At 43.1% G+C, this 115,343-nt stretch carries 82 protein-coding genes and 5 pseudogenes (2 of these 87 cut by a window edge); 42 read left to right on the top strand and 45 right to left on the bottom strand.

The features are described 5' to 3' along the window. The 4 genes in view from HG267_RS25495 to HG267_RS25480 are tightly spaced (at most 38 nt apart) and all read left to right on the top strand, a layout consistent with a single transcriptional unit that may run on beyond the window. On the top strand, positions 1-663 hold the 3' portion of the coding sequence (locus tag HG267_RS25495) for a phytanoyl-CoA dioxygenase family protein (protein WP_045868951.1). It extends 162 nt beyond the left edge of the window; 663 of the gene's 825 nt are visible here — the last part of the coding sequence; the start codon falls outside the window, past its left edge; its stop codon occupies positions 661-663. A gap of 23 nt (positions 664-686) precedes the next feature. After that, on the top strand, positions 687-9,290 hold the full coding sequence (locus tag HG267_RS25490) for a non-ribosomal peptide synthetase (RefSeq protein WP_052335084.1): 8,604 nt from the start codon (positions 687-689) through the stop codon (positions 9,288-9,290). Positions 9,291-9,304: 14 nt separating this feature from the next. Next, positions 9,305-10,654, top strand: coding sequence for an MFS transporter (locus HG267_RS25485; RefSeq protein WP_045868553.1), 1,350 nt, complete (start codon positions 9,305-9,307; stop codon positions 10,652-10,654). Positions 10,655-10,692: 38 nt separating this feature from the next. Beyond that, complete coding sequence (locus HG267_RS25480; protein ID WP_096621861.1) at positions 10,693-10,971, top strand: hypothetical protein; 279 nt, start codon at positions 10,693-10,695, stop codon at positions 10,969-10,971. Here the strand turns inward: HG267_RS25480 and HG267_RS25475 are convergent. The 16 genes and pseudogenes from HG267_RS25475 to HG267_RS25405 form a co-directional block, all read right to left on the bottom strand. After that, positions 10,935-11,267 (bottom strand): annotated as a pseudogene (locus HG267_RS25475) (molybdopterin dinucleotide binding domain-containing protein); the annotation flags it as partial. The gene HG267_RS25480 and the pseudogene HG267_RS25475 overlap by 37 nt on opposite strands. Positions 11,268-12,150: 883 nt before the next feature. Next, positions 12,151-13,645 (bottom strand): annotated as a pseudogene (locus HG267_RS25470) (IS481 family transposase); the annotation flags it as partial. A gap of 16 nt (positions 13,646-13,661) precedes the next feature. Beyond that, positions 13,662-14,218: pseudogene (locus HG267_RS25465) on the bottom strand (recombinase family protein). Positions 14,219-14,641: 423 nt separating this feature from the next. Further along, a complete protein-coding gene (locus tag HG267_RS41985) occupies positions 14,642-15,112 on the bottom strand; it encodes a helix-turn-helix domain-containing protein (RefSeq protein ID WP_045868548.1) in 471 nt (156 codons plus the stop codon). A 165-nt stretch (positions 15,113-15,277) separates the two neighbouring features. Beyond that, entirely contained in the window at positions 15,278-16,450 is a 1,173-nt protein-coding gene (locus tag HG267_RS25460; protein WP_052335083.1) for an FAD-dependent monooxygenase, read from the bottom strand. Beyond that, a complete protein-coding gene (locus HG267_RS25455; RefSeq protein WP_045868547.1) occupies positions 16,447-16,899 on the bottom strand; it encodes an ester cyclase in 453 nt (150 codons plus the stop codon). Before HG267_RS25455 ends, HG267_RS25460 begins: the two co-directional genes overlap by 4 nt. Positions 16,900-17,072: 173 nt before the next feature. After that, entirely contained in the window at positions 17,073-18,497 is a 1,425-nt protein-coding gene (locus HG267_RS25450) for a cytochrome P450 (protein ID WP_063749812.1), read from the bottom strand. 10 nt (positions 18,498-18,507) lie between these two features. Then, the gene (locus HG267_RS25445; RefSeq protein ID WP_081583910.1) at positions 18,508-19,725 is read right to left on the bottom strand and encodes a class I SAM-dependent methyltransferase; all 1,218 of its coding nucleotides are present in this window, start codon (positions 19,723-19,725) and stop codon (positions 18,508-18,510) included. Then, a complete protein-coding gene (locus HG267_RS25440; RefSeq protein WP_045868545.1) occupies positions 19,676-20,986 on the bottom strand; it encodes a HEAT repeat domain-containing protein in 1,311 nt (436 codons plus the stop codon). Before HG267_RS25440 ends, HG267_RS25445 begins: the two co-directional genes overlap by 50 nt. Positions 20,987-21,170: 184 nt before the next feature. Beyond that, a complete protein-coding gene (locus HG267_RS25435) occupies positions 21,171-22,055 on the bottom strand; it encodes a helix-turn-helix domain-containing protein (RefSeq protein WP_081583909.1) in 885 nt (294 codons plus the stop codon). A gap of 54 nt (positions 22,056-22,109) precedes the next feature. Beyond that, the gene (locus HG267_RS25430) at positions 22,110-22,547 is read right to left on the bottom strand and encodes an acyl-CoA thioesterase (protein WP_045868544.1); all 438 of its coding nucleotides are present in this window, start codon (positions 22,545-22,547) and stop codon (positions 22,110-22,112) included. A 43-nt stretch (positions 22,548-22,590) separates the two neighbouring features. Beyond that, positions 22,591-23,187, bottom strand: a complete 597-nt coding sequence (locus tag HG267_RS25425) for a hypothetical protein (RefSeq protein ID WP_045868543.1) — start codon at positions 23,185-23,187, stop codon at positions 22,591-22,593. A gap of 446 nt (positions 23,188-23,633) precedes the next feature. Then, the gene (locus HG267_RS25420; RefSeq protein ID WP_052335080.1) at positions 23,634-29,483 is read right to left on the bottom strand and encodes a type I polyketide synthase; all 5,850 of its coding nucleotides are present in this window, start codon (positions 29,481-29,483) and stop codon (positions 23,634-23,636) included. A gap of 2 nt (positions 29,484-29,485) precedes the next feature. Beyond that, on the bottom strand, positions 29,486-30,484 hold the full coding sequence (locus HG267_RS25415; protein ID WP_235623012.1) for an enediyne biosynthesis protein UnbU: 999 nt from the start codon (positions 30,482-30,484) through the stop codon (positions 29,486-29,488). Beyond that, on the bottom strand, positions 30,409-32,364 hold the full coding sequence (locus HG267_RS25410) for a CRTAC1 family protein (RefSeq protein ID WP_045868541.1): 1,956 nt from the start codon (positions 32,362-32,364) through the stop codon (positions 30,409-30,411). The genes HG267_RS25415 and HG267_RS25410 overlap by 76 nt, the downstream gene beginning before the upstream one ends. 150 nt (positions 32,365-32,514) lie before the next feature. Continuing rightward, entirely contained in the window at positions 32,515-33,486 is a 972-nt protein-coding gene (locus HG267_RS25405) for a DUF1702 family protein (RefSeq protein ID WP_052335079.1), read from the bottom strand. Between the two features lie 596 nt (positions 33,487-34,082). Between HG267_RS25405 and HG267_RS25400 the strand changes: the two genes are divergently transcribed. From HG267_RS25400 to HG267_RS25390, 3 genes are all read left to right on the top strand, one after another. Beyond that, positions 34,083-34,460 (top strand): hypothetical protein, encoded by a 378-nt coding sequence (locus HG267_RS25400; protein ID WP_210403064.1) that lies wholly within the window; start codon positions 34,083-34,085, stop codon positions 34,458-34,460. Positions 34,461-35,118: 658 nt separating this feature from the next. Further along, on the top strand, positions 35,119-35,355 hold the full coding sequence (locus tag HG267_RS25395; protein ID WP_045868538.1) for a hypothetical protein: 237 nt from the start codon (positions 35,119-35,121) through the stop codon (positions 35,353-35,355). After that, positions 35,351-36,259, top strand: a complete 909-nt coding sequence (locus tag HG267_RS25390) for a transposase (RefSeq protein ID WP_309227610.1) — start codon at positions 35,351-35,353, stop codon at positions 36,257-36,259. The genes HG267_RS25395 and HG267_RS25390 overlap by 5 nt, the downstream gene beginning before the upstream one ends. A gap of 93 nt (positions 36,260-36,352) precedes the next feature. Here HG267_RS25390 and HG267_RS25385 read toward each other — a convergent pair whose 3' ends face one another. From HG267_RS25385 to HG267_RS25350, 8 genes are all read right to left on the bottom strand, one after another. Continuing rightward, positions 36,353-37,024 (bottom strand): DUF4277 domain-containing protein, encoded by a 672-nt coding sequence (locus HG267_RS25385; RefSeq protein WP_228045159.1) that lies wholly within the window; start codon positions 37,022-37,024, stop codon positions 36,353-36,355. A gap of 296 nt (positions 37,025-37,320) precedes the next feature. Continuing rightward, complete coding sequence (locus HG267_RS25380; protein WP_045868536.1) at positions 37,321-38,391, bottom strand: aldo/keto reductase; 1,071 nt, start codon at positions 38,389-38,391, stop codon at positions 37,321-37,323. Between the two features lie 36 nt (positions 38,392-38,427). Continuing rightward, positions 38,428-38,910, bottom strand: coding sequence for a nuclear transport factor 2 family protein (locus tag HG267_RS25375; RefSeq protein WP_045868535.1), 483 nt, complete (start codon positions 38,908-38,910; stop codon positions 38,428-38,430). 231 nt (positions 38,911-39,141) lie between these two features. Next, the gene (locus tag HG267_RS25370; protein ID WP_045868534.1) at positions 39,142-39,504 is read right to left on the bottom strand and encodes a VOC family protein; all 363 of its coding nucleotides are present in this window, start codon (positions 39,502-39,504) and stop codon (positions 39,142-39,144) included. Positions 39,505-39,534: 30 nt separating this feature from the next. Next, the gene (locus tag HG267_RS25365) at positions 39,535-39,780 is read right to left on the bottom strand and encodes a DUF4287 domain-containing protein (protein ID WP_235623020.1); all 246 of its coding nucleotides are present in this window, start codon (positions 39,778-39,780) and stop codon (positions 39,535-39,537) included. A 143-nt stretch (positions 39,781-39,923) separates the two neighbouring features. Further along, positions 39,924-40,982, bottom strand: coding sequence for an ester cyclase (locus tag HG267_RS25360; RefSeq protein ID WP_045868532.1), 1,059 nt, complete (start codon positions 40,980-40,982; stop codon positions 39,924-39,926). Between the two features lie 100 nt (positions 40,983-41,082). Then, the gene (locus HG267_RS25355; protein ID WP_045868531.1) at positions 41,083-42,111 is read right to left on the bottom strand and encodes an ester cyclase; all 1,029 of its coding nucleotides are present in this window, start codon (positions 42,109-42,111) and stop codon (positions 41,083-41,085) included. A gap of 54 nt (positions 42,112-42,165) precedes the next feature. Continuing rightward, the gene (locus HG267_RS25350) at positions 42,166-43,536 is read right to left on the bottom strand and encodes a cytochrome P450 (protein ID WP_168160935.1); all 1,371 of its coding nucleotides are present in this window, start codon (positions 43,534-43,536) and stop codon (positions 42,166-42,168) included. Positions 43,537-43,793: 257 nt separating this feature from the next. On the opposite strand from HG267_RS25350, the gene HG267_RS25345 reads away from it, so the two are divergent. The 5 genes from HG267_RS25345 (at position 43,794) to HG267_RS25325 (ending at position 48,180) form a co-directional block, all read left to right on the top strand. Continuing rightward, a complete protein-coding gene (locus tag HG267_RS25345) occupies positions 43,794-44,453 on the top strand; it encodes a DUF6073 family protein (protein WP_045868529.1) in 660 nt (219 codons plus the stop codon). A gap of 20 nt (positions 44,454-44,473) precedes the next feature. Further along, positions 44,474-45,517: an SRPBCC family protein gene (locus HG267_RS25340; protein WP_045868528.1), complete on the top strand. Its 1,044-nt coding sequence runs from the start codon at positions 44,474-44,476 to the stop codon at positions 45,515-45,517. Positions 45,518-46,185: 668 nt separating this feature from the next. Beyond that, positions 46,186-46,446: a hypothetical protein gene (locus HG267_RS25335; protein ID WP_155539020.1), complete on the top strand. Its 261-nt coding sequence runs from the start codon at positions 46,186-46,188 to the stop codon at positions 46,444-46,446. 76 nt (positions 46,447-46,522) lie between these two features. Continuing rightward, positions 46,523-46,909: a hypothetical protein gene (locus HG267_RS25330; protein WP_045868526.1), complete on the top strand. Its 387-nt coding sequence runs from the start codon at positions 46,523-46,525 to the stop codon at positions 46,907-46,909. 77 nt (positions 46,910-46,986) lie between these two features. After that, positions 46,987-48,180, top strand: coding sequence for an SAM-dependent methyltransferase (locus HG267_RS25325; RefSeq protein WP_045868525.1), 1,194 nt, complete (start codon positions 46,987-46,989; stop codon positions 48,178-48,180). A 44-nt stretch (positions 48,181-48,224) separates the two neighbouring features. On the opposite strand, the gene HG267_RS25320 is transcribed toward HG267_RS25325, so the two are convergent. Beyond that, a complete protein-coding gene (locus HG267_RS25320) occupies positions 48,225-48,410 on the bottom strand; it encodes a hypothetical protein (protein ID WP_155539018.1) in 186 nt (61 codons plus the stop codon). Between the two features lie 81 nt (positions 48,411-48,491). Between HG267_RS25320 and HG267_RS25315 the strand changes: the two genes are divergently transcribed. From HG267_RS25315 to efeB, 4 genes are all read left to right on the top strand, one after another. After that, a complete protein-coding gene (locus HG267_RS25315) occupies positions 48,492-49,880 on the top strand; it encodes an IS4 family transposase (RefSeq protein ID WP_045868524.1) in 1,389 nt (462 codons plus the stop codon). Positions 49,881-50,145: 265 nt separating this feature from the next. Further along, the gene (efeU, locus tag HG267_RS25310; protein ID WP_045868523.1) at positions 50,146-50,982 is read left to right on the top strand and encodes an iron uptake transporter permease EfeU; all 837 of its coding nucleotides are present in this window, start codon (positions 50,146-50,148) and stop codon (positions 50,980-50,982) included. A 67-nt stretch (positions 50,983-51,049) separates the two neighbouring features. Beyond that, a complete protein-coding gene (gene efeO / locus HG267_RS25305; protein WP_304412421.1) occupies positions 51,050-52,249 on the top strand; it encodes an iron uptake system protein EfeO in 1,200 nt (399 codons plus the stop codon). 17 nt (positions 52,250-52,266) lie between these two features. Continuing rightward, a complete protein-coding gene (gene efeB / locus HG267_RS25300; protein ID WP_194007705.1) occupies positions 52,267-53,538 on the top strand; it encodes an iron uptake transporter deferrochelatase/peroxidase subunit in 1,272 nt (423 codons plus the stop codon). 528 nt (positions 53,539-54,066) lie between these two features. Here the strand turns inward: efeB and HG267_RS25295 are convergent. From HG267_RS25295 to HG267_RS25265, 7 genes are all read right to left on the bottom strand, one after another. Continuing rightward, the gene (locus HG267_RS25295; protein ID WP_045868522.1) at positions 54,067-54,864 is read right to left on the bottom strand and encodes an OST-HTH/LOTUS domain-containing protein; all 798 of its coding nucleotides are present in this window, start codon (positions 54,862-54,864) and stop codon (positions 54,067-54,069) included. 156 nt (positions 54,865-55,020) lie between these two features. Beyond that, a complete protein-coding gene (locus tag HG267_RS25290; protein ID WP_045868521.1) occupies positions 55,021-56,571 on the bottom strand; it encodes a GMC oxidoreductase in 1,551 nt (516 codons plus the stop codon). Positions 56,572-56,715: 144 nt separating this feature from the next. Then, positions 56,716-57,336 (bottom strand): heme-copper oxidase subunit III, encoded by a 621-nt coding sequence (locus tag HG267_RS25285; protein WP_045868942.1) that lies wholly within the window; start codon positions 57,334-57,336, stop codon positions 56,716-56,718. A 110-nt stretch (positions 57,337-57,446) separates the two neighbouring features. Next, positions 57,447-59,123 carry a cytochrome c oxidase subunit I gene (ctaD, locus tag HG267_RS25280; RefSeq protein ID WP_045868520.1) on the bottom strand — a complete coding sequence of 559 codons (1,677 nt, stop codon included), beginning with the start codon at positions 59,121-59,123 and terminating at the stop codon, positions 57,447-57,449. 43 nt (positions 59,124-59,166) lie between these two features. Continuing rightward, positions 59,167-60,063: a cytochrome c oxidase subunit II gene (locus HG267_RS25275; protein ID WP_045868519.1), complete on the bottom strand. Its 897-nt coding sequence runs from the start codon at positions 60,061-60,063 to the stop codon at positions 59,167-59,169. Next, complete coding sequence (locus tag HG267_RS25270; RefSeq protein WP_045868518.1) at positions 60,060-60,665, bottom strand: DUF2231 domain-containing protein; 606 nt, start codon at positions 60,663-60,665, stop codon at positions 60,060-60,062. Before HG267_RS25270 ends, HG267_RS25275 begins: the two co-directional genes overlap by 4 nt. Next, positions 60,662-61,162: a DUF2231 domain-containing protein gene (locus tag HG267_RS25265; protein ID WP_045868517.1), complete on the bottom strand. Its 501-nt coding sequence runs from the start codon at positions 61,160-61,162 to the stop codon at positions 60,662-60,664. The genes HG267_RS25270 and HG267_RS25265 overlap by 4 nt, the downstream gene beginning before the upstream one ends. 688 nt (positions 61,163-61,850) lie before the next feature. Here HG267_RS25265 and HG267_RS25260 point away from each other — a divergent pair. Continuing rightward, on the top strand, positions 61,851-62,270 hold the full coding sequence (locus tag HG267_RS25260) for a BlaI/MecI/CopY family transcriptional regulator (RefSeq protein ID WP_045868516.1): 420 nt from the start codon (positions 61,851-61,853) through the stop codon (positions 62,268-62,270). After that, a complete protein-coding gene (locus tag HG267_RS25255) occupies positions 62,270-63,115 on the top strand; it encodes a M56 family metallopeptidase (protein ID WP_096621864.1) in 846 nt (281 codons plus the stop codon). Before HG267_RS25260 ends, HG267_RS25255 begins: the two co-directional genes overlap by 1 nt. 239 nt (positions 63,116-63,354) lie before the next feature. On the opposite strand, the gene petJ is transcribed toward HG267_RS25255, so the two are convergent. The 8 genes from petJ to HG267_RS25215 all read right to left on the bottom strand — a co-directional run bounded on the left by petJ (position 63,355) and on the right by HG267_RS25215 (position 80,445). After that, a complete protein-coding gene (petJ, locus tag HG267_RS25250; protein ID WP_045868514.1) occupies positions 63,355-63,690 on the bottom strand; it encodes a cytochrome c6 PetJ in 336 nt (111 codons plus the stop codon). A 137-nt stretch (positions 63,691-63,827) separates the two neighbouring features. After that, the gene (locus tag HG267_RS25245) at positions 63,828-68,012 is read right to left on the bottom strand and encodes a non-ribosomal peptide synthetase (protein ID WP_155539016.1); all 4,185 of its coding nucleotides are present in this window, start codon (positions 68,010-68,012) and stop codon (positions 63,828-63,830) included. A 172-nt stretch (positions 68,013-68,184) separates the two neighbouring features. Next, positions 68,185-75,528 (bottom strand): non-ribosomal peptide synthetase, encoded by a 7,344-nt coding sequence (locus HG267_RS25240; RefSeq protein ID WP_052335078.1) that lies wholly within the window; start codon positions 75,526-75,528, stop codon positions 68,185-68,187. After that, entirely contained in the window at positions 75,525-75,815 is a 291-nt protein-coding gene (locus HG267_RS25235) for an acyl carrier protein (protein ID WP_045868513.1), read from the bottom strand. The genes HG267_RS25240 and HG267_RS25235 overlap by 4 nt, the downstream gene beginning before the upstream one ends. Positions 75,816-75,875: 60 nt before the next feature. Beyond that, entirely contained in the window at positions 75,876-76,418 is a 543-nt protein-coding gene (locus HG267_RS25230; protein WP_052335077.1) for an FcoT family thioesterase, read from the bottom strand. 180 nt (positions 76,419-76,598) lie between these two features. Then, positions 76,599-77,477 (bottom strand): TauD/TfdA dioxygenase family protein, encoded by an 879-nt coding sequence (locus tag HG267_RS25225; protein WP_194007704.1) that lies wholly within the window; start codon positions 77,475-77,477, stop codon positions 76,599-76,601. Between the two features lie 54 nt (positions 77,478-77,531). After that, positions 77,532-78,776, bottom strand: coding sequence for an MFS transporter (locus HG267_RS25220; protein ID WP_045868512.1), 1,245 nt, complete (start codon positions 78,774-78,776; stop codon positions 77,532-77,534). Between the two features lie 91 nt (positions 78,777-78,867). Next, a complete protein-coding gene (locus HG267_RS25215) occupies positions 78,868-80,445 on the bottom strand; it encodes a long-chain-fatty-acid--CoA ligase (protein ID WP_045868511.1) in 1,578 nt (525 codons plus the stop codon). A gap of 998 nt (positions 80,446-81,443) precedes the next feature. On the opposite strand from HG267_RS25215, the gene HG267_RS25210 reads away from it, so the two are divergent. The 17 genes and pseudogenes from HG267_RS25210 to HG267_RS25130 all read left to right on the top strand — a co-directional run bounded on the left by HG267_RS25210 (position 81,444) and on the right by HG267_RS25130 (position 100,118). After that, the gene (locus HG267_RS25210; protein WP_045868510.1) at positions 81,444-83,957 is read left to right on the top strand and encodes a TonB-dependent receptor domain-containing protein; all 2,514 of its coding nucleotides are present in this window, start codon (positions 81,444-81,446) and stop codon (positions 83,955-83,957) included. Between the two features lie 74 nt (positions 83,958-84,031). Beyond that, the gene (locus tag HG267_RS25205) at positions 84,032-85,213 is read left to right on the top strand and encodes an MFS transporter (protein WP_045868509.1); all 1,182 of its coding nucleotides are present in this window, start codon (positions 84,032-84,034) and stop codon (positions 85,211-85,213) included. A 172-nt stretch (positions 85,214-85,385) separates the two neighbouring features. Further along, on the top strand, positions 85,386-85,514 hold the full coding sequence (locus HG267_RS25200; RefSeq protein WP_255325157.1) for a hypothetical protein: 129 nt from the start codon (positions 85,386-85,388) through the stop codon (positions 85,512-85,514). Positions 85,515-85,765: 251 nt separating this feature from the next. Next, a pseudogene (locus tag HG267_RS25195) lies at positions 85,766-86,267 on the top strand (transposase). Between the two features lie 131 nt (positions 86,268-86,398). After that, entirely contained in the window at positions 86,399-89,110 is a 2,712-nt protein-coding gene (locus tag HG267_RS25190; RefSeq protein WP_228045156.1) for a PAS domain S-box protein, read from the top strand. After that, complete coding sequence (locus tag HG267_RS25185) at positions 89,107-89,730, top strand: response regulator (RefSeq protein ID WP_045868506.1); 624 nt, start codon at positions 89,107-89,109, stop codon at positions 89,728-89,730. Before HG267_RS25190 ends, HG267_RS25185 begins: the two co-directional genes overlap by 4 nt. A gap of 481 nt (positions 89,731-90,211) precedes the next feature. Continuing rightward, the gene (locus HG267_RS25180; RefSeq protein ID WP_052335076.1) at positions 90,212-90,805 is read left to right on the top strand and encodes a hypothetical protein; all 594 of its coding nucleotides are present in this window, start codon (positions 90,212-90,214) and stop codon (positions 90,803-90,805) included. A gap of 225 nt (positions 90,806-91,030) precedes the next feature. Next, entirely contained in the window at positions 91,031-91,588 is a 558-nt protein-coding gene (locus tag HG267_RS25175) for a DsbA family protein (protein ID WP_045868505.1), read from the top strand. Between the two features lie 258 nt (positions 91,589-91,846). Then, positions 91,847-92,305 carry a peptidoglycan-binding domain-containing protein gene (locus tag HG267_RS25170; protein WP_210403063.1) on the top strand — a complete coding sequence of 153 codons (459 nt, stop codon included), beginning with the start codon at positions 91,847-91,849 and terminating at the stop codon, positions 92,303-92,305. Between the two features lie 67 nt (positions 92,306-92,372). Next, positions 92,373-93,320 carry a CPBP family intramembrane glutamic endopeptidase gene (locus HG267_RS25165; protein ID WP_045868504.1) on the top strand — a complete coding sequence of 316 codons (948 nt, stop codon included), beginning with the start codon at positions 92,373-92,375 and terminating at the stop codon, positions 93,318-93,320. 121 nt (positions 93,321-93,441) lie between these two features. Beyond that, positions 93,442-94,401 carry a CPBP family intramembrane glutamic endopeptidase gene (locus HG267_RS25160; protein ID WP_045868503.1) on the top strand — a complete coding sequence of 320 codons (960 nt, stop codon included), beginning with the start codon at positions 93,442-93,444 and terminating at the stop codon, positions 94,399-94,401. Between the two features lie 121 nt (positions 94,402-94,522). Further along, positions 94,523-95,314: a CPBP family intramembrane glutamic endopeptidase gene (locus tag HG267_RS25155; protein WP_045868502.1), complete on the top strand. Its 792-nt coding sequence runs from the start codon at positions 94,523-94,525 to the stop codon at positions 95,312-95,314. A 128-nt stretch (positions 95,315-95,442) separates the two neighbouring features. After that, positions 95,443-95,730, top strand: coding sequence for a hypothetical protein (locus tag HG267_RS25150; protein ID WP_045868501.1), 288 nt, complete (start codon positions 95,443-95,445; stop codon positions 95,728-95,730). Between the two features lie 20 nt (positions 95,731-95,750). Continuing rightward, a complete protein-coding gene (locus tag HG267_RS25145; protein WP_045868500.1) occupies positions 95,751-96,128 on the top strand; it encodes a hypothetical protein in 378 nt (125 codons plus the stop codon). 276 nt (positions 96,129-96,404) lie between these two features. After that, on the top strand, positions 96,405-96,953 hold the full coding sequence (locus tag HG267_RS25140) for a (2Fe-2S)-binding protein (protein ID WP_045868934.1): 549 nt from the start codon (positions 96,405-96,407) through the stop codon (positions 96,951-96,953). Next, positions 96,940-97,917 carry an FAD binding domain-containing protein gene (locus HG267_RS25135; protein WP_052335075.1) on the top strand — a complete coding sequence of 326 codons (978 nt, stop codon included), beginning with the start codon at positions 96,940-96,942 and terminating at the stop codon, positions 97,915-97,917. The genes HG267_RS25140 and HG267_RS25135 overlap by 14 nt, the downstream gene beginning before the upstream one ends. After that, positions 97,914-100,118 carry a xanthine dehydrogenase family protein molybdopterin-binding subunit gene (locus tag HG267_RS25130; RefSeq protein ID WP_045868499.1) on the top strand — a complete coding sequence of 735 codons (2,205 nt, stop codon included), beginning with the start codon at positions 97,914-97,916 and terminating at the stop codon, positions 100,116-100,118. The genes HG267_RS25135 and HG267_RS25130 overlap by 4 nt, the downstream gene beginning before the upstream one ends. A 36-nt stretch (positions 100,119-100,154) precedes the next feature. Here the strand turns inward: HG267_RS25130 and HG267_RS25125 are convergent. After that, positions 100,155-100,319: pseudogene (locus tag HG267_RS25125) on the bottom strand (IS1 family transposase); the annotation flags it as partial. Between the two features lie 312 nt (positions 100,320-100,631). Here HG267_RS25125 and HG267_RS25120 point away from each other — a divergent pair. After that, positions 100,632-101,939 (top strand): NF041680 family putative transposase, encoded by a 1,308-nt coding sequence (locus HG267_RS25120; RefSeq protein WP_045868498.1) that lies wholly within the window; start codon positions 100,632-100,634, stop codon positions 101,937-101,939. A gap of 54 nt (positions 101,940-101,993) precedes the next feature. Here HG267_RS25120 and HG267_RS25115 read toward each other — a convergent pair whose 3' ends face one another. After that, positions 101,994-102,143, bottom strand: a complete 150-nt coding sequence (locus HG267_RS25115; RefSeq protein ID WP_155539014.1) for a hypothetical protein — start codon at positions 102,141-102,143, stop codon at positions 101,994-101,996. A gap of 435 nt (positions 102,144-102,578) precedes the next feature. After that, positions 102,579-102,806: a helix-turn-helix transcriptional regulator gene (locus HG267_RS25110; protein ID WP_045868497.1), complete on the bottom strand. Its 228-nt coding sequence runs from the start codon at positions 102,804-102,806 to the stop codon at positions 102,579-102,581. A 517-nt stretch (positions 102,807-103,323) separates the two neighbouring features. Between HG267_RS25110 and HG267_RS25105 the strand changes: the two genes are divergently transcribed. The 6 genes from HG267_RS25105 to HG267_RS25080 all read left to right on the top strand — a co-directional run bounded on the left by HG267_RS25105 (position 103,324) and on the right by HG267_RS25080 (position 107,973). Further along, on the top strand, positions 103,324-104,025 hold the full coding sequence (locus tag HG267_RS25105; RefSeq protein WP_045868496.1) for a hypothetical protein: 702 nt from the start codon (positions 103,324-103,326) through the stop codon (positions 104,023-104,025). 300 nt (positions 104,026-104,325) lie between these two features. Then, positions 104,326-104,556, top strand: coding sequence for a hypothetical protein (locus tag HG267_RS25100; RefSeq protein WP_045868495.1), 231 nt, complete (start codon positions 104,326-104,328; stop codon positions 104,554-104,556). 37 nt (positions 104,557-104,593) lie between these two features. Continuing rightward, on the top strand, positions 104,594-104,959 hold the full coding sequence (locus HG267_RS25095; protein ID WP_045868494.1) for a four helix bundle protein: 366 nt from the start codon (positions 104,594-104,596) through the stop codon (positions 104,957-104,959). A 41-nt stretch (positions 104,960-105,000) separates the two neighbouring features. Next, complete coding sequence (locus HG267_RS25090) at positions 105,001-105,855, top strand: hypothetical protein (protein ID WP_045868493.1); 855 nt, start codon at positions 105,001-105,003, stop codon at positions 105,853-105,855. Positions 105,856-106,732: 877 nt separating this feature from the next. Next, positions 106,733-107,371 (top strand): reverse transcriptase N-terminal domain-containing protein, encoded by a 639-nt coding sequence (locus HG267_RS25085; RefSeq protein WP_228045617.1) that lies wholly within the window; start codon positions 106,733-106,735, stop codon positions 107,369-107,371. 35 nt (positions 107,372-107,406) lie between these two features. Continuing rightward, positions 107,407-107,973 carry a group II intron maturase-specific domain-containing protein gene (locus tag HG267_RS25080; protein WP_235623011.1) on the top strand — a complete coding sequence of 189 codons (567 nt, stop codon included), beginning with the start codon at positions 107,407-107,409 and terminating at the stop codon, positions 107,971-107,973. A 239-nt stretch (positions 107,974-108,212) separates the two neighbouring features. Here the strand turns inward: HG267_RS25080 and HG267_RS25075 are convergent, their stop codons facing one another. Beyond that, positions 108,213-110,279, bottom strand: coding sequence for a UvrD-helicase domain-containing protein (locus HG267_RS25075; protein ID WP_045868492.1), 2,067 nt, complete (start codon positions 110,277-110,279; stop codon positions 108,213-108,215). Further along, positions 110,279-115,343: the 3' portion of a DEAD/DEAH box helicase gene (locus HG267_RS25070; protein ID WP_045868491.1), read on the bottom strand. Its footprint extends 1,445 nt past the window's final position; 5,065 of the gene's 6,510 nt are visible here — the last part of the coding sequence; its start codon lies off the right edge, out of view; it ends in the stop codon at positions 110,279-110,281. The genes HG267_RS25075 and HG267_RS25070 overlap by 1 nt, the downstream gene beginning before the upstream one ends.

The following is a 115,343-nucleotide window of genomic DNA, read 5'->3' as shown; positions in this document are numbered from 1 at the left end:
ATTCGCTCTATTCACGGTTCTCATACTAATAGTAATGTTTTTCAGAATCTCTCACAAATTTCTCGTTTGGTTGAGCCTGCAATGCAAATTTTAAATAGTCAGGTTTATGTCTATCAATTCAAAATTAATATTAAGGCAGCGTTTAGTGGTGATGTTTGGCAATGGCATCAAGATTATATTTTTTGGCGGAAAGAAGATGGAATGCCAACTAATAGAGTGACGAATGTTGTGATTTTTCTGGATGATATGAATGAATTTAACGGGCCGCTATTTTTTATTCCTGGTTCGCATCAAGAGGGAATGATTGATGTTGTTTCCCAAAATACTACAGATACTAAAGAGCAGGATAAAACTCAATGGTCTGCAAATTTTTCTAATAATTTAACTTATTCTTTAAATCGTCATACTGTTGCTAATTTAGTTAATAAATATGGAATTTCGGCTATCAAAGCATTAGCTGGTTCGGCGTTATTTTTTGATAGTAATATTGTTCATGCTTCACCTAGTAATATATCTCCTTTTTCTCGGAGTGTGGTGATTATTACTTATAACAGCGTTGAAAATATCCCTGTCAGCATTCCGAATAAAAGACCAGAGTTTATTGTCAGTCGAGATTATCAATCGATTACTCCTATATCAGATAGTGTTTTAATTACAAAATAAAATTTATAGATATTAATTTAATTATGAGTAATTTTTCTGAAAGCCTCGGCGATATTTCACCAGAACATTACGAACTTTTACAGCTTTTACTTAAGAAAAAAGGAATCGGTAAACCAGAACAGAAAACCATTCCGAAAAGAATAGAACAAAGCCATTGTCAGCTTTCTTATGCCCAGCAGAGACTATGGTTTTTGCATCAGTTAAACCCTGATATTTCTGTTTATAATATGCCTGCGGCTATAGGTATTCAGGGAAGTTTAAATATTGCGGCACTGACAAAAACATTTAATGAAATTGCGCGACGACATGAAATTTTACGCACCCGTTTTGAGACTGTCAATGGTAAACCAATTCAGATAATTGATCCAACTGTTAACATACCCTTGTCTGTGGTAAATTTACAGGATTTACCTGATGGAAAACGTCAAACTGAAGTTACTCGATTAATAAAAGTAGAAGCAGAAAAGCCCTTTGAATTGACACAAACACCACTGCTAAGAACAACTTTATTACAGTTAGATGTAACTGAATATGTACTATTATTGACCATTCATCACATTATTGCTGATGGTTGGTCAATAGATGTCTTGATTCGAGAAGTAATGGTGTTGTATGAAGCATTTTGCGGTGGTCAACCTTCTCCCCTAACCGCATTACCTATTCAGTATGCAGATTTCGCGCTTTGGCAAAGTCAATACTTGCAAGGAGAAGTTCTCGCAAATCAATTAGCATTTTGGCGAGAAAAGCTAGGAAATCACCCACCTGCACTAGAACTACCTACTGACCGTCCTCGCCCAGCAATTCAGACTTTTCGGGGTGCTACGCAATCTTTTTCCCTATCTGCTGAGGTGACGCAAGCCCTCAAGACTCTGAGTCAAACAGAGGGAACTACTTTGTTTGTTACCCTGTTGGCGGCGTTCAAAACTTTGCTTTATCGCTACACAGGACAGGAAGATATACTGCTGGGTTCTCCCATTGCTAACCGCAACCGGGCTGAAACTGAAGAGTTAATTGGCTTTTTTGTCAATACTTTGGTGCTGCGTACTAATGTATCCGGTAATCCCAGTTTTCGGGAACTAATTGCTAGGGTACATGAACAGGCATCAACAGCCTATGCACATCAGGATATTCCCTTTGAGCAGTTAGCCGCAGAACTACAGCCCCAGAGGGATTTAAGCAGAAATCCATTGATACAAGTGATGTTTGTGCTGGAAAATCGGTCTAGCTCGCTTGGGGAATTGGGTGACTTAAAGTTGAGTCTGCTAGAAATCAATACAGCGATCGCTAAGTTTGATTTAACCTTGATATTATCGGAAACCTCACAAGGTCTCAAGGGTTGGCTGGAGTACAGTACAGACCTATTTGATGCGGCGACAATTACGCAAATGGTCAGACATTTTCAAACTTTAGTCGGTGGTATTGCAGTTAACCCTGACCAGCGTCTTGCTAGTTTACCTCTCTTAAGTGCGGCTGAACAACATCAGCTTTTATATGAATGGAATCACCCAGAAATTAGCTATCCGCAGCACTATTGCATTCATCAACTATTTGAACAATCTGCACAACAGACACCAGAAGCGATCGCAGTTGTTTTTGAAGATCAACAGCTAACTTACCAAGCTCTCAATCAACAAGCAAACCAACTAGCACATTACCTGCGTTCCCTTGGTGTCAAACCAGGGGTGAAAGTGGGTATCTGTGTCGAGCGTTCCTTGTGGATGATAGTAGGTATTCTCGGTATCCTCAAAGCAGGCGCAGCTTATGTACCCCTTGACCCCAGCTATCCCCAAGAACGCCTCGCTTTTATTATCCAAGATGCTCAAGTAGAAGTCTTGCTCACCCAGCAGCAATTATTGGAATTTTTACCGCCTCATCAGGTTCCGGTAATTTCTCTGGATAGAGATTGGCAAATCATTGCTCAGGAAAATCAAGCTAATCCTGCCTGTACTGCTACCGTGGATAACTTAGCTTATATTATTTACACCTCCGGTTCTACTGGTCAACCCAAAGGTGTATTAGTCCCTCATCAAAATGTCACACGTCTATTTGAGGCTGTGCAACCTTGGTTTGAGTTTAATCAACAGGATGTGTGGACGCTATTTCATTCCATTGCTTTTGACTTCTCAGTGTGGGAACTTTGGGGGGCTTTGTTGCATGGTGGAAAGTTAGTTATAGTACCTTACTGGCTGAGTAGGTCGCCAGAAGCTTTTTATCAATTGTTGTGTCAACAAAAGGTAACGGTACTCAATCAAACTCCCTCAGCCTTCCGCCAATTAATACAAGCTGAAGAGTCTTTAAATCATCAATTAGCCTTGCGTTTGGTAATTTTTGGCGGAGAAGCCTTAGAAATCCCCAGCTTGCAACCTTGGCTTGAGCGGCATGGCGATCGCTATCCCCAGTTGGTCAATATGTATGGCATTACAGAAACAACTGTTCATGTTACCTATCGTCCCATCACAATGGCAGACTTGCAAGTTAACTCAGGGAGTGTAATTGGTCGTCCTATCCCCGACTTACAAGTGTACATATTAGACCAATATCAGCAACTCGTACCCATTGGCGTTTCTGGTGAGATGTACATTGGTGGTGGAGGTTTAGCCCCAGGTTATCTGAACCGACCGGATTTAACCACCGCAAAATTTATACCTCATCCTTTTAGCAATCAGCCAGATGCAAGGCTTTATAAGTCTGGTGATTTAGCTCGTTACTTACCCAATGGTGATATTGAATACTTGGGACGCATCGACCATCAGGTGAAGATTCGCGGCTTTCGTATTGAATTAGGGGAAATTGCAGGGATCTTAACTCAACACCCATCTGTGCAAGAAACGGTGGTACTGGCTAAGGAAACCTCATCGGGAGAAAAATATCTAGTCGCTTATGTAGTTTTCCGCCATCAGCAAACTGCGACAACTAGCCAACTGCGAAACTTCCTGAAAAAACAACTGCCTGATTATATGCTGCCATCAGTGTTTGTGGTTGTGGAAGCTTTACCTTTAACAGCCAATGGTAAACTAGACCATCAAGCATTGCCAGAACCAAGCACCAACAGACCAGAATTAGATGTTGCTTTTGTCGCTCCCCGCACTCCCGCAGAAAAGATACTCGCCGAAATTTGGTCACAAGTGCTGGGTTTTGCAGAAATCGGCATTTATGATAACTTTTTTGCTTTGGGGGGAGATTCGATTCGTAGTATTCAAGTGCGTTCTCTAGCGCAAGAACATGGGTTATATTTCTCTTTACAACAGATTTTTCAACATCAGACAATTCACGAACTGATTGCAGATGTAGTTATAGAAGAAAATCCCCAGGCTATCACACAATCAGTTGCAGCATTTAGCTTAATCAGTGAACAAGAGCGATCGCAATTACCGGAAAATATAGAAGATGCCTATCCCTTAACTATGCTTCAGATGGGGATGCTCTTTCATAATGAGTATGATACTGATACACCTATTTATCATAATGTTGCGAGTTTACACATACAAGCTCCTTTTGCACCGCAACATTTTCAGACAGCCGCCCAGCAATTGATTAATCGCCATCCGGTCTTGCGGACTTCGTTTGATTTGAGTAACTTTAGTCAACCGTTACAGTTGGTGCATAAAAATGTTACTGTCGCTTTGCAAGTAGAAGATTTATCTCACCTCTCGACTATTGAACAAGAAGAGATATTAAATGCTCAGTTAGATGTCCAAAAACGCCATAAATTTGATTGGATATCTCCACCACTATTACGCTTTCATATTTATCGCCGCAGCAGCCAAACTTTTCAATTTAACTTTAGCGAACATCATGCAATTCTCGATGGCTGGAGTGTCGCTACAATGCTGACTGAGTTATTTGAAAACTACTTTAGTTTATTGCGAGGAGAAACACCCACTATTAAATTATCGCCTGAGATAGCTTTTCGAGATTTTGTTGCCTTACAACAAACAGCCCTCCAATCACAAGCATCTCAAGACTACTGGAAGCAAAAGCTCAAGGGCTGCATGATGACTAGAATACCACGGGAGTATCAGCCTCAGTCTGCCACAACCTCAGCCATTCGTGCATTCCCCGTTCTCATTAGTGATGAAACTGCAACTGGATTGCAACAACTAGCGAAAGTAGCCAAAGTTTCCCTTAAGAGTGTATTAGTCGCTGCACATATATATGTACTTAGTCAGTTGAGTGGGCAATCAGATGTGGTGACAATTATGGCATCTCATGGCCGCCCAGAAACAACTGATAATGATTGGAGTTTAGGACTTTTTCTCACTCCCCTACCACTGCGGATGAAACTTTCCGGCGGTACTTGGATAGACTTAGTACAACAAACTTTTGCGGCTGAGAAAGAGTTATTACCCCACAGATTGTATCCATTAGCTCAGATGCAAATCGATTTGGGGAATCAGCGTCTAGCAGAAACATCGGTAAACTTCACGCGCTTTCATATCTACGAACGTTTGCAACAACTCAGTAATTTACAGATAATAGACACCCAGGGCTTTGCAATGACAGATTTTGCCCTAGTCGCTGAATTTAGTTTTGATGTTTTCGCATCTCAACTACAATTATTTTTAATGTGTAATACCTTTGAGTTTTCTAAGCAACAAATAGAGGAAATAGGTGACAAATATGCTCAAATTTTGGTTGTAATGGCGAGAGAATCAACAGCAAATTATCAATTAGTTGAAGTTGCCAATCAGACAGTTAAGGAAGATGAGAAATACCAATTATTAGCTATATCTACTGGAGAAAAAATTAATTATCCTCAATACAATTGCATTCATCAACTATTTGCTCAACAAGTAGCCAGAATACCAGACAATCTAGCCGTCGCCAGTGAACATCAAAAAGTAACATACGCACAGCTTAATAGTAGTGCTAACCAATTAGCTAATTTTTTGCAAAATTGGGGCGTAGTGACTGAAACTTTAGTGGGAATTTGCGTGGAGCGTACCCCGCAAATGTTAGTCGGTATTTTAGGTATACTCAAAGCAGGTGGAGCTTATGTCCCTCTCGATCCGAGTTATCCACAACAGCGATTAGATTTCATGTTGCAAGATGCCAAAATAGAAATCTTATTAACACAAAAACATTTACTACCAAAATTTTCTCATCACAATATAAAAATTATCTGCATAGATACCGAATGGGAGGCAATTGCACAACACAGTGATGCTCATCCTGAATGTGAAATTACATCAGATAACTTAGCATATATCATCTATACTTCTGGCTCTACAGGCCTTCCCAAAGGCGTAGAAATAACTCATAAAAATTTAATTCACTCCACCATAGCGAGGATAAATTATTATCCAGAATATGATGTAAATTTTCTCTTACTGTCCTCCTTCGCTTTCGATAGCTCAGTTGCGGGAATATTTTGGACTTTGTGTTGTGGGGGAACTCTTTATCTTCCTCAAGTCGGTGAAGAAAAAGAAGTACGAAAGTTGGTGAAGTTAATATCTCAATATCAAATTTCTCATTTGCTTTCTCTTCCTTCTCTATACGCCCTGATATTAGAACAAGCTGAAATTGCACAACTAACTTCACTACATACAGTGATTGTAGCGGGAGAGCCTTGCCCAAAAAAATTGGTTCAATATCATTTTGAATTACTGAAAAGCACATCTTTATATAATGAATATGGCCCAACAGAAGCAACAGTTTGGAGTAGCGTCTACAATTGCTCTTGTCCCGAAACAGGAATTAGTATACCTATTGGTCGTCCTATTCCTAATACACAAATTTATATCCTTAATTCTGATGGGAAACTTGTTCCTGTGGGTGTGACTGGTGAACTGTACATTGGTGGTGACGGAATCGCTAGAGGTTATCTCAGTAAACCTCAGCTAACAGCAGAAAAATTTATACCCGATTTCTTTAGCAATGAACCAAACGCACGTTTGTACAAAACAGGAGATTTAGCTCGTTATCGCCCTGATGGTAACATTGAATTTTTAGGTCGGAGCGATCGCCAAGTCAAAATTCGTGGTTTTCGCATCGAACTGGGTGAAATTGAGGCGGTACTAGAAGAACATCCAACAATTCGGGAAGTGGCGGTAGTATCTAGGGAGATACAAGGCGACTCTCGTTTAGTCGCATATATAGTACCATCATCCCAACACCTTGACTCCCATGAAACAATTCTAGAACAGCAGCATATTGCCAATTATCAAACAGTTTATGACGAAATTTATAGTCAAAATCAGAACTTTTCTCAGCTAGACTCTACAATTAGCCTGAGAGCCTGGATCAGCAGTGATACTAATCAGCCCCTACCAGAAGCAGAAGTCATTGAGTATGCAGACAGCACAGCACAACGTATCCTCTCAAATCTGCAACCCAAACGGGTATTAGAGATTGGCTGTGGTACTGGTGTGATTTTATTGCGGGTAGCTCCTCACTGCACGCATTACTGTGGTACAGATATCTCAGATGTAGCTTTGCGTTACACTCAGCAGCAATTGGCAATTCGTCAACCAGATATTTTCGCCAAAGTTTCATTTTTGCATAGAGCAGCACACAACTTTCAAGACATAGCAACTGAACAGTTTGACACTATTATTTTGAATGAAGTCGTGCAGCATTTTCCTAGCATTGAATATTTTGTTGATGTTTTACAAAGTGCTGTGAAAGTTGTCCAGCCAGGAGGATGTATTTTTCTGGGTGGTGTACGCAGTTTGCCACTTCTAGAAGCTTTTCACACTTGGGTGCAGTTAAATCGAGTTCCACCTTCATGGAGTACAGCGCAATTGTACCAACGGGTGCAAGAACAATTATCTGCTGAGAAGGAATTAGTTATCAATCCAGGCTTCTTCACTGCGCTGCAAAAATATCTGCCAGAAATTAGTTATGTACAGATTTGTCCTAAACGTGGTTCATATCACAATGAACTGACAAAATTTCACTACGATGTCATTCTTCATATCAAAGCAGAAGTAAATTTAGCTGCGGATATTTTGTGGTTAAATTGGTATGAGGAAAAACTCACGGTGACTGCTGTACGTCAGTTGTTAAAGTCCAGCGCACCAGCAACGCTAGGGCTACGAAATATACCCAATGCTCGTGTAGAAACAACTGTAAAAGCAGTAGAATTACTGAGACAAGATTCAGGAATACAAACTGTTGGTGAACTCAAACAAGCCTTGCAGTCAAATTTTTCACCATTAGGTGTTGATCCTGAAGAATTTTGGACTTTGAGCCAGGATTTACCGTATACAGTAGATATCAGTTGGGCTAACGCTGCTATTGATGGTAGTTACGATCTACTGTTTCGCCGCTACTCAGATAACTCTACAAATCTGATTCCGGAATTTGGTGCGATCGCCACTGATTTCCAACAGCCATTAGATGCCTATGCTAACAAACCCTTGCACAGCCAGAGTAAATTAACTTCAGAGTTGATTCCCCAAATAACCAGTTACCTGCGCGAAAAACTACCTGAGTACATGATTCCCGTGAATTTTGTCACTCTAGAAGCACTACCACTGACACCTAATAGCAAGGTAGACTATCAAGCATTGCCCACACCTCAGCAAATACGTTTTCGTTTCACAGAAACTTTGGTTTTTCCCCGTGATAGTTTAGAACTTCAACTCGCCCAAATTTGGGAAGACATTTTAGATATTCACCCCGTTGGTGTGACGGAAAACTTTTTTGACTTGGGAGGTCATTCGCTTTCGGCTGTACGTTTAATGGCGCAGATTCGGACTAAATTAAACCAAGACTTGCCTTTGTCTATCCTTTTTCAAGGAATCACAATTGAAAAACTAGCGAGTATTTTACGCCAGCAGTCTGATGTACAAACTCACAATCTTTTGATACCTCTTCAACCTCACGGTTCCAAAAGACCTTTCTTTTGTTTACATCCGACTGGTGGTAATGTTCTTTGCTACTACGAATTAGCCCGGCATCTGCAACCAGACCAGCCAATTTACGGATTGCAAGCATTGGGGTTAGATGGAGAACAACAGCCTTACAACCGCATCGCAGACATGGCTGCTTACTATATTCAACTCATACGTACCATTCAACCAACAGGCCCTTATCTTTTGGGAGGCTGGTCTATGGGTGGTGCGATCGCTTTTGAAATAGCACAGCAGTTACATCAACAGGGCGATCAAGTTGATTTACTAGCTTTGTTCGATAGCCTAGCACCAATTCCTCAAAACAAGCCGACAAATATTAGTGAGTATAACGATGCCAAAATGCTATCTCAACTAGCTCAAGATATGGCTAGTTTGACTGGCAGAAATTTGGCAATTTCTGAGCAACAACTTCAGCAATTAGAGCCAGATGAGCAATTGCAATATTTCTTAGAACAGGCAAAAATAGCTAATATTTTCCCCCCAGATATTGAACATCAGCAACTGAGTAATCTTCTGCAAGTTTTCAAAAGTAATATCCAAGCCATATTAAATTATGTGCCGCAAGTTTATCCAGGGCGAGTTGTTCTCTTTAGAGCCAGTGAAAACAACTTTAATCAAGCACCACAAAACCAAACCTTGGGATGGAATGAACTTTCCTCGGAATCAGTAGAGATTGTAAATGTGCCAGGAACGCACTACACAATGCTGACCAAACCTCACGTTCAAACTCTCCTAGAACATTTGAGACATTATCTCGCTCAAGATTAATCTAGGAGAATTAAATGCCGCAATATACTGTAGCCCAAAGCATGAGAGTTTTTACTTTCATTTGGCTTGGACAACTAGTCTCACTGCTGGGTTCGAGTCTCACAGGCTTTGCACTAGGAGTTTGGGTTTATCAAAGAACTGGGTCAGTTACACAGTATGCACTCATTTCTTTATTCTCACTACTACCAGGTCTTTTAATAGCACCACTAGCCGGCGTTTTAGTAGACAGATGGGATCGACGCTGGCTGATGATTTTTAGTGATGCTGGAGCAGGTTTAGGTAGTCTGATAATTGCCCTGTTGCTGTGGCTGGGTAAACTCCAAGTTTGGCAAATTTACCTTATTGTTGCCATCAGTTCAATGTTCAGTGCCTTCCAGTGGACTGCTTATGCTGCTGTAACCACATTACTCGTTCCTAAACAGCACTTAGGGCGTGCTAATGGAATGGTACAGTTTGCAGAAGCAGTATCACGGTTGATTGCACCAGCCTTAGCAGGAATACTAGTAGTCTCAATCAATCTTCAAGGTGTCATATTACTAGATAGTGTGACCTTTGTTTTTGCGATCGCCACGCAGATGTTCGTTCGATTCCCGAAAATCAAAACTACGATCGCAGATGTAGAGAAAAACAAATCCCTGCTACGGGAGGTGGTGGATGGCTGGACATACATCACTACTCGACCGGGACTACTGGCATTATTAATATTTTTTGCTATAAAAAATTTTTTGGTAGGAACTGTTAACGTACTGATTACACCCTTAGTTTTATCTTTTGCTTCCGCTACTGTCTTAGGCACCGTACTCTCAATTGGTGGCAGTGGTATGCTCCTTGGCAGTTGTGTTATGAGCTTTTGGGGTGGTTCACGGCGACGTATTCATGCTGTACTGGGCTTTACCCTGTTGGGTGGGTTATCTATTATCATGGCTGGAATCAAACCAGCAGCACCAGTTTTCTTTGCAGCTGCGTTTACCTACTTCTTCGGCTTCCCCATTGTCAACAGTTGCGATCAAGCTATTTGGCAAAGCAAAGTGGAGCTTGCTGTCCAGGGACGAGTTTTTGCTTTGCGACGTATGCTGACTTGGGGATCTCTACCGCTTGCTAGTTTTGTAGCAGGCCCCTTAGCTGATCGAGTCTTTGAACCTTTACTTGTTCCGGGAGGGTTATTAGCCGGAAACCTTGGACAGATTATTGGTGTAGGGAAAGGACACGGCATTGCCCTATTATTTATTCTTATGGGAATACTGACTATGTTGACCACAGTAGGCTTCTATTTATACCAACCTCTACGTTTATTAGAAACTCAATTACCTGATGCGATTGCTGACAATACGCCAATTTCTAAGGAAGACATAAGACAAAATTAAATTATGGACGATAAGAATTCATACAAGATCATAAATGGTTGGTACTGACATTAGAAAGACTGTTAGAAATTCACATTTCAAATAATGATGGCAGACAAGATATACACTCTCGGATTACAGATGATACCTGGTGGTTATCACAAATTACTCAATTTCCAGATGAAGTTCCTTTGGTATTAGAGAGCCGATTAAATCGGTTGCCTATAGTTGTAGTACGACAAGAGTATGAGCAGATTACAAACTTAATACTGGATCTCCAAGCAGATCAATGTAGCGATCGCTATTTTCCATACACTAGCACCGACACCCGTTTGTAAGCAGGCGTACCGGAGCGGGTTTCGGTTCTGGCTTTAAAAATGACATTCACTTCCGGATAAAACATCAACGCTGCCCCTTCTCGTACAGCACCATAAATCACTTCCACGTTCTCTAGTTTGTCGGCATCGCCCTGTACTGTGACGCGATCGTGTTCGGCTAACCCAATTTTTTCTGCATCTGTGCGATTCATCAAAATACAGCGGCGATGGGGCATTCCCCGATATTGATCATCAATTTTGTAAACCACCGTGTTGTGTTGGGAATAGCTGCGTCCAGTCATTAATGCCAGCACGAGACTATTCGCTGGGCGAAATCATCCCATGATTCAGCCATTGAGCCTATTCTTGCTTCTTTTTATGGTAAATAAGTATAAGTACTCTGAGTAATACAGACAGAAATAATGACATCTGTTTTTTTTGGATTGGCTTGGGCTGTTTACGGATTTCTTCTAGGAGGTCTGACTCCCACAATATTTTATTTCTTGCTGTATACATTTTTATCTTTTGTCAGCCCAGATTCTGGGGTATATAAATACACGAATAAATACATAGAGCCAACAAAAGTCATACAGATATGTGCATTATTAGGTGCTATCTTCGGATTTTTCTTTGGTATAACGTACTAATTAAGTATTAGAGCAGCTCAATTATGTCTAGATTTGCTGCTACTCTTTGTTTTTGTGTTTCTTGCTCTTTTTTAAGTTCTTGAATCTCTATGCACTTATGGATTGATTGGTCAGCAAACCAGACATATCTAATACTCGCACTGACCAAGTAGATGCACAATCTGCCATATTTGCGCTTTGGGTCGATTCGCTCCAAGTGTTGACCCAATTGAGTTTCCAATCTTGTAATACCTCTATTAGTTGTAACGACCTGCAATACTAATCGCTCAAACCTGCAATCAAGACATTTTCAAACCAGGATTAACTGCAACTATAATTACGCTTCAGCCAGGATTAATTGCAACTGAACCAGGATTAAATGCAACCAACCTGCAATCAGGAGTTTGAACCAGGATTATTTGCAACTATAAATACTTCCATTTTTCTTGCGTTTTTAATCCACTCAAAGCGGCAACCCAGCCGCTAGCATTTGTTCCTGTAATTCACGCGATCGCGCTGGATCGAGTTGTCCGCGAAACAGCAATTTAATTTCAGCAGGTTTAGCCAGATAATCGGAAATCGCCCTTTTAGCAAACAGTACAGTGGGATAAGTAAATTCTTGGTATGGGTCGGGGTCATTAAAAGGTGTGATGGTTGGCGTAAGTTCCTTGTACTTATCCACCAGAAATTGTAGATCCGCGTTTTTGTCTAAAGCTGTCCGTGGCAAGCCCAACTTTTTAGCTAAATCGGCAATTTTATCTGCCCGTTCTTCGGTTTTAGTTTTCTTGTGTTTGCGATAGCGATGTAGTGGGATGGGCCCATCAACTGGGTAAAATGGCCCGTAGCGGCGATCGCTAAACTCAACGTATAGCTCGTTGTCAAATAAACCCCACCAAAGGACGACGGTTTCACCAGCCAAGTCTGGCTCTACCTCGTAAGCTACGCCCTCAATTGATACTCTGGCATCTGAACCAACCTTTCTACGTTGTGGTTCGCGGGCAAAGTTACAGAATCGCTCCCAACTACACATTGAACGTAACCCAGACTTGGGTATATTTCGCAACCAATCTTCTATCCGCGAATGTGGTTCTATGCGGTGTGGTTTGTCGTTGTAATGCAACAAATATTGGCGTAACCACAAGTTAGCTTCAACGTCGCTTTCCGGTTCATGAAAGTGATACAGAGTCTCGTGGGCTTCTTTGACCGTCCGAAAAGGTCTTTCCACTTTGCCCTTGGAGCGAGCTGTTACCCTGCGACCATCCTTACCCGCAGGCATGTGCGTAACCAGCTTGATTCTCAAGCAATCCATCACATTTTGAAATACATGGCTTTTAGCAATTGGTCCGTTGTCGGTGTAAATCATTTCTGGAATCCCATGAAAGGGAAATCCGTCAGTTGTTTTCACCGTCATCGCATTAAATAAGAAACGTAATGCAGCTTCAACATCCTCCCCATAAACACAGTGATATTCCTGATAACATACGCCACTACGGTCATCAACAATGCTGTACAGCATCAGTAGTGGATTACCCTTACCCGGTTCCACCCATGATGGCTGTTTTACGTGTTTGAGATCCGATGGGCTGAGGTCGAAATGCCAACATTCGTTGCTGTATTCTGCTTGAAAACGTACCGCAGGCGGTTGCCTAGTCATACGTTCAGTGTCGTACCCCCAGGTTTTCAAATAATAATTGACAGTACATAAGAGTCAATGCGCCTTTAGGCGGTTGGACAAAACCATCAGGTGTCTCCATCCCAAATTCTTCCAACAGTTCAATTGCCCGTACTGTAGAGACATGTCGCCCTTTTTTGTTACTGGTACGGATTTTCATCGCCGCGATGACCTCGCAGTAACGTTCCATTTCTGAGAGTGAAAGCTTTCTGGGTGTCCCGCTATCTGAGCGGTTTATAGATTTTGGACGTGATGAATTACGCAACGCCCGATATAACGTATCAGTTGACACTCCATACAGTGCGGCTGTTTCTTCAATGAGAATTCGACGCTCTTGGCAACGACTAGGCAAACCGTCGAGGCGGTGGCGTAAATTGATGAGCGCCTCTGTCGGGATTTGCTTATGTACCATGTTAGGTATTTATCTCTGCAATGTAGTTGTAGAGCGTTGGTTTGGAAATTCCCATCAACTTACATATTTCAATAATGGTGTGTTGTTTTTCGGTATAAAGCTTTACTGCTAATTGACGTTTAGCTGGGTCAAGGGCTTTTGGTCTTCCTCCCCTGTGACCGCGCTTACGCGCTGCGATTAGTCCAGCAGTTGTGCGTTCGCGGATTAGGTTGCGTTCAAATTCCGCCAATGCGCCAAATAAATGGAAAATCAACCTACCACTGTTGTTTGTGGTAGTAATGGATTCTTGTAAACTAGAAAGCCCAATTCCTCGCTGGCCTAAAGTTTCCATCGTTTCAATAGGTCTTTGAGCGACCTTCCCAAGCGGTCGAGCCGCCATACCACCAAAACATCACCAGTTCGTGCTACCTCCAATGCAAGAGTTAGTCCAGGTCTTACTGCTTTTGCACCGCTTATACGGTCGGAGTAAATTTTCTCGCAACCAGCAAGCTGCAAAGCATCCATTTGCAGGTTCAGATTTTGGTCATCTGTTGAAATTCGGGCATAGCCTATCAACATACTTTGAACCTCAACAAGTACATATACTCGTTACTTAACAGCGTATGTTGCCTTTGATATAATTACCGAGTTTCGTTACTAAACTTGATTCCGTTTCTGATTTGCAATCTGGGTGGTAATAACGGTTAAAAAAACGACCGTTTTCTTTACCTTTATAGTTGCAGATAATCCTGGCTGAAATTTAAATAATGCGTGTTTGTAAATTAGGGCGTTTTTTGAGAAAACCGTCAAACTACAGTTTGACTGGACTTTCGGTTAGTTGCAAATAATCCTGGTTCAAACTCCTGATTGCAGGTTGGTTGCATTTAATCCTGGTTCAGTTGCAATTAATCCTGGCTGAAGCGTGATTATAGTTGCAGTTAATCCTGGTTTGAAAATGTCTTGATTGCAGGTTTGAGCGATTAGTATTGCAGGTCGTTACACTTAAGTGCCTTTTTTACTGGGTCTTGTTTGCAACGATTGCTGTTTCTGGTTCGTTTCCAGCGATAGTTTTTTTTTGAGCAATCTTCTCAATCGGTCGCTACTTAAATCCACTAAGCGCTCTTGTTTCAATTTCTGAGCTAATTGCACACTATTGTAAGTTCGGGGCTCTTGCTCCAAACACTCCGTCAAGTAGTCCAGGTCTCCTGCTTGCCACTTTGGTTTTGCTCCCCGTCCTGGGGCTTCCCACAGTCCCCCTAATCCTCCTTTTTCCCATCGCCGTAGGGTCGCTCTGACCGTATGAGCATGGCACTCGAACATCTTTGCAATCGCTGGTACATTCCATCCCTGAGCGTTCAGGCGCAACATATGGGCTCGGTCACGGGTTCTTTGAGGAAGGCGCTGAGCAAGTCGCAGTTCATTTAAGGTTCGGTCTTCCTCTGGGGTCAGAATAATGCGTAAAGGGGCAGGCATAACAAGCTAATTAGCAGTTTTTCTATCTTATAATTAATTCCACCCACCTACTTAAGTAAATCATAAGTACCAAATAAAATATGTACAACACCAGTAATATTGGCAAGAGATTTTATCCAATTCCTTTTTCATGCTTGGCTGTGGGTTTTTCTCATGAGGGACTGACTAGAAAGAAAATATTTTGCTCAACTGCTGAAATCTCACGAGTTCCGGTGTGCGTTTGATCAGTTGATTTCGCAACCAACACAAAATGGGATTGTTCCATTGTCCCATTTGGCCCATCCGCCTTGATTGCATCACAATCTCACTCGTGCGGGGAATTCGTCGAGATTCATAGGCTTTCAAAGCCAAGGCAATCTCAGGAACTGCTTGTAAACAGTTCTTTAAGACTACGGCATCTTCGATCGCCTGACAGACACCTTGACCCAGATTTGGTGTAGCTGGATGGGCAGCATCGCCCAACAGCACCACCCGTTTGTCACTCCATTGCTCCAAAGGATCTAGGTCGTAGATGTCATTGCGAAGAATTGCGGATTCATCGGTTGCTGCAATCACTGCTGCGATTGGTTCATGCCAATCTCTAAATCGTTCTAGAAGTTCCTGTTTACGCCCCACATCCCAATCGAGATCGCCTGCGAGTGCGTTGGCACAGGCAAACCAATATACTCGATCTTGAGTCATAGGAAACAGCCCAAATTGTGCGCCTCGTCCCAAAGATGTTAACCCAATCAGGTTTCCAAGTTTGAATTGGGTGACACCTCGCCACACGGTATATCCTGCATATTGTAATGGTGTCGCCTTAAACAATTGCGCCCGGATTACCGATTTAATTCCATCTGCACCAATTAAAATATCTCCACTGACTTCTAAGCCGCGATCAAAAATAGCACTCACCTGCTGATCATCCTGGTGATAACTTATGCAGCGAGTGCCAAAGGTAATTGCTGTGCGGTTGAGCGCCCCTAACAGCACATTAAGTAATTCTGCCCGGTGAATGGCAACACCATATACACCAAAATTTTCCTCTGGCTGATGCACTACATCAAACAACAACTCGCCACGCCAGGAACGCATGGCAATGCCAGAGAATGGCAGACTGACTGCCTGTACTGCTTCAGCCAGCCCTAATTGCTCTAGCGCACACATAGCATTAGGCCAAAGAGTCAATCCAGAGCCGATTTCGCGCATTTCGTTTGCTTGCTCATAAATTACTGGCTCGAAGCCAGCCTGAGAAAGCGCGATCGCTGCTGTTAGTCCACCAGGGCCTGCACCAATGATCATGGCTCGTTTGCTTTTTTCACCATTCACACTGCTCATATCAGCATCCTGTCGAATCACGCCATTGCACTCAGCAATTCTTCTGGCAGTAATCCCATTTGTTGCATCATGTACAGTTCATCTGTCACACCCCAATGTTCCACAATTTTCCCATCAGCCAAACGAGCAACCCCAAGTACAGTGCAGGTGACTTGTTTTTCAGTTGGCGGCGCTCCCATGTAAGTACCAGAGTGCGTACCACGCCAAGTCATACGCGTCACAACTTTGTCTCCTTCCGCCAGAATATCGTCAATTTGAAACTGCATATCGGGGAAAGCAGCCATGATCGCACCAACAATTCTTTGAGTGTCTTGGTAGCCGTGAGCATTGGTGCGTGTGTGATGAATTAAGTTAGGCGACCAGAATTCAGTTAATTCTTTCAAATCACCTCGATTCCAAGTTTCTACATAACGACGGATGATTTGTTTGTTTATCTCTGCAACGGTTTTGTTGGCTTCTTCGAGGATCATAAAGTAACCTTCTTCGGCGTAGCTAATGAAGTTTGAATTTCTCTGCACAATGAAATGATGTTTTCACTAAATTGACATCGCATCTTCTTCCAGATTGCTTTGTCTTGAAAATGGGGAACAGAGGAAGAAGGAGCTTGGTTGTAGGATTTTCCCGTGATTGCTCTGTTAATCCTTTACCCTAAGTCAACCAGAGAGAGGATGTTGCCACATACTTCATTCTTGCGGAACTGGCGACGTTGCAGTTCTACAATCATCGGCAATCCTTGCTTTGGTGCTGACAACATTAATCCACTGCGATCAATCCTGGTTTTGGCAGGTAAGGTCAAATGATATCGCTGTAAAAGCATTGATAACACTAGCTTCATCTCCAGCATGGCAGATGCAGTTCCTGGACACATCCGCGGGCCAGCAGAAAAGGGGATGTATTCGTAAGGCCCAGGATTAATGTTTTGCCAGCGTTGTGGAAGAAACTTGTTGGGCTGAGGGTAGACATCTGGGAGACGGTGAGTAATATAGTGGCTGACAATTATAGCGGCTCCTTGAGGAATTGCATACAGTCCCAGTTGACAAGGCGCAGTGCTGATCCGGCTCCACCAAAGCACCGGAGGCAACAAGCGCATACTTTCTTTAATCACCCACTCCAGTAGCTGCAATTGGCTCAACTGCTCTACTGTAGGTGCATGGCCGTGCAGCTTGCCTGCCAATTCATCTAGCAGATCAGCCATGACACCAGGATGCTGAGAAAGCAGAAACAATGTCCAGGTCAGCACTCTAGTAGTAATGTCGTGCCCAGCGACAAATAAAGCGGCAGTTTGTCCAATTAATTCGTCATCCGTTAACTGCGTGCCGTTTTCGTCATGCGCTTGCATGAGCATGGACAGCGCATCTCCTTGATCTGTTTGACTGGTTCGCTTGTGGTGGATGATTGCTTGAATTTCACGCTCCAAACGCTCAGAAGTAACTAACAGACGGTAGTAAGGTAGACCTGGAATATTAAATGGCAGTAGCAGTGCCGGGATGGAAAAAACCAGATTCATCCAGGATTCTAGCAGGTAGCCAATTTCCGCGCCTTCCTGTGCTGGATCGAGTCCTAGCCGAGTTTTGATGGCAATCTTGAGCATGAGTTGCCGCAGTTCATCGCAAAGATTGAGTGATCGCCCAATTTGCCAATTGCTCAATGTCTGCTCAACCAAAACAACAATGTCATCCCGATAGCTGGCTATTCGCTGGGGATGGAAAGCGGGCATAATTAATCGCCGTTGCTGTTCGTGCTTGACACCATTCATTTGATGTAGCCCTGCAAACAGACGTGAGAGAGGGCTATTTTCAGGAACTTTGATGGGCAAGGATTTGGCATCGCGCGCGTAAAACAGACTGGTATTACCAAGTACCAACTGGTTGTACTCAGGCGAAAAAACAAACACAATCTGAGGTGTACCTGCTGCCAGCCCAACAATTTCTCCATAACGCTGGTGTAAACTGTGCATTTGCGCGATCGGATCGCGCATGAATGGCAGCAAATTACCATATCCACCCAGCACAGGTAAAGGAGATGGGCCGGGAATCAGGCTAGTTGAGCCAGGATGAATTGCGCTCACGGAGATTTGATTAGGGTTTTACCTCATACAGGATGTTAAATGGATTTTCAATTGGTAATCGCCGAATGCTGCTAAAACCTGCCTCCGTGCAAAGTTGGCGAATTTTAGACTCTGGTAGCCCCATCGTACCCAACCCAGCACCGCCATCAGCGAGAGAAACGGGCGTGTTGTAAAGCACACTGGTACTATACAAAATCGTGCCTGCGGGGCCAAAGTTCTCTTCCAGCTTGTCCGCACAGTTCATTTCTAGTAGCAAATAAGTTCCATCAGGCCGCAGGGATTGCCGAATTGCTTGCAATCCCTGAAGTGGGTTGGCAAAATCGTGAACCGAATCAAAAGTTGTGATCAGATCATACTGATCTGGCAGCCCAGCCATGACGTTCCGTTGCTCAAACCGCACGTGATCGCTCATACCAGCAGAATTTGCATTGGCTGTTGCCACATCAATCGCCAAAGCAAAGCCATCATAGCCAACGTAACGAGAATTGGGAAACGCTTGAGCGAGTTTGATCAGCGCCCACCCCCCGCCACAGCCAATGTCTGCAACCTGAATACCGCGATCGAGTTTGGATAACACATCGGGAACCGTCGGTAGCCACTGCTGTACCAGCAAATTCTCGAACCAAGTCGCACTCATACGCTCCATGCCTTGGCGCAAATCCCGGTTGTAGGACGACTGGGGTATGCCTCCACCGTGACGAAATGCTTGGGCAACTTGATCCAGAACAGCCATAAGTCCCGGTATTTGTTGATATGCACCACCCATAAACATCATGCCTCGTTCTTGGGCTAGAACCAAGGCGTGTTCGAGAGGCAGGGCGAAACGTTGAGTCGATGGGTCATATTCCAAATAGCCAGCACAGGCAAGCGCACTCAGCCACTCGCGCGCATAACGTTCATTAATTCCCGCCCGACCAGCAAACTCGGCACAAGTCACAGGCCCATACGCTGCTAAAGCTTTGAATAGACCTAAGCGATCTCCCAGGCTACACAGAATGCTCACCAATGTACCACTCAGGTCTGCCATGACTCGATTCATGAATGCTGAAGCCTTTGCCATATCCATGTTGAATTGGGGGGCTTGAGCAACCGATGCGGACGGCTCAAAGATTGTAGTCAAAGTAATTTCTCCCTGTGTAAGTGATTGTTGCAGAAAATCTGTAGTTGAATACTTCAGATCAACTGCTTCCACTACAGCAGGACACACCAGGCTGATCTGGAATGCCATCCATATCGCTATCTAGTTCACCTTCCGTTGTGGAGTAAACATTGCGTGAATTCAGGTCTATGTAACCATCCTCATCCCAATCGTTCAGCTTGCCTTTGAACGTGCCAGAGATAAACACATTGGTGAGTGGACCTGTAACAGGATCGTGTAATGTTGAGAGAATGCCATTTCCCGGTCGGAGAATGTCTTCTAACGATTTGCCCGCCAACTGTTGCAGATTGGTGTAACCCCAACCTTGGAAGCGTCCGCGCACATAGCGAATCGCGTCTGCACCCCGAATCTGGAAGCGGTTGTCTAAATACCAGCAGCCTTGTCGTGCAAACCCAATCAGAGCATCCCGTACACCCTGGGATGCATCATCTGCCCGACCAGACAGGTAAAAGGGTCGCTGCACTTGCGACTCAAAGTAGAAATTGCCCCGATCAGGACGGGTTCTTTCTGTAAAGCCCCGGAATAGGTAGTTATCGATGTGTAAACTGCCATCGGCGTGTAGTCCAGAAATAGCCTTAGCAATGACTAACTGTCGTTCACGGGTTTCGACATTTGGACAAGCATGAGCCTGTCCGTAGACCCTTGCCAGACCTTGGGGTGCCAGGGACAACTTGCCCCACCGTTGATTTGTGGCATCCAGTCGAATATACAAATCGCAGTGAATCAATAGGAAAATCGTTTCATCAAAGGTTCGTGCGGGCGTGTAGCGACAGTGGCGATTGTCGAAGGCTGGATCGCCAGTTTGCAATTCTGAGATAAACAATTTTGCCCATTCTGCAATTTCTGGATCGGCATCCTGAGAGAACTTTTGCAGTGCTTGAATCGATTGAATACCACCTAGTTTTTCAATTGCCCAAAGTGCATCCCAGCGCACCTCACGATCAGCATCGTGTTCAACTACCTGACAGAGTAATTCAATTGCATCAGTTTCATTGCGATCGACATACTCATACAATGCCTGTTCTCGCATCACAGGATCGGGATGGCTAAGTGCTTGTCGTTGCAACTCCTGATTAGGACGTGAGTCAAGCCGCATGGCTATGCGATCGAGGGCATAGCCAAAATCACTTGCCCAAGCTGCTGGATCACCAACGATGTAGCGAGGTTCTGTATAGTTGAGTGTTGATTGGTAAGCAACTTCAAGAACTTTGCGCTGTTCAGGAGTATGAAGCACAACCGGAACATCATTTAGCCCATTTCCAGGTTGCTTCTTTTCTGTTGGTGGAGATGCTTGCTGTAGATTTGATTTATTACAAAGGTCAATTGCCATTGGTTGCTTTTCTCCTATTGAAGTGAGTTACATATCCTACTTCCGCCCTGACCATGAGACTACTTGTATTAGTGGCATCACAAGTGGATAGATTTTGGAAATGCACTGTTCTTGAGGTACGACTGAGCAGGAAAACAATTACCAGTTTGCAATCCCATCATTGGTTTTCACGCTTATGATATTACTAACAGGTAGAGTAGCTGCTTCTTTGAAATTGCTTATTCTGCTTGGCTCGAAGTTTTTTAGGCAACGTTCCCGATTGACTTGCCCCATACTGAGCAAGCAAGAACGGTAAGGCTAGTAAAAGAGGTGGATGAGTGAGTTGGGCGGAATGCAGGGTGATATCTGCATTACCACTCACCTGACCGCCACGCACAAGAATGGGACTCGCCATTCCCTGTAGTATTGCATTGTTCAACCAAGCAGTAATTGGATTCTCTGACCTGGGAAAAGCCGCAGCGAATGGATAATAAAACCCATCGGGTAAAGAAACCTGGAAATGGCCAGGTGCGGTTAAAAGGGTACAAGCGATCGGTTGCCCTTGAGGAATTGGTGTTGAAAAAAAACCAATGGCGATCAGTCCTACGTGGTCATCTGGAGCCTTAACTTGGCCAGTCAATCCCAAGGTTGAGGGAACAATGGGGTTGATTTGACAGGCATCTTCAGACAAGTTGTGAACGTAGGGTATGAGTTCTACTGACAACTTCCGTAGCTGACCGGGTGATAAACCCACCAGTTGGGTAAAACGAGTGATAAAAGTACCCAAACTGTTATAGCCCACCTCGTAACAGATTTCAGTCACACTCAGTTGAGTAGTCAGGAGGAGTCTTTTAGCAGCTTCCAGGCGCAGTGTATAGAGAAATTGGGAAGGTGGGATGCCTGTAACCTGACGAAATATACGATTGAAATGATAAGGACTAAGGGCGGCAATTTCTGCCATGTCCTGTAGGGAAAGTGTTTCATCTAATCGTTTATGCATGGCTAGGATGACTCGTTCAGTTGCCTGACATCGTAACAATGCGGTACTTTCTCGGCAGTTGGTAGCAGATGACAAATGCTCCACTAGCATATGAATCTCCCTATACTTGCAACGACATTTGAAATTTTTGCGATCGCTGTTTACTCAATTAAGTACCTTGGTTTCAACATAAGGCTGCAAAGCTTCCCTTAGTGCAGCTGGCACAGCTGTTGGCAGCATTCGCTCTCCTTCTCGTTTCATGCAGGCTACTTGTTGCTCACCACGAGCGATCAATTCTTCGTGACTACTCGTAAGCCTCCAGTATTCAAAGAGCATAGTAACTCGATTTTGGGTAAGTTCCTTCAGGCGCATACGAATGGCGATGGTATCGAAGGCAGAAAGTTCGGCAAAATACTCACAAGACACTTGAACAGTTGCTAAGGCAAGACCTTGAGATAACTCTTTCAAAACTGTAGGGGCATGATCTCTCAGAAACATCTCACGACAACGCCCTTGCCATTTCAGGTGATTTACGTAGTACACATTACCGACGAGGTTAGTTTCTTCAAAGCTGACAATGTGCAGATATTCATATGCTTTCATCGCTTTCCTTTAAGATTAAGTTTTTTGTACCCTATGTTGGCGATTAACCGACTTCAACATCACCATCTGGCGGAAAACGATGGTAGCGTAGGGCGATCAGCATCGGTATCAGCACGATCAGGTTGTAGAAAAGATGCAGTTCGATTCTAGGTAGCCAAGGTTGTCCAGTAAAAGGGCGATCGCTAAAGTATTGGGAGATGATCTGTGCAATACTAACTGGCACAGCAAATTCATATAGGTTGTTGTGGATTAGTGACTGACCTAGTAATAAGGCGTGTTCAATGTGATGCCAGAATTGGATGATAAAGGCAACGTTCCACCAGAAAAGTGCCTGTCTAATGGTGATGGCTGGACGCAACAATACCAAACCCAGGAGCATAAACAGAGCATGACCGTAGTGCAACCACTCCGATTGCACTAACCAGGGATAGAATAGTCCTAATGCGCCTAGACATTGGGGCCTGGGCCAGTGCAGTACCCAAAGCTGAAATCCCTGCAACAAGTGTTCAAGCAAATGAGCAAGGATAACAAGCATAAAAATCTGCATAGCTCGTCGATGCCAACGTCCGTTTAGGGTATGGATCAGAGATTGAAAAATTGCTGATGTGGAGTTTCTGGGCAAACTTCTGGTATTTGTCATGGCAAGTATCCTTTGTTAGGTTTAGCTGCGAATTATTTCGGACTTATGCAAGAACTCTCAGAAAGGAATGGCACTAAGATAACGGCAAACCCATTACCTATAAGGCTTTTGGGTGTGGGGTGTCGGGTGTCGGGTGTAGTGAGTTGAAGATTTATTTATGTTGGCACTGATTTCTAGAAACTCTTTATTCTTCCCTACACCCTGCACCCTACCCCCAACACCCAGTCCAGGCAAGGATTTCACTTTTTCTTAGTGCCATTCCTCTCAGAAAGTCTTATTACTTCGTGTCCTTTGCGTTCTATGTGGTTCGATAAAGAAAAAACGAACCACATAGACGCGATCACGGCTTAAGGCAGGGTAGGACACAAAGAACTCAAAGAAAGAAAGAAAAAAAGAGAATACGATTTTGTTCAGTGCAAGTTTACAGAGAATTGGTATAAGTCCTGTTATTGTTTGTTGAGAAGTACGGCAAAAACTAGTTTGTGGGCAGAGGTCTGCACGGATATGCCAAAGGTAAAAATCTGCAAGTTTCCTGATTCCAGCAAAACTTGATCGTTACCAAGCCTTGAATTAACGAGTATGAGGGGGGCAGTTGAGATCGCACCAGCTTTCTTGAGACATTCAATTGCCGTCCAAATCCGAGTAGCACCAGTATTCTGGTCTTCTCCCCACTCCTGATGAATGATTTGTGCTAGTTTGAATCTCTCTGTGCCCAGCAGGTCTTGCCAGACGGAGACAGGACGAGGAACTACGGGTTCAACATCACAGCCAATTGCACCTTGTCCAGCGACGGCTATGGTTAAAGCTTCGGTATGGGACACAGAGACTTGCTGACCACCTAATACTTCTGGCTTGCCGTCCGATCGCCGCCAGATTGGTAATTTTGAGCCAATAGCTTGTTGAATGGCGCGATCGCTGCGTACTCGTCTTTCTACAGCAGGATCGCAATCAACTATAACGGTGATATCAGCTAGCGGAACCAGTTGCTGAATTCGCCGTTCCAGATAGGGGCCTAGCAGTGATTCGACCCAAGGATTTTCTAATTCTGTTGAGTGAATCACTTTGATCTGTAATCCCTGCCAGCGTTCTAGAATTTGACCTGAGCGATCGAAAATTTCTAGGTCGTAAATGAAAGTGTCCCCGTCATGCGATCGCTCTTTGGCATAGACAAATTGTGGCTCTGTACTGGGTAGACTACTCAATTCCAATCGCTCGACTGCGATCGGCAAAAGCGTTGCCTGGGGAATGCAGGCTTGCAAAGCATGAACGGCTGCATCTCGTGCAGCGGGATCGCCCAAAACTAAATGTGCAGGCAAATAAGAGCTAAACCAATGACTGCCTTGATCTGGTGCAATTTCAGCCAGACACTCTTTCGCTCTCAGTTGCCGATAACGAGACAATCGCTGAAATCGCCCTTGATGGAAGAGGAGGCGACCATAAAGATCCCGGTTTGGATTCAGCGTCACAAAGTCGGCGACAGATGCCCATTTCGGCGCATGGGTGGATAGTTGACCAATCTCTGATTCCTGTTTACCCATCCAACAGGTGGCTCGGAAGTGATCGACTCCAAATGCAGTCTGCTCACTTCTGAGTGCTACTTCTATGTGTCCCGGCTTATACATTAAAGCAACAATCCGAATTTTCAAAGGTGTGGATTCGCTAACAACAACGGGGCGATCAAACTTTACCTGCTCAAACATCGGTGGTTGCTCTGTTCTTGCCAATGCCATAGCTACCTGTGCCATTGCCTCTAGTCCCAAGACGGCGGGAAACACTCGTTCACCCTGAAACTGATGATCATTCAGATAAAGGTCGGTTGCTGTGGATAGGGTGGCATCAGCTACAAGTTCTACACCAGGATAATAGATTTGTGGCTGTTCTAGAAAACGCCGTAATGGCAGGTCTGGTTGCTCTAGCTGAAGTGTCGGGAGTCCACCGCAACGCCCAGTCACGATCGTTGAATTGCTAGAGAATGGCTGAGTCAGTAGGTGATATAGCATGGCAATGCCTCGATCTGTCGAGATCGGCGTAATTCCCTGCCGCAAGAGAGTATTTATACTGCCCAAACGCGAACCCATTCCCACCTCAGACCAGATTGACCACTCGATAGTCAGGCAGCGACAATCAGGATGATCTGCCTGCCAGCGTTCAACTAGACGTACTAGCCATTCATTTGCTAGGGCATAGTCCGCTTCACCGGGTAAGCCTGTGCGGGCAATAATTGAACCGAAGGCTATCAACAGTCGCAAATGGTCTGGATTGACTGCGGCCAGCACATTCTCCAAACCCTGAACCTTGGGAGCAAGGGTTTGGAGAAAATCGGGTTGATCCAAGTTACTCAACCGTTGCGGCACATTGCGGGCAGCACCGTGTAAAATCGCGGAGATGGAACCGAATGCTGCTTCTGCTGTTTGAATGGCTGATCGAACTGCAACTGCATCAGTAATATCGGTGGCAATGTAGCGAAATTCAATGCCCGCCGCCGTCATACGGTCGAGATTGGTCAAAAGTTCAGGATCTTGATCTGGCTGCGATCGCCCCAACAACACCAAACGCACTCCCGTATCTTTGGCTAAGGAAAAGGCACATTCGGCGGTAATTCCTTTACCACCACCCGTAACTAGCAACACATCATCTGATTTCAGGGGAAGTTCAGTAGATGTTTCTAACTGGGGTAAAACTTTGAGCATTAGCTCGTGTCTTCTTCCCAAATCATCATAATGCGCCTCAGAATAAGCGATCGCTGCTTTTGCTTCTGCCAGTACCCATTTTGCCGCCTGGGGATGATTTATCGGCACGTTGACCACACACGTAGTCAGATTCGATGCCTCTAAATGAAGTGTGCGGGCAAAGCCTCCGCCACTGTTGTCATGCTGCACAAGCACAAACTGTGTAGGGGTTTTTGCTAATACAATCCGAGCGCCTGTCAGCAAAAGATGGATGTGAGAAACATCCGGCTGTGGTGGCAAACACACAACCACACCATTACCTTCACATAGATTGAATGCTTCCTGTAAGGAATTTGCCAAAGGATGCTCTGGTGGTGCAATAATTTGCCAGGTTCCAACTGCATTTGGTGAGAAGTGACGATGGGGTAGGGTACGCTCGACTAGCTCAACAGTAAAAGGGCGTATCCAAGCATCAATCCCGGATGGCGGGTATTTGTCGTTATCAGTCGATACCGATTTTCCGGTTTGAGCCAGTTCTGCCAATGCTTGGACAATTTCACTTACTGTTGCATCTGCGTAGTTTGTGAGGGCAACGGGTGGTGACAAGCCAAGACACCGCGCGGCTTGAGCGACTAGCTGCCCCACTGTAATCGAATTCAAATGTAGGTCACTCAAGAGGCGACTATCGTTGTTCACGGCACATAGAGGCAGTTCAGCGCGTTCAGCTACAAGTTGGCGGACTAGATCGCAGGCAGAAAGTTCTGAGTTGGTGGAGATGCGATCTGTAGCTTCTATTGGTTCAGGATGACTTGCCTCGTTTTCCGTGCTTATATGCTCTGTTACGGATTCAGGTAGCGGTGCTAACTCACAGGGATTGGCAAAAAACTTCGGTTGCCAATCCAGAGAAAGCGATCGCGTAAATCGATCCGCAAATAGCGCTTTGTGGTGAATTGGTGTTCCTAGAACAAAGGCAGCTGCAACGGCTTGCAATAAGCCTTTGAGTGAATTACTACTGACATCGAGGGGTATAACTAGAGTGTCAACCAATTCACTCACCAGTCCACTCAAGACTCGACCCGGTCCAACTTCGAGCCAGAGATCGACATCTGCCACAGCGTTGCTAACTGCCTCCATAAACCGGACAGGAGAAGTGACCTGGCGGTAGAGGAGTTCTCGCAGATCTGCATCATATGCAAGCGGCGAACCCGTTACCGTTGAAACTACCAACCGTTGTAACGAGTGAATTTCCTCATCTACTAAATGATTTGCTAAAGGTTGGGCAGCTGCCGCTACTAGGGGAGAGTGGAATGCATGGGAAACGGGCAGTTGAACTACTTTCAGTCCCAAGGCTTGAGCTTTAGCGACAATCGCTGCTACTGCCGTCGCTTCTCCAGAAATAACTGTCTGACGCGGCGAGTTAAACCCTGCGATCGCGGTCGGATGGGTGATGGTATTGGTTGCATAAGCTTTACTATGCCAATTAGCTGGGCCAGTATCCAGGATTAACTCCTCAACTAGAGGTGGTGCTGCCTGGATACTTGCCATTGCGCCCGTTGAACTACCTAAAGTTGCCATCGCCCGTCCGCGTACTGTGGCAATCCGCAGTAGCGTTGCTTGATCAAACGCGCCAGCCCAGTGCAGCGCCGTTAGTTCGCCCAGGCTGTGTCCGATCGCCATGTTCGCCTTCACTCCCAGCGTCTCTAGGATGGGCAGCGCAGCCATTGAAGCAGTAACGATCGCAGGTTGTGCGACAAGTGTAGAAAGGTTACAGCTGTCTTGCGGCAAATTTGCTTGTTCGTAGAGCGATCGCACCGATGCAAACCGACGCTCCCAAGCTCCCCCATTCAGGTAGATCGGTGAGCCTTGTCCGGGGAAGAGAAAGCCGATACTGGGTTTGTGCGTTCCTATACCTAAAAATATCCCGGCATCAGCATCTAACCGAGTGGTTACACCGTTGTCTAGCCAGGAATGCAAGGTTTTTAAACTAGCTTCTAGCTGCAAAGCATTTATAGCTAAAATTGCCGCACGATAGCGTGAATTACCTAAGTTATGGGCGAGTTGCGCGGCCAGATCCGTGAGTTCGGAGCGAGAAAGTTTGGCAGCAAAGCTGAGTAAGCGTTCTACTTGCTGCTGCAACTGGGTAGTATCCTCTGCACCAAGTAACAACAACTCTGCATCTTGGGCAGATGATAACAAAACGCGCTCTTGAGGGCTGAGGTTTTGTCGGCGATCGCTTGCCACACCTTCCAAAACAATATGGGTGTTAATTCCGCCAAAGCCCATTGCACTCACACCCGCCCGAAGTGGGGCATCCAATGACCACAGTTCGCCAGTTGTTAACCGTCGTAAAGCAGGATGCTCGCCTGTGAGTTCCGGATGGGGCTGCTCACAACCTGTGGTAGGTGGCAACACCTGGTTATGAATTGCCAAGGTAGCTTTGATCAGTCCGGCAATCCCTGCTGCTGCCTTGGTATGACCGATATTGGCCTTGATCGAGCCGATCGCCGCAGGTGGAGTATGCTCACCAACTTCCCGACGGGCACGGGAGAGGACTTGCAGTTCGGTGGCATCTCCCACTGTCGTTCCTGTACCATGTCCCTCAAAATAAGCAACTGTGTCAATCCCAAACCCAGCACGGGTATAAGCGCGCTGTACTGCTAAAAGCTGACCCTCGACTTCGGGGCGAGTCATTCCCCCGTTGCCATCCGATGAAATACCCCAACCACGAATCAGCGAGTAGATGCGGCGATGTTGGTCCACTGCGTCTTGATCGCGCATGAGTACGGCAAAACCACAGCCTTCGCCAGGAATGAAACCAGCAGAACGGGCATCGTAGACGCGCATTTCCTCCGTTGCCAGAGCGCCCGCTTTCGCAAACCCGATGATCTCAAATGGGTCGATACTCACATCCACTCCACCTACCAGCGCCACGTCTAAATCGCCATTTACCAGGGCTGAGCAGGCAGTAGCAACGGCGAGCAGTGAAGCACTACAAGCTCCATCCACCGTATAGCCGCCGCCTTTGAGGTCGTAGTAATTGCAGATCCGCCCGGCAATGGTGTTCGATAGATTACCTGCCAGGGTTTCTTCACCCACTGGCGGGAAGGGGGCTTTGTACTGCGTTTCCAGGGCTTGCAAAAATTCCTGGCGCTGCTGATGTGGCCAGTTCTGATTAACCAAGGCAGCTTCCACCACACGATGTACATAGGGCCAGCGCAGACGCAACAAATTGGTGCGGGAAAATTCACCTGTGAGCGTGTTTCCCAGTACTACTCCGGTGGTTTGACGCGGTAAACCTTGACCTTGGGGAAATCCAGCATCAGCGAGTGCTTGAGTTGCTACATCCAATGCTAGCCAGTGGACTAAATCAGCACAACGGTAGGTGCTGCCTGCCACCCGAAAACCCACCCGATCAAATTCATAGCCTTCTATCAGGGCGGCTTGGGTAGCGTAGGTAGCATCTGGCGTGTTGTGATCGCTAGAGAAATAATCTTCCAAGCGTAAGCGATCGGAGGGTATGCGTCGGAAGGCGCGACGCCCAGCCAAGACATTTTCCCATAGCTCTGCCGGAGAACGAGCATCGGGGTACTGACAAGCCATGCCAACAATAGTAATTGCGGGTTTCATATTCAAAGTTCTCCTACGGATGCGGGTGTCGGCAGTAGAATAGCCTGCACTGGAGTAGCCAACGCTTGCAGGTAAAGACCAAGCCCCCGGAGAGTACAGACAATGGTGAGAGCGAAGAACAATCCAAAGACGATGTGAGTGATCATCAGCAACCCATACACAACCGCAACAGCTAAGCCAAATAAGATTTGACTGTGTAATTGGCTGGGTGTTGTACCAGGGTCTGTAACCATGTAAAAGGTGAAGAGAATAAATGCTACGCCTGTCATCGGTAGTAAGGCCGCAGTCAGGGGCGTAGCGAAGAGGATGCTGCGGAACGCTGCTTGGAGAATAAAGGCACTCAACCAGGCAGCAATTAGGGGTAAGCGATGGGTGAAGCGAGCATTGAGAAAGGTACCAGAAACAACGATGATTCCCGGTAAGAGCCAATCCCCAATTCCATCAAGGTTCTCCGTGAATTGATAGGGAGGAGCAATGCTCACCCAGGGAAAGAGCAACAGCGTCACACTAATACCAAAGTTGGAGGGATTGAAGAAATGGCGGTAACTTTTGCCGACAGGAGTGCGGAAGATGGCTTTTGAGCCAATGGCTACGGCAACTGCAAAAGCGATCGGCAGCAACCGTTCGTTAGCGTACAGTAGCATCACAACTGCTAGCCCAGTAATGTGAGCAGGGAGCAGAAAATCAACGAATTTGCCTAGCCCACCCTGGGCGAACTGGGGCTGGCGTTGCTTTACAGAAGCGTCTATCAACTCCAGCAGTATCTCCATACTGTAAGCCGTGCCCAATGCCACAAGCGGCTGTACCCAGGATTGCTCAAAACCTAGAACAGTGTGCCCCAGAATGTTGAGGATCGTAATCGCGGTCGCAAAGCGTCGCAATCCTGCTAATCGGTTGGTTTGATTCCAGCTATCCGTCGTCACCATTAAATCTCCTTTTCTGCTAATCCACTCAGCAGGACTGTGTGCCAACCAGGTTGCAGGTGCAATGTCTGTTCGCACACCTGTCCACGCAAATTGCGCCAGCGTAAATCAACTCGCACTGGTGTATCCAAAGACGAGCGATCGAGTCCAAAGTGCAAGTCTGTACTGCGTACTCCTGAATGCCCGTTGCCACCATCTACCTGAGCGACGAGTTGTCGTCCATCTGGGAGATATACGGTTGCTGTAGCACCAATTGCAGGCTGTGCAAAAGTTTTTGCTCCTGGATGCCCTGGATAAGTAGTGGTGCTGGCAGATGAATCCAGTACCCGGAGAAGATGCAGTCCTAAAAATGCTTTCGTTTGCGAGCTTTGATTCTGGTAAAAGTAAGAAGGTTCCCACTGGTTGGCTACAGCAAAATCTAAGTCACCATCTCCATCAACATCAGCAGTGGCAATTCCCCGACTGACCGAAGTTTCATCTAGTCCTAGTTCCTTTGCCAAATCGTAATAGCGACCATTTTTGGCACGTACAAAGAACGGATTATGCTGATGACCGCTTAAATCGTCACCCGGTTGCAATCTGGCCCAACTGCGCGAATCACTCAGGAGTTGATCGTTACCCATTGCTAGTTCGTGCAACTCAGGCCAACGGTTGACATTCCCTTTAGCAAAACCCGTTGCTTGCAGTGCTTCTAAGGTTCCATCGTTGTCAAAGTCACCAAATTTGGCTTCCCACGCCCAGCCACTGCGCGACAATCCTAATTGCTCGCTGCGGTCAATGTAGGGCGCGACACCTTGCTGTATTCTCTTGCCGGTGTTGAGAAACAGAAAGTGGCTTTCTTCCAAGGCATATTCCGCAGCAATGTTGCTGACATAAATATCTAATAAACCATCACTGTTGATATCTCCAAAATCTACCCCCATTCCTTTAAAGCTGTCGTGACCTAAAACTTTGGAGTTGGCAGTGGTTAGATTTTTCTTGCCTGACAAGATGGCGAAGTGCAGTTCCCCTGGTTGAGAGCGATTGTGTAGCAGGCGATCGGGGCCAAAATCATTAGCAAAATAGATTTCAGGTAAAAGATCGCCATCGAGATCTGCTGCTCCCACAGCCAGCGTCCAACTATTGGCTACAGTCTCGTCCAGAACTCCCTCGATTTCTTGAAACTGCACTGTTGGCTCTACCCCTGCTGTTGCTCCTGTCCATAACAGCAAATGCTTGCGTCCGCCATTCCTCGCTCGCGACATCGAATGCTGCATATGTTCGCGTCCGGTGGCTTTCGCGTCCAGAATTCGCGCTCCATCTGGGTGGTAGTTGCCGACGATTAAATCGGTATGTCCATCCCCGTCTAAATCAGCCAGGGTGGCAGCATTGGTATACCAACGTTCACTCTTGGGTACAATCTCGCGTTGTACGTAGTTACTATTAGTTAGGGCCAGTTTGTCTGTTTCTCTTCGCAGGTAGGCGATCGGGGTTCTGCCCCAGTAATAAACCAGCAGATCCAGCCAACCATCTTCATTTAGATCCTCGATTAAGCACCCCATTGGAGCCATGACGCTTGATTCGTAGGAGAGTAAACCAGGAGTCAAGGCAAATGGTTGATAACGGTTGGGTGTTCCAGGTACGGGAGCGATGATCGCTCGATCTACTCTGGGATCGACGTAGCAAACATCATTTGCCAACCCGTCTTTATCCAAGTCGTTGAGGGCAACGGCTGCACCAACTGAAGAAGTCCAGGCGGCGTGGCGTTCTAAACTAGGATGCACTGCCCGCACAAATTGCAATGATTGTCCTGTTAATTCTGGTAATGGTAAACGAGTGAAGCGAAATCGACTGGCGATCGCCCCTCGTTCTGGAGCAGATAAATCTGGCAGTTGAGCAAAATAGAATAACGTCACAATCAGCGCGATCGCTACCAAACGCCTTGTATGATGCCAAACAAAGCTTTTTATAAAACTCATACAGCTTCACCAAAGAGTGACTGTAAATAAAATCTCTTTTACTTGGTCGGGTGTGTTGTCGCCAAGCGCAACGCACTATCCTAGATCTAGTTACTTTTTCCTCCCCACACCCATATTTCTTTAGAAATTAGGGAAATCAGATATATAGTGCTATCTGCATGAATTCATATATGGCTGGACTTGTTTGATGGCAAACTGTGCTTGAATCCTTCGCCGCCAGATTTCATACGCTGGCTCTGTTCCTATGGGGAGTTGTTCTAGGGCAATGTCAGCTATCTTAGCGGCGGCGTTAGCAGAACAATCACACAGAACTTCACAGGCGATTTCTGTGTATTCTGATGAATTACCAGCGTTTTGACGGGCTTTCGCGGCAAAAACAGCCCCCTGCGCTATGCAAGGCAGATAAATCCCTGCTGATTGCCTTAATGCTTCGATTCCTGCGCGCTCTACACCCCCAGCATAAGCACAAGCAAGCCCGACACCACTCCAAAGGTCGGCCTGTCGTGCTGTAGGGAATTGCGAGATTGTGACAGGAATTCGCGCAACATCCCCACCATCGATAAACCACAAACTCCGCCCTAGACCTTGATCGAAAACTCTACAGGCATAACCAGACAACCGATTTGGCACTATTTGTTCTGCCACAGCCCATTGCCAGTGAAAATAGCCTTCATGGAAGCCGTATCCATCGACTGTTAGCCACCCTAATAACGGATCTAAACGCTGTAGAAATGGTTTAACCCGTTGGTGCAGTCGAGCCAGAACCCAACCAACTCCTACATGCACCATGTATACGTGTGCGGCTCCAGGTCCTGCTAGAAAATTATGCAGGCGATTCCGCCTCCAAGGGATTAGGGCATCTTGGAGAGCCAGCCCCATTGCGGCTCCTTCAAAGGCAAACCCACGTAATTCAAGTTCAACTTGGTTGAGCTGATGCGCTAATACCTCTGAACGGTCATATCTAAGTGCCGTATGATAGCCAAACAAAAATATTTCCCCAATCTGCTCTAATCGCTGTTGCGATCGCGCATCTCCCTGATGAAAACATCTCTGGGCAAAGGTTGTTTCTTTTAATGAAATACCGAAGATCTGTTGGCGTAGCCCGGCTAAACAAGGAGTCATATTAAAACCTTTTATATAAAGAGTGATTGACCAAAGTTTGCCAAAACCCCAAAAGCTCCCTTCTAGGTTTGATGTCTAAAAGCTGGGCAAGGTTGTGTCCATATTTGAAATTGCAAAAAGATTTACAGCAGAACTGTCTTATTGCTGAAAAAGAACTATACAAGCGCTAAAAAATAGTCGGCAAAGAAGGCAAGATAAAGACAAATTAAATTACCTTATCCTATAAGTTTGCTCTATAGCAAAATTCAAAATCTAACACCCAAAGTTATAGTTTTTTGTTCAGCTAAATACACAAAGTAAACTAAAACAGCAAAAATGAAGAAGTTCTGTCCTTCTAAAAATGGAAAAATAAACTTTGACGAGAGAGGATACTCAAAGAGTAATTTATAAAATAAGGTTAAAGTACTACTTTAACCTCTTTCAAGCGAAGTTTACAAGTTTTAATAAACAAAAAATTGTATAAAGATTATATAGGTGTTTAGATTGAGCTAAATCAAACCATATAACTATCTGACTTTAATAGATAAATATTATAAATATCGTTAATTATAATCACAAAAAAGTTAATAATAATACATAAAATACGAGGCTTAGATTTGAGTCGAAAAGAAAATAAAACTGGCAATAAAGAGGCGCGTCGTCCAACTTTTTACATGAAAGAGGAGTTACTTAACAAAGTAGCAGATCAGGCAAGAGAAGAGGGAAATACAATGTCACGCTTTGTAGTTGAGCTACTGAATTTATTGCTCTTATCTCCCCTTGGTCAGGAACTTCAGGAAAGCGCAAGGAGAAATCGGCGTACTTTAATTCAAGAGTTGAGGAATAACTTAATTCTATTTAACGAACAAATTTCATCCGACGAGATTCGTCAGTTGGCACAAGAAAGTCAAAGAAATTCAGATCAAATGTTAATTTACTTAGTGTTACTTGGACTGCAAATTTATAAAGATCGTTTAGAGGCAAAGCTGGAGTAATATTGAGGATTGTAATTGGTACGTAAGCCTTGCCTGAAACTAATTAACTTTATTAAAGGATTTTTGCCAGATTAGAGGTGTGTACCATAAACTCGTTTTGGAAAGCACTAAAATTGCTCTATACTTCAATTTGATTCATACAAATAATTGACAAGCAGTCACTCAGTTAACAGTAAATACTTCCACGGTATACTCGAACTTAAATTTAGTACTTCTCCGAAATTGCTCATTTTGCTCCTACCTCATTTACTGGAGTTTAGACGAGTTTCAGGTGCGGAATGTAGGATATAAGCGAATGGCACTAAGAAAAGCTATAAGCCATACACAACAAGGAATATAGCTTTTAATGCAGGGTAAGAGCATCTCAATCAGGCTTGACATAAGGAATCAGAAGAATCTAATGTATTGTCAGTAGACCTAAAAGTTCTGCGATCACGCACAGAGCGATACCTATAAAACCGACTGTTGTCAAAAAAACCGTATTCTGAAATACATTTTTTAGAAAACTCCTTCAGCAACTATAAATAAGTAAAACTAATTAATCACTGAAAAAGTTAAGAGTAACGCGCCCACCAAAAGATAGTTCTGGATCTGTAGTATGCAATTTTTGTAAAGTATGGAGGTAAAGAAGCAAAGTTGAGGATTATTTAGTTTGGCTATGAATGCAACGGAGCCAGTTCTAACTGATAGTAAAACCTTAAACGAAGTAGTTAACTGTTTAACAGAACATATTCCAATTCAGACTCAAGGTAAGTGTAAACAACAAAATATCTTTGAAATTTTAATTCGAGCAGCCACCCAAAGGGATAGTATTGAAAACACAACCAAAGTCTTAAAAAACGTTCCCTCAAGCAACGACATTCGTTACCCTAAGCGAGAAATATTCAGATATTAAACCTCTAGAAACAGACTTAAATACATCACTTCAAAGCCGATTACCAGATGGAATCCGAGAAGGTAAACAAAAAATAGCTATTGATTTCAACTTAATTCCTTATTATGGTGAACCTTCACCATCAGAAGCACCATATATTTATAGAAGTCAAGCTAAAAGTGGTACTTGTTCTTTCTATGCCTACGCTACTGTTTATGTAATTAAGAAGAATAAAAGAGTCACCTTAGCTATCAAAGCTGTTCAACAACAAAATACGAAGGCAGCAATTATCACTTATCTTCTAGCACTGATTGAGCCTTTAAATCTTACAATTGAAAGATTATACTTAGACCGTGAATTCTTCTGTGTCCCAGTGATCAGATGGTTACAAGCTCTTGATATTCCATTTGAAATGCCAGTAATTGTTCGCGGCAAACATGGAGGTACTAGACAATTAATTAGAGGCAGACGAAGCTATAAAACAACTTACACTTTAAACAGCGATAAATATGGCTCTGTCACTTTTCAAGTTTGGATAGTTTGTACCTATAAAAAAGGCAAAAGGCGAGCGCACGGGCGAGAATTTTTTGTTTATGCTGTGTATAAAGTTAAGTTGTCATTACATTCAATACATGACGACTATCGTCTCCGTTTTGGAATTGAAAGTAGCTATCGGATGAAAAATCAATGTCGGATTAAAACAACTATCAAAAATCCCACAATTAGATTTCTATTTGTAGCTTTAGCTTTTTTAATTATTAATGTTTGGATTTATCTAGTCTGGCATTATCTCAGCCGTTTAAAAAAAAGTTCAAGACAAGTTTTCTCCCATCTATTTACCCTTAAACAAATGCTTGAGTTTTTACGTCAAGCAGTAGACCGCAATTATGGAGTTGCCTGTGAAGTTTACTTACCATCTGGCTGATTTTGGTTGATTTTGGGGTTTATTTATAAATTAATCTTATCATTTAGCCAAGCAATCAGCTTTTGTATATTCCCCCCAAAACTATATCGTAAACTACCATTTTTTAGCGATCGCAGAAGTTTTCGGTCTACTGACTTTTTGTATATTTTGCCAAGTGGGAAAATATAACGGGTCATCGGCTCCATTTCCTTCGAGGGTGGCGCTAACTAACGGCATTCCCATCGGGTCAAGCGTTGCTAACAACTGACGATATTGCAATAAGTCTGGGCGTTTATCTTTGGAATAGCCATAACACAGTAGATTCTCTTCTGTATCGCTTTGATTTTCATGGTTGACACTGAAACTCGTTGTGTCCGTGCGTGCCCTAGTCGTTGGTAATTCGTAGGCTTTAATTATCTGCCTTCCTAATTTGATTTCTATTTCCTGCCTAGCAAGTGATTGCTTTCCTAATTCTTCTACTACCCTTGCCAATCGGTCATCACTAGCATCTTTTTCTCCTATCGACCATCCCGTACTTAATTCCAATATTCTTCGGTGTGTTTCTACCCATGCTTCGACCGCACACAAGCGATGGTCTGATTGAGTGATTATATATGTTAGAAATAATACACTCAACTGCCCATAGCTCATTCCTTGGTGGTTTCCGTGTGGTTTCTTCAATTTTTGGTCGATATGTTTGGCTATTTCAATTTGCTTGAGCCATTCAACTATCAATGGAATATCGTCTATCCGCTCGGAGCTTATTTTTACTTCTGTCTCGCTCATCGATGCACTCCATTCCAACACAATCTGAGCTTCACACTACCCTCAAATCCTCTCTCATAATACCTTTGCTTTAAAAATCGTCTTAACCCTTACCGATAAAGCCATTAATTCCTTTTACTGCTTCAAAATCGGCGAACGCACAGTTTGAGAATGACAATATCATTTTTAGCGTTCCGCTAGGTTGCCGCAGGCATCGCTCTGTTCGCAAGTTATATCTAGTTCATTTGTTCTACTAAAACCCATCTCTATTTGGCACTTTGTCAATATTTAGATGCGTTTGCCCTGGCCCTCTCTCCTCATCCTCTTATTTTGGCTAAGGTATTGTACTCAGCAACGTCTATTAAATCTAGCATCCCCCCATATATGAATTTTTTGACTATATTGCTGGCCAAAAAGTCATGAGGATAACCTAGTTCAATCTCGCTGATCCTATTGAGTCGATGGATATGTTCTTCAGTCAAATTGAAGTTACAGCAGTCCAGATTTTCCTTGGCTTGCTGTGCTGTACGTACACCGATAATGGGAATCACATTTTGATGTCTGAGCCAATTAAGAGCTACTTGGGCTGGGGTTTGGCCAATCTCTTGAGCAATCTTGCTGACTTCTTCCGCAATCAACCAATTGCGATCACTCCTCTCAACAAAGTGTCCCATGATGGGATCATCCAAACGATTTGGCTGTGCGGTGTGACTCACTGTGCAATTATGTCGGCTGTATTTGCCAGTCAGCCAACCACTTGCAAGTGGAGTCCATGCGGTAACTCCGATGCCCAAAGCTTGTGCCATTGGGAGTAACTCGCGCTCAACCTCTCTGGCAATCAAATTGTATTCAATCTGCAACCCAATGAAGGCAGACCATCCCCGCAGTTCAGCTAGTGTGTTAGCCTGGGCAACAATCCAGGCAGGCGCATTCGAGACACCTATGTAAAGAATTTTGCCCTGTTGTATCATATCGTCCAAGGCGCGCATAACTTCTTGGACGGGGGTCATAAAGTCCCACACGTTGAGCCAAAGAAGATCGATATAGTCTGTATGCAGTCGCTTTAAACTGGTTTCTACAGAGCGCACCATGCTCTTACGATGGCTGCCAGAACTATTGATATCATTGGTGAGATTGCTCCCAGTATATTTAGTTGCTAAAACAATTCGTCCTCTGTCAGTGGCGATAAACTCACCTAGCCATTGTTCACTCGAACCATAGGAGTTAGAACTGTCAATGAAGTTGCCACCTGACTCGGTAAAGATATCATAAATTTTTTGACTTTCTGCTTGAGAAGATCCCCAGTTCAATCCTTCCTTAAACCCCATTGTCCCTAGACAAAGGCCGGAGACGCGCAGTCCGCTTTTGCCTAACAGTTTGTATCTCATGTTTTTGATCCATCTTGTCGATCTGATATCAATCGGTCATGGAGAAACAAAGGATATATGAGAAGACGCTATCTGCCAACCAGTATCCCGTTTGACATAGGAATTGGTATCGCGGTATGTACCACTGAAATCTTTTTCTTCAAAGTTACCTCTCATCTGAAACTGGCTGACCAGCACTGCCACATTTCCATAGAATTTCGCGCTTTCAACATTTCTTTCAAATTCATTCCAATTTATTCCCCCAGGTGAGGGACTCAAGATATGCTCAATCATGTTTTGTTTGTCAATCACATTCCCGGTATTATCAACCAAGGTGAAATCATCATCAATCATTTGCTCCAATGCTGATTCGTCCTTGCGAACAATGACTTCCTGAAAATCGCTGAGAAATTCCATGATCTCTTTCTTGGGAGATTTTCTCCGTTTTTTGGGAACTTCCACTCCTAGAAATCCTTCAAAAAAAGCTCGCAGTGTCCTGCCAGTTTCGTAAAGGCGCTCATCAATATTGTTGTCATACATTGTTTTTTCCTCTTTGTGGTTCGGTATAATCATGTTTAGTCTGAGTGCCACTGTTAAGCTAGGCGCGCCAAAATTGCTGAATTTCTGGTTATGCTCGTCATTAGTGAGCCAGCTGACTTCACAAGTTAATGTGCATCTTGTCTGCGGCGTAATAGCTTACCTGTAGAGGAATGGTACTGATGATCTCACAAGATGCAATATAACGACAGTCTAGAATACAAGTCTTGAACGTCACTCACGCAGAACAAATGTGTTGCCATCTTGATCAACAAATGTAGCCATGACCCCTCCCGGTTGTTCCACAGGTTCCTGCGTAAAATTCACACCTTGTTGACGCAACTGTTCATAGGTTTTGTGGATGTCCTGACATTTTAAGACAATTCCGGTAAACGTCCCGATTCTCTCTTCCAAGCCAGGGGGAGTCCACAGTGCCAAGCTCGTCTCAGCGCCTGATGGTAATACCTCAATCCAACGAGCATTTGCTCCCATTGGCTCATTGGCGATCAACTCAAAACCCAGCACGTTGGTGTAGAAGTCCAAAGCCTTGTCCTGGTCTTTAACACAAACACCAACTTTAGCAATGTTAGTAATCATCTGAGTGATATTACGGAAAAATGTCTTACATTAGTCACTTTCTGCTTGTTTTAGCCCATGTTCCCACTCGTATCGGGCAGTTACGGCTTGCGACCACCAAGGACTAAGTGCGTATTGGGAGCGGAGATATGCCGCCGTTTTGGTATGTCCTTGCTCTTTAACGTCCCACTGGTCGAGTATAGAGAACCATTCGTCCCAGCCTTTACCAGTTTTAGCCTTTACCGTCTCCTCTTTAATACTGCGCGATCCTGCTTTTGATTTAGCCATTTGCCTCACTCCTAACAAGGTAGAAAGCTGACCTTTGAGTCACTTGCTGGTCGCTAGTCTCGTATTATAGAGGATGTTTTGGTCTATGCCTACCGAGAATGAAAACCCTGCTGTGATTGATTATAGGGTGATGTGAATGAATCGGGTTCCTCCTAACTAGGTACATTTCCTGTCTGGGAATACACGCTTCGTCTGCCACTCTCGTCGCCTGGAGTGCGAGGTACAAATTCGAGTTTTGCACCGATCGCATCTGCTGTACTGATGAAATCGTAGATACCCCAGTGTTCAGCGATTTTGCCATCCTCAAACCGCAGGAATTCAATTCCGGGAATGACGACAGGCTTGTTAGTGGCTGGGATACCCATGAACTCACCCCCATGTTGGGCATGTAAATCATACAAAACCGCTAACATCTCTCCTTCACCAACTATGGCGAGATTTTCTTCTCGCGCCGCAAAGAAAGCTGATTGCCATGCAGAAAATCGACTCTGCACACCTTCTAACCCAGGTAAATCTCTGGGGCTGGCTGCGTGGTCAATGAAGTCGGAGGTGAGATGCTTGGCTAAGGTCTCAACTCGCCAGTCTTGCCCATTGAATACCTCGATTTGGAAGCGAAACAATGCTGCTTTGTTACGTGCAACGCGATCGCTGGTTTCTCCGACGTTAATCACATTGATGGGAATGCCATGACGATCATCCGGGCCAAATCCTGGGTAAACTTCCTGGCTGGCATCCTCTGTATTTACCTGATCTGCTGCTAAAGGCTGCATTTTGATCCTAGCCCCAATTTCAGCAGCAGTGCTGAGATAGTCATAAATTGACCAGAAGTCAGATATCTTACCATTTTTGAAGCGGAGGATTTCGATCGCCGGAATCATCACCTGCCGATTAGTTGCCTCAATTCCCATGAATGGGCCTGTGTGTTTGGCGTGCATATAGCACAACGTCGCCACCATATCGCCTTCGCCCAGTACGGCGTAATTCTCTTTGTAGGCTTGACTAAAGGCACTAGACCAGCGTTCTAGTCGATGGGCAACCCCCTGAATTCCAGGCTCGGCCTTGGGGCCTGCCGTGTGATCAACAAAGTCAGAAGTGAGGTATTTTTCTAAGGTTTCAATCCGCCAATCGTGCTGATTAAAAACTTCCTCTTGAAATTTCCGCAATGTTGCTTTGTTGTTTTCTGATGCTACGTTCTCATAATTGTCAGACATATTCATCTCCTGGCGAGAGCTGCTTAAGTAAGCGGTTAACTTTTGATGGGATGTAATTGATCGCGATCGCCATCACCAAAGCTGATCGCACAAAATATCCCTAGTCTTCAATTCCGTCGATGCCATAGCCATGATGCAGATGGTGTCTACAATAAAGTTCACCTGGCTCTGCAATCATGGCACACCGCCGCAGTGTCCCCTTGAGAAGCGTCTGGCACTGGCGTGATTTATTTTTGACGAGTTCTCGCAACTGGGCCAATTTTTCCTCAGAAGCTCCAGCAGCAATAGCGGCTTCATAAGCTTTTTCAGCCATGCTACTGTCAAAGCCCTGTTGCGCCCGAACTGCCATAATATCTTCCGTTAATGGAGCCATTGCTTGAGCTGCGAAGATATCTTCAAAAGGATTGATATGACGATGTTCAACAATGACACCGTTCTCACACTTGATCGCGTGCAGTGTGGGAATAGCAATCTGGTGGTCAGCAGGAGGACGGCCAAAGAATTCTTCATACTGAGTACCGCGCCCTGTAATCAGTCCTACACAGGCGCGTTCATCGGAAGAAATAATTTCGTAGATCACCATGAACCAGTCTGGGAAAGCCCGGAAAAGTCCTTTCAGCATTCTGACATGGGACTCTGAACTAATCGGATCGTTACCAAAATAAGTTTTGCTATAAAACCCTTCTGGATGGAAGAGTTTTTTCATATTTTCGTAGTCTCGCGCATTTTCGCACTCGATATAGCGGTAAAATAAGGCGACATTTTGTAGTCGTAGTTCCTGTGGCGAGATAGCCACTTTGCCTTGCACAACTTGATCAAAGAGACGATTTTTTTCCTCTGTGGTCATTGCAGTTGTGTCTTCTGGCAATACATAGTTCCTGGTTGCTTGTTCCTCAACGTAGCGAGCAAGCAGACTCAGATGCAGCTGACGTGTTTCTTCTTCTTGGGAAACCAGCGTCTCTTTACCAGCTATAGAGATCGGGCCTGAAAGTAATAGTTCGACGAGAGTTTCTTTGAGTTGTGCGCTCATCGAAGCCCAATTTTCGGGAATAAAAATGTTGCTATTGTTGGTAACGGTAAGATTGCTCTCTGAGTGCTTGGTGAGAGGATCTCTTTTGAATTGGGTCATGAAAGTCAAGTCCTTATGTGATGGTCATTGTGATTGATATCCTGCATTCGGAACTCATCTCAACTCTGGAATAGGAATCTCAAAACTCGTCTGAACTGGAGCTCGACGGGTATATTTGACAAGACAAGGAAAACGGGGTCGCATCACTCCCATCTCAAAATCACGCCCTGGATTCGGTTTTACCAACTCTAGGTTGTAGCGTTGTAACAATAGGCTCAATATACATTTCATCTCGTTAATCCCGAAGCTGGCGCCAGGACAACGGTATAACCCAGCGCCAAAACCGACTAGGCTGTACTCTTGTTTTTGCTCCTCTGCTCTGCGTGGCGCAAAACGCTCTGGATCATAAATTTCCGCTTGGGAAAACACATGCGGTAAACGATGAGCAATCGCTGGACAAATCATCGTAAACCAACCTTGCGGAATGTAATAGCCATCCAATTCATAGGCCTGAGCATTATAGCGGGCATGGTGGCTCATTACCGGATACATCCGTTCTGTTTCTTTGAGCGCCCATCCTAGTCTATCCAGTCGATTCAGACTTTCAACGTTGATCTGCTTTGGATCGTTGTGCAATATGGAATCCTGTTCATCCAAAACACGACTTAAGTAATTGGGATGTTGCAGCAGTTGAATTAAACTCCAGCAGCACTGTGCAGATGTGGTGATATAGGCAGTAAATACGGTCATGAGTGCTAAACCCACAATCATCTCATCGGTATCTAGACATTTGTCGAGATATTTACCGGCCACAATTGTTTGTAAAAAATCGTCGTAGCGTTCAGGATATGCCTGACGCTCTGCAATCACAGGTTGGATCAGTTCAATCAATTTTTGGCGAGCGCGATCGCGTCGTCGAAAACGAGGTAGAGGCAGATTTGGAGGCAACACAAAATCCATTCCTCTAGCAAGATCTTCGTAGAGTGGCAAAAACTCTGAGATTCGCTGACGAATTGTTTGCCCCATGAAAGCACTGGCTGCAATCTTCATTCCCACTGCTGAAAAAGCTTCATACAGTTCAAACGTGCCAGAATCGCCTAAGCTATCAAGCCAAGCCAAAATTTCTCGCACCATAACCTCAACGTGAATCTGCATCTTCTTTCCCTGGAAAGCAGAATGCAATAAAGCAAGCTGTTTTTTGCGAACATCTTCATCCTCGATCGCATTCAGGACTTTCCCAAACATCGGGATAACGAACCTGTACACTTCTGGCATGGATAAAATCTTATCGACCTGGGTAAAGAAGAAGCGATGATACTCTGGCCCAATCAGCACCACCGCCTGTTGCGGGCCCAGACGCAGCGAAAAAATGGGGCCGAGTGTCTTGTAACCTTGCCAAAAAACCTCCAAATGATCCTTGTGATAATCAAGGAAATTGCCGAAGAACGGTAAGCCGCAAAGAGTCGGTGGTGTCGGAAGAGTCAAGGCAGTTCTCCTTGCTAATAACACCATGATGTTAATGATGTTGCCAGAGGGTAAAGGTGGCTTACTTCTTCGAGATTGCTTTATTTAAAATGCTTTCAAAGGTTGTACTCTCATACTCGTTTGAGAAGTGAGGGTAAGACAGCTAAGAACTCATGAACTGGCGAATTGAGCAAATTGAGAGAAGTTGGGGTGATGTGTTTTCAGTCAGAATAATCACTGTAATAGACACGCGAATAATTTTATAAGGATTGATTGATATGACAACCATTGTCACCAACCCGAAAATCACTTGGGGGCCGCGCGTTGATTTACGTGATTTGCCAAATCTCTATGCACCACAGACTGTTGACCCTTACACCCCCCCACCTCCTGGTATTGACAATTTAGGCATTAGCTCCACCGACACCTTTATGATTCCTGGAAAAGGTGAATTTAAGGTTGATTTTCAGGGCTATGTTCGGGTTGCCCGTTCTCAGCCTTCTACAGATCAGTGGCTAGATTCAGAAGTTTATACAAACTTAATTGAAATGTGTATGCGAGGGGAAGCCCCTGAAATTGGACAGATCGTCGTGACGCTGAACCCAGATATTCTATCTACGGGAATGCTGCGGACACCTTGGGCAGATATGAACTGTGAACAACCTGAGAAAGCTTGCCGGATGGCGGTTGCAGCATTATTTACTCTGCCACAATTGGGGATGACGCTGTTTAACAAGGAACCGATTGAGTTAACTATTGACCATGTGCAAGCAATTCCGCCTGCGGGTAATCCTGGAGAAGGGCGAATTTACCAAGTGTTACCGTTATTCGATCTTGCCAATCCAGATAGCAAGCCAGCCGCCTACCTCACAGGCCTCAAGTTTGCAATGGGCAATTACGTTACCGAGGCTCAACTCCAAAGTATTGCATCTGAATAGAGTAATTAAGGCAAGCATCCATGACTGACTCTAGTGTTAACGCCATTAACGATTTTGCTCGTCCAGATGGCAAGCCGCCACCCAATTTCGTGGATAGATTTCGTCTGGCTAACCTGGATGGGACAGACATAATGATTCCTCGTCTCGGAATAGCCAGTGCTCGCACACTGGTTCGCGATCGCTGGGAGCAATTGGTCACTAGTATTGATCTGCCAGCATCCCTAGAGATCGTTTGGCAGGCATTGACCAATCCTGATGCTCTCAAGCTTTGGCTGGCGGTGTGTCATGGTTCCTTACTGCAAGTTGATCAAGATTGTATGCTGGACTTTGAAGATGGAGAGTTTTTTCTCTGTCGTTCGGCTGTAGTTGAGCCATCTCATCGATTGCAATATTTTTGGCGTTGGTTGGGTATTGGTCAAGCTACATCCGTTACCTGGGATTTAGAAGCGATCACCACTGGAACGCGCATCACTGTCACCGAAGAAGCCCTGAATCCCCCCTGGGATTGGCAAACTTGGAACGGCGGCGGATGGAACGGCATCCTCGATCAACTAGCGAACTACTTACGTACTGGCACCGAATGGCGTTGGTGCTGGCGACGGATGGGTCCTTATGCCCAAATTGAACTGCCAGCATCAACCTATGAAACTTGGGATAGGCTTTTTAGCCCTCCCAGCCTGAAATACTGGCTGCTGGCAACGCAGGGCAATATCGCACCAAATCAGTCACTCCCCATTTTGATTGGAGATGCCAGTGGAATGGTAGAAATGGCAATTCAGGAGGTTGTTCTGCCAGGACAGTCTCCGCCGTCGTTCTTACCCCATATCTCATTTTCGCTCACTCGTCCAGTCTGGCAAACGACGGTAGAAGGACGACTATGGCTTGAGCCAGCCGGATGGGGACGTAGCTTCCTTCAGGTGTTTCACTACAACTGGGAAAACTTGCCTGCAGGATTGCAACTGTCAGAACGCAAGATTTTCACTCGTTTTTGGGCAGATGCCATGCAGCGAGCGAGTTTGATATTTAGAGCACTTGATGCAACGGCTGGGCCACATAACTGGTAAGCAAGCTGATGTGGGTTCGCAGACTAAGTGAAATTTTCCGAACGCAATATGTGGGGTTTCGGCGGATTTGTTTCGGACTTAGTGTGGGTTCGCAGACTAAGTGAAATTTACCTACCAAATTCGCAGACTTATTGAAATTTGCCGCCAAAATAACAAGCAAGGGCTGAATTGATTGTTGTATAAGGATTGTAGCTGATTTGTTTCGCACTCAATTGTTGAGTGCGAATTTTTTAGGCACTAGGTTTAATATAGCTGCAAGCGATCGCAATTCATTGCCGAGAAGTTTTTCAAAGCCACACCCACTCAGTTTTAAAGGCTACAAAAAAACTAGAGCGGCAAAGTTAACTGGAGAAATTGAGCTTCTAGAGAAGCCTTCTCAACCCGCTAACACCACATAACCTAGCCTATACTTTTCTCTTGAAGATCTGCGACCGCACAAAAGTGTTAGGCGGTCGCACCCATGCCAAATGCTTGTGCGGCAATGCTTTCCAATTTTATGCACAAATAATTTCTTAACTTTTTCTTTCTCAAAAATTTGGTGCTGCGTATTTATCCAGTAAGTCACACTCAGCCCTTACGAATTGTGCTAGATGCTGGTGGTGTGTGCCTTTATAGACTAATCTTCGATCAAGTTCAAAAAGTCAAACTACTGTCCTAAAATGGTTTCAGTGTCAGAGATTTCAGTTATCGCGCCACCAGTTGAACAAATCCCTAATCCTTGGGAACTGGAGCCAGAACTACAACCCCTGACTCTCGAAACCAGCTTAATTGTAATACCATTCTCTACACTCAAGTTACTACCACCAGCATCAAAATTACAACTGAAACATTCTAAAACTACTAAGAAAACTGCTTCAACTGCCAAATCCAAATCTACTACAGATAAACCTCCTCGCAAACCCAGTAGACCAAGGAAGAAAGCGGCTTAATTTCAATCTTTCAGTTTGACGTAGAGCGATCACATATCAAGTGATCGCTCAATTTGATGTTTCAACCTTTTAAGATATGCAAGCGGCGCACTGTGCATTAGTAGTAGCTCTAAAATACGCTCCAGATAACCCAGGTTTTGCACTTGCAAGACAGCATTTAGAAACAGCAATCGCACTTTCTGACGAATATTACAAAACCCAATACAGCATTTTCTGGAAAACTTCCAGTGAAAAAGTGAAACGGCGAATTCGTTCAAAGTGCAATCAACTGGCTTTTGATATATATTCACAAATGCTGGAATTAGCCTGTTTGGTGAACGAATATGCAGCCGAGAAAACATCTCTTAGCATCCCAGAGCCTCAATCTTGGCAAGAATTTATTCATAATTTGGATTGTGCTTTTGACTGGATTGAACGTGAACATCCAAAAGAGATTTACATCAAACAATTAACTTTGCTTTGATTTCCTGCTGCTGGGCAAAGTCTTCTAATAGCAGTATTGGCTACGCCAAGCTGAAGTGAAGATTAATATGTATAGATATGGTCAGCCAAATCGCTACACAAGGATGCCTGTTTGACCTACAAACAGTTCTAGACTATGGGCAATCAGTGGTAAATGTTGCCCAAGAACTAGCCAAATCACTAATTGATCATCGACCTCTGTCCACAAAAATAATTCAATCGCAGATGAATCGCTATTTCCTCGGCACTGCGGCTGAAGGCGCGTGGTTGTGGAAGGATGCGTATGAAGCAATCGAAGTTGCACTCATCCTCTACCTCCGCCACACAAGATTGACACAAAATCCCCTCGAACAACTGCAACTGCTTGAATCGCTTTGCCCCACGCATACCCGCCGCAGTCAGGAGCAGCTGAAACTTCAGCAGTTTTCAACACCATTACCATTGGCTTACTTGGTTGCAAAAGCTGGACAAATTAATAGTAATGACCTTGTGTTAGAACCAAGTGCAGGAACCGGGATATTAGCCCAGTTCGCAAAACTTCAGGGTGCGAGTCTGATGCTTAATGAACTAGCCCAAGATAGAACAAAAATTCTCCGGCGCTTGTTTCCTGGTGTTCCTTTATTCTCTGTCAACGCCGAGCAAATCAATGATTATTTAGCTATTAAGACTCAGCCATCGGTAATGTTGATCAACCCACCATTTTCTTCATCACCTAAAATTAGCGATCGCAATCCAGATGCCACGGCTCGTCATCTGAATTCAGCATTGCAGCGATTGTGCAATGGCGGACGGTTGGTAACAATCACTGCTAATTGGTTCTCATCTGCAAATCCCACTTGGCGAGAGACCTTTACGAGGTTGCAGGAAAAAGCAACAGTAGTGCTTTCAATCGGAGTCAACGGCAAAGTGTACTCCAAGCATGGTACACAAATCGACACTCGGCTGACGGTAATCGATAAAGTGCCTGCTGCTAATCCTACGGAGATTTCTTGTCTTCCTCAAACTGTAGAGCTTGCCGAACTGCTGAAGCTGATTGAGCAAATTCCAGCACGACCAGTATGGCAGCATCCTACTGAAACTGTTCAAATCCCTGCCAGGAAAATTATTGCACTACCGAAACAGACTGCAAGGGAGCAACCAGAAATAACCTTAGAACTAAAAGAAGTTGTAGTCCTGGATTATGATCTGGTCGAGTGGACTGCAACCGAAGGTTTAAAAGATGCACTTTATGAGAGCTATCGCCCACAAAGAGTGAGAATCGAATGGCACTAAGAAAAGCTATAAGCTATGCGTAACAAGCTCTACAGCTTTTAAAGCTATTGAACAATGGAAGGATGGCTCAGAAGATTATCGTTAATGAAGTTTCGTTTTACGCGATCGCTTTGAGGAGGCCTTATTTGTGATGATAGCTTGCGTCCTCCTGGGAGCGATCGCGTAGCCCCAGAAGGGCGATCGCGCTCGAAGAGTGGAATGGATGAAACAAGTATGTAGGGAATGTGCAAAAATTTTTGTAGGTAGAAAAAGCTTACTCGTTCATGAAATACTTTCTTTGATACAAGTAAGCCAATAGCATAACTACTACTGTGACAAATCGTGTGACAATCCTCAAGGATAAATTTAACCAAAGTCTGGGATTACCTTTTAAAGAATTGTTACCATACTCGGTAATTGAGAAAGTCCTAGGGGAGTTAAAAATTAAATATAAGAAGCGATTGTTTGACCCAATTGTAACATTATGGGCATTTTTATCTCAGGTTTTAGATACTGATAAAAGTTGCCACAATGCCGTGAGTAAAATAATTGCCTATTTAACAGGAGAAGGAGTGGAAATTCCTTCTCTTCGAGACGCTCCGCGAACAACTGATACAAGTGCTTACTGTCAAGCACGGTCAAGATTGCCGGAAAAGTTATTAGAAAAACTTTTCAATCAGGCTGGGAAAAATATAGAAGAGAAAGTGACGACAGAACATTTATGGTGTGGTCGAAATGTCTTGGTAATAGACGGTTCAACTGTCTCCATGCCTGACACTGCGGAGAACCAGAAAGCATACCCTCAACTAAAAACTCAAAAATCTGGATGTGGATTTCCAATTGCCAAAATTGGTGTGCTATTTAGTTTAGCAACAGGTGCTGCTGTTGCCTTAGTTATAGATGTTCTGAATACTCATGATATCAAACTTGCTCGTCAACTATATCAGTTTCTTAATCCCTTAGATATCCTTTTAGGAGATAGAGCTTTTTGCGCTTATGCCGATATAGTCGCTATTAAAAAACTTGATTGTGATGCAGTATTCCGTAAACATCAAAGCCGGAAAAACTCTATGAGAAAAGGTAAGATTGTTGGAGAATGTGACAAGTTAGTGACTTGGCACAAACCTAAAATCTGCCCCAAAGGATTGAGTTTAGATGAATTTGATGCTCTACCTCCAATTATAACTGTGCGAGAGATTTACTATTATATTGTTATTCCCGGTTTCCGGACTCAAAGAGTTAGTTTAATCACTACCCTCCTAGATAAAACAACTTATTCTACTTTAGAAATCGTTGGGCTTTACGGTAAACGTTGGGATGTTGAACTAGATTTAAGACATCTCAAAACTACTTTGGGCATGGATATTTTGCGATGTAAAACCCCTTCAATGGTACGCAAAGAAATTTATGCTTATTTGCTCGTTTATAATCTACTTCGTAGTTTGATGTGGTCGGCAGGTACTACTTACAGCACTCCTCCGTTACGCTTGTCTTTGCAAGGCACGCGCCATCATTTAAACAACTTTATTCACCAATTGTTAGCCGCTTCTTCTAAAAAATGTCTCCGAATTTATCGGACTTTACTTAAAGTTATTGTTCATAAAGCAGTTCCCTATCGCCCAGGTCGAAGCGAAGCAAGAGTGCGTAAACGCCGCCCGAAAGCTTACCCCTTAATGACGAAACCCCGGCACGAATTACGCAAGCAATTGCAAACTGCTTAAACCGCAAGTGTTTCAGCTTTTCTTAGTGCCATTCGTATCAGTTTCTTCCTAGATGAGGAGATTGAGAGCAGAGAATAAATGTCAAATCTTGGAGATGGACTTGTCCCTTTTTTCTCTCCATCCACACGAAATAAACAGTATCGGTATTCAGCTTTGTTCTCAATTGTTAACTTTTTTCCTCTGACGCATTGTCATACATTTGACAATTAATATCAACTAATTCTAAAGTAAGTTCTGGGTTAAAAGAGAAACTTTAGCGATAAATATGCTTGCCACTTTTCTAATCATGTTTCGGGAAGGGGTGGAAGCGGCTTTGATTGTTGGTATTATTGCCAGTTACCTCAAGCAAACTGGACGCACCTATCTGATGAAAGCCGTGTGGATGGGAATTATCCTGGCTACTTTACTATGTTTGGCATTGGCAATAATTTTGCAAGCAACAAGCGGTGATTTTCCTCAACAAGAACAGGAATTATTTGCAGGTGCAATCTCAGTAGTTGCTGTTGGGGTGCTAACCTGGATGGTTTTTTGGATGCGCCGCGCAGCGCGTTCGATTAAAGGTGAGTTGCACAGCCAAATTGAAACCGCAATTTCCCAAGGTGATAGATGGGGTTTGGCGTTGGTAGGGATGTCATTTTTCGCTGTGCTGCGTGAAGGGTTGGAAACAGTAGTGTTTCTGCTGGCTAGTTTTCAGCAAAACTTGGGATTTGGCGTACCATTAGGTGCAGTCTTGGGATACCTAGCCGCGATCGCCGTTGGAGTCGGAATTTATCAAGGTGGTATTCGGATTAACCTGAGAAAATTTTTCAAGTGGACAGGAGTTTTTATTATTGTCGTGGCTGCGGGACTGCTTGCAGGTGCGGTACGTGCTTTTCATGAAGCGGGAATTTGGAATTCACTACAAAATATCGTATTTGATGCTAGTCAAACTCTTCCTACACATGGAGTTATTGGTTCAGTTTTAGCAGGTATTTTTAGCTACAACGATGCTCCTACCCTTGGGGAAGCGATCGCCTATTTTGGCTATTTGATTCCTACATTGGTGCTGTTCTTTTCTGGAAGTCAGACAACACAAAAGACTGCTGTCAATCGTTCCCAGTAAGTCAAGATGTGTTCGGAAGTTATTGGAAGTAGCAATCATCTTATGTAATATTACATAGAAAATAAGTATGAAAATTCAAATTTGTCAGTGGATGTATATACCTGCGATCGCTTGTTTGATAGGTTTAACAACAACAGCCTGTGACTCTAACAAAACCAGCCAAAACAGCAATAATTCATCCAATGTCCAAACTGTTAGCAACATAGATAGCAAAACCATTCCCGAAACTGCAATTACAGTCACAGATAAAGGTTGCGAACCCAATCAACTAACAGTTACAGCAGGTAAAAATACCTTTGTGATTACCAATAAAAGTAGTCAATCTTTAGAGTGGGAAATTTTATCTGGTGTGAAGGTGGTTGCTGAGAGGGAAAATATTGCACCTGGGTTTGTACAAAAGCTCAAAGAACAGTTGGAAGCAGGGGAATATGACATGGCTTGCGGTTTACGCAGCAACGCCAAAGGTAAACTCATAGTCAAGGCTGGAGATAACGCCATCCAAGCAAGTACTACTGTTGACCAGAATAAACTCATTGGTGCGATCGCCGAATACAAAGTTTACGTCACCAAAGAAACTGACAAATTGGTAGATCAAACGAAAACCTTTACCGATGCAGTCATCGCAGGCGACCTGAAAACAGCGAAGCAATTATATGCACCTACCCGCGTTCATTGGGAACGCATAGAACCAATTGCCGAACTCTTTTCTGACCTTGATGGTAGTATGGATGCTCGCGCCGATGACTTCCAAAATAAAGAAGCAGACCCCAAATTTACAGGCTTTCACCGCATAGAAAAAGCACTTTTTCAAGACAACACTACCAAAGGTATGAAACCCATTGCCGAAAAGTTGAACAAAGATGTTCTAGAGTTGCAAAAGCGGATAGCCACACTGACTATTGAGCCAAAAAATATGGTTGGTGGTGCTGCGGCTTTAATTGAAGAAGTTGCTAAAACCAAGATTTCTGGAGAAGAAGACCGCTATAGTCGGACTGATTTGTGGGATTTTAATTCTAACGTTGAAGGTTCTCAAAAGATAGTTGAATTGTTGCGATCGCAAATTCAAAAAAACAATCCACAACTACTGAAGCGAGTAGATGATAATTTTGCCAAGGTAAATCAGGGATTGACAAAATACAAAGCTCCTGAAGGTGGCTTTGTTACTTATGAAAAGCTGACTGAAGGCGACAAAAAAGACTTAAAAGCAGCAATTACCGTCTTAGCCGAAGACCTCTCGCAACTGCGGGGAACCCTTGGTGTGGAATGAAATAAGGAATCAAGATAATGTCGTCTACTGTCAAAAAACTAGATTTACACATCACCCCTCGCATTAGCCGTCGAGACCTCTTAATTGGGATGGCCGCAGCTGGTGGAGTTGCAGCTTTAACTACACTGAGTTTTCGGAAACTTGTTGCTAATAGCGAGGACACTACCCAAGAAAGACAACCTTTTTTTGGTGTTCATCAAGCGGGTATTTTAACCCCTGCATCTGCTTCAGCATTAATTGTGAGCTTTGATGTTGTCGCCAAAACTAAAGAAGATTTAGTCAGACTATTTAAAACTCTGACCGAACGAATTGAATTTTTAATGGTTGGAGGAACTCCCAAAATTGTAGACTCGAAACTTCCACCTACCGACTCTGGTGTTTTAGGTACGAAAGTCTTTCCTGATAACCTCACAGTTACAGTTGCAGTAGGAGCATCATTATTTGATAACCGCTATGGTTTAAGCCATCTCAAACCAAAGCATTTAATCACTATGACTGACTTTCCGAATGATGCTTTGGATGCTAGTTTGTGTCATGGAGATTTGTTAATTCAATTTTGTTCAAATACAGCCGAAACTAATATTCACGCACTACGCGATATTATCAAAAACTTTCCAGATTTATTGAGTTTACGTTGGAAGATGGAAGGCTTTCTTCCACCCCATACTATCAAGAAACTGGGTAAAGATACGGTACGTAATTTATTAGGTTTTAAAGATGGTACAGCAAATCTAGATGTTAACGACAATGGCTTAATGAATCGAGTTGTGTGGGTACAACCAAACACCGATGAACCTGCTTGGACTGTTGGTGGTACATATCAAGTAGTGCGAGTGATTCGTAACTTTGTTGAACGTTGGGACAGAACACCATTACAAGAACAACAGACAATTATCGGGCGTGATAAGGATATTGGCGCACCTCTGGGAATGAAACATGAGCATGATATTCCTAACTATAAAAAAGACCCCAAAGGTAAACAAATTCCTTTAGACGCTCATATTCGCCTCGCCAATCCCCGCCAGTCAGAATCGAGTTTAATACTGCGTCGTGGCTTCAATTACTCCCGTGGATATGACAAATCTGGACAGCTAGATATGGGATTGCTGTTTGTTTGTTTCCAGTCAAATTTAGAGAAAGGTTTTATTACAGTCCAGTCACGCTTAAATGGAGAGCCTTTAGAAGAGTATATCAAACCGATTGGTGGCGGATATTTCTTTGCTTTACCAGGAGTTTTGGCAAAAGATGGTTATCTCGGTCAATCTTTATTAGAAGCAGGGAAAGCTTAAGACTTTGATGACACAAAATAGAGGTGTAGGGGGAGATTGTTCATCAGTCAACCATGTCATAACAAGAGTAAATTATTGAACTTTTTTGTGAATATTTCATATTTAACTTTTAAAAACTCTGACAGCTTGTCTTTTGACATTCCCATACTTGTCAAGTAATAATAAAAATCATATTCGCTTCAAGTATGTCCTATTGAAACATAGAGGTGCATACATACCTACCTGTTATATAATTGAGGGATACAAAATTGTTTGTATCCCTTGTTTATTTATTGAGATTTGTGATTTACTGAAGTTTATAATACAATTATTAGACATCTCCAAAATTACACTTCAAAAATCAGGTGATATGGAGATTAAAAATACTGTGATCAAGCTACATACAAACTTTTCCATTGCCATTCTCTATGTTTCATAGTGGTGATTTTTTCCATCGATTTCATTAAAATGCACTCATTTAATAAACTTGAAATAGATAACACCCAAACAAAGCTAAAGTTTATTCATCAATCGTGTAGATTAGTGTAGCTATTGCAGAACTTTGCTTTTATATAGAACAGATACACCGTTTTGCTGGACATTTTGGCTCTCAATAATTTCAAATAAGCCAGACACTTTCAAAACACCTTTTAGAGTTTTAATTCCGTACTTTTTTGGTGTACACTCAGGATATTGACTCTTAATAAATTCCCCTGCTCTTGCTAGCAAAGTCATATCACCTATTTTGTCTGTGTTTGTTTCGGCTAAACGGAGTAACTTGACAATTTGTGTATTATCCCATCCTGTATCAGATGGATTGTCAAGATTGATATATTCAACCTTAGAGGTAACTTCTGCTCTGAATTGCTTGTATAACAAATCTATTTTTGGATGAGATTCAGCATAATTTTCCCGAAGTAGGTACAGCACGCCCAATACAAACAGCTTTATGTCTTGATAAAAAGATAATGCTTCTTGGTGTTGTGATTCTAAGTCAGCAATACAGTTCAAACATCCTTCCTTAGTGGCTAATATGTTTATACCTTCCGACTCTCCAAAGTGATGAATCAGTTTGTTCCGATTAGCAACTACTTTTTTTAAGTTCTCAACAAAGTAATCAGAATCATACTCACAAGAATCAATCAAGCTATTTATTAGATTCCCTAGAGTTTGTGACTTATTTGCTTTTTTATAACTCCGAAAGCTATCTATACCCTTTTGACTACCATCTGAGTGTATATACGGAAGAAGTAATTTCAAGCCTTTTTCAATTTGCTGAAATATCAATACATTTCGTCCTATTTGTTTGAAGACTTCATTCACCAGTTCGTGATATTCTTTTTCCATGACAAAGGAAAATTTCGAGAAAACAATCAAGTCTAACCATCACATAGGTTGGGCTTTAAGTTAAAATATTAAGCCTGTAAATCTGGTATTTGCATCAGTGATGTTTCTGAAAACGCCAAAGTCACCACCTCAAAGATTGAAGTAGGTTGTAATCAATTAATGTAAGCGTTCAATCAAGCGATCGCCAACTCGCAACGCATTAGCGATAATAGTTAAAGCCGGACTCACCCCAGAATTAGACGGGAAGAAACTACCATCAACAACATAGAGATTATTCACATCATGGGTGCGACAATCAAGGTCAAGCACAGATGTTTTTGCATCTTCCCCAAACCGACAAGTACCGCACTGATTCGCCACCACTTGAATCGGGCTATCACTACGGGGATAAATACCGCGACGAAACACCGGGTTTTCTGAGGTGCGGTCTACAGCTTTGAGGATATTCGTCCAGCGATAAATCAGGCGATCGTGTGCCTCGATATTATTAGGCGTATAATCCAAATACAACTTATCACCTACTACCCGCACCCGATTTTTTGGGTCAGGTAAATCTTCCGTTTGTAACCACCAACCAATAGAATGATTGGCTAACTGTCGCATTCCAAACCCAGGTACTAACCTCGACATCAGCGATAACAAAGGCGATGCTTCGGACGGAATCATTTCTTGCAGAATACTACCTGTATTTTGAATATGACCCATCGGGAAAGGAAACTCTGATTCTCCCCAATAAAAATCATTCACAGAGATGGTTTTCTGAAAAACCGTTGGGTTTGGTGTCGGGCTGAGTTGTACCATCGCCGTCATCAGGTGTTTCATAAAATTACGTCCCACCAAATCGGAACTATTAGCAAGTCCTTTGGGGTGTTTGTCATTTGCAGAACGTAATAACAACGCCGCCGAATTTACCGCACCACAAGCTAACACGAAAATATCTGCAAAAAATAGATAGGATTGTCCATCAATTTCTGCTTCCACAGCTTTTACTTCCACACCAGATGGGTTAGTGTGTAAACGCACAACCTTAGCTGAGGTTTTCAAAGTGACATTGGGATGTGATAAAGCTGGGTTAATTCCCACAGTATGAGCATCAGCTTTCGCATCTATTTTACAAGGGAAACCATCACAGGTGTGACATCGGATACAATCACTCTTGAGTGCTAAAGGTAAATGTGTTGGATGTAGCCCTTGTTGGGAGATAGCATCAGCAATTTCCTGCATCCGCGCTTCGTGACTAACTTCGGAATAGGGATAAGTTTCGCTGTGGGGTGGTTCTGTAGGGTCATCGCCTGATTTACCGTGGACATGGTAGAGTTTCTCGGCTTCGGTGTAATAGGGTTCAAAGTCTTGGTATTTCAAAGGCCACTCAATTGAAACCCCATCTTGATGTTTAACTTCTTTAAAATCTCTTTCCCGCATCCGCAGCAGTGCTGCACCATATACTTTTGTATTCCCACCTACCCAATAATTAATTTGCGGACGAAATGGTTCGCCGGCGCTGTCGTACCATTGTTCTTGAGTGTGATAACGTTCTTTTTTGAAGACTTCAACAGCACTCCAATTTTCTTCTTCTTTGGGGAGAAAATTGCTGCGTTCTAGAATGAGGATTTTTTTACCAGTGGGGGCGAGTTTATATGCTAATGTACCGCCACCGGCACCAGTACCAACGATGATAATGTCGTAGTGTTGATCGTCGATAATCATAAGGGTTTTCTGTGAGAAAGTGAGAATAGGAAAGGCTCACGCATTCGGCGTTCGCGTAGCGTCCCGTAGGGAAGCCGTTCTCGTTCGCGGTAGCGTTGCGTAGCAAAGAGTAGGCGCAAAGACGCAAAGGTAAGGATTTATTACTCATTGCCAGATGTAGATGAGGAGAAATAAAATAATCCAAATTACATCGACGAAGTGCCAAAATAGGGAAGTTGCATCTACGCCAAAATGACCTTTATCGTAATTACCGGGGATGAGCGATCGCACTAACATAATTAACTGCAACACCACACCAGTGAAAACGTGCAAACCGTGGAATCCTGTTAGTAGATAAAACATTCCCCCGAATACGCCAGATGTCACAGTAAAATGCAGGCTATTCCATTCAACTGCTTGGCCATATAAAAAGTAGCTACCCATCGCCATTGTTGTTAACCAAAGCAGGCGAAATCCCCACATATTATGACGTTTTAGGGCAAGTTCCGCGAAATAAATCACAAAGCTACTGGAAACCAAAATCACCGTATTAATTGCCGGTTCCCTAACTTCTAATCCCTCAACACCAGGCGGTAGCCAATCAGGAGTTGTGGTTTTATAAACAATATATCCCGCAAAAAAACTCAAGAAAATAATGCTTTCCGAAAGTAAAAATACGATAAAGCCAAACATACTATTGGCGGCTTCATCATGAGTATGTTCAACAGTCCTCGTCTCCAAAGACTCCTGCAACTCTTCTCGACTAATAGAACTATTCACAGTCATAACTCCCTCCTTCTCTCTGCGCCTCTGCGCTACGCCAGTTGCTACAACGCGGGGAACCCGCGCAACGCACTGGCTCCTCTGCGTGAACTTTTCATCCAATAAATCAGCAGCTAATTCAAATCCTTAATTAACTCTTGCTTTTCCAGATTCGCCGTCAACGGTTCAGACTTCCCATACCCATAAGGTTCAGAAATCACCACAGGAATCTCCTCAAAATTCTCCACCGGCGGCGGAGAAGCCACCAGCCATTCCAACCCAATAGCCCGCCAAGGATTATCCGGTGCTTTCTCACCCTGTACCCAAGAACCAATCATGTTCAAAATAAAGGGTAATGTAGACATCCCCAACAAAAAGCCGCCAATACTAGCAATCACATTCCAAAAAGCATATTCTGGATCGTAAGAAGCCACCCTCCGCAACATCCCTTGTAAGCCTAATGGGTGCATAGGTAAAAAATTCAGGTTAGTACCGATGAATGATAACCAAAAATGCAGCTTACCCAAGCCTTCGTAGTACATCCGCCCAGTCATCTTGGGAAACCAATGATAAAATGCGGCAAACATCCCCATTGTCACAGTTCCATAGAGGACGTAATGAAAGTGACCTACAACGAAGTATGTATTATTGACGTGAATATCAATCGGTACGGAAGACAGCATAATGCCTGTGATACCAGCAAACACAAACATAATCAATCCACCCAAAGCAAACAGCATTGGTGTAGTTAGCCGCAGTTTACCTCCCCAAATTGTCGCTACCCAAGCAAATACCTTAATTCCCGTGGGGACGGAAACAAACATTGTGGAAATCATGAACACTATCCGCATCCAGGCTGGTGTACCACTGGCAAACATATGATGTACCCAGACAAAACCACTCACACCAGCAATCAAGAGTGAGGAAACGGCAACTACTTTATAGCCAAACAGAGGTTTACGGCTATAAACAGGGAATATTTCCGAAAAAATGCCAAATACAGGTAGTATAATTACGTAGACGGCAGGGTGTGAATAGAACCAGAAAAAGTGTTGAAAGAGAACTGCATTACCGCCCTTTGCCGGGTCAAAGAAGGCTGTACCAATACTAAGGTCGAGTAACAACATAACAGCCCCGGCTGTAAGTGCAGGTAAGCCAAATAGTTGGATAATCTGGGCGCTGAACACTGCCCAAACATAAGCGGGCATCCGAAAGAAGGTCATTCCTGGGGCGCGCATTTTGACAATTGTGGTGACAAAATTAACACCGCCCATAATCGAGGATACACCCGATATGGCTACAGCTATCAGCCAGAGAAATTGACCGTTAATGAGATTACCTGTAGGATTTTGCAGACTCACTGGGGGATAAGACCACCAACCTGCTTGGGCTGGGCCACCAGGTAGGAAGAAACTAGCCATCAGTATAATCCCGAACACTGGCACCATCCAGAAGGCTACGGCATTCAGGCGGGGAAATGCCATATCTCGCGCCCCAATCATTAAGGGGACAAGGTAGTTTGCTAGACCAACTAATACGGGGAAAGTCCACAGGAACAGCATAATTGTGCCGTGCATGGTGAACATGGCATTGTAAACGGTGCGGTCAACTAAGTCGGCTTCTGGGGTGATAAGTTCGCCGCGAATAATCATGGCGAAGATACCACCGATGAGGAAGAAGAGAAAGGAAGTGACTATATATTGGATACCGATGACTTTGTGGTCGGTGCTGAAGGTGAAGTAGGTTTTCCAGGTGGTGGGGGGGTGGTGTGGTTCGGCTATTTTGGGTTTTTCGATTTGGGTATTGGTCATAGGATTTTTCACGCAGAGGCGCAGAGGCGCAGAGAAATTGAGTTTAAGAGGGGAAGTTGACTAGAGGGGGTGGTGCGGGTATGACTGTGGGATAGCCACTGGTGAATGCGCCTTTGATTTTTTGGGTGTATTCGTTGGCGGCTTGATTGTTTGCGGGGGTGGGTTTTTGGGTTGCGGCTGTTTTTAGCCAGTGGTTGTAATCTTCTATGGATTGGACTACTACATCAGTTTGCATGGCTGCAAAGTAAGTACCGCTAAATTGGGAGTCGCGCAGTCGATATTTACCTGGGCGAATGGGGGTAAATTCAAAGTCGATGGTTTGTTTGGGTACTATGTCTTGTTTGAGTCGAAAGGCGGGAATGTAAAAGCCGTGGAGAACATCTGCTGATTGGAGTGCTAAACTAATGCGTCGATTAACTGGTAAATGTAATTCGGTGCTGGTAACGTTTTGATTGGGGTAGCGGAAAACCCAAGCCCATTGTTTGGCAAGGACTTCTATTTTTTCAATGGGTTCGGTTGTAGACTCCATTGTGGCTGCATGGGCTGATGCCATTGTATGTATGTGCATGGCTTCCATTGGCCCTTGAATCGCCATTTCTGCATAGATGTTGTAGCTGTAGGTAGCAATCCACAGCACCAGCAGAATGGGAATTGTTGTCCACACGACTTCTAGGGTGATATTCCCTTCAATTGGGGGGCCATCGCTGGTGTCATATTTACCTGCACGATGGAAAATTATGGAATAGGTGACTGTTCCAGTTACGCCCAGGAAAATGAAGGTTCCTAAAGATACTAAAAAGCTAAATAGTTCATCTATAAGTTTGGATTCGGCGGCGGCTTGGGGGGGAAACCAGGAATAGGCTTGTTGTCCCATCCAGAGGCTTGCACCTGTGAGAGCGATCGCACAGCCAATTAAAATCAAAATATTCCGAATTTTCATTTCAATACCGCATTAATATCTTTACCCAATTTCAGTAATTGATCTGCTGTATTATGTACGCCAAATTCTGCCGCCAGTTGCGCTCCTAATGTGCCGTGAACGAACATAATAAACATGATGAAGAACCCAGCCGCTAGATAACTCCACTGCACTTGTTGACTGCTATCTTTACGCCATAAATAACGCTGAAATCCTCTCCATACGGTCATGCCAATAATTAGTGCTAAGAGGAGGACACCACCGACACCATGCCACAGCATTGTCTCCATCGCTGGTAATCCCCAAGCACTTTTTAAATTTGTTGGTGCTTGTGCCAACATGATTTCGTAAAAGCCTGCACCCACTGTAAAAAAGGTGATGATGGCTGAAGCCAGCATATTGTACCAACCCACATCAAAGAAGCCGGTACGAGTGGCGGGAATGGCTAAAAATTTGAAGACTGGTTTTTCTAGAGGGAATAATACACCCACAACATCAAAGGCAATGGCGATGATAAATAAACCCAAGGTGAGATGGACTAAGTTGGGATGAATGGGAATAGTGTAAGGTAGTCCGTTTGCGCCTAGTTGCCCTTGCAATTGTTCAATTAGTTGGGTATTCATCGCAAAATACCTGCCTTCACAGCTTCTACAACTGGTACTGTGTGCAGTCCATACACCCACACCAATTCATCTCCCAAATACACTTGGAAGCACACCAAACAAGTTAAAAGTAGTCCCACACCCAGATAGGGAACTGGTACTTTTTCTGGGTCACGTAACCGAATGACGTAACGCCACCCTGTAATCGCAGCAATAATTCCTGAAAGCGACCAGCCAATGAGGGTATGTAAATTTAGGACTGGTTCAACTGCGTTGTAAGGTTCGGCTAAACCCGCTTCAATCTGACCAAAGATGATAGCAATAAAAATGGCTATGGTGGCGAAAAACATATTCCACCAACTGACTTCAAAAAGACGGGCGTTATGGCTAAAATAACCCACTACATCACAAAATACGGCAAACAATACCATCGCAATCACGAAGTGGACAACAATCGGATGAATGGTATCTGGGTAAGGTAAGTTGTGGTCGTTCAAAGGTGGAAGATATTCAAACATGGTCTTTTCCTGTGCAAATATCCTGCACTTAGTTAAACTTAACAAATATATTCTTCAAATAATGTCTTCAATAATGATTTATCTAGCTATTCTTTAACTTTTTTATAGATTTTTTAGTTTGACGAAATGTCAGAGATTAAAATGACAAACTGTCTTTTGACTTATTATTGTTTTACAGGATAAATTAAGTAGATTTATCCTTGGCTTCAATCCACAATCCCAAACCTAAAATTGTTTGACAGTCTGTCTTTTGACATTGATAAAAATATCACTATAGTATAGATAAACTACTTAATATTGATTTTAAATAATCTGGTATTAAGATGATTATTTGCTCAAAAAATATTGAATGTCTGGTAAGTTTTCTTAGTTGAGCCACAATCCACATATTCCTTAATTTATGGATAATTTGAGGTTTATTCAAGATTCTAATTACTCCCTTATCAGTGTAAAATTACCGGTGCGATTTCATCTCCCTTGCTGCCTAAACAGTGATTTTTAGGTGGTAAAAGAGTAGCTAAATGACGCTAAAAATCCCCTCCGACCTTAAGTCAGTCGGTGAGAAATGTCAAAAGACAAGTTGTCAGAGTTAACTCTGACAACTTGTCAAATTTATTGATGAAGTTTGCAGGCGAATTGATCATCAATAAATTATGGTTAATCTAGTTAAAATACACTAAAAATCAAAATGAATCCTCTGCCAAATTACCGTCCCAAACAACTAAAATTAGGCCCTTTAGAGGCAGAGATTTTAAACATTATTTACTCTCTGGGTACTGCCACAGTTAAAGATATACATGAGCATATTACTGCTGATCCAGAGCGGGAGTTAACTTATTCCTCAGTGGCCACAGTACTGCATCGCCTCACTAAGAAAGGGTGGCTAAAATCTGAGAAACAGCAACGTCAATATATCTGGCAACCTTTGATTTCTTATTCAGAAGCCCAGTCTTTAGAAGCTTATGAACAGTTACAGAGATTTCTCGAATTGGGTAAGCCGGAGATTGTAGCTGCTTTTGCTGACAGTCTGGATGAGGCCAGTGTGGCACAGTTTGAGGCGATCGCAAAAAAAATCCAAGCAGTTCGTGAACTCAGGGAGAAAGAATAATGCACCTGCTGATGGTAGTAATGGCGTTAATCCTAGCTTGGTACTTGAGAAGTCAGTGGTCATCCCCTATAGGAAGTTGGACGGAACGTTTTCCCCACGCCTTGTTGCTATTTCTCCTCCCGCCATTACTTCTATTAACCACAACATTTGCTGTGTTTTGCATGGGGCCTCATGGACATATTATGGTTTGGGGGTGGGAAGGTTGGGTTAGCTACGGACTGGCCATCAGTTTCTTAGGATTTGCAGGTGTCTTATGGCTAAAGTTGGTATGGGAGGGAAACCGGATGCTAAAACAAATTCGCACCTATCCCATAATTTATGTCTACGGTACACCAGCACGGTTACTAAATGCGCCTGTTGTTTATTGTGCTTTGGTTGGTTTTTGGAAACCTGAGTTAATTATCAGTCAGGGATTATTAGATACTTTAGATGTCCCCCATGTCAAAGCTGTACTAGCCCATGAAGATGGACATCGCCACTACCGCGATACCTATTGGTTTTTCTTTTTGGGGTGGCTACGTCAGTTAACCTCTTGGCTACCGCACACTGAAGCTTTATGGCAAGAGTTGTTACTTTTAAGGGAAATACGGGCTGATTATTGGGCTGCTAGACAAGTTGATAGTTTGTTATTAGCAGAAGCTTTACTATTGGTTGTCAATACGCCAATTTTACTAGAGTCAAATTTTTGTGCAGCTTTTGCCCAGCATATCTCAACCAATCATGTTATACAGAGAATAGATGCACTTTTGCAGCAACCAGATTCTATCGGACAGCCAAAACCTTGGTCTTGGGTATGGTTAATTTTGGTACTTGTGCCATTACTGGTGATTCCGTTTCATCATTAGAGGAATTAGGTGAGTATTTGAGTTCTTTGTGACAATAATTAGACAGTTTCAAGAAGTAACTCCATATTCCTTAGTCCTTGCGTCTATGGGGATTAGAGCAATTTCTGATAATGATGAGAGTTGTTGCTGTAAATTTTTCAGTAATAAGAAAGCTTTGTCATAGGTTGAGTAGATAAGGCACAGACCCTACCTACTATTTCTTAACTAGAGAACAACAGTCTTATTCTCGTATTCTGACTTTATTTCCAATCCTTGTCTGCTTGCCCCAACACATATGCTGCTACATCTTCAATTTGATTTGGTTTTAAACGACCTTTGAAAGCAGGCATAGCGTTTTTACCGTTTGTAACTTGAGTGATAATCGCTTCTGCCGAGTACATTCCAAACTTTTCTAAAGCATCTTTTTTCAAAGTTTTGTTAGCTTGAACCAAGTTCTTACCACCTGCGTGACAAGAAGCACAATTGGCACTAAAGATTTTAGCTCCACTAGCTGCGTCTGCTGCTAAAGCTGGATTATTGAAGGCAAAAGTGAAAATCGCTACACCTAGAAACAGCACTGAAATAATCTTTTTCATTCCATGTTCTCTCTGCAAAAAGTTTATTCGGCATAATATCCCAACTAATTTTCGTTTTTCATGGCTTGCGTCGTCAAATGACAGGCTGTCAAACTTTATGACTACCAGGCAAGCGTTTGAATTCTTCTGCTAGGTAATTAAATGTACTCTTGTAATTGCTGGGCAAGCGTTGTATTGCAGGGGGAAAGCATGATGGTAAAATGGTTGCCATCTAAGATTTTTGTGTGAGTTGCTTTGATAGTATATTGACTCCAATTGGTACGGGGTAATTTAGGTGTGAGTTGTTTTGCAGCCCACCAAATGCAGATTTGAGTTTTGATTTGTGGTGGTTGGTGTTTTTTTAAGATTTTTTGGTGAATTTCGGTTATTTCTAGTTGTTTTTGCAATATTTCCATAGATAATTCTGATAGTTCTATTGAAAGTAAATTTTGTGATTGTCCCCAATTCATGATTAATTGCAGACGTTCAATAGCAGTTAAATTCATGAGTTGTTCTCGTAGTTGTTGCTGTTGAACAGTATCTAGGCTCATCAAAGCATCAACAAAAGTACCACCAAACACTAATGCTAATTCATATAAAGGATCAGGTGTCAAAGTTGGTGTAATATCTGGAAATAAGAACGCGTCTACAAGTCCCAGAAAATCAACTTGACATCCTTGTTGTTCTAATTCTTTAGTAATACTAACGGCAATGACTCCACCCATAGACCAACCCATAAGATGATAAGCACCATCAGGTTGATGTTGGCGAATGATTTTGGCGTATTCTACAGCCATATTTTCAATGCTATTATGCTCATCCAGTGAGTTGTTAAGAGCGCGAGACTGGAGAGCGTACACAGGTTGATTTGTTCCTAAACAGTTGGCAAGATGTTGATACACCATGACTTGTCCCCCTGTGGGATGAATACAAAATAATGGTGGTTTAGTTCCTTGTGGTTGGATGGGAACTAAAGATATAGGTGTTGAGGAAGCGTGATGATTTTGGATCAGAAAATTTCCTAATTCGGCTACCGTTGGATAGTGAAAAAGTGTACTCAGAGGTATATTGGGGTGAAATTTTTGATTGATTTTGGAGATTAATTGTAGTGCTAAAAATGAATGTCCGCCTAATGCAAAGAAGTTGTCATAAATGCTGATTTGCGGAAGTTGAAATAATTCCTTCCAACTTGTAATTAATATTTCTTCTACTTGGTTACGAGGCGGGGTAAAAGTTTGTGTTAATTCTGGTTGCGTACCTTCAGGAATAGGTAGGGCTTGACGATCTACTTTACCATTTGCGGTGAGGGGGAAAGATGCTAACAACATGAAAGTAGAGGGAATCATGTATGCTGGTAATTTAGTTTGGAGAAAAGAACGTATTTCTTGCGTGGTGATGTTTGACTCTGGTTTGGGAACAATGTAAGCGATTATTTGTTGTGTTTTTTGTACTGTTGTCACGACAACTTCTTTAACGCTGGGATGCTGTTGTAATGTGGCTTCAATTTCACCGAGTTCAATACGATAACCATTGATTTTAACTTGAAAATCTTCTCGACCTAAAAATTCAATATTCCCATCGGGTAAATAGCGTCCCAAGTCGCCTGTTTTATATAATTTCTCTTTGGTAACTGGATGAATAACGAAACTAGCATTTGTCTTTTCTTCATCTTTCCAGTAACCTTTGGCTAATCCCATTCCGCCAATATATAATTCTCCTGTCACCCAAACAGGACATTTCTTGAGAGATGTATTTAAAACATAAATATATTGATTTTTAAGTGGTTTTCCGTAGGGAATACTTTTCCAGTTGGGGTCAACTTGGGTAATTGGATAATAAATTGACCAGATGGCGGCTTCTGTTGCTCCTCCTAAACTAATGATTTCAGCTTGTGGAGATAATGCTTGGATTTGATTGGGTAAATTTAGGGATATCCAATCACCACTCAATAAAACTAATCTCAGAGTATTAAATGTAACTTGAGAATGATGGAAATTATACTCAATTAACATCTGCATGAAAGCTGGAACTGAGTTCCAAATTGTAATTTGATGTTTGGTAATTAATTCACTCCAATGAGATGGATCTTTACTGTTTGCAGCATCAGGAATGACTATGGTTCCTCCTGCGGCTAAGGTGCCGAAGATGTCGTAAACTGAGAGGTCAAAGCTGAAAGCAGAAATAGCTAAGATGCGATCGCCTGAATCGATCCCAAAGCGTTCGTTAATATCTAAAATCGTGTTGACTGCACTTTCATGAGTAATCATCACGCCTTTGGGTGTTCCTGTAGAACCAGAGGTGTAGATGATATAGGCTAAGTCTGTGGGTTTGGGGATTTGCTGGTATGGCTGGTGAGATGGTGGAGTTGGTAATGAATCTATACACAAAGTCGGGATGTTCTGTGGATATTCCAGACTATGAACAAGGCTACTTTCCGTCAGTATGAGTTTGACTTCTGCTTGTTGTAAGCAGTACCATATACGTTCCTGTGGTAATCCTGGATCGATGGGGACATAGATACCACCAGCAGCAAGGATAGCCAAAGCAGCAACAACCTGTTTCCAACCTTTTTCCATAATGATAGCGATTGCCTCCGGCACAGCGCTCCGCGCTATCGCTACCTGAGAACGATCGCCTAATTGTCGTGCTAATTCAGTGACGCGATCGCTTAACTCTTGATAGGTGAGAATGCGATCGCTGCTAATTACAGCTTGTTGTTGTGGACGTTGAGATACTTGTGCAAAAAATAAAGTGTGGAGTAAAGCTGTTTGCGGGATTGGTGGATGAGGATGAATTGGGATTGATGGTAATAATTCTATGGGTTCTGTCCACAATTCATCTTCTAGGGATAAACGCTCCAGCAAATTGCAGTAAACTGTAAACATTTCATCCAACATTCCCATAGGGAAAAGTGCTTCTACAGCATCCCAATTAAAAATTAAGCTTCCATTGTGTTCTGCAACTTGATGTTCTAGGGAAACTTGCGGGGTTTGGCTAATACCATACACCACTTCTCCTAAAAAGTTATATTCTAAATCTGCTTGAGAAAAATTACCCAAACCTAACACACTACTAAATACTATAGGCATAGCTGCGGTCAATTCTGTTTGCTTTTGACTGAGCAATTTCCGCAGTACTTCTACTCCACTAATATAAATATGATCTAAATCTTGGAGTAATTGTTGCTGAATTTTTAGAGCTAGATTTATAAATGTATTCGGTGATGAATTGTCTATTGCTAAGAGATTTGTATTAGTAAAATCGCCAATAATTTGATTAATTTGTGGATGGAGTGGTAGACGTTCCAAGACAGTTAAGTTGAGAGTAAAGGCAGGATTTTTACTCCACAAAGTTAAAACTTCTGCAAAAGCAGTTAGCAAGATGATAGAAGGAGTTAAACCAGCTTTTTGAGCTCGCTGTTTTAATTTTTGCCATATATGGGGTTCTAGTTTTCCTGCGTAGCGGTTGAATGTATACTCTTTTAATTCACTAGGAAAACAAGCTAGGGGTAGTTCTGGTGCTGGTGGTAGAGTATCTAAACGATTAAACCAATAAGTTTGCGATCGCTTGACTAATTCTGAGTCTTGGAGAGAATTTTTAGCAATGACATAATCTCGAAATGATAGTTCTAATGGTGGTAATGATAATTCGGGATTTTGATAAAGTTGATTCCATTCGTGAAATAAAATCCGAATACTCGCAGCATCTATCAGTAATAAATCCATGCTGAGATGTAGCCGAATTTGTTGTTGATTTAAATAAGTGGCTCGAATATCAAACCACGGCCATTGGTGCGAAGGTAGGTTTTGTTGAGATAACTTTTCGCGGATTGCTGTTAATTCGATTTCGATTTGTGGGGTTTCTAATTCTTGCAAGTCTAGGATAGTAATTTGATAATCGGGAACTTTATCTAAGATTTTTTGTTCTCCTGTGGGTAATACTATCGCCTTGAGCATATCATGACGTTGAATGAGTTTTTGCCAAGCTGTTGTTAGGCGCGATATGTCTAAGTTAGTAGTTTCAAATTCTATGTAAACATGATTGCTGACATGGCTTAATTCAAATACTTGATTGCGTCCTAACCAATGCGCTTGTTGGATGTCGGTAAGTGTAAATGGTTGGTGATGTTGCTGAGGATTTGGTTTGATGATTGGTAGGGAGGTTGTTTTGATGTTGTTGAGGTTTAGGAGTTTGATCAGTTCTGGTTTATGTTCTTTGAGGGAATCGCGTAGTTCTGGTGTTAATGTTCCTTTTGGTGCTTCGATGTTTAATAGATCATTTTCTAGCCAGAGTTTGATTCCTCGTTTTTCGAGTTCGATTAAAAGTTGGTTTTTGTTCATCATGTTTTTGTTCAAAGATTTTTTTCACGCAGAGGCGCAGAGGCGCAGAGAAGAGAACAGGGAGGAAGACTTTTGTCAGAGGTCTAATATACTGTTGGCGTTGCTATTCAATAATCAACTCTTCTCAACTCTTACTCTCTGCGTCTCTGCGTCTCTGCGTGAGCTATCAATACATTCAAATTTGGATGATTTCTTTATCGTCGTCTTGTTCTGTGGTTAGGGGTTTTTGTGTGATTTTGGCGATAATTAATTGTTCGTCAATGGCTAATGCCAGTTGTTGAATATTTGTTGTTTCCACTAATAATTGGCGCATGGGAATGTTAACTTGGGATTGATTTTGTAAGTGATTTTTCAACTGCACGAGTTTGAGCGAATCTATTCCTAATTCAAAGAAATTATTCTGTATTCCCACTACTTCAATTTGCAGCAGTTGTTGGATGAATTCGGCGATTGTTTTTTCGGTTTGGGTTTGCGGAGGAACTAAGGTTGCTGATGTGGCTGTTGCGAGATTGGGAGTTGGTAAGGCTTTTCTATCTATTTTTCCGTTGGGGGTTAGGGGTAAGGTGTCAATGAGAATATATTCAGCAGGTCTCATATATTGTGGAAGTTTCTGCTGTAGATATTCTCGGAATTGGGTAGTATTTGATTTGGTAGTTTGAGGATTTTTAACTAATGACCATTGCTGAGAATCTGTTGGGTCTATTTTTCCACCAACAAAGCTATAAAGGAGAATTTGATTGGCTTCTAGTTGAAATAAATCTTGAATTTGGGGAAATTCTAAATAGCCAAGGGGACAAAGACCAATTTCTTGAGTCGGTGCGCTGTTCATGAGTAATTGTCCGATGTGTCCTGCTTCTAAAAGACAGAAGTCTCTGGCGAGTTCTCCATACATCGGTGCGATCGCACTTAGTTTCCCAATCAAATATATCGTAAAGGCGGATTGTTCAAAAAGTACTTGATTCTCAAGGTAAATGCTACTATCTATTTCGTTGGTGCTGTGGAGTAAGATTAAATTGTGGTGGCTGGGATGATAATAATATATTCCTGCGGGAAGGGTTTCGATGCTGTTGGGTTTGATGAATAAGTAAGTTTGTACGGGATAAAGGCTTCCAGCAGAAGGATAGCGATATTTGGGGAGGGGATAATCACCAAATTGCTTTTGCTGGAGACAGTTGAGAAATTTGCTAAATTGTTCTAAGGATATCTGTTGCGGTAAAAATTGTCTGTAACTTTGGCGTTCTAGATAAGCTGTTGGCTCAAGTTCAGATTTGGGTAAGTTAATAGCAATTGGGGATGATTCTGATTTGCGGATTCCTGGTTGTTGGAGTTTAAATTCGATGCGTTCTCCAGCATCGGTTAATACTCCTGGTTGTTGAGTTGGTTGGTAAGCTTCTCCTAAATTGGGATTTGGTGTATTGCTAACGATATAAGCAACTAATTGTTGTGTTTGTTCTACTGTGGTGACTACTGCTTCTTTAACGGTGGAATGCTGTTTTAATATTGCTTCAATTTCACCAAGTTCAATGCGATAACCGTTGATTTTGACTTGAAAATCTTCTCTTCCTAAAAACTCTATATTTCCATCGGGTAAATAGCGTCCCAAGTCCCCTGTTTTATATAATTTTTCTTTGGTAACTGGATGAGTAATAAAGCTGGCGTTTGTTTTTTGTGCGTCTTTCCAGTAACCTTTTGCTAATCCTATACCGCCAATATATAGTTGTCCCGTCACCCAAACAGGAGTTTGCTGCAAATTATGATTGAATACATATACTTGTTGATTATCGAGTGGTTTGCCGTAGGGAATACTTTTCCAGGTAGGATCTACTTGGGTAATTGGATAGTAAATTGACCAAATTGAAGCTTCTGTTGCTCCTCCCAAACTCACTACTTGGATGCTTGACCACAATTTTTGGATTTGATTTGGTAAATTGAGAGGTAGCCAATCTCCACTCAACAAAGCTAAACGCAGAGATGAAGGTTGTTGTGGTTGGTTGGCGAGATATTCTACCAACATTTGCATCAAAGCTGGAACTGAGTTCCACAGAGTAATTTGCTGAGATACTATTAACTCTAACCAGTGTGCGGGATCTTTGGTTTTATCTGCTGAGGGAATAACTATTGTTCCTCCCGCCGCTAACATACCGAAGATGTCGTAAACTGAGAGGTCGAAGTTTAATGCTGATAAAGCTAAGATGCGATCGCCTGATTTAATTCCAAAACGTCGATTAATATCCAAAATGGTATTTACCGCACCCCGATGATCAATCATCACGCCTTTGGGTAAACCAGTGGAACCGGAAGTGTAGATAATATAAGCTAAATCTTCGGGAGTTTGGACTAGTTTGATATCTTTCTCATCTTGTGTGAGTTGGCTTTCCACACATACTTGTTCAACACCTGATGGCAAAGATAGGTGAAGATGAGGTTGAGTGACAATTAATTTAACTTGTCCTTGGGTGAGTAAATACCATTGTCGTTCTGCTGGTAATTCGGAATCAATGGGAAGATAAGCCGCACCGGCGATTAAAATTCCTAGTACAGCGACAACTTGCTCCCAACCTTTTTCCATGATAATGGCGATTGCCTCTGGCACAGCGCTCCGCGCTATCGCATTGTCGCTACTTGCTCCCAATTCTCGCAGTTGAGATGCTAATTGCAGAGCCCGTTGGTATAATTCCTGATAAGTGAGGGTACGCTCTGGAGTAATGACTGCTAGAGAATCAGCTTGAATTTGCACTTGCTTGATAAACAAACTGTGCAAAGTTTCCTCAGAAATGGCTGCGGTGGGATAATTTGCAATTGTGAGTTTTTGTAATTCTCCCTGACTTTCGCTCCAAATGGTATCTGAGGTAATTAATCGTTGAAGCAAATCGCAGTAAGCAGCAAACATTTCATCTAGCAAACCTGGGGGGAAAAGTTCTTCCACCGCATCCCAATTAAATATTAAAGTTCCATTTTGCTCTCTAATTTGATTATCTAACCAAACTTGTGGGGTTTGACTGATACTGTAAACAATCTCGCCTAACTGACTTAATATTGATGTATCCTGACCGAGTGATTCTAAACCCAGGGTACTAGTAAATACCACCGGCATAAATTGGTAACTTTGGCGTTGACGGCTAAGTTCTCGCTGTACTTGCAAACCACTGATATAACCGTGATCTAAATCTTGCCACAGTTGTTGCTGTAATTGTTGAGCGTGGTTGCTAAAGCTTTGAGGAATTGAGAAATCAACTTCTAAAAGTGTCAAAGATGTAAAGTCTCCGACAATCTCATTGACTTGGGGATGTAAAGGTAAACGCTTAAATAAGGTGAGATTAATCGTAAACTTGGGATTTCTGCTCCATTGACTGAGAATTTCTGCAAAAGCAGCTAACAAAACTCCCGAAGGAGTTAAGTTAAATTGTTGAGCGCGATTTTGTAATTTGCGCCATTGTTCTGGCGAAAGTTGGGAACTGCGACGTTGAAACCGAGGATTGGCGATTCCATTGGGATTTTTTGCTAATGGTAATTCTGGTGCTGGTGGTAAGCTATCTAATCGATGAAACCAATATTCTTGAGAACGTTGATATTGGGGTGTATTTTTTAAAGTTGCTTCCCCCAGCACATAATCGCGGAAGGAAAGTTCTAAGGATGGTAAGACAAATTCAGAACTATTATATAGATGTAACCACTCCCGCATCAGCAAAAACACACTCCAAGCATCAGCAATCAACGCATCAAAACTGAGGTGGAGTCTGGTACGCTGTTCATCTATAGGTGTAGCTCGAATTCTAAATAAAGGCCATTGTTCCGCAGGTAAAACTTCATGGGACATTTGCTCACGCATCACCTCTAAATCTTGCAAATCCAAAACTTCGATTTCATAAGCCGGTACTGTTGGGAGAATTTGCTGTTGACCATCTGCTAAAATAACAGCACGCAACATATCGTGACGCAAAATGAGTTTTTGCCAAGCTTGATTTAATCTTGTTAAATCTAAATAATGACAATCTAATTCTAAATAACCATGAGCAGCAATATTCCCCAATTCAAAAGCTTCATTGCGTCCTAGCCAATAAGCTTGTTGAATGTCGGTTAGGGGAAAAGGTTGATATAGCTGTTGTGGATTTGGGACAATTGTTGGTAAATTAAATGAAGATTCTGTCTTTGTTGAAGATGTGACTGCTTCACTCAATCCAGCCACCGTAGGAGATGCTAACAAAGAGCGTAACGGTAACTCAATATTTAAGGTTTGTTGTAATCGAGAAATTACTTGAGTCGCAAGTAGGGAATGTCCCCCCAATTCAAAAAAATTATCGTGAATGCCTACTTGTGTGAGTCCCAAAACAGCAGCGATAATATTAGCGATCGCTTCTTCGGTTGCGGTGCGTGGTGGAACAAACTCTATTTCTCGACTCTGTTCCATATCTGGAATTGGTAAAGCACGCCGATCTATTTTACCGTTGGGGGTTAAAGGTAAAGTTTCCAGAATGGCGATCGCACTTGGAATCATATAATCAGGTAACTTCTGTTTGAGAAAGTTACGCAATTCACTAATTGTTAATGATTGCTGTCCAGAAACAATATATGCAACTATAGATTTATTTTCTGTTTGCAGTTCTCGAACCATTACCACTGCTGCTTGAACTTGGGGGTGACTACTCAAAACCGCTTCAATTTCCCCTAATTCAATTCGGAAACCCCGAATCTTCACTTGGTCGTCCATGCGACCGAGTAATTCAATATTACCATCAGGAAGATAACGCGCTAAATCTCCCGTTTTGTACAAAATAAAGTTGTGGTGAGAATAGGAGATAAATTTCTCTTTGGTTAAATCAGGACGATTTAAATAACCTTGAGCCAAACCAGCACCACCAATATATAATTCACCCGCAACCCCAACAGGAACTAATTGTAAATATCGATCTAAAATATAAACTTGTGTGTTTGCAAATGGACGGCCAATAGGAACCAACCCAGTTCCTAATTTCCCCATCCCCAATTCAAAATACGTGCTATCAATACAAGCTTCCGTTACCCCATAGGAATTAATCAAACGTGTCTGTTCGCCACAAAAACGCTGAAATTCTTGATATTCTTGCACATACAAGCTATCTGAACCGACTATCAACAATTTCATAAAGTGGAGATTTTGCTGAGTTCTTTGCAAATACTCAACCAAGTTTCTCAACACAGCTGGAACAAACTCCGCGCTATCAATTTTCTCCACAAGCATTATTTTATACAGCTTGTCCGGTTCTAACAGCCACTCACGCGGACATAAAACCAACTTAGCACCACTACAAAGAGCGCGAATTACATCCCCTGAAAACACATCAAAAGCAAAACTCGCCATTTGCAAATGACTAGTCACAGACTGGAGTTGATAAGCTTTTTCCCAAGCATAAAACGCATTTACCAAACTACGATGAGCGATCGCCACTCCTTTAGATTTACCTGTAGAACCTGATGTGTAAATCACGTATGCTAAATTTTTAGCAGTAGTATTAATGACTAAATTATCTTCACTTTCTTGGGAAATATCTAGCCAATCTTGATCTAAACAAACTACAGTTAAATCCTCTATTGGTAAACTCGTGACTAATTTTTGTTGCGTCAGCAATATCGATACTTGGGAATCACCCAGCATAAAATTCAAGCGTTCTTCGGGATACGCAGGATCTAAAGGTAGATAAGCTCCTCCTGCTTTGAGAACTGCCAATAATGCAACAATCATTTCTAGGGAACGTTCCACACAAATTCCCACCAGTTTATTTTCACCTATTCCCAAGGAACGCAGGTAGCGTGCTAGTTGATTGGCTTTGCTGTTTAATTGTTGATAGGTTAGTTGTAGAGACGTTTCATGAAACGTCTCTACATTTGGAAATACCACCGCAACCGCGTTTGGTTGCTGCTTCACACAGTTCTCAAACAACTGATGAATGACTATATCTTGGGGATACTCGACTTGATTGTTGTTCCAATTCCACAACAAATGATTTGTTTCAGCTTCCGTTAGCAGAGGTAAAAAAGCAATTTGTTGTTGGGGATTAGCAATAATTCCTGTGAGTAAAGTTTGAAAATGATTCGCTATCCTGGTAATTGTCGTAGCATCAAATAAATCGCTGTTGTATCTTAAAATACCAATTAATGATTCAGTCGTCTCCATCATATCGAACACTAAATCATTCTGTCCTTCCTGCTGGGGAATCACAAAAGGTTCTAAAGTTAACCCTCCCCAATTTTCTCGAACTTTAGTTTTATTAGATACAGATAATTCATAATCTTGGGCAATTTCACTGAGCTTTAACAAATTAAAAGAAACGCGAAACAAACCAGGAAGACTTGGATCGCGGTTGAGTTGCGATCGCTCAATTAGTAAAGTAGAAGGATAATCTTGATGAGCGATCGCATCTAATACAGTCTGGCGGACTTGAGTTAAAAGCTGAGAAAATGTGGGATTACCAGCCAAATTCACCCGCAAAGCCAGCATATTCACGAAAAAACCCACAGTTTCCGCAAATTGCGGCTGACTTCTCCCCTCAATAGGCGCACCCACAATGATATCTTCCTGACCAGACAAGCGGTAAAGCAACACTTGAAAGGCGGTTAACAAAGTCATGTAAAGAGTTGCGCCTTGAGCTTTCGCCATTTCTCGTAGCTGAAAAGTCAACTCTTGATTCAACTCAAAAGTATGGGAAGCTCCCCTATAGCTTTGAATAGGTGGTCGTGGTCGGTCTGTTGGTAATTTTAAAATGGGTAACTCACCCGCTAATTGTTCACGCCAGTAATTCCATAATTCATCGCCCACAGAACTTGCTAGAATATTTCTCTGCCACTGTACAAAGTCTTGATATTGGTACTTAATAGCAGGTAAAGATATGACTCGACCTGTATTTTCTGCTTCGTAGAGTAAACGCAACTCATCAAGAATAATTCCCAAAGAAAAACCATCAATCACAATGTGATGTATGGTTAGTAATATGACATAATTATCTTCAGAACAAGTAAATAAATTTACCCGGAATAAATTACCTTTTTCCAAATCAAAGGGACACTGATATGCTGCGATGACTTCGCTTTTCAACTCATCTTCATTCCAAATTGAAGCGTCAATATTTTCAAAATCAACTTCTTGGTATTCATGAATTTGTTGAAAAGGTTCGCCATCCTTTTGTGCAAATGTTGTGCGGAGAGTCGGATGACGATTTACTAACTGTTGAAACGCTCGTTGTAAAGCCGGGATATTTAAATGAGAGCGGATGCGAGCTGTAAAAGCCACATTATAAGCTGCACTTGTGGGTGCAAGTTTATACAAAAACCATAACCCTTGCTGACCATAAGTCAGAGGATAGGATTTAGAAGTACGAAACCCTTGGCGCAGCAAATCGATAATTTCTGTTTTATGCTGCTTAATTTGATTTAAAACTGTAGAAGTTAATCCTTCTTTGCGACCGCGATAACGCAATTTATCATCTTCAACCCACAATTCTATATTCTGTTGCGAGAGTTGTGTGAGAAACTCAACTAAATTCATAATTCTCCTTCCAACCACTCATCGTCATCTATTTTTGATTCAGCATTTGCACTCAATTCATCGACCAATATTGCCAAACTTGCAACATTAGTATCCTCTAAAAACTTTACTGCTGGAACATCTACTGACAACTCTTTTCTAAACTTATTTCTCAGTTTGACAGCAATTAATGAATCAAGCCCTAAATAATTTAAAGACATTTCCACATCCAAATCAGATGTCTCTATCCCAATTACCTTAGCGATTTCCTCTTGAATGTAAGTTGTAAAAAATGCAATCTTCGACATACTAATTCAGCAAAATTTTGCGTTATATTCTTTGCGTCTCTGCGCCTCTGCGTGAAAAATCTATCCCGGAGAATTTACAATCACTAACTTGACACTACCACTGCAATTACCACCTTTATCATCCCAATAACGACAGTTAGTAACTATATACATCATCCCAGATTTGATCCGAATATTAGTAAATTCAATCTCACCCCAAAATTTAGCAGACTGCATAGCCCGGCGAAAGGAACTTGCAAAATTTACAATATAGACATCCGGTAGCTGTTTATTCCAATAATCTGCCATAGTCCACGACTGAAATGAATCCATCAGTCTTTCTTTCACAGATTTAGCTATGACATAATACATCATTTGGTTATAGCAAATATTGAATTCCACTGAATTAAAATGACCAGTATCATCGATATAACATGATTCTGGAATTGAAAATTCACATCGTCCGATTACACGTCCCCCATCCTGAGGATCGCCCTCTTTAATTACTTCAGCAGATTTAAGATACTGGCAATTAGCTTTATAAGGTTTGAGGACTTGTGTCAGTAAGATATCATCATTATTGATGTGGATGCTTTGTTGACTTGAATCTGGAAATTTTAACATGATATTTTCCCCTGATTAAATGACTGTTTTGGTGGGCGTTGCTGATTGAGGATATGGATTTAATTCACGCGGAGACGCAGAGTCGCAGAGAGTAAGAGTTGAGAAGAGTTAATTTTTAAATTTCAAATTCAGCAACGCCTTTTGGTGAGATGTTTTAAACGCAGTGAGAATACAATTGCTCTATAACTGATAAAATGGATAGCTATCGTGCAAGGTCAATCGAAATGTGACGGCTGGTTCGGAATTTGCAGCATAGTGAGCGCAATGAACTAAAGAGCGATTATCCCAAATCCGCACATCCCCTAATTCAAATTCATGATGTTCGATGAATGGACATTGAAAAGTTTTGTCTAACTGACCGGAATGAGTTAACAACTTTTGGAGAATATTTATATCTCGCGGTTTTCCTTCTAAATCATCTATGCGATAGGTAAAACCTTCGGTAACGTAGAGGATGGTTTCTCCTGTAACGGGATGAATAAAGGTTGTTGGATGCTTTGCGGGAGGTGTGACTCGTTCAATCTCGTCCAATATTTCCGAAATCGGACGATAAACATCTTGAGGACGAATTTTAAAAAAACGTCTGACACTGTGATCACAACTCGACTGATTGGCGATCGCTTTCAGGTCATCTGGCAAACTCTGGTATACTTTAGACATATTGATAAAGTAAGTGCCACGCTCCTTACTAGGAAGAATCTGAGGATATACCATTGAAAATGCAAATGGCCTCGGCATAAACGCATAATCAGCGTGCCAAAATTTACCAGTCTTCGGAACTCCAACTTGCTGACCATTTTCAGCAACATTGGAGGAAACAAAAATCTCTTCCCTTTCGGGATGGTGATACATTGGTTGATAGTATTTTTCTACCTCCCCAAGACGATACCCAAAATCGCAATATTCATCAGGTGATAAGTCTTGCTCTTTGATTACAACAATTTTGTATTCATATATCAATTGCTTCACATCCTCAATATCTTGATCTGAAGCAGTTGTATGATTAAAGTCATAAACAACAACTCCCATTCCCTGATTATCTTGATATTGAACTTTCATTGTTTTCTTACTCGCTTCACAGGAAAGTTAATAAATCAAACCGGATTTATATAGTTAACTAATCTTACGTACTGATGGATTTGCTGCCAAGCAAAGACTTGTAATTAACATAATGCTACCTGCAACAGTAAACATAATTGTCAGATTTAAATTAACTAAAATACCAGCCAAAGCAAAAGAAATAGGAGCAATTCCAAAAGCAGAAAACATTCCCAAACTCATCACTCTTCCTAACATTTCCGGTTGAGTTTGTTTCTGAATCCAAGTAATTCCTACCACGGTAAAAATACAACTGCAAAATCCCAGCACTGCAATTGTCATACTAGCTAGTGCTATATTGCCAATAAAGCCAAGTAAAAATAAACCAAAGCCTTGAACACTGGCAATAGTTAACAATAAAACTCCGATGTTGGGAATATTTTTGACAAATTGAGGTGTGAGTGTCCCAATTAACCCACCACCACCCCAAGCTGATTGCAATATTCCTAAAGCTACTGCACCACCTGGGAAGCGACTATGAGCTAGTGAAGTCATCCCAACTTGTAATGGCCCAATAAATAGAAAATTGAGAATTACCATTACCAGCAAAAAGATTCTCAAAGGCTGATTGCGCCATGCGTAGTCAAATCCCTCACGCATACCAGCAATCAAATTCATCGTTTTTTTAGTAGAAGCAGAATTTTGATTTAATTCGCCATTCAATGCTGTTGTTCCCTTCATCAGCAAAAGCGTGATAGTTGTGATAGCAAAAGTTATCCCATCAATGACAAATGCTACTTCAATCCCCGCAGTTGCAATCAGCAAACCACCCAAAGCCGGCCCAATTAGCAAAATCAGTTGGGAAGTTCCTTGGCTTAAAGTATTACTTGCTATTAACTGTTCCTTTGATACCAGACTGGGGATAATTGATTTAGATGCAGGTATAAACAAGCCATCAAATATGCCGAAGCTAGCAGCAAAAAAATAAATATGCCATAGTTGAGTCATTTTCAACGCAACGATGGTTGCAAATAAAACAACCAGTAAACCACGCAAAGCATTGGAAACCAACATCACTAATCGTGGTGAAAAGCGATCGCTCACCACACCACCAAACAGCATCAAAACAGCACGGGGAATTGCTGCACTCATTAACACAGTACCTAACGTAATCCCAGAGTTAGTTAACTGTATTGTTAACCAAGGCAATGCAACGATGTAAAACTGGTCGCCTAGAAGCGAAACAGTTTCACCAATGTACAAAAGTAAAAAGTTGCGTACAGTTAGCGGTTTCCAAAGCGGAATTTTAGAATTTGTCATTGGTCATTTGTCATTAGTCATTGGTCATTTCTTCCTCTGCTTTGCGCTCCTCTGCTTTTAAAAATAAACCCAAACATTTGGGATACTCTCTTTAATTCACACGACGTTCATACCCTTGCCAATATTTCTCCCGAATCTTAGCCTTTTGCAACTTACCACTAGGCGTTCTTGGCAAAGATTCAGTAAACTCAACGCTTCTCGGTAACTTAAAATCAGCAATTTTACCCCGAACAAAATTAATAATATCTAATGCAGTTGCTTTCATGCCTGTTTTCAAAACCACGATCGCTTTGATTGCTTCTCCAAAATCTTCATCTGGAACGCCAATTACTGCTGCCTCTCTGATGGCTGGATGTTCGTATAAAATATTTTCAATTTCTGCTGGATAGACATTTTCACCACCATAAAGAATCATGTCTTTAAAGCGATCGCAAATGTAAACGTAGCCTTCTTTGTCAACATAACCAGCATCACCAGTATGAATCCAGCCATCTACTAAAGTTTTTGCTGTAGCTTCTGGTAATTTCCAATAACCAATCATATTTGCAGGAGATTTGATACAAACTTCACCCACTTCAAAGCAAGATAATTCTTTACCTACACTGTTGATGATGGCTATCGATACGCCAGGAAAGGGTTTACCCGCAGCTTTGAGGATGTTTTTATTTGCAGATGTATGGTCTTTTGCAGGTAAAGAGACGGCACAATTGCCAGTTTCAGTCATTCCATATATTTGCACAAAATTACAATTAAATGTGGCGATCGCATTTTTCAATGATGATTCAGCTATGGGGGAACCGCCATAAATAACGTATTCTAGTGATGAAAAATCTGTTTTTTGGCATAATGGTTCGTTCAACAAAACTTGAATCATGGCTGGAACCATAAATGTCTTAGTAATGCGGTACTTTTCAATTGCTTGGAGAACCTCATCACCGATAAAATTTTCTAAGACAATATTTTCTGCTCCGGCTACTAAACCACGAATCGCCCACCATAAACTACCGATATGGAATAAAGATAAAGTCAGCAAACTCTTGTCAGTTGCGTTCCAATTTATCCATGTTTCGCCTCGTTGAGCAAATTCTTTAGCGATCGCAAAAAAACTATAATGTCCTAATTGCACACCTTTGGGTCTTCCAGTAGTGCCACTAGTATACATTTGTACGGCTACATCATTGGCTGCAACAGCGATATTTGGTAGCTCATCACTATGTTTCTCAGACCAAATATCATAACTCAGACAATCGCCGTCAATTTCTTCTAAGCCAATAATGGTTTTTACACCATCAATCTCATTTCTAATCGCTGCGACTAACTGATAAAATTCCATCCCAACAAACAGAATTTCCACATTAGCATCCCTGAGAATATAGCTAATTTCCGCAGCAGCTAAACGCCAATTAATCGGTACAAAAACAGCTTTTATTTTGCAACAAGCAAATAAAATTTCATAACTCTTAAGCGAATCTTTATCTAGAAGTGCTACTCGCGCACCTGGTTGAATCCCTTGGGATAATAATGAATTTGCGACCTGATTACTTCTTTGCTCTAATTGTGAATAAGTAAGTGATTTATCTTTGAATATCAATGCCTTAGTGTCTGAAAATAGACGTGCTTGCACGCGTGCTAAATCTGCTAACGTTGTTATTTCACTGTTATATATCATCGAAATTACTCAGAAAAATTGCTCAGGTTCTGTTGTGCAGTCCTAACAAGCTATCTGAATCTATTACTAGCAGCCACCAAACATTAAGATTTTGCTTGATTTTATTCAGATATTCAACTAATAAAAAATTGGTACAAAAAGCATTATTTTAAATTTTTGGAACAACTTTAGGGACTTCCAAGTAAAAAAATATTTCATAGAGTACTATTGACTGTTCACAGTTAACAGTCAACACTCTAACCGAAACAATTAATTTTTTGGAGTTCCCTTATAAAAGGTTTTTAATCCAAAATCTAAAAGCCTTTTATCCAAAACTAGTATAAGTTCTGCAAAACAGAAAGCCTAAGTTAATACAGACTTTAGAGCATTGTTAATCTAAAGTCTATTAATTGCATGGAGTATAAAAAAATACATATAAGCTTTTGCTATATATTTTTTAACCTTGAATATATTCAAGGTTAAAAAATATACTCTTTAATCAATATACTTTATAACGGTATTGACGGTTTTTATGCTTTGATAGATACCAAAAATTAAATTGATAGTCTCAATTAACACTTGTTTTTTAAGTAAGTTGATTGATGATTAATTTTATATATTTTTATTTGATTAAAAAAATTTTTTGCTGTTTGACAATAAGTCAAAGAAATCTAAAATGCTTGTTTATTAAGAGTTTTTAAAGTACACCAATCAATAGGTTTTAAATATAAGAATAACTAATCAGAAATTAAATTAAGCAAAATTATTATAAAAATCTAACTTTAGAACATTGTCAACTCTCAACGAACTGAACCGTAATAATTTATTTTTTGGAGATCCCTAAAACTGTTTTTCAAGTTAGAACGCATTTTAGGAAGTTTGACAGTTCGTCATTTGACACTTTAACCACAAAGCCAAACAATTTAGTAGATAAACCCTGGAATCGATTTGCTACTAATGGCTCGAATTTTGTCAAATTTTATTGACAATTTGAGTTGTTTTTTTGGTGTGAGGATTGAATGAAGAAACTATATTTACTGGAAAATTTTGGACTAGCTGTCATACTTGCCATATTTATCAATCAACAAGCTTTAGCTGTAACAAAAGAAGATCATCAAATTCCCCAACTTTCAGATATTAAGCTTCCTCACACAAGTGTCAAGGAGTGGCTAGCTCAACAAGAGCAATCTACTATTCTAATAACAGGGATAAAGTTGAATCAGACGGCTACTGGGCTAGAAGTGATTTTAGAAACATCTGCATCTGACAAGCTGCAAGCCACAACTAAAATAGAAGGTAATAACTTTCTTGCAAATATTCCTAATGCACAACTGCGTTTAGCAAGTGGTAACACTTTCCGTCAAGAAAAGCCAGTTGCGGGAATTACTGAAGTTTTGGCAGTAAATCAAGATGCAAATAGTATCCAAATTACTGTAGTGGGAACAACTCAGACCCCAAAAGTCGAATTATTTGACAGCGATGAAGGTTTAGTTTTAGGGGTGACACCAACAACACCTGAAACTCAACCATCAGTCGATAGCCAAAAACCTAATGAACCAGATATTGAACTAGTCGTTACCGCACAAAAACGACCGGAAGACGCACAGGATGTACCCATTAGTGTGACGGTAATACCTCGTCAGGAAATAGAAGATGCTCAAATCGATTCTTTGATTGATATTGCCAATCAAACGCCCAACTTTAACTTTCTTCCCACATCTTCCGGCGGTACCGAGTTTAGTAATTACAGTTTGCGGGGTTTGAACAATCAAAATTTCCTGACTGCTCAGGATAGCGTAGCCTTTTATATTGATGATGTTCCCATTGACTATAACGGTTTTCTAGACTTGGCTTTACTCGATCTAGAACAAATAGAAGTGCTAAGAGGCCCGCAAAGTACGCTCTACGGACGAAATAGTTCTGGTGGGGTCGTCAATATCATTTCTCGTCAAGCAACGCCAGAACCAGAAACACGACTTAGTGCAAGTTACGGTAGATTTAACAGCCGCGAATTCCAATTTTCTCTCAACGATGCTTTAGTTGACGATAAACTATCACTGCGAATTGCGGGAGCTTACAGAGGACAGGATGGATTTATTAGGAACCTAGCCACAGGTAATGAAATAGGCGAGCGATCGCGGTTAGCTGCAAGAGCGCAACTTTTGTGGACACCCACACCTGACTGGACAGTATCTTTTAATAGCTATAACAGCTTTACAGATGATGGTAATCCGACTTATAACAAGCTAAATCCTGCTGACCCATTCGAGGTTAATTTACAAACAGAAGGATACAATAAGTTAGATACAAATACCCAAGCTTTAAAAATCGGTTACAACGGTGGAGGTTTCCGAGCCACATCCATCACCGCACGTCGTTTTACCCATCAAGAAAACCTTGTGCCGGGAAGCACAGGAGCGGTACAAATTATTGATGGTATTGACTCCACATTATGGACGCAGGAATTACGTTTCCAATCTCCAGAAACGGCAAAGCGTTTTCAATGGTTGTTAGGTGCTTACTACGAATCTCGTGACTTTAACGTTGGCGATGCTCAAACCGACTTTCCTGGATTTGGCAGATTTAGACGTACTGGAGACGATTATCGTCAAACCTACGCGGTATTTGGACAACTAGATTATCAGCTGATAGAACCATTAACTGTATTTGCTGGTTTACGTTACGAATCTAGTGATGCATCTTCAGATAGTACTTATGACTCAGTAAACGCTAATGGAACGCTAACTCCACTGCGTCCGGCATTCACCAATGAAAAAGTCAGTAATAATGCTTTGATTCCCCGCTTCGGTTTGAAATATCAATTCAATCCTAATGTAATGGGATACGTGACCATTGCCCAAGGTTATAGACCGGGGGGATTAAACTATCGAGCCAATAGCGAAGCAGAACTGCGATTTGGAGAAGAAAAAACCTGGAGTTATGAAGTGGGTTTGAAATCTTCTTGGCTGGATAATCGTTTAATTGCTAACCTATCAATCTTTCACAACGATGTAAATAATTATCAAGTTTTGCAATATGACGCAAGTGGTTTTTTTGGCAGAGTTAACAATGTTGACCTCCAAGCCACTGGAGTAGAATTTGAACTAAAAGCAAAACCAGCTAAAGGATTCGATTTAACTGCATCAGTTGGTTATGTAGATAGTATATACAAAAACTACCTAAATTCCGATACAGGTGTAGACTTAAGCAATAATCAAGTTCCCCTTTCCCCACAATTTACCTACAATTTAGCTGCTCAATATCGCAGTTCGGGAGGCTTATTTGCTCGTGCAGAATTGCGTGGTTATGGGATTACTTATTTTGATGATGCGAACCAAATCAAGCAAGAACCATATGCCTTAGTTAATGCCCGCATCGGTTATGAAGCTGAGAAATATGGCATTTATTTATATGCAAATAACTTGTTTGATACTCGCTACATCACCTCTGGATTCTTGTTTCCAGTACCGGATGGAACCGCAGGATTTGGCGATCCCGTGACCTATGGCGTGCAAGTTAAAGCTAATTTTTAATTTAATTGTTATAGCGATGGGAAAAATTATCTTTTCTGTCGCTATTTTTGATTTGTTATCCTCCGCATATCGCCATGCTTGCTAAATTAATTCTACTTGCCGCACTTTATACTACTCAATTCATTCCGACAACCTTTTTTATTCAAACCGTACCTGTTTTTATGCGACAACAAAATATGTCGCTGGATGCTATCGGGTTGTTAAGTTTTCTCATTCTTCCCTCAGCGTTAAAATTTCTGTGGTCGCCTTTTATTGACCGCTACAGTTTGCCAAAGTTAGGACATTATCGCGGTTGGATTATCTGTTTTCAACTTCTGTTAGCACTTGTAACATTTGGATGTGGATTTATTGATATTCGAGAGCATTTTAATATCTTAATTGTTTGTATGTTTCTCGCTTTTTTATTCTCCGCCAGCCAAGATATTGCCACTGATGCCTTAGCCGTAAATTTACTCGAACTACGAGAAAGAGGATTAGGAAATGCTATTCAAGCTGGTGGAAATGTTTTTGGTGCTATTATTGGTGGGGGCGGAGTGCTGATTCTACTAGATAGAATCGGCTGGCGGTATAGCTTAATAATTATGTCAGTTGTAATTTTACTGACTTTAATTCCAGTAATATTGTATAAAGAACAAGTTAGTCATAAATCTCAGAAATCAAACTTTTTTAAATCTTATTTTCTACCTTTTATCAACTTTCTCTCGCGTCCCAAAGCATTACCGTGGCTTTTCGTTATATTGCTATATATGGGATGCGAAATGATGTCAGGGACAATGCTGCGTCCGCTTTTTGTTGATAGAGGTTTGTCGCTCTCAGATATCGGCTTGATGTTAGGTATTATTAGTTACAGTGTCCGTATTATTAGTGCTTTGATTGCAGGATTTTTAATTACCCACTTGGGAAGGTTACGTTCTCTAACTCTATTTGGTTTTGCTGCCAGCATGATGACACTTTTGTACATCATACCTGCAATTGGTATCAGTAGTTTACCTGTGCTGTATGCTGTTAGTATCACAGTCAATGCAGTCCAAAGTATGGCATATACTGCATTACTAAGCGCCATGATGGATAAATGCGAATCAGCAACAGCCGCTACTGATTATGCACTTCAAGTATCAGTAGTATACCTTGGGGGAATTGCTGCTTCAGTTCTGAGTGGTGCGATCGCCAATGCTATGGGATATACATTTATGTTTGTAATTAGTGCTGCACTGAGTTTATTAAGCGTATTAATCATCACTAAATTGCAGACATAGAACTGAAACCTTCGTAAGGCATATCCCTCTTCTAAGGGTAATTGAAGAACAAGGCAAAGCGATCGCATGAGTGAAGAAAGGAATTCATGAGAGCTGGTGTGATAATCCCACGGGATTGTTTATCAACAGGTGCAAAAGTGGGGCTAAGGGCAACAATACAGTAACGAGCAATGTGAGTACTTGGTTCGAGTGGGCCAGGAAACAGAGGATTGTGATTGCGATGTTTGGTAGTGTCGTTTTTACACCGGATGGGGATGCGGTGGAAGTACAGGAGATGATGCGGCGGTATCCGGTAAATTAAAATACGTAAATATAAAAAGTATTTTATAACACTTTAATTAGGAGATTACACAGGTATGCTGCAATGCCAAGCCTTAACTAAATTTTTCCGTTAAGTCTCTACTCATCGTTAATTTAAAAAATGAGCTTGTTTGTTGTAACACTAGAATTTAATGGCGTTGTTGCGTGAATAGGCAAAATGGTAAATTCTACCTATGCCTATGTTAGCTTGCCACCTAGCCCTGCATATGATGACGAAAGCAAGCGTACAAAGTGAAAAATTGGAACGCTTATGATGCAGCACTAAAGCAACGAGGCAGTATAACTTTCTGGGTAAATGAAGAGATAATCGAGCAGTGGCGTAACCAACAGAAGACAGGTAGAAAGGGTAGTTCCAATTATTACAGTGACGTGGTGATCGCTAAAATGGGGACGATTCAGTCGGTGTTTCATCTATCAGGGCGGCAAGCAGCAATTCCACCTCGTAGCAACGCCAAAATTCAACAACACCCAGACTGGCAAGCACAGCTACATCCTAGAGATGAAAACCTCCGACGGGTGAACCAAGTCGGGCTTAAGCAATGGAAACAAGAAACTGGTTATCATCGTCGTTCTTTGTCCGAAACTGCAATCTTTCGCCTTAAAATCATCAATGGTTGTAAGTTAAGACGACGCTATGCATGATAATCAGGCTGTTGAGTTATTTCTACAATGTGCCGCGCTTAATCGCATGATCCAGTTAGGTAAACCAGACACTTACAAAGTTGAAGGTTAATTTCAAATCCAATTACGGATTGGTATGTCCTTTTTTTCTTTCATGCAACAAAGCCGCTCGATGCTTCAAACTGCCAAAAAGTAGCTAGCTTGGCTCAATTGTGTTAACATCAATCGAGAAAAGATGCAGAAATGGGCAAAACACGCCCCATGAATTATCTACAGAAATTTCATCTAGTCGAGGCAGAAAAAGCGCGAGTCTTAGGGCAATTTTTTGAGGCTGAAGAGTTTTACGAACGAGCGATCGCTCTTGCTGCTGAAAATGAGTTTATCCAGGAAGAAGCACTCGCCTATGAATTAGCGGCAAAACATTATTTGGCGCGAGGTCGGTCAAAAATTGCCCAAACCTACATGAAAGAGGCGCACTATTGCTACGATCGCTGGGGCGCAACCGCTAAAGTTAAAGATTTAGAAAAACGCTATCCACAACTCCTCAAAACCAACCTAGTTCGGCAATCACATTCAATCGTGACCGATGAAACTATCCGTCATCCGACTGCGGCGATCGATTTGGCGGCGGTGATGAAAGCGGCTCAAGCCATCTCAGAAATGATCCATCTCGATCAATTAACTGCAACGTTGATGCAGGTGGTGATAGAAAATACCGGAGCCGAAACTGGCGCTCTGATTCTCTTGGAAGATGATCGGCTCACTGTTGTGGCTCAGTGCAGTGGAAGTAGACAGTGTAACCTAGAAAAGATCACTGTTGCTGGCTGTGCGACAATTCCTGTCTCCGTTATCCAATCAGTAGAACGCACATCTGAAACTCTGGTGTTTGATGATGCAGTCAGCGAACCGTCTTTTTTGACTGATCGGTATATTCAAAACCAACAAACGCGATCGCTCCTGTGTATGCCCATTCTCAAGCAAAATCAGCTGATTGGCATACTTTATCTGGAGAACAATCTCAGTCCCGGAGTGTTTACTAGCGATCGCTTGCAAGTACTTAAACTGTTGATTGCTCAGGCAGCAATTTCACTAGAAAATGCTCGGTTATATGAACGGTTATCGGATTATTCCGAAACACTGGAAAGGAAGGTAGAAGAGCAAACTCAAGCTTTGCAGCAGGAAATCGCGGAACGGCAACAAACCGAAGCCGCATTGAGACAAAGTGAAGCAAATTATCGCAACCTGCTACAAACCGCGAATTCCGTTATCATTCGCTATGATCCGCAAGGACGGATTCGCTACATCAACGATTATGGGGTAAAACTTCTTGGCTATGAAGAACATCAGATTTTAGGGCGGAGCTTATTTGAAACCATCATTCCAGAAACAGAACTTTCTGGACGTGATGTGAGACCCTTTGTCCATGATTTACTTCGTAATCCTCAATCGTACCCGCAAGGCGAGGGTGAAAACCTGTGTCGAGACGGTCGGCGAGTTTGGGTTGTTTGGTCAAATCAAGCCATCTTCAATGAACAAGGAGATGTCGTTGAAATCTTATCGGTTGGCAATGACACCACCCAGCGTAGACAAGCAGAAGAGGCATTACAACGCAGTGAAGCCAAGTTCCGAACTATCTTTGAAAACTCCCAGGTTGGCATCTACCGAACCCGCACCGATGATGGCTTAATTCTCAATGCCAATCAACGCTTTGCCGATCTGTTTGGTTTTGATTCACCCCAAGAAATTATTGGAATTGAACACACTATAGGCTATTGGGTCAATCCCAGCGATCGCCAACAAGGCATTGAGGTGATGAAGCGGGATGGGGAAGTGCGAAGCTATGAAGCACAGATGCGAAAACGAGATGGGACAGTGTTTTGGGGACTTTTCTCTTCTTATTTGAATGCAGCCGATGACTACATCGAAGGGGTGATTGCAGATATTAGCGATCGCAAACAGGCAGAAGTAGCGTTGCAAGCCTCTGAAGCAGAACTGCGATCGCTCTTTTCAGCCATTCCCGATCCGCTGTGTATCTTCACTGCCCAAGGGCAATTGATCTGTGCAATCAAAGGAAATCCGTCATATGGAGAGTTGCATAGGGAGGAGTATATTGGTAAAACACTGCATCAACTCTATGCTACGGGACAAGCTGATGAATTTCTGAGTTACATTCAGCAGGTGCTGAGAACCCAACAAGTACTCACAGTTGAATACAGCCAGTGGATAGCTGGACGAGAAATGTGGTTTTCGGCTCGCATTGCACCGATTCGGCACGAACAGGTGATTTGGATAGCGCGAGATATTACACTGCAAAAGCGAGCAGAAGCAGCCTCAATTTTGGAAGAACGCAACCGCATGGCGCGTGAAATTCACGACACACTCGCTCAGGCGTTTACAGGCATTCTGGCTCAGGTGGGAGCGGCAAAACAGGTGCTAACGGATGATTTAGAAGCCACGGAGGCACACCTAGACCTGATCAAAGAATTGGCGCGAACTGGACTGGTTGAAGCGCGGCGATCGGTAGTAGCGCTCCGTCCTCAGCTTTTGGAGGAAGGCAGTCTACAGAGCGCTCTACATCGTCTCGTCGCTCAACTCAGAACTGCCGCAATGGATACCACTTTATATTATGAGATTGAGGGTGCAGTATATTCTCTGCCGACTGAAGTCGAGAGTAATCTACTGCGGATTGGGCAGGAAGCCTTAACCAATGCGATTCGACACGCCAATGCTGATGAAATTCGAGTGGAGCTAATCTACGATCGCGATCGGTTTTGCTTGCGCGTGAGAGACAATGGACAGGGCTTTGGAGTTGGGATTATTCCAGCCTCTCTTGGTTTTGGCTTACTAGGCATGAGCGAACGGGCAGAGCGCATCGGCGCACAACTCACGATTAGGAGTCAACCTGGAGAAGGAACAGAGATGATTGTTACCGTCGATCAGGAGGCGTTACCATGAGCCAAGCCATTCGGGTTCTGATTGCAGACGATCATGCTATTTTTCGGCAAGGATTAGCCACCATTATTAACCGTGACCCAGATATGCAGGTGATTGCCCAAGCCGAAAATGGGGAACAAGCGATCGCTCTATTTGGGGAACACCAACCAGATGTCACGCTCATGGATCTGCGAATGCCTGAAGTGGAAGGAGTTGCCGCCATCGGTGCAATTTGTGCTACTGCTAAATCTGCTCGGATTATTGTACTGACCACGTATGATAGTGACGAAGATATTTATCGGGGATTGCAGGCAGGCGCAAAAGGATATCTGTTGAAAGAAACTGAACCTGACGAGCTTCTGAATGCTATTCGTACCGTTCATCGGGGTCAGAAGTATATTCCGCCTGATGTAGGAGCAAAGTTGGTACAGCGCCTCAGCAATCCAGAACTGAGTGAAAGAGAACTAGAAGTACTCCGCTCACTGGCGCAGGGAATGAGCAATGCCGATATTGCAGCTGCTTTGAGTATTGGTGAAGGCACTGTCAAATCTCATGTCAATCGGATTTTGAATAAGTTGGATGTGAGCGATCGCACCCAAGCTGTAATTGTTGCCGTTAAACGCGGCATTGTTAATTTATGAGGCGTACTTTCGATAGAAGTGGGATTCTAACTTGAGTTAGAACCAGCCTTCTACTCCACGATGGCATGGTTGCTCTATCCATTTATACTGTAAAATTTTTAACTTGCTATAGACGACAGCTTGAAGGCGATCTCCTATATTAAATTTATGCAAATAGAAGTGCATCCAATCAGGCAAATCATGCTCCTTGAGAGCGGTAATACCAATTCACAAAAAATTTGATACAGATGCAAACGCTAAAAAGTATGCTGAGTCTCACTTTCTTCATTTTGAATTTTGAATTTTGAATTGGTATAAGAGGCTGTCTCTAAAGAAATGTAAAGGGGACGGAAGCGGGCGATCGCAAACGCTCAAATCCTGATTCATACGACCAATCTGGTGCCTTTACACGGTTGATATCCGAAGTTTTCCGCCGGGAAGAGTAGACGCTAAAAGGAAACCCATTAGCTTTCTCAATAGATAGAACTAGGAGAATCCAATCATGGTCAAACAGCAATCTGTAGACGAACAAGCAAATGGAAAGGCAACTAGCAACCTGACACCAGCCCAGGAGTTTTTGCAAGAAATCTGGGATGAGCATCTGCGGCTTGAGTTTGACGCTCACAACACTGAAGATACTCTCGCCACGATGGTTGAGGATGCTTACGTTAACGGCATTCCGGTAATGATTGGGGGAGTAGGGAAACCGGCACTGCGCGAGTTTTATTCCAAGTACTTCATTCCACAGATGCCGCCGGACATGGAGCTGACTCCAGTCTCGCGCACAATCGGAACCAATCAACTCGTCGATGAAATGCTAGTTAAGTTCACTCATACCATCCAGATGGACTGGATGCTACCTGGCATTGCTCCGACTCTTAAACGGGTTGAAGTGGCATTGGTAGTAATTGTTCAGTTTCGTGACGACAAGCTAGCCCACGAACACCTCTACTGGGATCAGGCGAGTGTATTGGTTCAACTCGGTATGCTTGATCCGGGTACACTGCCCGTTGTAGGGGTTGACAGTGCACGCAAGGTACTTGATCCGAGCTTGCCCTCAAACGCACTGATCGATCGTGCCAGTGATCGCAACTAAGTGCAGGAGCCAGCAAATATCAATGCCTAAACCCGCCATTTTGCAACCAGGATCGTACTCATCCTGGTTGTAGGAGGCGCTTCTGATTGCTGGCTCCTACACGTATTGCTCATTGAGTTTTTGACAAAGTGACACAGCCATTCACAACAAGAGGTAACTATCATGATGCTGAATGGATTGAGTAAGTAAATTGCCAGGTTCCATGCTTGCTGCAAACATAAAAAAATGAACGACGATCGCAGCTACAGTTCCTTACTTGTACTCCCTTCAACTCAAGATTGGATGCAAGGTGTGCTGAGTGCCAAGGTCGTGCTGGTGATGTATGGAGACTATCAATGCTCTAAAAGTGCGGATGTTTACAGGATAATTCAAAGAATCAAACAAGAGCTGAGTGCTTCTTTTGGAGAAGATGATTTATGCTTTATCTTCCGTCATTTTCCGCAAGCACAGATTCATCCCCAAGCTCAACGGGCAGCCCAAGCAGCCGTTGCCGCTGCCGCTCAGGGACAGTTTTGGTCAATGCACGACACTTTGTTTGCCCATCAACAGAAGTTAGAAAATGGTTATCTTGTAGAGTACGCCAATGATTTAGGGCTTGATATCCCTCAATTTCTTAAAGAGTTGTCTAAACAAGTGCATATTGATCGTGTCAATGAAGATATCGAAAGTGGATGCAAGAGTGGAATAACGGCTACTCCAGCCCTATTTATCAATAACATTCGATATACTGGGCGCTGGAAAATGGCAGAGTTGATGACAGCCATTGTTGCTGCAAGTCACTAAGCTCTATTCATATCTGATACCAATTTGAAAAAAGAATGCGACAGATACACAGACCCAAAGCCTTATCCTGTCTAGATTCTTAATTTTGAATTTTGAATTTTGAATTGGTATGACTTGTTTGTTAGTGCTAGTAAGCTATCGAATGCGTGATGGCTAACTTTTGACTGTTTTGTGGAACTTAAGCGCCTCACTGGAATCACCCCAAAACAGGTTCGCTAACACGATACGAATTATTCATAGCGACAAACAGGAGAAAAGATGATGAAATTAACTACAACACGACGCTCAATTTCTAGAATCACTGGGATGCTTGCTAAAACCACTCTATCAATCATCGTGATAACGGGAGTAGGTGGGGTTTTGCGAATGCATCCGGCGATCGCTACCCCTCCACCTCAACAATCTCCTATTCTTGTTGCAACCGCCTACACGGATCTCACATTGCCAACCTTGAGACAGGGCGATCGCGGTAGAAGAGTGCAAATGTTGCAGCAAATTCTCTTAGATAATGGGTTCTTAAATGCTGCTGGAGTCAGGTTGGGAAATCCGAGGGGTGCGGTTGTTGATGGTGCATTTGGCGCGATTACAGAATCTGCGGTGAGAGATTTACAACAACGCTACAACATCCCCGTTACAGGACAGGTTAACCCTGTGACTTGGGAAGTGCTGGATATGCGGGAGAATCCCTATCGATCGCCGCTCCCCTGGAAAGTGTAAGCGTCCTCCCAGGTAACTGGCGGTCAGATCCAAGCACTACATCCACGCACAAATCAAGGAGACACAGATGAGGATTAAAGCAACCCAAGGACATCAGGGAAGCGGAACGGAAGTGAAAGACGCGACTTACGTGGATGCTGCCGGGTGGGGTAAGTATCGGTGGTGGCGGTATGTTCTGGGGCTGATGATCATTCTCTTTGCCTGGATGATCGTCGCTAACTTCGTTAGTGCGCTCGTCGCGCTCGCGCTCGGCGGCAAAGAGGGTGTCGCGGCGCTCAGTCGGCTGGATTACGCCGCGTTCGGTTCTGTGGGAGGTTTCGTCGTAGTCATGGCAGGTTTTCCGATGTTCCTCGCAGGAATTCTCATCGCCGTCTCCCTCATTCACCAGCGTCATCCCCGAACGCTCGTGACGGCGCGGGAGAGGATCAGTTGGACTCGCATCGGTCACGGCTTCGTGGCTGGGTTCGTGCCGTGGGTTCTGCTCGGCGGGCTAGGGCAGTACCTCCTCTACCCCAATAGCTTCTCCTTCAACTCAGACCTTAAGACGTTCGCGCTCTTCGTGCCTTTGGCACTAGTCATCACCGCAATCCAGACGACCACCGAGGAGCTTTTCTTTCGCGGGTACATCGTGCAGGGTGCGAGCCTGATCTGGTCGAACCGCATGTTTCTGGCGATCGTCTCAGCCGCGATCTTCACCCTGCCGCACGCCACCAACCCAGAGTCACAGGAGGGTGGCTGGATCGGGATGTTCCTCGGCTACTTCGTCGGCACGGGTCTATTATATGCGGTCGTTTCATTGATCGACGGCACTACCGAGCTTGCGATCGGCGCGCACTTCGCCAACAATCTCGCGTACTTTCTCTTGTTCAACTGGTCTGGAAGCTTCTTCACCACGCCAGCGCTGTTCAGCATCAGCGAGTACCATGCGAGATTCTATGACATCACCTCTCTTGTGCTGATTCCTGTTTTCCTCGTAATCGTTTTCCGGGTGTTCAAACGCAATAAGGCATCTTAACTCGTTTCCCAGAGCTACCGGAACGCTCTTCGGTAATCCCGTCAAATCCTGAAAACAATCGCAAAGGCAACTAGCGACCAGATCCAAGTACCACATCCACGCACCGGTAAAGGAGATAAAGATGAGGATCAAAGCAACTAAAGGAAAGCAGGGAATCGGGACGGAAGTGAAAGACGCGACTTACGTGGAGGCTGCCCGTTGGGGCAAGTATCGGGAGTGGCGGTATGTTCTGGGATTGGTGGTCATACTCTTTTCGTGGCTGGTTATCGGGAGTCTGGCCAGCGTATTCGTCGCGTTCGCGCTCAGCGGCCAGCCGGATTACTCCGTGCTTGATCCCTTTGGGAAGTTCCTGTTTGTTATGGCAGGTTTCCCGTTTTTCCTCGCGGGGGTTCTCATCGCCGTTACCCTTATCCACCGCCGCCACCCCCGAACGCTGATTACGGCGCGGGAAAAGATTAGCTGGCGGCGTGTCGGTCACGGGTTTGTGGCGTGGTTCGTGCCATTCTGCCTGATCGGTGGGCTGGGACAGTACTTCTTCTACCCTGACACCTTCTCCTTCAACTCCGACCTCACGACATTCGTGCGCTTCGTGCCGATCGCACTGGTTCTCACCGCGATCCAGACCACTACTGAAGAGCTTTTCTTTCGCGGATACATCGTGCAGGGCGCGAGCATTGTTTGGACTAACCGCATCTTTGTGGCGATCGTGCCAGCCGCGATCTTCACCCTGCCGCACCTCCTCAACCCGGAGGCGATCGCCGGCGGCTGGCTCACGGTATTCTTCACCTACTTCCTCGTTCCGGGTCTGGTATGGACTGTGGTCTCGCTAGTGGACGGAACCACCGAACTCGCCATTGGCGTACACTTCGCGAACAACATCGGCGGCATACTCCTGATCAACATCACTGGAAGTGCCATGACCACACCGGCTTTGTTCACAGTCAGCGAGTACCACGCGACCTACGGGGCGCTATCAGTACTGGTTGCAATACCTGTGTTTCTGGCGATCGCCTACAAGGTGTTCAAACGCGACGAGGCATCCGAACCCGTTTCCCAGAGCCACCACAAGGGTCGTCGGTGATCTCGTCAGTGCTCGGTCTGGACTGCTGTCATTGTTCACGTCGTTTTCAACTTGCCCACAATTCCGGTGATGGTAGCTGCTTTTATGGGCTGATAGGAAGGATCATCTGGAGGTTAAACCAATGGCAATTCTGAAACAATTCGGGATTTTATTTGTATTGGGCAGTGTGGGAATTGTCATGTTCACGATCGCGTCTATTCCTTTAGTCGAGCAACAGTTAGCGAAACTGTCTCCAGAAATACTGGAAAAAGTGCCACCATTGGGGATTTTAATGCTTCTGCAAGGACTACAGTATTCAATTCTACTGGCAATCAGCATTCTAATTGGAATTAGTTGTGCCTATCGTGTTGGATTAAGCTCCCATTTGATTGATCATTGGGTGTTTCACACCGCTAAGTCTCCATCTTTTACCGTTGAGATGAAGTGGAGCTTGGGTGTGGGTGCAGCTGCAGCGATCGTTCTCTTGTTGCTCGATCAGTTGATGCAACCTGTCCTACCTGAAGCGCTACGGGCAGCAAATAATACAGAGCCAAGTTGGTTGAATTTGCTCACAGCAATGTTCTATGGTGGCATTACTGAGGAAATTTTGATGCGCTGGGGTTTAATGTCGCTGCTGGTTTGGATCGCGTGGAAAGGGCTAAAACAAGGCGTTACGTTGCCAAGTCAAGGGATTTACCAGGGTGCGATCGTTCTAGCCGCGTTAGTATTTGGACTACTACACCTGCCAGCGACTGCCGCGATCGTTCCTCTCACTCCAGTTGTGATTATTCGGGCGTTGTTACTGAATGGGATTGTGGGGATTGCGTTTGGCTGGCTCTTTTGGCAATACTCGCTTGAGGCTGCAATGTTAGCCCATGTCAGCTTTCATGCTTTTGCCTCTGTTCTTAGCGGTTTACTGGCAAGGTTGGCTTAAGTTTTGGAATAGATATCGTAGGGCTAGTACTGCCCACAAAGCTTTACCGTGAAAGGTTTTAAAAATGGTGGGCGATGCCCACTACTTGAATTGATGCTCAACTTTACAGTTTTAAGGTGGTAAATCAAATGATTCAGTGCAAAGATTTTGCACCTCGGATTACTGAACGGGGACCCTTCGGCGGAGCTTCCGATTATGAATCCTTCTCTGAGGTTGTGAGTGCTGCAAATCAGTGGATCGCAAGTACAACGATACAGGTGATCAATGTTGAAACTGTTGTTTTACCCGATCGGATTGAAGGCACAAGTGATGATGTCTACGGAGTGACGACCAGTAATGCTTTCCACCCAGTGATGATCAGTCAGGGTCTAGCAATCAATTGCTTTCAATGTGTGCGTGTGTGGTACAGAGAATAAGCTTCACTGGAGAAGAAATAATGAAACGATTTACCTTGTTTACTTTTCTTTACCTCGCGCTGGGAGTTTGCCTGAGTGCGATCGCACTTGGATACCCAAACCTGCCTTCGGGTTCTCAAAGAAGCTTGTTCATCAGTGCAGGAACTTCCTACATTTTTTGTCTCCTCAGCACCTTCCCATTTTGGCGCGAGAGGACGATCCGCTTCTATCGCAGACGGAATTCAGCAGTAATTCTACCCTGGTTGGTGATTGGATTCTATATTGTTTGGATGATCTGGGAGGTTCAGAGTCAGAACTGGACGATGGAAGCCATTTTAGGAGCATTTTCGCGGCTAATAGTTGTCTTACCGTTTGTAGAACTCATTGTGATTACATGGCAAGTGAATTCTGAGCATTAGTGTCTAAATCGGATGATGCCGAAACAAACTCGTTTCAGCAACGCGAGATAGAGCCAAACGTACTACATAAGGAACACCATGAATAAGCCCAAGTTTTTGAGTAATAATAGGCTGTGGTGGAAGTTGACTACTTTTGAAACTTATTTCTTCAGCCCCAAGTTTTTCCTATTGCCTCTTTACTCTTACCCGCTAATGCAAATCAATTCTAAAATCAAAGCGGACGGCAAGATAAAATCCAATAAACATCTGAAAAAACTATTAGTATCATCATTCAACATGGAAGAAAAGTTTTTGGAACCACTAACTTCAAACTCTCTTACTCAAAAGTTGCAAATATTTTCTTCCGAAGAAGTAGAATTATCGCTGAACATCAATAATATCTCCTACTCAGTCAAACTAGAACCTCGCGTTACTTTACTGGATGCACTTCGAGAGAAGCTGGGTTTGATGGGCACTAAAAAAGCTTGCGATCGTGGTGAATGTGGAGCATGTACTATTCTAGTCAATGGTCGCCGAATTAACTCCTGTATGACTCTAGCAATAATGCATATCGACGCTGAAATTACCACAATTGAGGGATTAGCTCAAGATAGCCAACTCCACCCCATGCAAACAGCTTTCATTACCTATGATGCTTTTCAATGTGGTTACTGCACATCGGGTCAAATTGTATCAGCCGTAGGAATGATATTAGAAGAACCACCAAAATCTGAGGCAGAAATTCGAGAAAAAATGAGTGGAAACCTTTGCCGTTGTGGAGCATATCCAAATATTATTGCGGCGATTCAGGATGTGCTAGAGGAAATGGAAAATGCAGCCATTTAGTTATGCTAAAGTTACTTCCCGAGATGCGGCGATCGCTACAGTTGAACAAGACGAAACTGCTGCATTTATCGCTGGTGGCACGGATTTACTGGGATTAATGAAAGATGGAGTCCAAACAGCGAATATATTAATTGATATTAATAATTTGCCATTAGCAGATATTGTATCTCTTACGAATGGAATCCGGATTGGTGCAATCTCTCGGATGAGTGATGTAGCTTTTCATCCCAAAATTCAGCAATGTTATCCAGTAATTAGCCAAGCATTGTTACAAAGTGCTTCACCGCAACTACGAAATATGGCAACAGTGGGCGGTAATTTACTACAACGAGTCCGTTGTGGCTACTTTCGCGATCCGGTTTTTCCTTGTAATAAGCGCACCCCAGGTTTAGGTTGTGCCGCAATTACAGGCTACAATCGAATGCACGCTATTTTCGGAGCAAGTGAACATTGTATTGCCGTTCATCCTTCCGATTTAGCTGTAGCATTAACGGCATTAGATGCGATAATTTACATCCAAGGGGTAGAAAAAGAACGTCAAATTTCAATTCATGATTTTTATCTCTTACCAGGTGATACACCAGAAAAAGAAACCGTATTGCAGCCTGGAGAATTAATCATTGCTATTGAAGTTCCAAATTCTGTATATAAATCCTATTATTTAAAAGTTAGAGATCGGGCTTCCTACCAATTTGCTCTCGTTTCTGTAGCTATTGTCGTAGAGTTAGAACAGGACATAATTCAATCAGCACGAATCGCTTTTGGTGGGGTAGCACCCAAACCTTGGCGTGCCAGGGATGCTGAGGAATTTCTCAAAGGTAAAGCAATTAATGAAGCTACCTTTAAAGCCGCAGGAGAAGCAGCTGTTAAAGAAGCAGAACCGCAAACACATAATGAATTCAAAATTGAATTAGTCAAAGGCGCTTTGGTACGTGCGCTTTCAGTTGTGACAGAAAAATTATGAATAAAATTATCGGTAAACCACTTGATCGCGTTGATGGCAAACTCAAAGTTACTGGAGAAGCACCCTACACAGCCGATGTTGCTATAGAAAATTTAACTTATGGAGTGATTTTTCAAAGTGCGATCGCCAACGGTAAAATTATCCAAATAGATACATCCGCCGCCGCAGTTGTTCCTGGTGTGATAGATATCATTACTTACCAACAAACTCCATCTCTAATCAAAATCCCCTTATTTTCGCCGCCACAACCTCAGCCAACCGCAAAAGACGATAATATTTACTACGATGGTCAACATTTGGGGATTGTAATTGCCCAAACTTTAGAACAAGCCCAAACCGCCGCCTCCTTAGTTAAAATTATCTACGAAGAAGCATTGCCTACAGTCACAATGGCAGATGCAGAGATATTTGAACCCGAATCAATATTCTTTGGCATTATGCCAGGTAAAATCACCAGAGGGGATGTTGAAGCTGCAAAAGCTCAAGCGGATGTCCTGGTGGAGCAAATTTATACCACACCAATGGAACATCATAATCCCCTTGAACCTTCTGCAACGATCGCAATCTGGGAAGGAGATAATTTGACGCTGTATGAAACTACTCAAGGCATTTCAGCAACCCAAAAAGCGATCGCATCTGTTCTGAATATTCCTCAAGAAAATGTCCGTGTGATCTCTAAATATTTAGGCGGCGGATTTGGTTGTAAGGCATTGTTGCGATCGCATACTATTTTAGCGGCGATCGCATCTCGTCAAGTAAAACGCCCTGTAAAAGTTGTGCTAACGCGATCGCAAATGTACACTGCTTGCGGACACAGATCCCAAACTCAGCAGCAGCTAACGCTAGGTGCAACCACCGAAGGTAAACTAACCGTTATTCATCACATTGGCACATGCTTAACATCGCTATATGATGACTTTGTAGAACCAGTTGGTGCAGCAACAACAATGATGTATGCCTGTCCAAATCTGGAAATTAAATACCGTTTAGCACGTATCAACGCTGCCACACCAACCTTTATGCGTGGCCCAGGAAAAGCGACAGGGATGTTTGCCCTAGAGTCAGCAATGGATGAACTAGCATACACCTTAAATATTGACCCAATTGAACTAAGACTAAAAAATCATGCAGATATCGATCCCCACAAAGGATTACCTTGGTCAAGTAAATTCCTCAAAGAATGTTACCAGAAAGGGGGAGAAATTTTTGGTTGGTGCCAACGCAACCCAATTCCCCGTTCCATGCGAGATGGTTATTTCCTAATTGGTTGGGGAATGGCTAGTGCGACATTTCCCACTAATGTTGGAACTGCATCAGTCAAAGTAGAAATTTTTGCTAGTGGAGAGGTGCGGCTACAAAGTGGAACCCAAGATATTGGTACAGGTACTTATACCGTAATGACGCAGGTGGCTGCTGAGGTATTAGGTTTACCAGTGCAGTTTGAACTAGGTGATAGCAATTTTCCGAAAGCGCCCATTACGGGTAACTCAATTACAGTTGCTAGTGTTTCCCCGGCGGTGTATAAAGCTGCGATCGCTGCACGGGATAGAATCATCCAAATGGCGAGCAAAGATCCAAATTCTCCACTTTATCAATCTCAAGCAGAAGATATTAGCGTGGAGTCAGGGCAAATATTTTTAAAACACGATCATTCCAGAAGAGACAGCTACACCGATATTCTGCGCCGTCACAAATTAGAAAGTTTAGAAGTCACAGAGCAAGCCTCACTCAGCCCTGAGGGTAAGCAATACGCCAAACACTCATTTGGTGCAATTTTTGTGGAAGTAGCAGTCGATGAAGTGTTGGGAGAAATCAAAGTTAGACGTTGCGTAGGAGTTTATGATGCAGGACGAATTCTCAACTTCAAGACAGCGCGAAGTCAGGTTCTTGGCGGGATTACATGGGGAATCGGTATGGCGCTGATGGAGAAAACTGTAATGGATACAAATCAGGGCAGAATAGTTAATGCTAACCTTTCTGATTACCTGATTCCCGTTCATGCAGATATTCCAAATATAGAAGTACAATTTATTGGGGAACCAGATCCTTATGTGAATACTCTAGGAACAAAAAGCTTGGGTGAACTTCCGATTGTTGGGGTAGCAGCAGCTATATCTAATGCGGTTTATCATGCCACAGGGAAACGGATTCGTGACCTACCAATTACACTAGACAAGTTGTCTGAATCCATAATTGATTAGAATTTATGGCGTTGCTGAATGAAGGGATGAATCAATTTATGTAGGTACAGTTTGATACTTCAAATAATGAAGTAATAGTTTAACCGAGTATCTCAGCATTTCTTCTGTCTTAGAATAGCATAAAGTTTTGCGGTGAAGGCATACCAAATAATGTCTTAGTCTAGTGTTTTCATTTTCAACTCGTGTCATATATGTTTTACTTCAAGGGGCAACAAGCAAGTTAAAATGCTTGCTGTATAGGCTTCATAGCCTTTAACACGCTTCTTGGCTAAATCAAGTAGAAATTGAATTATCAGTTTTATCTCGCCAATGTTTAAAATTTGAGTTTAGACTAGACAGCAACAAATGACCCAGCAGTGCTGAGTTCATAAAACACAACCTTCAAGAATGAAGATATTTGACTGGAGTTTAGACTAAATGGAAGAGATGAAAGAGAAAAAGGGGATGTCTGATTGAAGACAGTCCCCCTTTCGGCAGAAGCTAAGAGAGAATCACCTACTCTTATCTGCCAATATGAAACGTGCCAGACTCGAAGAATTTCGTCAAGCCGCCTATACGCATCTAAGCAAAGCACATGATGCAACATTTGAACTAACAGATGCGATACTGTTGACCCGTAATGTCTACAGTCTGGCAGATTTATCGTTATCGCCAGTGTTTAGACGCAAATGGCCGAGTATCTATGAAGCGATACAAGATACCAAACCAGACCGCGAGAAATTAATGGAGTTATATATCAAGCAAATACCAACAGAAAAACGCATATTGTTGGCAGGAGATCATACAGCTTGGTCACGCCCAGATGCGGTGACACTCAAAGAACGGACAATAGAACACAGTAGCACAGCGATCGCGGGAAATAAACCGATTACGATTGGGCAGGGATATAGTACTATAGCTTGGATACCAGAGGATTCAGGAAGTTGGGCACTACCGCTGAGGCATGAACGGATTACCAGTTGGGACAATCCGATTGAGAAAGCAGTTGAACAACTCAAAAAGGTATGTGAATCAATGTCTGTTCGACCAATTTCGCTTTGGGACAGTGAATATGGTTGTGCGCCTTTCGTATTAAAGACAGCTAGTATAAAAGCCGATATCTTAGTTAGACTACGTTCAAATCTGTGTCTATGGGGCGCACCACCCGCTTACTCTGGCAAGGGTCGTCCTCGCAAGCATGGTGCTCAATTTAAACTCAATGAACCCTCAACCTGGGGCGAAGTGGCATCTGTGCTGGAAGTAAATGACCCAAAATTGGGACGAGTTAAAGTCAGTCTGTGGGAAGATTTGCATTTTCGCAAAGCTGCTGCACGCCCAATGACGCTACTGAGGGTGGAACGTCTTGATCTTGATGGCAATTTGAGAGTATTAAGACCTTTGTGGTTGGCTTGGGCTGGGGAACAAATGCCACCATTGGATGAAGTTTGGCGATTGTACTTGCGCCGATTCACAATTGACCATTGGTATCGTTTTCTTAAGCAACGCTTACATTGGACAGTACCAAAATTCAGTACTCCAGAACAATGTGAACATTGGAGTGACTTAATGCCGTTAATCACTTGGGAGTTATGGTTAGCTCGTGATATCGTTGCTGATCATCCTCTTCCCTGGCAGAAGTCAATAGATAAATTGACCCCGGGACGAGTTGCTCAAGCTATGGGTGGAGTTTTCGCCGCGATTGGTACTCCTACCTCTCCACCCAAACCTCGTGGAAAGTCCCTTGGGTGGACACCAGGTAAAGCCCGTAACCGGAAAATACGATATCCAATTGTTAAAAAGACTGCTTCTAAACCACGCAAAGAGGAACAAAAATCTGCTTAATCTCAAATATCTTCATTCTTGAAGGTTGTGTTTTATGAACTCAGCACTGCTGGGTCATTTGTTGCTGTCTAGTCTAAACTCAAACTGATAACCCAGTAGTGTTAACAATTCAGTTGCTAACCAATACTCAGATCCATCGGTATCAACCTGTTTAATTTGGTCAAATGGGCTGCTGTTACTTTCGTACTTTATAATTGCGTCCATACGATCTCCAAAATTTTGACGCATGAAACTATCGCGGCATTGCAACCATGCCGTCACAGATTTTTAAAGTTTTGTAACTAAATATAGCTACGCTAGTACATTGCTGATTAAAAACGCCATCGAGTGATAACTCTTCTTCTCTATGAAAGGCTATGCCAACGAGACGCTACGATAACGTTAAGCTTCGGCTAACGCACTGTCCCCTGTCAGGTTATCGTCGCAGATTTTGGCGGAGGCATCGCTTTTAATTTTCTGCTAACATTCTTCGCTGTCTGGTAGATAATGCTTTCCTTTCTTTAGGTGGAACAATAGTTGATTTTCTGGAGAAGCTAGCAGCATCCTTAACCTATAAAAAAGTAATACATTCTCTATCTAGCGAATGCGTCTAATTCCTATAAAAGTGATAGCAACGTTACAGAAATTATTTGCTTTGTTTTAATCGAGCTTCCTTCCACTTTTTCGCTGAGTTGCAATAAAAGATTCGGATAATTCTTCGAGTGTGCATTGGTAAAGACGGATCAGCTGTAACGTTTCACTGGGGCTAAGGCTAGGGATATATGTTCCTGCCTCCCAAAATCGAATCGTGGAAACAGATTTACCTAACTCCACTGCTACCCGTTCAGCTGATAAACCAGCTTTCTCGCGCAACTCCTTTAAATCCATAAAAATAAGCAACTTCAACTTAATCACCTCCTCTAGATTACTGGTCTTGCTGCCTAGTCTAATCTAGTTAACTAGTCAAGTCAATAGTAAGCTAGTCTAGTTAACTAGTATTATATAGTTGACAAGTCTAGTTAACTAGAGCATAGTGATAAATATAAGGGCAACGGAATTGCAAGCCGCCAGCACCCGAACGCTCAAAAGGTTTGCCAACTGAATCATCAAGTTGAACTCATTCAATTCACCCAAAACCCAATGCCACCGGGATTAGCAGCCGGAAGCCAAACTTGTAATGCTCAAGCCGCCGGAGATGATTCCGATGACCTAACTAAGTCTGAAAAATTGGTTATTTATCGAATATACGTCCAGAATTCAAAGATTTGTACAGCTTCGCTGATTCTGTTGTGAGAGCATTTTGTCATTTGCACAGCGCTCTTTTGTACATCAAAAACAAAGGCGATCGCTAGCCCTGGAAAAGTTTGCGATCGCCTTTTACCCTTTTATCAAAGGAATATCTATTATGACCTACAAAACACCTGCACAGCAAGCAATTTTCGCTTCTTTTGCTGTTGACGAACAAGCTCTAGCTCAAGCACAATTAGAGCAGCACATCACACAACAGGGTGAAGTTGTAGCACCCGAAGAATTCACCGTTGTCGAAATCACCTGCTACGACTATGAAATTTACGTTGGCGACAAACTAATAGCCAGCATCACCTACGATCATGACGACTTCGTGACCCAACGCTGGGTGGTCATGGTGAACTCAACCGAACAACATCGTGCAAACAGCTGGGCCAAGTGCCACAGCCACGTCGCTTGGCACTACAAGCAAGGCACACTGCCAGTGCAACAGCAGAAAGTTCCAGCCAATACAACTGGTAACGAAGTGATGGCACAAATTGCCTTGGAATGCGAAAAGTTTGGCTTTGAACTCCTCGATGACGGTATCTACAACAACGACAAAAAGCTAGGCTCGGCGGGATGCACTGACGGTCGCTGGTGGGTGGAAAGAGCATCATCTGGGCATCACAAGCAAGTGCCTTGTGATTCTGCATTCGATGCCGTGTGGTCGTTGTCGATGGTCGAAGTATTGCCTAGTCTCGAAACTAGGTCTTGCGAGGAATTGTTGGATAAACCGTTTGATCAACTGACGAGCGAGGAATGGAAGCGGCTGATGGAGTACAGGCCACTTCCAGAGAGTATGGTGTTAATCGCGTAGTTTAAGAGAGAATATGGTGGGCGCATTGTGCCCACCACCTCCATATCATCACAATAAGTCGGACGTGAGAAGTCCTAAATTAAGAAGTAAAGCTCGCTGATTTGCGTTCAGCTTCGGCGATATCACAAATGGCAGCTAAATACATGAGGAGAGTGTTTTTAAATAAGCACTTCAATAAGAAAAAACTCTCCCGCCACTTGCTGTATGAGGGAATAGTTGCAATAACTCAAAAAAGTTAATCCATAAAAGTCAGAAACAAACCGCAACACTAAACTTCATCTTTGAGAGTTTTAAAAACTGATGGATATCAAAACTATTGCTGTCACCTATCACAGAAAATTTAACTTAGGTGACTATGAATCGTTGGAATTGGGTTGCTCATTATGGGCACAAATCGACCCAGAAGAAGATGCAGAGGGCGTAACACAATTTTTATATCAACAAGCCAAAACCTCTGTGAAAGAAGCTGCCAGGACTGTAATTCAAGAATCAATTCACCAGATGAATAAAGTCAAGATGCAAAAACAATAGGAAGAATTAAGAAGTCAGAATTCAGGAGTCAGAATAAATGAGACAACCAGCAAAAACATTTCAAGACTTGATAGTTTGGAAGAAAGCACATCAATTTGTTTTAACAGTTTACAAACTTACTAGTCAATTTCCTAAATCTGAAATATATGGCTTAACCTCTCAATTTAGAAGAGCAGCTATTTCAATTCCTGCAAATATAGCTGAGGGATTTAAAAAGAAAGGAACAGCAGATAAAGTAAGATTTATGAATATAGCACAAGGTTCCTTAGAAGAGTGTCGTTATTATCTAATTCTTACTAAAGACCTTGGGTACGATGATACCTCACAATTAATGCTTCAACTTGAAGAAGTAAGTAAGTTACTGACAAGTTATGCTAATTCCATTCTGGCTCCTGGCTCCTGACTTCTGAATTCTAGCCAAACTGAACTGGATGATTTTTAATTATGCCTGAAATAAAACTCGGATTAGGTAATCCACCACAGCCAATTTATCTGTATGTAAAGAAATTAGAGGTTGATGGTCGGATTTATGCTTGGTATAACTGTGAGATTGAACAAGATAAAAAGATTCCTGTGGGACAAAGAGCATTAACAGGTTATGTTTTGGAGCTAAGATTAACAGATAAAGATTTCAAAGGCAAGGATAATCTAAAATTAGATATTGTTGTTCAAGCTGATGAAATTTATATCGTCCGCAGTGGCATTGAAACCAACTTTGCCAAATCATTCTTGTTAGCTGCATCTGTTGTGAAAGATTTTACTCAGCCTTTAATCATTGTTGCTACTCCAGGTGATGAAAATTCAGTTTTCTGCAATCTTTATGACGCTTTAACTAAAATCCGTATTCGTCGAGAATGGAATCCTAACGCTGACTGGGGAGCAATTATTCGTGATGTTCAATCTCAGTTAACTCCAACTTCAGATTCAGTCGATTATGCTCAATCTGCACAACCGCAATCAAATCCAAAGCAAACTGCTGTAGCATCTGCAATACATTCCCAAGATTTGCGAGTCAAACAAATTCGGATTTTACTTAATTATCCACTTGATTTAATCAAAGAATGGTTACATTTTCAAGATGTTAGTAGTCCCAGTGAGCTTCATCACAGTAAAGTTGATGAGCTTGTAAAAACCATGTGTATTGCTTGGGCATCAGACAAGTTTGACCACCCGAATCATGCTGCTAATTCCTATCAGAAACACGTTGTTAATGCTGTAGTTGATGGTGTGGATGAACTACAAGCAATTAAGGGATGGATGCAGCAAGTTCAACAGCAGACTGTTGCACAGATGGTATAGATACTCGCTGAAAAAAGACACATTTGGACAGGGCAACACTATTAAGTTGACAGCATAAATTACCGAAGAATAATTCAGGAGTCAGGAGCCAGAATTCAGCATTGAATTCTGTGCGACTGATAGATGAATCGTGGTTTAAAGACCCTGATTTTAGACATGGGGGTGCGATTCGTTCACTCGAAATGAGTAGAAATATTCAGGGATGAGTGACATTTGAGAGATAACCCTGATGGGGTGGAGTTCGCACTTTAATCTCTCTCAGATGATAACTGAATAACCATGAGGGTGACTCCAATTAATGAGAAGTCCCTCTCCGTAGGTGCAACGGTAACAGCATCATCCCTACGGTAGCGACTAGCCATCAATCCGTAAAGCGGGATGAAAAGGAGGTAAAACTGGTAGCCTAAACTGGTTCCCTTCGAGCATGAACCCATGAATAGCGAAAACAAAGATGCGTCGAGCCATCGTGACTAAAAACCAGCGAAATCAGGCTGAATGCGCTGGAGCCAAAAGGCAAAGGATAAGGGACTGGCAATTCCCCATTTGACCAGTAAGCACTCCCAATAAACCCGGTGGATAGCATCATTCTAAAGGTTCTAACAATGGTTATTCGGAACGAAGTAACCTATCGCTGTCCTTGGTCGGTCGATACCAAGTAAGTGCTAACTGTATGCAGCGAAAAGGTGAGATTGAGTCAGAAGCGAATGCCTTGCTGTAACGGCAAGGATATGCTGACAGACTCACGGTGATTTGGAATGTAAAGTTATGAGTAGCAATGCAAAAGTCTAATACACGAATCACTGCTCACAAACCTACTAAAAACGGTTTTCTTCCCCTGAAGATTAACCCAATCAGCAAGGAAAAGAGCAATGAATCGATGGGGGAATGGAAACACATCAACTGGCGAAAGCTGGAACGACGTGTTTTTAAGTTGCAAAAACGAATTTACAAAGCATCTCTTCGTGGTGATGTCAAAGCACTTCGCAGGCTCCAGAAGACGTTGATGAAGTCCTGGTCAGCAAAATGTTTATCGGTACGTCGGGTAACACAAGACAACCAAGGTAAAAAGACAGCAGGAGTGGACGGTATTAAGTTACTATCCCCAGAAGCACGTCTTAATTTAGTTGCCAAATTAAAACCCAACTCAAAGGTGAAACCGACACGACGGGTTTGGATTCCCAAACCAGGAACGGATGAGAAACGACCTTTGGGCATTCCCGTAATGAACGACCGAGCTTTGCAAGCGCTGTTCAAGCTGGTATTAGAACCAGAATGGGAAGCGCGATTTGAACCTAATTCATACGGGTTCAGACCTGGGCGCTCATGTCATGATGCAATTGAAGCCATATTTATTGCAATTGTCCAGAAAAGCAAATATGTGCTTGATGCTGACATCGCAAAATGCTTCGACCGCATAGACCATAAAGCACTGCTAAGAAATACCACTCAAAACAGGGTTTCAAAACAATCATCACCCCAAGCAAAGAAAAGCAAAAGATACATTACCACCGAGTAGCAAGTATCATCAATGACCACAAAGCAGCGCCTCAAGTGGCGTTAATCAGCCGATTAAATCCGGTAATCACAGGATGGTCAAACTACTACTCAACAATGGTAAGTAAAGAGGCTTACTCTGACTTAGATAATCTCATGTATCGAAAGCTGAAAGCTTGGGCAAAACACCGCCACCCCAAGAAATCTGGGGGATGGGTGTCAAAGAAATATTGGCAAACCATCGGTGGTAATAATTGGGTATTCGCAACCAGCCATGAGGGTAAAAACCCGATGCGATTACGTTCTCATGCACAAACGCCAATAGTTAGGTATGTGAAAGTTAAAGGCGAAGCCAGTCCTTATGATGGCAACCTAATTTACTGGAGTACAAGAATGGGTAAACACCCGGAAATGACCAAAAGAATGGCAACGCTCTTAAAGTCACAAAAAGGGAAATGTAGCCACTGCGGATTGTACTTCCGAGAGGAGGATGTACTGGAGATTGACCACATAACCCCCAGAATTTTGGGAGGAAAAGACGAATACAAAAATCTACAGATACTACATAAACACTGCCACGACGAAAAGACAACTGAAGATGGTTCAGTTGTGAAGTACACATGACAATGTGCCGAATCATTGAGGAGCCGTGTAATGGGAAACTATTAAGCACGGTTTTGAAGACCAACGGGGTTGGTGACAACCTCGTTGAGTTTACTAAAATAGAAAAGTTGCTAGAAGGCGCAAAGTAGTTTGCCGTTGGCGTTCGCGAAGCCTCTTGTTCGCGTAGCGTCTCCCCTTGGGAGAAGAGAAGAGAAGACATCGCCTACGATACAAGGAAATTTTGGCTTTGAAGAAAATAACTACTCAGCAATGCAAATTAGAAGGCGTTCCCTAGCTCTTGTTGCTGCTACGTAACGTTCACAGCGTTCGATGAGTTCTCCCGTCGCTAGATTATTCATCGCGTCTAATTTATTTGTACACCCCATGATAATTGCCCTAAACTCTAATCCTTTAATTCGTTTCATAGTTCCCAGACGTACTCCCGGTTCTTCTGCTCCTGGGTCTTCTTCTCGCGGTTTGAGTTCAAAGTGTTCTATCCCCTCAGCTTTTAGGGCTGTGACAATCCCATCTTTGTAAGGAGTTATGCAAATTTCATGGGATGCAAAACCATTTTTTTCAATTAACTGTTTTGCCCAGATGGCGATACATTTTGCTTCTTCATGTTCGTTTTGGCAACGAAAAATCTCTGGTTCAGGACCTGTAAAGACAGAGCGATCGCCTAAAGCTATACTTAGTCCCTCATCTAAATCATCAATTTCTATACCATCAAGAATTGATTGAGCAAAACGCCGAATTTGCTCGCTAGTACGATAATTTACTTTTAATTGCCGCGAACGACCTGTAATTTTGATACCAGCAAGGCTGAGGGGTACTTTTCCTCGGTATATGCGTTGGTGTCCATCTCCAGCAACACACAGAGGGTCTGATAGTTGCTGCTCAATGGGACTGAGGGCTGCAAGTAGTCGTAGCGCTTCTAAACTAAAATCTTGCACTTCGTCAGCAAGGACATGGCGAAATTGGGGAAAGTTACCCTGCTCAACAGCTAACCGTGCTTGCTGAATTGCCCCTTCAAAAGTCAAAAAATTTCGCTTTAGGAGCAAGCGTCTGAAGGCTTGAAATATCACCCAAGCTTCACGGCGTTGCTTTCTTCCCATGCGAGGGCGAGCAATACGGATGGCAGTTAAATAATCCTCCTGGGTATCAATGCCATTGGCATCGACTACCAGTTCAAACTCTTTTTGGAGTTCTGGTTTTGGCATTGGTAAATTAGTAATTGTTGGGTCAGTCCAAACTTCATCCCACATCTGTTCGAGTTCTTCGCTTGTAGCAATTCGCCCCTTCCAACCACTACGAGTGCAAATAGTGCGGGCAAGCTGATTGAGGTTGGTAATTTCAATTTTTTCCGCAGTCGCTTGGTGGAGACGACGAATATAGCTTTTAATCGTCACCGAGAGATTTGTAGTAAAGGTAATTAGCAAAATTCGGTCTTTGGGGTTGCCCAAATTTTTGGCAAGATGCACTGCACGATGCATCAATACTACAGTTTTTCCAGTTCCTGCCGTCCCCGCAATACTCATTGGTCCATTGGTACGCCATTCAACAATTTTTCGCTGTCTGGGATGGAGAAAAATTCGCCATTCTTCCAGGGAACCACCTTCTAGCATCGCCTGAAGAGCTTCCTCACCCTTAACTACAACCAAGTCACGGCTGGGACGTTGCATAAGCTGCGAGAAGTCTCCTGGATTAATGGCACTTGCAGGTTGGGTATCTTCGAGATCAGTTCCTAACGCAAATTTTAGAGCTTCATCTAAAGATAAACCCGCAGCAATACCAATCAGAACGTCATAACATTCGGAAGGTAGATAAAGGCGAATTGTTTCTAGGTCTTGATCAGTATTAAGTTTACGGATTGAGGGAATGAGCAGTTGGGGTACACCTGCTTGAAAAAGCTCATCGTCGGAAAGAAGTTGCAGTGGGTATTCAGTGGATACTGTTACAGGATGAACAACTTCTAATGCTTCTACAGTTTCTTGAACATCAAATATTTGGAAATCCCCTGTCCTACCATGCACTTCAAAACGCTTATTTTTTGCCCAAGCATAAGCTCGATCGTGGGAATCAATATGAACCAGTAGGAAGGTATCTCCTTGCTCGGGTGCAATAATGATTGCACGATAGCCATCAGGTAAGTCAGCACCTCGAACTTTGGAGTCCAGCATCGTTTCTTTTAATCCATGCAGCCCAATTGCTGGGTCCCAAGGGTTATGTTGGAATTTCTCAATTAATTCTGGAACCTTTTTCTGCACTTTTGTGGGAAGCTTGTAAAAGCGCCGGAGTACCTCGGCGTGCATCATTAGTTGAGCCATCAAGGTTTCTCCTTTGTCTTAGTTACAATTATTTCACTGAGAAAATTAGTCCCTTTTCCCTGTAGTTCGCTCACTGTCACAACTTGCCAGCCAGCAGTTTGCCATTTAGGAGCAAGCCAAGCTTGGTCACCAGCTAAAACGGCAATACGTAATTCTAGCCATGCCATTTCCGCGATCGCTGCTTCCGCGATTTGCTCATCTTCGTAGGCAACTTGGGGTACTGTTACTCCTGCCGCAGCTAGTTCGCCAACGATATATTGTAGGGATGGAATCACTTCGGCACGGACTTCAGCCCATTCGTTGCTAGTGCTTGGAGGTTGAGTATAGGGAATCACATCGGGTGCAGTACCTGCTTCTACTTGGGAGGTGGTGAAGAAAGTGAAGGCACCGCAAAACTGAAACAAATTTAAACTGGCGAGAAATTTACGCCAGCGAGGTCGGTAAGTTTGCGCTGCTAATCTCTCTGTTTCGCTGTCACCCAAACGAGCTGTCACCTTTACTTGATCGCGTCGGTTTGCCAAACAATCGGCGATAGAAGCAAATGCGATCGCATCTTTGGTGGAGGTGGTCAGGTCGTTACAAACCCACTCACCAGTATCATCGATTGGGGGAACGACAAATTCTTGACCATTTTGCCAATTATTCATGGCATTGTGGAATGTGGATTCTGTATGGGTACGGTTGGCAGCTAAAATTTCTAGAGGAAAAGCAGCAGTAAATTCTGCCAATCTCCGCCATCCACTCGCATCTGGACGCTGGATAAATGCGACAAGTTGCTGCCAGGGATTACCAATAGCCAATAGGGGGTTGGGGATGGGTATACCTTTACTAATGGCGGTGTTGGCAAAAATATCGACTTTTGTGGCTATTGGTTTGGGAATAAGTGTAAATTCTTCTAAATAAGCAGCGTTGAGGTCGTCCCAGGTTAAGCTCCAAAGGGAGTAGCGTCCGGAGGTTAAAATGGCGCGTCGCTTACTCATATCATCTGCAATCCGATTATTCGCCACATGGAATTCAAAGCCATCGGTAAAAATGGCTACTGGCTTTATCGCATCGTTATCGGCGCAACGCAACATAAAATCTGGCTGGCAAGAGATCGCAACTCCTTGAGCAATACCCAGTTGGGGTTGAAGTTCGATTTCCCAGTTGTAATTATTGCTTGGGAGGTGAAAGCGAAATCCTCTTTTCCCACGCACGATGGTTTTTTCCCAAGTGCCATTATGCTCTTCTACCCATTCCCGCAACTTGCGAATAAATTCTTGCTCCAGGAAACTACCATACAGTGATGTATTAGGAATATCCGTTAATGCTTGTATTTCTCGACGGCGATCGCCTGCGGCAATCAGATGTTTTAGCAGTTTAATTCCCCGTTCGCGGCTAATCGATGCCGCATTGTATTGTTGGCTGTAGTTGCGAATACATCGGTAACAGCCATCGGTATCATGATCGCTTTCTTTGGCGCTGAGTCTGCCACAGCGGCAAGATTCTAGTGCATCTAGAGCTTGGCGCATCACTGCCATAATTCCTTCTCCAGCAAGTTTATGAGTATCAGCTTCCTGAAATAAGGTTTTCAGATAGCCCGTACCACCAGGAACTTTATCGAGTATGACAAGATAGTTGCGTTGTAATTTATTCTCGCCATCTGGCAATTGCTGGGGGAAAATACTTAAATGGCTGGGGTCGCCTTCAAATCGCAGTCGCAAGCCTAGTAAAAAGCAGGCTTGCAAGGTGGCAATATCGTCTTCGTGCAGGGGTGGAATTAAAATCCGAATTGCCTCGGAGCGGATTTCCCGATACAGGTAGACAGATTCGGTTTTAAAGGTATTGGTGGAACGACCTTCCGCACGGGCTTTTTCCGCACGGCGACGCGCTGGACAACTGCGGCGGTGGATTTTCAGGTCATCGATGAATGTGCCTGGATAGGCAACGACACCGCAATCAGCACATACTAAAAACCCAGTCTCTGGGGCGGGGCCATCGGCTCCAAAAGCTACGGTTCCCTTCTCGTCTTGATAGCCTACATTTACTTCGCGCATAATCACCCCAGCGCGATATTCAATCCCGAAGGGGACTTCCTCCTCACCCACCGCTCCTGTTGGTGCATCCAGTGTGAGGTCAAAACTACGCCGTCGTTGGTAAAATTCGTTTTCCCTTTGGTCGGAGCGATCGCCTGAAAAGCTATCATACTGTTCCATCACCGAAATCGCTTCCGAGCGAGTAAACTCGATGAATTTGCGGTGCTGACCGATATCGGCTTGGCTATCCTGTCCGCCATCATAACCGCACTGAGGACAAGCTTTGGATGCAGCTTCTTGATTCAGGTCACTAATGGGACGCATATGTCCACAACGCCCACAAATTGCCCAAGTTTCTGCCAGGGGTTCTTCTTTGCTACCCGTAGCTATTTGCTGAATCTCAAATTGACGTTTTTGGGTGTAAAAGTAATTGTGGGGAGCTAATTCCCGTAAAGCTGTGGCTGCTGGTCGGACTGCCTCAATTGGTAGTACCGGATTTTCACTGTTGCGGTGGCGGTTATAAACTGAGCCGTAGAACCTGACTCCTGTTTCTGGGAAGGCGTAGTTTGGTAAAAGTCCGTGGTCGGTTAATAGTTCCAGGGTGGTAATGCGATTCAGGCTATTTTGTCTACCTTTGAGAACTCGCAATTCGTCTTCAATTTCCAAGCGGGCTTCGACTTCGTGTTCGTCGAGACTCTTTTTTTGGCTTTGCAGTCGTTCACGCGCATTTTTAAATTCCTTTTGCTGACGCGCAAATTCATTCGCTACCTTGCGAATTCGTTCCTCCATTAATGCAGTCGTTGTCTCTTCGAGAAAACGCTGCTTAGTATCTTGCCGTACCACTCCCTCAAAACGTTCCAAGAAAGACTGTTGTAATTGGGCTTGATTTTTTCCTACCCATGCCAAAATACGGGGAAAATGCCCCTGGGACTTATTCATATCTGCAATAAATTTTACCCCTGTTGCAGGTAATTCGTTTAATTCCCCCGTTTTCACCCCACAATCGATACAATAGGCAAGATACTGGCGCACAAGTACCGCCGAAGCATCTACCCAACATCCTGGTGGATCGACTTTACCGCGTAACATTTCTACGGGACGAGCGTAAAAAAATAGGTCGTGTGGTTGGTGATTAATTACCGATATAATTAGGGCTGTACCCGTTGCCCGTCCTGCCCGACCAATACGTTGTAGATAACTTGCAGTGGTTGGTGGTATGGAACAAAGCATGGTGCTGGAGAGGTCACCAATATCAATCCCCATCTCCAAAGTGCTGGTACAGGTGAGGATGTTGGGGTCGTCAGCATGTTCGCTACGGGCGAAAGTGCGTTCCAAGTTTTCTCGCGTTTCTGTTGCTAACATTCCCGTATGCTCGTTGGCAACCACCCGACGTAATGCACCTTTACGGTAACGGTCTTGGTAATAAACTTGACGGCGGGTAAAGTTTTCTCGCAGATATAGTCCTCTGTCGGCGCTATATTCCAAACTGGGGGCATTTTCCCAAAATATTGCTTCGTTTTCTGGTCGGACTATTTGCCTTCCTGTTTGGTTGCAGGTAAAGCGATCGCCGTTGGGTACAAGTAATGCAGCAGATGAATTGATGGCATAGTAAATTTTATTACCATCATCGTGCAATCTAAATATAACTTTTTTTGATTCAGCAACCTCATACAATAGTCTTAGTAAATCAATTGCTTCAGCTTCAGTTATTGGACGATCAAGTGCCCGATGTGTCCAGCGAATATGCCAAGGCTGGGTATTCCCGGAGGTGGCACCAAAAAGAAAATCATGTTTTTTCTCGGCACGAGTTACCATTAACTTTGGTTGGAAGCGGGTTTGCCCTGGATGCACCTCCCGTCCGGAAATTGCTCGCCCGAAGGGGGCTTTTCCCCAGTATCCTTTTTGGGCTAAGTCAAATAAATAGGGATGTCCCAAGGCTCCCCGCAGACGATAGCGATATAAAATTCCCAACAACCAACGGTAGATATTTTCCTGGGGTATTTTTCGCAATTGGGTATCTACAGATTCAATCCGCGAGTAAATCTCTTGCACTGTCTCTTCAATTCTCTGCCAATCCCAACCAATGCAAGCAGAACCACAGGTTTCCATCGTCCTTCCCCGCAGCAGCATTAGACCAAATTCGCTGGTGGCTTGCCAAGTTAGCCTAGTTTCGATGTCAGATTTTAGGGATGTTGGGGGGTTCGGTTGTTGGCAATTATTGCGATATTTGAGATACTCTTGATACTCGTATAAATCAGGCGATAAAAGTGCCGCGATCGCTTCTTTAATATTTCCCGGTCGTCCCAATCCCGGACTACCCCACCAAGCCAACATCCTCTGTCCCACTTCCGGCAAGGGTAAACCTGCTACACCTGCATCATCAATTACCCGTTGCAGGGCAGTACGGAAGGTAAAATTATAGGTGCGAGCACAAAGAAATCCGGCACGGTGGGAAGCATCTTGAACGCTGTCGGTAAAGGCGAGTAATTTGGGGTCGTTGTTGAGAGTAGAACCAAATAATTCATCTACCATAACACTGGAAAGGGTCGCGGAACGGGAACCAATAATAAAAATACCTTCTTGGGAACCGCAGCAAGGACAAGCTTGCACCCCACGGGGAGAACCTTTTGTTTGAGATTGCACATCTTTATTAAATGCAATCCGAAAACTGCGAGTATCATCGCTTACCGGACAAGTACCCCGTCCCTTGCGAACTACCAAACTGGTAGGATGAATATGCCACGCACCGAATAAGTCCCCTTGGTCGATCACTCCATCGGTGTCAGGGACAATTAAAACAATGCGGGGGTCGTGTCCAGCATTACGACTAAACCACCCACTATAAATAGCTTTGACATCATCATTGAGTTTAAAACCTTGGATACCCCTAGCTGCGATCGCCGATTCCAAACGTCGATCTTCCATGCCAATCCACCCAGAAGCACCACACTCGTTGCAATGGAACGCGGGAAGTTGTTTTTGGTCGGGTGTAGGTTCATCTAGCCAAGCAAATTCTGGTTTTTCTGCTACAACTCGACCGATGCGTGTC

Origin of the sequence: Tolypothrix sp. PCC 7601 (assembly GCF_025677855.1) — a bacterium.
Taxonomy (GTDB): Bacteria; Cyanobacteriota; Cyanobacteriia; order Cyanobacteriales; family Nostocaceae; genus Aulosira; species Aulosira diplosiphon.
Note: the sequence above shows the minus strand (reverse complement) of the source record. Positions and strands in the feature narration are given on the sequence as shown.

Bases quoted from the DNA above. Each gene is read 5' to 3' on its own strand.
- HG267_RS25225 (WP_194007704.1), bottom strand. From the start codon at position 77,477: ATGAAAGTTCAATATCAAGATAATCAGGGAATGGGAGTTGTTGTTTAT.
- HG267_RS25440 (WP_045868545.1), bottom strand. From the start codon at position 20,986: ATGGCAATTGACCTTTGTAATAAATCAAATCTACAGCAAGCATCTCCA.
- HG267_RS25095 (WP_045868494.1), top strand. From the start codon at position 104,594: ATGAGACAACCAGCAAAAACATTTCAAGACTTGATAGTTTGGAAGAAA.
- HG267_RS25160 (WP_045868503.1), top strand. From the start codon at position 93,442: ATGAGGATCAAAGCAACTAAAGGAAAGCAGGGAATCGGGACGGAAGTG.
- HG267_RS25265 (WP_045868517.1), bottom strand. From the start codon at position 61,162: ATGTTTGAATATCTTCCACCTTTGAACGACCACAACTTACCTTACCCA.
- HG267_RS25110 (WP_045868497.1), bottom strand. From the start codon at position 102,806: ATGGATTTAAAGGAGTTGCGCGAGAAAGCTGGTTTATCAGCTGAACGG.
- HG267_RS25085 (WP_228045617.1), top strand. From the start codon at position 106,733: ATGGGGGAATGGAAACACATCAACTGGCGAAAGCTGGAACGACGTGTT.
- HG267_RS25340 (WP_045868528.1), top strand. From the start codon at position 44,474: ATGACTGACTCTAGTGTTAACGCCATTAACGATTTTGCTCGTCCAGAT.
- HG267_RS25075 (WP_045868492.1), bottom strand. From the start codon at position 110,279: ATGGCTCAACTAATGATGCACGCCGAGGTACTCCGGCGCTTTTACAAG.
- HG267_RS25240 (WP_052335078.1), bottom strand. From the start codon at position 75,528: ATGAATTTAGTTGAGTTTCTCACACAACTCTCGCAACAGAATATAGAA.
- HG267_RS25375 (WP_045868535.1), bottom strand. From the start codon at position 38,910: ATGTATGACAACAATATTGATGAGCGCCTTTACGAAACTGGCAGGACA.
- HG267_RS41985 (WP_045868548.1), bottom strand. From the start codon at position 15,112: ATGCCTGCCCCTTTACGCATTATTCTGACCCCAGAGGAAGACCGAACC.
- HG267_RS25155 (WP_045868502.1), top strand. From the start codon at position 94,523: ATGGCAATTCTGAAACAATTCGGGATTTTATTTGTATTGGGCAGTGTG.
- efeB (WP_194007705.1), top strand. From the start codon at position 52,267: ATGTCGTCTACTGTCAAAAAACTAGATTTACACATCACCCCTCGCATT.
- HG267_RS25185 (WP_045868506.1), top strand. From the start codon at position 89,107: ATGAGCCAAGCCATTCGGGTTCTGATTGCAGACGATCATGCTATTTTT.
- HG267_RS25490 (WP_052335084.1), top strand. From the start codon at position 687: ATGAGTAATTTTTCTGAAAGCCTCGGCGATATTTCACCAGAACATTAC.
- HG267_RS25285 (WP_045868942.1), bottom strand. From the start codon at position 57,336: ATGACTGTGAATAGTTCTATTAGTCGAGAAGAGTTGCAGGAGTCTTTG.
- HG267_RS25220 (WP_045868512.1), bottom strand. From the start codon at position 78,776: ATGACAAATTCTAAAATTCCGCTTTGGAAACCGCTAACTGTACGCAAC.
- HG267_RS25115 (WP_155539014.1), bottom strand. From the start codon at position 102,143: ATGGACGCAATTATAAAGTACGAAAGTAACAGCAGCCCATTTGACCAA.
- HG267_RS25145 (WP_045868500.1), top strand. From the start codon at position 95,751: ATGAAACGATTTACCTTGTTTACTTTTCTTTACCTCGCGCTGGGAGTT.
- HG267_RS25380 (WP_045868536.1), bottom strand. From the start codon at position 38,391: ATGAGATACAAACTGTTAGGCAAAAGCGGACTGCGCGTCTCCGGCCTT.
- HG267_RS25290 (WP_045868521.1), bottom strand. From the start codon at position 56,571: ATGATTATCGACGATCAACACTACGACATTATCATCGTTGGTACTGGT.
- HG267_RS25175 (WP_045868505.1), top strand. From the start codon at position 91,031: ATGAACGACGATCGCAGCTACAGTTCCTTACTTGTACTCCCTTCAACT.
- HG267_RS25405 (WP_052335079.1), bottom strand. From the start codon at position 33,486: ATGACTCCTTGTTTAGCCGGGCTACGCCAACAGATCTTCGGTATTTCA.
- HG267_RS25295 (WP_045868522.1), bottom strand. From the start codon at position 54,864: ATGGAAAAAGAATATCACGAACTGGTGAATGAAGTCTTCAAACAAATA.
- HG267_RS25260 (WP_045868516.1), top strand. From the start codon at position 61,851: ATGAATCCTCTGCCAAATTACCGTCCCAAACAACTAAAATTAGGCCCT.
- HG267_RS25430 (WP_045868544.1), bottom strand. From the start codon at position 22,547: ATGAAAGCATATGAATATCTGCACATTGTCAGCTTTGAAGAAACTAAC.
- HG267_RS25165 (WP_045868504.1), top strand. From the start codon at position 92,373: ATGAGGATTAAAGCAACCCAAGGACATCAGGGAAGCGGAACGGAAGTG.
- HG267_RS25385 (WP_228045159.1), bottom strand. From the start codon at position 37,024: ATGAGCGAGACAGAAGTAAAAATAAGCTCCGAGCGGATAGACGATATT.
- HG267_RS25090 (WP_045868493.1), top strand. From the start codon at position 105,001: ATGCCTGAAATAAAACTCGGATTAGGTAATCCACCACAGCCAATTTAT.
- HG267_RS25270 (WP_045868518.1), bottom strand. From the start codon at position 60,665: ATGAATACCCAACTAATTGAACAATTGCAAGGGCAACTAGGCGCAAAC.
- HG267_RS25455 (WP_045868547.1), bottom strand. From the start codon at position 16,899: ATGATCCTCGAAGAAGCCAACAAAACCGTTGCAGAGATAAACAAACAA.
- HG267_RS25205 (WP_045868509.1), top strand. From the start codon at position 84,032: ATGCTTGCTAAATTAATTCTACTTGCCGCACTTTATACTACTCAATTC.
- HG267_RS25330 (WP_045868526.1), top strand. From the start codon at position 46,523: ATGCAAGCGGCGCACTGTGCATTAGTAGTAGCTCTAAAATACGCTCCA.
- HG267_RS25435 (WP_081583909.1), bottom strand. From the start codon at position 22,055: ATGCTAGTGGAGCATTTGTCATCTGCTACCAACTGCCGAGAAAGTACC.
- HG267_RS25410 (WP_045868541.1), bottom strand. From the start codon at position 32,364: ATGAGTTTTATAAAAAGCTTTGTTTGGCATCATACAAGGCGTTTGGTA.
- HG267_RS25425 (WP_045868543.1), bottom strand. From the start codon at position 23,187: ATGACAAATACCAGAAGTTTGCCCAGAAACTCCACATCAGCAATTTTT.
- HG267_RS25255 (WP_096621864.1), top strand. From the start codon at position 62,270: ATGCACCTGCTGATGGTAGTAATGGCGTTAATCCTAGCTTGGTACTTG.
- HG267_RS25325 (WP_045868525.1), top strand. From the start codon at position 46,987: ATGGTCAGCCAAATCGCTACACAAGGATGCCTGTTTGACCTACAAACA.
- HG267_RS25190 (WP_228045156.1), top strand. From the start codon at position 86,399: ATGGGCAAAACACGCCCCATGAATTATCTACAGAAATTTCATCTAGTC.
- HG267_RS25180 (WP_052335076.1), top strand. From the start codon at position 90,212: ATGGTCAAACAGCAATCTGTAGACGAACAAGCAAATGGAAAGGCAACT.
- HG267_RS25135 (WP_052335075.1), top strand. From the start codon at position 96,940: ATGCAGCCATTTAGTTATGCTAAAGTTACTTCCCGAGATGCGGCGATC.
- HG267_RS25230 (WP_052335077.1), bottom strand. From the start codon at position 76,418: ATGTTAAAATTTCCAGATTCAAGTCAACAAAGCATCCACATCAATAAT.
- HG267_RS25170 (WP_210403063.1), top strand. From the start codon at position 91,847: ATGATGAAATTAACTACAACACGACGCTCAATTTCTAGAATCACTGGG.
- HG267_RS25150 (WP_045868501.1), top strand. From the start codon at position 95,443: ATGATTCAGTGCAAAGATTTTGCACCTCGGATTACTGAACGGGGACCC.
- efeU (WP_045868523.1), top strand. From the start codon at position 50,146: ATGCTTGCCACTTTTCTAATCATGTTTCGGGAAGGGGTGGAAGCGGCT.
- HG267_RS25395 (WP_045868538.1), top strand. From the start codon at position 35,119: ATGAATGCAACGGAGCCAGTTCTAACTGATAGTAAAACCTTAAACGAA.
- HG267_RS25445 (WP_081583910.1), bottom strand. From the start codon at position 19,725: ATGGCATTCCAGATCAGCCTGGTGTGTCCTGCTGTAGTGGAAGCAGTT.
- HG267_RS25370 (WP_045868534.1), bottom strand. From the start codon at position 39,504: ATGATTACTAACATTGCTAAAGTTGGTGTTTGTGTTAAAGACCAGGAC.
- petJ (WP_045868514.1), bottom strand. From the start codon at position 63,690: ATGAAAAAGATTATTTCAGTGCTGTTTCTAGGTGTAGCGATTTTCACT.
- HG267_RS25355 (WP_045868531.1), bottom strand. From the start codon at position 42,111: ATGACCCAATTCAAAAGAGATCCTCTCACCAAGCACTCAGAGAGCAAT.
- HG267_RS25130 (WP_045868499.1), top strand. From the start codon at position 97,914: ATGAATAAAATTATCGGTAAACCACTTGATCGCGTTGATGGCAAACTC.
- HG267_RS25345 (WP_045868529.1), top strand. From the start codon at position 43,794: ATGACAACCATTGTCACCAACCCGAAAATCACTTGGGGGCCGCGCGTT.
- ctaD (WP_045868520.1), bottom strand. From the start codon at position 59,123: ATGACCAATACCCAAATCGAAAAACCCAAAATAGCCGAACCACACCAC.
- HG267_RS25210 (WP_045868510.1), top strand. From the start codon at position 81,444: ATGAAGAAACTATATTTACTGGAAAATTTTGGACTAGCTGTCATACTT.
- HG267_RS25105 (WP_045868496.1), top strand. From the start codon at position 103,324: ATGACCTACAAAACACCTGCACAGCAAGCAATTTTCGCTTCTTTTGCT.
- HG267_RS25275 (WP_045868519.1), bottom strand. From the start codon at position 60,063: ATGAAAATTCGGAATATTTTGATTTTAATTGGCTGTGCGATCGCTCTC.
- HG267_RS25140 (WP_045868934.1), top strand. From the start codon at position 96,405: ATGGAAGAAAAGTTTTTGGAACCACTAACTTCAAACTCTCTTACTCAA.
- HG267_RS25100 (WP_045868495.1), top strand. From the start codon at position 104,326: ATGGATATCAAAACTATTGCTGTCACCTATCACAGAAAATTTAACTTA.
- HG267_RS25245 (WP_155539016.1), bottom strand. From the start codon at position 68,012: ATGATGAACAAAAACCAACTTTTAATCGAACTCGAAAAACGAGGAATC.
- HG267_RS25360 (WP_045868532.1), bottom strand. From the start codon at position 40,982: ATGTCTGACAATTATGAGAACGTAGCATCAGAAAACAACAAAGCAACA.
- HG267_RS25120 (WP_045868498.1), top strand. From the start codon at position 100,632: ATGAAACGTGCCAGACTCGAAGAATTTCGTCAAGCCGCCTATACGCAT.
- HG267_RS25485 (WP_045868553.1), top strand. From the start codon at position 9,305: ATGCCGCAATATACTGTAGCCCAAAGCATGAGAGTTTTTACTTTCATT.
- efeO (WP_304412421.1), top strand. From the start codon at position 51,050: ATGAAAATTCAAATTTGTCAGTGGATGTATATACCTGCGATCGCTTGT.
- HG267_RS25235 (WP_045868513.1), bottom strand. From the start codon at position 75,815: ATGTCGAAGATTGCATTTTTTACAACTTACATTCAAGAGGAAATCGCT.
- HG267_RS25420 (WP_052335080.1), bottom strand. From the start codon at position 29,483: ATGAAACCCGCAATTACTATTGTTGGCATGGCTTGTCAGTACCCCGAT.
- HG267_RS25215 (WP_045868511.1), bottom strand. From the start codon at position 80,445: ATGATATATAACAGTGAAATAACAACGTTAGCAGATTTAGCACGCGTG.